General features: G+C 58.8%; 105 protein-coding genes and 1 pseudogene (2 of these 106 running past the window's edge). 24 read left to right on the top strand and 82 right to left on the bottom strand.

All coding sequences use genetic code 11. The annotated features are described in order from the left end of the window. A protein-coding gene (locus tag ACP0KA_RS04770) for a hypothetical protein (RefSeq protein WP_424627693.1) crosses the window boundary here: on the top strand, positions 1-482 show its 3' portion. It extends 478 nt beyond the left edge of the window; the window shows 482 of its 960 coding nt (coding positions 479-960); the start codon falls outside the window, past its left edge; it ends in the stop codon at positions 480-482. A gap of 1 nt (position 483) precedes the next feature. Here the strand turns inward: ACP0KA_RS04770 and sseA are convergent, their stop codons facing one another. From sseA to ACP0KA_RS04785, 3 genes are all read right to left on the bottom strand, one after another. After that, positions 484-1,332: a 3-mercaptopyruvate sulfurtransferase gene (gene sseA, locus ACP0KA_RS04775; protein ID WP_424627694.1), complete on the bottom strand. Its 849-nt coding sequence runs from the start codon at positions 1,330-1,332 to the stop codon at positions 484-486. A 3-nt stretch (positions 1,333-1,335) separates the two neighbouring features. Beyond that, a complete protein-coding gene (locus ACP0KA_RS04780; protein WP_424627695.1) occupies positions 1,336-1,764 on the bottom strand; it encodes a rhodanese-like domain-containing protein in 429 nt (142 codons plus the stop codon). A 278-nt stretch (positions 1,765-2,042) separates the two neighbouring features. Beyond that, complete coding sequence (locus ACP0KA_RS04785) at positions 2,043-3,218, bottom strand: vWA domain-containing protein (RefSeq protein WP_424627696.1); 1,176 nt, start codon at positions 3,216-3,218, stop codon at positions 2,043-2,045. 248 nt (positions 3,219-3,466) lie between these two features. On the opposite strand from ACP0KA_RS04785, the gene ACP0KA_RS04790 reads away from it, so the two are divergent. Together ACP0KA_RS04790 and ACP0KA_RS04795 are read left to right on the top strand one after the other, a co-directional pair. Next, positions 3,467-3,721: a GlsB/YeaQ/YmgE family stress response membrane protein gene (locus ACP0KA_RS04790; RefSeq protein ID WP_424627697.1), complete on the top strand. Its 255-nt coding sequence runs from the start codon at positions 3,467-3,469 to the stop codon at positions 3,719-3,721. 105 nt (positions 3,722-3,826) lie between these two features. After that, positions 3,827-4,669 (top strand): AAA family ATPase, encoded by an 843-nt coding sequence (locus tag ACP0KA_RS04795; protein ID WP_424627698.1) that lies wholly within the window; start codon positions 3,827-3,829, stop codon positions 4,667-4,669. An 87-nt stretch (positions 4,670-4,756) separates the two neighbouring features. On the opposite strand, the gene ACP0KA_RS04800 is transcribed toward ACP0KA_RS04795, so the two are convergent. The 5 genes from ACP0KA_RS04800 to ACP0KA_RS04820 form a co-directional block, all read right to left on the bottom strand. Next, positions 4,757-5,347, bottom strand: a complete 591-nt coding sequence (locus ACP0KA_RS04800) for a GNAT family N-acetyltransferase (RefSeq protein WP_424627699.1) — start codon at positions 5,345-5,347, stop codon at positions 4,757-4,759. Between the two features lie 8 nt (positions 5,348-5,355). Continuing rightward, positions 5,356-6,285, bottom strand: a complete 930-nt coding sequence (locus ACP0KA_RS04805) for an SMP-30/gluconolactonase/LRE family protein (protein WP_424627700.1) — start codon at positions 6,283-6,285, stop codon at positions 5,356-5,358. A gap of 111 nt (positions 6,286-6,396) precedes the next feature. After that, entirely contained in the window at positions 6,397-7,353 is a 957-nt protein-coding gene (locus tag ACP0KA_RS04810; RefSeq protein WP_424627701.1) for an ornithine cyclodeaminase family protein, read from the bottom strand. A 7-nt stretch (positions 7,354-7,360) separates the two neighbouring features. Continuing rightward, positions 7,361-7,753, bottom strand: coding sequence for a GIY-YIG nuclease family protein (locus tag ACP0KA_RS04815; protein WP_424627702.1), 393 nt, complete (start codon positions 7,751-7,753; stop codon positions 7,361-7,363). Continuing rightward, positions 7,750-8,103: a hypothetical protein gene (locus ACP0KA_RS04820; protein WP_424627703.1), complete on the bottom strand. Its 354-nt coding sequence runs from the start codon at positions 8,101-8,103 to the stop codon at positions 7,750-7,752. The genes ACP0KA_RS04815 and ACP0KA_RS04820 overlap by 4 nt, the downstream gene beginning before the upstream one ends. A 278-nt stretch (positions 8,104-8,381) precedes the next feature. Here ACP0KA_RS04820 and ACP0KA_RS04825 point away from each other — a divergent pair, with 278 nt between their 5' ends. Further along, positions 8,382-9,257 (top strand): dihydrodipicolinate synthase family protein, encoded by an 876-nt coding sequence (locus tag ACP0KA_RS04825; RefSeq protein ID WP_424627704.1) that lies wholly within the window; start codon positions 8,382-8,384, stop codon positions 9,255-9,257. Positions 9,258-9,260: 3 nt separating this feature from the next. Here ACP0KA_RS04825 and ACP0KA_RS04830 read toward each other — a convergent pair whose 3' ends face one another. Then, positions 9,261-10,838, bottom strand: a complete 1,578-nt coding sequence (locus tag ACP0KA_RS04830; RefSeq protein WP_424627705.1) for an adenylate/guanylate cyclase domain-containing protein — start codon at positions 10,836-10,838, stop codon at positions 9,261-9,263. Positions 10,839-10,932: 94 nt separating this feature from the next. On the opposite strand from ACP0KA_RS04830, the gene ACP0KA_RS04835 reads away from it, so the two are divergent. From ACP0KA_RS04835 to ACP0KA_RS04845, 3 genes are all read left to right on the top strand, one after another. Next, positions 10,933-11,148 carry a hypothetical protein gene (locus ACP0KA_RS04835; protein ID WP_424627706.1) on the top strand — a complete coding sequence of 72 codons (216 nt, stop codon included), beginning with the start codon at positions 10,933-10,935 and terminating at the stop codon, positions 11,146-11,148. A 105-nt stretch (positions 11,149-11,253) separates the two neighbouring features. Then, a complete protein-coding gene (locus ACP0KA_RS04840; RefSeq protein WP_424627707.1) occupies positions 11,254-11,502 on the top strand; it encodes a DUF2188 domain-containing protein in 249 nt (82 codons plus the stop codon). A 90-nt stretch (positions 11,503-11,592) separates the two neighbouring features. Beyond that, entirely contained in the window at positions 11,593-11,721 is a 129-nt protein-coding gene (locus ACP0KA_RS04845; RefSeq protein WP_424627708.1) for a hypothetical protein, read from the top strand. Positions 11,722-11,761: 40 nt separating this feature from the next. Here the strand turns inward: ACP0KA_RS04845 and ACP0KA_RS04850 are convergent, their stop codons facing one another. The 3 genes from ACP0KA_RS04850 to ACP0KA_RS04860 are packed head-to-tail and all read right to left on the bottom strand — an operon-like array spanning position 11,762 to position 12,810. Further along, positions 11,762-12,004: a DUF3297 family protein gene (locus tag ACP0KA_RS04850; protein ID WP_424627709.1), complete on the bottom strand. Its 243-nt coding sequence runs from the start codon at positions 12,002-12,004 to the stop codon at positions 11,762-11,764. Positions 12,005-12,034: 30 nt separating this feature from the next. Continuing rightward, a complete protein-coding gene (locus ACP0KA_RS04855; protein ID WP_424627710.1) occupies positions 12,035-12,514 on the bottom strand; it encodes a glutathione peroxidase in 480 nt (159 codons plus the stop codon). Positions 12,515-12,543: 29 nt separating this feature from the next. Further along, entirely contained in the window at positions 12,544-12,810 is a 267-nt protein-coding gene (locus ACP0KA_RS04860) for a hypothetical protein (RefSeq protein WP_424627711.1), read from the bottom strand. Positions 12,811-13,041: 231 nt separating this feature from the next. On the opposite strand from ACP0KA_RS04860, the gene ACP0KA_RS04865 reads away from it, so the two are divergent. Next, entirely contained in the window at positions 13,042-13,674 is a 633-nt protein-coding gene (locus ACP0KA_RS04865; protein ID WP_424627712.1) for a hypothetical protein, read from the top strand. Positions 13,675-13,724: 50 nt separating this feature from the next. Here the strand turns inward: ACP0KA_RS04865 and ACP0KA_RS04870 are convergent, their stop codons facing one another. The 12 genes from ACP0KA_RS04870 to ACP0KA_RS04925 form a co-directional block, all read right to left on the bottom strand. Beyond that, positions 13,725-14,498 (bottom strand): fumarylacetoacetate hydrolase family protein, encoded by a 774-nt coding sequence (locus tag ACP0KA_RS04870; RefSeq protein ID WP_424627713.1) that lies wholly within the window; start codon positions 14,496-14,498, stop codon positions 13,725-13,727. A gap of 73 nt (positions 14,499-14,571) precedes the next feature. Beyond that, positions 14,572-15,546, bottom strand: coding sequence for a 2-dehydropantoate 2-reductase (locus ACP0KA_RS04875; protein ID WP_424627714.1), 975 nt, complete (start codon positions 15,544-15,546; stop codon positions 14,572-14,574). Between the two features lie 186 nt (positions 15,547-15,732). Further along, a complete protein-coding gene (locus ACP0KA_RS04880) occupies positions 15,733-16,167 on the bottom strand; it encodes a CBS domain-containing protein (RefSeq protein ID WP_424627715.1) in 435 nt (144 codons plus the stop codon). A gap of 215 nt (positions 16,168-16,382) precedes the next feature. Next, the gene (gene sucD, locus ACP0KA_RS04885) at positions 16,383-17,267 is read right to left on the bottom strand and encodes a succinate--CoA ligase subunit alpha (protein ID WP_424627716.1); all 885 of its coding nucleotides are present in this window, start codon (positions 17,265-17,267) and stop codon (positions 16,383-16,385) included. Beyond that, a complete protein-coding gene (gene sucC, locus ACP0KA_RS04890) occupies positions 17,268-18,470 on the bottom strand; it encodes an ADP-forming succinate--CoA ligase subunit beta (protein ID WP_424627717.1) in 1,203 nt (400 codons plus the stop codon). It lies immediately after the preceding gene. Positions 18,471-18,662: 192 nt separating this feature from the next. After that, the gene (oxlT, locus tag ACP0KA_RS04895) at positions 18,663-19,952 is read right to left on the bottom strand and encodes an oxalate/formate MFS antiporter (protein ID WP_424627718.1); all 1,290 of its coding nucleotides are present in this window, start codon (positions 19,950-19,952) and stop codon (positions 18,663-18,665) included. A 261-nt stretch (positions 19,953-20,213) separates the two neighbouring features. Next, positions 20,214-21,725, bottom strand: coding sequence for a tripartite tricarboxylate transporter permease (locus tag ACP0KA_RS04900; RefSeq protein ID WP_424627719.1), 1,512 nt, complete (start codon positions 21,723-21,725; stop codon positions 20,214-20,216). A gap of 29 nt (positions 21,726-21,754) precedes the next feature. After that, a complete protein-coding gene (locus ACP0KA_RS04905) occupies positions 21,755-22,258 on the bottom strand; it encodes a tripartite tricarboxylate transporter TctB family protein (protein WP_424627720.1) in 504 nt (167 codons plus the stop codon). A gap of 60 nt (positions 22,259-22,318) precedes the next feature. After that, complete coding sequence (locus tag ACP0KA_RS04910; RefSeq protein ID WP_424627721.1) at positions 22,319-23,326, bottom strand: Bug family tripartite tricarboxylate transporter substrate binding protein; 1,008 nt, start codon at positions 23,324-23,326, stop codon at positions 22,319-22,321. A gap of 923 nt (positions 23,327-24,249) precedes the next feature. Next, positions 24,250-25,530, bottom strand: coding sequence for a formyl-CoA transferase (frc, locus tag ACP0KA_RS04915; RefSeq protein ID WP_424627722.1), 1,281 nt, complete (start codon positions 25,528-25,530; stop codon positions 24,250-24,252). Positions 25,531-25,595: 65 nt separating this feature from the next. After that, the gene (gene oxc / locus ACP0KA_RS04920) at positions 25,596-27,332 is read right to left on the bottom strand and encodes an oxalyl-CoA decarboxylase (protein ID WP_424627723.1); all 1,737 of its coding nucleotides are present in this window, start codon (positions 27,330-27,332) and stop codon (positions 25,596-25,598) included. 35 nt (positions 27,333-27,367) lie between these two features. Further along, positions 27,368-28,093, bottom strand: coding sequence for a GntR family transcriptional regulator (locus ACP0KA_RS04925; protein WP_424627724.1), 726 nt, complete (start codon positions 28,091-28,093; stop codon positions 27,368-27,370). Between the two features lie 345 nt (positions 28,094-28,438). Between ACP0KA_RS04925 and ACP0KA_RS04930 the strand changes: the two genes are divergently transcribed. From ACP0KA_RS04930 to hyi, 4 genes are all read left to right on the top strand, one after another. Then, positions 28,439-30,607, top strand: a complete 2,169-nt coding sequence (locus tag ACP0KA_RS04930; RefSeq protein WP_424627725.1) for an acetate--CoA ligase family protein — start codon at positions 28,439-28,441, stop codon at positions 30,605-30,607. Between the two features lie 121 nt (positions 30,608-30,728). Beyond that, positions 30,729-31,574, top strand: a complete 846-nt coding sequence (locus tag ACP0KA_RS04935; RefSeq protein ID WP_424627726.1) for an IclR family transcriptional regulator — start codon at positions 30,729-30,731, stop codon at positions 31,572-31,574. A gap of 221 nt (positions 31,575-31,795) precedes the next feature. Continuing rightward, complete coding sequence (gcl, locus tag ACP0KA_RS04940) at positions 31,796-33,595, top strand: glyoxylate carboligase (protein WP_424627727.1); 1,800 nt, start codon at positions 31,796-31,798, stop codon at positions 33,593-33,595. Positions 33,596-33,812: 217 nt separating this feature from the next. Beyond that, positions 33,813-34,631, top strand: a complete 819-nt coding sequence (hyi, locus tag ACP0KA_RS04945; RefSeq protein ID WP_424627728.1) for a hydroxypyruvate isomerase — start codon at positions 33,813-33,815, stop codon at positions 34,629-34,631. Positions 34,632-35,378: 747 nt separating this feature from the next. On the opposite strand, the gene ACP0KA_RS04950 is transcribed toward hyi, so the two are convergent. Continuing rightward, positions 35,379-36,893 carry a porin gene (locus ACP0KA_RS04950; RefSeq protein ID WP_424627729.1) on the bottom strand — a complete coding sequence of 505 codons (1,515 nt, stop codon included), beginning with the start codon at positions 36,891-36,893 and terminating at the stop codon, positions 35,379-35,381. Positions 36,894-37,249: 356 nt separating this feature from the next. Here ACP0KA_RS04950 and ACP0KA_RS04955 point away from each other — a divergent pair, with 356 nt between their 5' ends. Beyond that, positions 37,250-37,795 (top strand): MarR family transcriptional regulator, encoded by a 546-nt coding sequence (locus ACP0KA_RS04955; protein ID WP_424627730.1) that lies wholly within the window; start codon positions 37,250-37,252, stop codon positions 37,793-37,795. Positions 37,796-37,810: 15 nt separating this feature from the next. Here ACP0KA_RS04955 and ACP0KA_RS04960 read toward each other — a convergent pair whose 3' ends face one another. The 6 genes and pseudogenes from ACP0KA_RS04960 to ACP0KA_RS04985 all read right to left on the bottom strand — a co-directional run bounded on the left by ACP0KA_RS04960 (position 37,811) and on the right by ACP0KA_RS04985 (position 44,704). Beyond that, positions 37,811-38,944: an alpha/beta fold hydrolase gene (locus ACP0KA_RS04960; RefSeq protein WP_424627731.1), complete on the bottom strand. Its 1,134-nt coding sequence runs from the start codon at positions 38,942-38,944 to the stop codon at positions 37,811-37,813. Positions 38,945-39,370: 426 nt separating this feature from the next. After that, positions 39,371-40,290, bottom strand: a pseudogene (locus ACP0KA_RS04965) (carbohydrate ABC transporter permease). Then, positions 40,283-41,239, bottom strand: a complete 957-nt coding sequence (locus ACP0KA_RS04970; protein WP_424627732.1) for a carbohydrate ABC transporter permease — start codon at positions 41,237-41,239, stop codon at positions 40,283-40,285. The pseudogene ACP0KA_RS04965 and the gene ACP0KA_RS04970 overlap by 8 nt, the downstream one beginning before the upstream one ends. Positions 41,240-41,288: 49 nt before the next feature. Continuing rightward, the gene (locus tag ACP0KA_RS04975; RefSeq protein ID WP_424627733.1) at positions 41,289-42,617 is read right to left on the bottom strand and encodes an ABC transporter substrate-binding protein; all 1,329 of its coding nucleotides are present in this window, start codon (positions 42,615-42,617) and stop codon (positions 41,289-41,291) included. 23 nt (positions 42,618-42,640) lie between these two features. Further along, the gene (locus tag ACP0KA_RS04980; protein WP_424627734.1) at positions 42,641-43,693 is read right to left on the bottom strand and encodes an ABC transporter ATP-binding protein; all 1,053 of its coding nucleotides are present in this window, start codon (positions 43,691-43,693) and stop codon (positions 42,641-42,643) included. Between the two features lie 246 nt (positions 43,694-43,939). Then, a complete protein-coding gene (locus ACP0KA_RS04985; protein WP_424627735.1) occupies positions 43,940-44,704 on the bottom strand; it encodes a class II aldolase/adducin family protein in 765 nt (254 codons plus the stop codon). A gap of 391 nt (positions 44,705-45,095) precedes the next feature. Between ACP0KA_RS04985 and ACP0KA_RS04990 the strand changes: the two genes are divergently transcribed. After that, positions 45,096-45,971, top strand: coding sequence for an IclR family transcriptional regulator (locus tag ACP0KA_RS04990; RefSeq protein WP_424627736.1), 876 nt, complete (start codon positions 45,096-45,098; stop codon positions 45,969-45,971). 25 nt (positions 45,972-45,996) lie between these two features. Here ACP0KA_RS04990 and ACP0KA_RS04995 read toward each other — a convergent pair whose 3' ends face one another. The 9 genes from ACP0KA_RS04995 to ACP0KA_RS05035 all read right to left on the bottom strand — a co-directional run bounded on the left by ACP0KA_RS04995 (position 45,997) and on the right by ACP0KA_RS05035 (position 54,247). Continuing rightward, on the bottom strand, positions 45,997-46,758 hold the full coding sequence (locus tag ACP0KA_RS04995) for an SDR family oxidoreductase (protein ID WP_424627737.1): 762 nt from the start codon (positions 46,756-46,758) through the stop codon (positions 45,997-45,999). 58 nt (positions 46,759-46,816) lie between these two features. Further along, positions 46,817-47,860, bottom strand: a complete 1,044-nt coding sequence (locus ACP0KA_RS05000) for a C-terminal binding protein (protein ID WP_424627738.1) — start codon at positions 47,858-47,860, stop codon at positions 46,817-46,819. A gap of 189 nt (positions 47,861-48,049) precedes the next feature. Beyond that, positions 48,050-48,850 carry an alpha/beta fold hydrolase gene (locus ACP0KA_RS05005; protein WP_424627739.1) on the bottom strand — a complete coding sequence of 267 codons (801 nt, stop codon included), beginning with the start codon at positions 48,848-48,850 and terminating at the stop codon, positions 48,050-48,052. Positions 48,851-48,859: 9 nt separating this feature from the next. Next, positions 48,860-49,669, bottom strand: coding sequence for an alpha/beta fold hydrolase (locus ACP0KA_RS05010; protein ID WP_424627740.1), 810 nt, complete (start codon positions 49,667-49,669; stop codon positions 48,860-48,862). A gap of 11 nt (positions 49,670-49,680) precedes the next feature. Beyond that, on the bottom strand, positions 49,681-50,400 hold the full coding sequence (locus ACP0KA_RS05015; protein WP_424627741.1) for an ABC transporter ATP-binding protein: 720 nt from the start codon (positions 50,398-50,400) through the stop codon (positions 49,681-49,683). Continuing rightward, positions 50,390-51,133 (bottom strand): ABC transporter ATP-binding protein, encoded by a 744-nt coding sequence (locus ACP0KA_RS05020; RefSeq protein ID WP_424627742.1) that lies wholly within the window; start codon positions 51,131-51,133, stop codon positions 50,390-50,392. Before ACP0KA_RS05020 ends, ACP0KA_RS05015 begins: the two co-directional genes overlap by 11 nt. Further along, on the bottom strand, positions 51,130-52,125 hold the full coding sequence (locus ACP0KA_RS05025; protein WP_424627743.1) for a branched-chain amino acid ABC transporter permease: 996 nt from the start codon (positions 52,123-52,125) through the stop codon (positions 51,130-51,132). Before ACP0KA_RS05025 ends, ACP0KA_RS05020 begins: the two co-directional genes overlap by 4 nt. After that, positions 52,122-52,982 (bottom strand): branched-chain amino acid ABC transporter permease, encoded by an 861-nt coding sequence (locus ACP0KA_RS05030; RefSeq protein ID WP_424627744.1) that lies wholly within the window; start codon positions 52,980-52,982, stop codon positions 52,122-52,124. The genes ACP0KA_RS05025 and ACP0KA_RS05030 overlap by 4 nt, the downstream gene beginning before the upstream one ends. Positions 52,983-53,020: 38 nt before the next feature. After that, on the bottom strand, positions 53,021-54,247 hold the full coding sequence (locus ACP0KA_RS05035; protein WP_424627745.1) for an ABC transporter substrate-binding protein: 1,227 nt from the start codon (positions 54,245-54,247) through the stop codon (positions 53,021-53,023). A gap of 264 nt (positions 54,248-54,511) precedes the next feature. Here ACP0KA_RS05035 and ACP0KA_RS05040 point away from each other — a divergent pair, with 264 nt between their 5' ends. The 3 genes from ACP0KA_RS05040 to ACP0KA_RS05050 all read left to right on the top strand — a co-directional run bounded on the left by ACP0KA_RS05040 (position 54,512) and on the right by ACP0KA_RS05050 (position 57,965). Further along, positions 54,512-55,147, top strand: a complete 636-nt coding sequence (locus ACP0KA_RS05040; protein ID WP_424627746.1) for a GntR family transcriptional regulator — start codon at positions 54,512-54,514, stop codon at positions 55,145-55,147. Positions 55,148-55,180: 33 nt separating this feature from the next. Continuing rightward, the gene (locus tag ACP0KA_RS05045; RefSeq protein ID WP_424627747.1) at positions 55,181-56,710 is read left to right on the top strand and encodes an aldehyde dehydrogenase; all 1,530 of its coding nucleotides are present in this window, start codon (positions 55,181-55,183) and stop codon (positions 56,708-56,710) included. A gap of 181 nt (positions 56,711-56,891) precedes the next feature. After that, positions 56,892-57,965 carry an amidohydrolase family protein gene (locus ACP0KA_RS05050; protein WP_424627748.1) on the top strand — a complete coding sequence of 358 codons (1,074 nt, stop codon included), beginning with the start codon at positions 56,892-56,894 and terminating at the stop codon, positions 57,963-57,965. Between the two features lie 59 nt (positions 57,966-58,024). On the opposite strand, the gene maiA is transcribed toward ACP0KA_RS05050, so the two are convergent. The 7 genes from maiA to ACP0KA_RS05085 all read right to left on the bottom strand — a co-directional run bounded on the left by maiA (position 58,025) and on the right by ACP0KA_RS05085 (position 64,906). After that, positions 58,025-58,684, bottom strand: a complete 660-nt coding sequence (gene maiA, locus ACP0KA_RS05055; protein ID WP_424627749.1) for a maleylacetoacetate isomerase — start codon at positions 58,682-58,684, stop codon at positions 58,025-58,027. 121 nt (positions 58,685-58,805) lie between these two features. Beyond that, positions 58,806-59,876 (bottom strand): YeiH family protein, encoded by a 1,071-nt coding sequence (locus ACP0KA_RS05060; protein ID WP_424627750.1) that lies wholly within the window; start codon positions 59,874-59,876, stop codon positions 58,806-58,808. Between the two features lie 34 nt (positions 59,877-59,910). Next, positions 59,911-60,087 carry a hypothetical protein gene (locus ACP0KA_RS05065; protein ID WP_424627751.1) on the bottom strand — a complete coding sequence of 59 codons (177 nt, stop codon included), beginning with the start codon at positions 60,085-60,087 and terminating at the stop codon, positions 59,911-59,913. A gap of 39 nt (positions 60,088-60,126) precedes the next feature. Next, positions 60,127-61,032, bottom strand: coding sequence for a succinate--CoA ligase subunit alpha (gene sucD / locus ACP0KA_RS05070; protein WP_424627752.1), 906 nt, complete (start codon positions 61,030-61,032; stop codon positions 60,127-60,129). Next, the gene (locus ACP0KA_RS05075; RefSeq protein ID WP_424627753.1) at positions 61,029-62,156 is read right to left on the bottom strand and encodes a succinate--CoA ligase subunit beta; all 1,128 of its coding nucleotides are present in this window, start codon (positions 62,154-62,156) and stop codon (positions 61,029-61,031) included. The genes sucD (ACP0KA_RS05070) and ACP0KA_RS05075 overlap by 4 nt, the downstream gene beginning before the upstream one ends. A 10-nt stretch (positions 62,157-62,166) precedes the next feature. Continuing rightward, positions 62,167-63,594, bottom strand: coding sequence for an acylating sulfoacetaldehyde dehydrogenase (sauS, locus tag ACP0KA_RS05080; RefSeq protein ID WP_424627754.1), 1,428 nt, complete (start codon positions 63,592-63,594; stop codon positions 62,167-62,169). Between the two features lie 19 nt (positions 63,595-63,613). Next, on the bottom strand, positions 63,614-64,906 hold the full coding sequence (locus ACP0KA_RS05085) for an MFS transporter (RefSeq protein WP_424631485.1): 1,293 nt from the start codon (positions 64,904-64,906) through the stop codon (positions 63,614-63,616). 169 nt (positions 64,907-65,075) lie between these two features. Between ACP0KA_RS05085 and ACP0KA_RS05090 the strand changes: the two genes are divergently transcribed. Then, entirely contained in the window at positions 65,076-65,963 is an 888-nt protein-coding gene (locus tag ACP0KA_RS05090; RefSeq protein WP_424627755.1) for a LysR substrate-binding domain-containing protein, read from the top strand. A 75-nt stretch (positions 65,964-66,038) separates the two neighbouring features. On the opposite strand, the gene xsc is transcribed toward ACP0KA_RS05090, so the two are convergent. After that, the gene (gene xsc, locus ACP0KA_RS05095) at positions 66,039-67,814 is read right to left on the bottom strand and encodes a sulfoacetaldehyde acetyltransferase (RefSeq protein ID WP_424627756.1); all 1,776 of its coding nucleotides are present in this window, start codon (positions 67,812-67,814) and stop codon (positions 66,039-66,041) included. Between the two features lie 150 nt (positions 67,815-67,964). Here xsc and ACP0KA_RS05100 point away from each other — a divergent pair, with 150 nt between their 5' ends. Together ACP0KA_RS05100 and ACP0KA_RS05105 are read left to right on the top strand one after the other, a co-directional pair. Continuing rightward, the gene (locus ACP0KA_RS05100; RefSeq protein ID WP_424627757.1) at positions 67,965-68,726 is read left to right on the top strand and encodes an IclR family transcriptional regulator; all 762 of its coding nucleotides are present in this window, start codon (positions 67,965-67,967) and stop codon (positions 68,724-68,726) included. Positions 68,727-68,742: 16 nt separating this feature from the next. Then, positions 68,743-69,678 carry a bifunctional enoyl-CoA hydratase/phosphate acetyltransferase gene (locus ACP0KA_RS05105; protein ID WP_424627758.1) on the top strand — a complete coding sequence of 312 codons (936 nt, stop codon included), beginning with the start codon at positions 68,743-68,745 and terminating at the stop codon, positions 69,676-69,678. A gap of 348 nt (positions 69,679-70,026) precedes the next feature. Here the strand turns inward: ACP0KA_RS05105 and ACP0KA_RS05110 are convergent, their stop codons facing one another. The 7 genes from ACP0KA_RS05110 to ACP0KA_RS05140 form a co-directional block, all read right to left on the bottom strand. Then, positions 70,027-70,983: a cyclase family protein gene (locus ACP0KA_RS05110; protein ID WP_424627759.1), complete on the bottom strand. Its 957-nt coding sequence runs from the start codon at positions 70,981-70,983 to the stop codon at positions 70,027-70,029. A 44-nt stretch (positions 70,984-71,027) separates the two neighbouring features. Next, the gene (locus tag ACP0KA_RS05115; RefSeq protein WP_424627760.1) at positions 71,028-71,762 is read right to left on the bottom strand and encodes an ABC transporter ATP-binding protein; all 735 of its coding nucleotides are present in this window, start codon (positions 71,760-71,762) and stop codon (positions 71,028-71,030) included. Continuing rightward, entirely contained in the window at positions 71,752-72,474 is a 723-nt protein-coding gene (locus ACP0KA_RS05120) for an ABC transporter ATP-binding protein (RefSeq protein WP_424627761.1), read from the bottom strand. Before ACP0KA_RS05120 ends, ACP0KA_RS05115 begins: the two co-directional genes overlap by 11 nt. Next, positions 72,471-73,463, bottom strand: a complete 993-nt coding sequence (locus ACP0KA_RS05125; protein WP_424627762.1) for a branched-chain amino acid ABC transporter permease — start codon at positions 73,461-73,463, stop codon at positions 72,471-72,473. The genes ACP0KA_RS05120 and ACP0KA_RS05125 overlap by 4 nt, the downstream gene beginning before the upstream one ends. Beyond that, positions 73,460-74,335, bottom strand: a complete 876-nt coding sequence (locus ACP0KA_RS05130) for a branched-chain amino acid ABC transporter permease (RefSeq protein WP_424627763.1) — start codon at positions 74,333-74,335, stop codon at positions 73,460-73,462. Before ACP0KA_RS05130 ends, ACP0KA_RS05125 begins: the two co-directional genes overlap by 4 nt. Before the next feature lie 28 nt (positions 74,336-74,363). Next, complete coding sequence (locus tag ACP0KA_RS05135; RefSeq protein ID WP_424627764.1) at positions 74,364-75,620, bottom strand: amino acid ABC transporter substrate-binding protein; 1,257 nt, start codon at positions 75,618-75,620, stop codon at positions 74,364-74,366. Between the two features lie 142 nt (positions 75,621-75,762). Then, positions 75,763-76,698, bottom strand: a complete 936-nt coding sequence (locus ACP0KA_RS05140; RefSeq protein WP_424627765.1) for a 3-keto-5-aminohexanoate cleavage protein — start codon at positions 76,696-76,698, stop codon at positions 75,763-75,765. Between the two features lie 192 nt (positions 76,699-76,890). Here ACP0KA_RS05140 and ACP0KA_RS05145 point away from each other — a divergent pair, with 192 nt between their 5' ends. Continuing rightward, on the top strand, positions 76,891-77,652 hold the full coding sequence (locus tag ACP0KA_RS05145) for a TetR/AcrR family transcriptional regulator (RefSeq protein ID WP_424627766.1): 762 nt from the start codon (positions 76,891-76,893) through the stop codon (positions 77,650-77,652). Positions 77,653-77,783: 131 nt separating this feature from the next. Here the strand turns inward: ACP0KA_RS05145 and tcuB are convergent, their stop codons facing one another. The 13 genes from tcuB to ACP0KA_RS05210 form a co-directional block, all read right to left on the bottom strand. Continuing rightward, positions 77,784-78,980, bottom strand: coding sequence for a tricarballylate utilization 4Fe-4S protein TcuB (tcuB, locus tag ACP0KA_RS05150; RefSeq protein ID WP_424627767.1), 1,197 nt, complete (start codon positions 78,978-78,980; stop codon positions 77,784-77,786). Beyond that, a complete protein-coding gene (tcuA, locus tag ACP0KA_RS05155) occupies positions 78,964-80,409 on the bottom strand; it encodes an FAD-dependent tricarballylate dehydrogenase TcuA (protein ID WP_424631486.1) in 1,446 nt (481 codons plus the stop codon). The genes tcuB and tcuA overlap by 17 nt, the downstream gene beginning before the upstream one ends. After that, positions 80,409-82,121 carry an FAD-dependent oxidoreductase gene (locus tag ACP0KA_RS05160; RefSeq protein ID WP_424627768.1) on the bottom strand — a complete coding sequence of 571 codons (1,713 nt, stop codon included), beginning with the start codon at positions 82,119-82,121 and terminating at the stop codon, positions 80,409-80,411. The genes tcuA and ACP0KA_RS05160 overlap by 1 nt, the downstream gene beginning before the upstream one ends. Next, positions 82,118-82,828, bottom strand: coding sequence for an SDR family NAD(P)-dependent oxidoreductase (locus tag ACP0KA_RS05165; protein WP_424627769.1), 711 nt, complete (start codon positions 82,826-82,828; stop codon positions 82,118-82,120). The genes ACP0KA_RS05160 and ACP0KA_RS05165 overlap by 4 nt, the downstream gene beginning before the upstream one ends. Before the next feature lie 93 nt (positions 82,829-82,921). After that, positions 82,922-83,887: an NAD-dependent epimerase/dehydratase family protein gene (locus tag ACP0KA_RS05170; RefSeq protein ID WP_424627770.1), complete on the bottom strand. Its 966-nt coding sequence runs from the start codon at positions 83,885-83,887 to the stop codon at positions 82,922-82,924. 11 nt (positions 83,888-83,898) lie between these two features. After that, positions 83,899-84,321: a cupin domain-containing protein gene (locus tag ACP0KA_RS05175; RefSeq protein ID WP_424627771.1), complete on the bottom strand. Its 423-nt coding sequence runs from the start codon at positions 84,319-84,321 to the stop codon at positions 83,899-83,901. A gap of 11 nt (positions 84,322-84,332) precedes the next feature. After that, positions 84,333-85,247: an NAD-dependent epimerase/dehydratase family protein gene (locus ACP0KA_RS05180; RefSeq protein WP_424627772.1), complete on the bottom strand. Its 915-nt coding sequence runs from the start codon at positions 85,245-85,247 to the stop codon at positions 84,333-84,335. Further along, positions 85,244-86,080 (bottom strand): sugar phosphate isomerase/epimerase family protein, encoded by an 837-nt coding sequence (locus tag ACP0KA_RS05185; RefSeq protein WP_424627773.1) that lies wholly within the window; start codon positions 86,078-86,080, stop codon positions 85,244-85,246. The genes ACP0KA_RS05180 and ACP0KA_RS05185 overlap by 4 nt, the downstream gene beginning before the upstream one ends. Continuing rightward, positions 86,080-88,644, bottom strand: coding sequence for an ATP-binding cassette domain-containing protein (locus ACP0KA_RS05190; protein ID WP_424627774.1), 2,565 nt, complete (start codon positions 88,642-88,644; stop codon positions 86,080-86,082). Before ACP0KA_RS05190 ends, ACP0KA_RS05185 begins: the two co-directional genes overlap by 1 nt. Then, positions 88,641-89,510 carry a branched-chain amino acid ABC transporter permease gene (locus tag ACP0KA_RS05195; RefSeq protein WP_424627775.1) on the bottom strand — a complete coding sequence of 290 codons (870 nt, stop codon included), beginning with the start codon at positions 89,508-89,510 and terminating at the stop codon, positions 88,641-88,643. Before ACP0KA_RS05195 ends, ACP0KA_RS05190 begins: the two co-directional genes overlap by 4 nt. A 56-nt stretch (positions 89,511-89,566) precedes the next feature. Next, entirely contained in the window at positions 89,567-90,802 is a 1,236-nt protein-coding gene (locus tag ACP0KA_RS05200) for an ABC transporter substrate-binding protein (RefSeq protein ID WP_424627776.1), read from the bottom strand. 38 nt (positions 90,803-90,840) lie between these two features. Beyond that, positions 90,841-92,631: a thiamine pyrophosphate-binding protein gene (locus ACP0KA_RS05205; protein ID WP_424627777.1), complete on the bottom strand. Its 1,791-nt coding sequence runs from the start codon at positions 92,629-92,631 to the stop codon at positions 90,841-90,843. A 32-nt stretch (positions 92,632-92,663) separates the two neighbouring features. Continuing rightward, positions 92,664-94,115 (bottom strand): aldehyde dehydrogenase family protein, encoded by a 1,452-nt coding sequence (locus ACP0KA_RS05210; RefSeq protein ID WP_424627778.1) that lies wholly within the window; start codon positions 94,113-94,115, stop codon positions 92,664-92,666. A 133-nt stretch (positions 94,116-94,248) separates the two neighbouring features. Between ACP0KA_RS05210 and ACP0KA_RS05215 the strand changes: the two genes are divergently transcribed. Then, positions 94,249-95,229 (top strand): LysR substrate-binding domain-containing protein, encoded by a 981-nt coding sequence (locus tag ACP0KA_RS05215; protein WP_424627779.1) that lies wholly within the window; start codon positions 94,249-94,251, stop codon positions 95,227-95,229. 23 nt (positions 95,230-95,252) lie between these two features. On the opposite strand, the gene boxA is transcribed toward ACP0KA_RS05215, so the two are convergent. The 5 genes from boxA to ACP0KA_RS05240 all read right to left on the bottom strand — a co-directional run bounded on the left by boxA (position 95,253) and on the right by ACP0KA_RS05240 (position 102,182). Next, positions 95,253-96,449, bottom strand: a complete 1,197-nt coding sequence (boxA, locus tag ACP0KA_RS05220; RefSeq protein ID WP_424627780.1) for a benzoyl-CoA 2,3-epoxidase subunit BoxA — start codon at positions 96,447-96,449, stop codon at positions 95,253-95,255. 60 nt (positions 96,450-96,509) lie between these two features. Next, the gene (gene boxB, locus ACP0KA_RS05225; RefSeq protein ID WP_424627781.1) at positions 96,510-97,955 is read right to left on the bottom strand and encodes a benzoyl-CoA 2,3-epoxidase subunit BoxB; all 1,446 of its coding nucleotides are present in this window, start codon (positions 97,953-97,955) and stop codon (positions 96,510-96,512) included. 44 nt (positions 97,956-97,999) lie between these two features. Continuing rightward, complete coding sequence (gene boxC / locus ACP0KA_RS05230) at positions 98,000-99,688, bottom strand: 2,3-epoxybenzoyl-CoA dihydrolase (protein ID WP_424627782.1); 1,689 nt, start codon at positions 99,686-99,688, stop codon at positions 98,000-98,002. A 101-nt stretch (positions 99,689-99,789) separates the two neighbouring features. Further along, the gene (locus ACP0KA_RS05235; protein WP_424627783.1) at positions 99,790-100,608 is read right to left on the bottom strand and encodes an alpha/beta fold hydrolase; all 819 of its coding nucleotides are present in this window, start codon (positions 100,606-100,608) and stop codon (positions 99,790-99,792) included. Between the two features lie 29 nt (positions 100,609-100,637). Continuing rightward, on the bottom strand, positions 100,638-102,182 hold the full coding sequence (locus tag ACP0KA_RS05240) for a benzoate-CoA ligase family protein (RefSeq protein WP_424627784.1): 1,545 nt from the start codon (positions 102,180-102,182) through the stop codon (positions 100,638-100,640). Between the two features lie 174 nt (positions 102,183-102,356). On the opposite strand from ACP0KA_RS05240, the gene ACP0KA_RS05245 reads away from it, so the two are divergent. Then, complete coding sequence (locus ACP0KA_RS05245) at positions 102,357-103,250, top strand: helix-turn-helix transcriptional regulator (protein WP_424627785.1); 894 nt, start codon at positions 102,357-102,359, stop codon at positions 103,248-103,250. Beyond that, a complete protein-coding gene (locus tag ACP0KA_RS05250) occupies positions 103,247-103,762 on the top strand; it encodes a hypothetical protein (protein WP_424627786.1) in 516 nt (171 codons plus the stop codon). Before ACP0KA_RS05245 ends, ACP0KA_RS05250 begins: the two co-directional genes overlap by 4 nt. A 15-nt stretch (positions 103,763-103,777) precedes the next feature. On the opposite strand, the gene ACP0KA_RS05255 is transcribed toward ACP0KA_RS05250, so the two are convergent. From ACP0KA_RS05255 to ACP0KA_RS05295, 9 genes are all read right to left on the bottom strand, one after another. After that, a complete protein-coding gene (locus tag ACP0KA_RS05255; protein ID WP_424627787.1) occupies positions 103,778-104,488 on the bottom strand; it encodes an ABC transporter ATP-binding protein in 711 nt (236 codons plus the stop codon). Beyond that, positions 104,485-105,258, bottom strand: coding sequence for an ABC transporter ATP-binding protein (locus ACP0KA_RS05260; RefSeq protein WP_424627788.1), 774 nt, complete (start codon positions 105,256-105,258; stop codon positions 104,485-104,487). Before ACP0KA_RS05260 ends, ACP0KA_RS05255 begins: the two co-directional genes overlap by 4 nt. Next, positions 105,251-106,252, bottom strand: a complete 1,002-nt coding sequence (locus ACP0KA_RS05265) for a branched-chain amino acid ABC transporter permease (protein WP_424627789.1) — start codon at positions 106,250-106,252, stop codon at positions 105,251-105,253. The genes ACP0KA_RS05260 and ACP0KA_RS05265 overlap by 8 nt, the downstream gene beginning before the upstream one ends. A 1-nt stretch (position 106,253) precedes the next feature. Further along, the gene (locus tag ACP0KA_RS05270; protein ID WP_424627790.1) at positions 106,254-107,126 is read right to left on the bottom strand and encodes a branched-chain amino acid ABC transporter permease; all 873 of its coding nucleotides are present in this window, start codon (positions 107,124-107,126) and stop codon (positions 106,254-106,256) included. A gap of 63 nt (positions 107,127-107,189) precedes the next feature. Continuing rightward, complete coding sequence (locus tag ACP0KA_RS05275) at positions 107,190-108,380, bottom strand: ABC transporter substrate-binding protein (protein ID WP_424627791.1); 1,191 nt, start codon at positions 108,378-108,380, stop codon at positions 107,190-107,192. Positions 108,381-108,490: 110 nt separating this feature from the next. Beyond that, positions 108,491-110,350 carry a feruloyl-CoA synthase gene (locus ACP0KA_RS05280; RefSeq protein ID WP_424627792.1) on the bottom strand — a complete coding sequence of 620 codons (1,860 nt, stop codon included), beginning with the start codon at positions 110,348-110,350 and terminating at the stop codon, positions 108,491-108,493. Between the two features lie 768 nt (positions 110,351-111,118). Continuing rightward, complete coding sequence (locus ACP0KA_RS05285) at positions 111,119-112,507, bottom strand: amidase (protein ID WP_424627793.1); 1,389 nt, start codon at positions 112,505-112,507, stop codon at positions 111,119-111,121. After that, positions 112,504-113,784: an ArgE/DapE family deacylase gene (locus ACP0KA_RS05290; protein ID WP_424627794.1), complete on the bottom strand. Its 1,281-nt coding sequence runs from the start codon at positions 113,782-113,784 to the stop codon at positions 112,504-112,506. Before ACP0KA_RS05290 ends, ACP0KA_RS05285 begins: the two co-directional genes overlap by 4 nt. 117 nt (positions 113,785-113,901) lie before the next feature. After that, positions 113,902-114,241, bottom strand: the end of a protein-coding gene (locus ACP0KA_RS05295; RefSeq protein WP_424627795.1) for a branched-chain amino acid ABC transporter permease. It continues 662 nt past the right edge of the window; 340 of the gene's 1,002 nt are visible here — the last part of the coding sequence; the start codon falls outside the window, past its right edge — the gene reads right to left on this strand; it ends in the stop codon at positions 113,902-113,904.

Below are 114,241 nucleotides of genomic sequence, written 5' to 3' on the forward strand. Positions count from 1 at the left end.
ACGGGGCTACGGATCCGACAGACTCCGGCTCGACGAATTCTGCCCCCGCTGCTTCTGAGGCTCAGGCAGATCCAACGAAGGCTGTTGAAACCAAATCTGACGGAGCTGAAGCGACGAGCACAAAGGTTGCCGAAGTCAAAGCACCCGAGCCCCAGGTATCCGAAAACAAGTCACCTGAAATCGATATACCCGACGTGATCGTCACCGCCGCGATTACAGCTGAGGTCAACGGTCATGAAATCAAGCTCAAGACGGTCAAGGTCCATGCAACCAAGTCGAAGACTGTGGCCAGGAAAAAGACCCGGTCTAGCATTTACGCTGTAGCTCAACGCCGGCGCGCTGCAGCACGCGCCCGTGCCATTGCCCGTGCAGAGGCCGCCCGGATTGCCCAGCAAAAATTCGTTGCAGTGGATCCTTTTACTGCGCTGTTCGGCATTCCGGCACAACCGTCTCAGGTCGTCCAGACGACCCCGCACCAATGAACTAGGCCGGCCCGGTGGCGACCACCGGCCCGTCGGGCAACCCCCACTCCGCCCAGGATCCATCATAAAGCGCGGTGTCGATCCCCAGGCGCGCCAGCGCCAACGAGATCGTTCCCGCCGTTACGCCGGAGCCGCATGACGTCACAATCGGCCGCTGCAGATCAACCTTTGCCCCGCCAAAGATCGCTTCCAACTGCTCAGACGATTTCATGGTCGCATCCGGATTGATCAAATCCGTGAACGGCACGTTGAGACTGCCCGGAATATGACCCGAACGACGCCCCGGCCAGGGCTCCGCCGCTGTGCCCGCGAAGCGCTCTTTCGCGCGTGCATCAACCACCTGCTCCATTGAGGTGCTGATATTCGCCAGCACCTGTGCGCGAGAGCGCACGCGGTTTTCGTTCAGATGGGAATGGTAGGCGGTCAAATGCGGTGTGGCCGGCTCGGCATCGACGGCATAACCGTCAGCGATCCACTTCTTCAGGCCACCGTCCAAAACCTTGACGCGCAGATGATTGAAGACACGGAACATCCACCATGCCCGCGGCGCGCCCATGTAGTCGCCGCGATCGTAAATCACGACGAGATGATCATTCTCGATGCCGAGCGCACCGACATCGCGTGCAAACTGCAAGGGCGTCGGCAGCATGTGCGGCAAAGAGCTGCCGTGATCCGCGATCGCGTCGACATCGAAAAACACCGCGCCGTGAATGTGCCGCTGCGCGTATTCCTCCGCCGCGGTGGGGGGCCGCATCGCCGGCATGCGGTATGAGGCATCGAGCAGGCGCAGGTCCGGGTCACCGAGGTGGTCGTGAAGCCACGCGGTGCTCACGAGAGGGTCATCAGTCATTGGTTAGTCCTTCTTGCGCGGCTCAACCTTTTCAACAGCACCGCCGGCTTCGCGCCACGCGGTGAAGCCGCCGCCGAGATGCGCCACCGGCGTCAAGCCCATATCCTGCGCGGCCTTGGCAGCCAGCGCGGAGCGCCAACCGGAAGCGCATTGAAATATGAACTTCTTGTCCTCCTGGAAGATCGGCTTGGCGTAGGGACTCTCGGGGTCGATCCAGAATTCCAGCATCCCGCGCGGGCAGTGAAACGAGCCGGGAATGCGCCCCTCGCGCTCGATCTCGCGCGGGTCGCGCAAGTCCACGATTACAACATCGCTAAGACCGACGCCGCCGTTCGGGAATTTCTCGACGGCCTCCGCTGCATTGATGGTCTCGATCTGCGCATTCGCCTCATCGAGAAGTTTCTTGTAACCGCGGTTGATGGTGGAGGGCATGGAAACTCCGGAAATAAGCGCCCTTCATCTGAAGGGACGCGGACCAGCGTAGCGAAGTCTTCGGTGAAAGGGCAATAAGCTTCCGGATCAAATGCCCGTTCCAGCCGACTAGTGGAGTGGATTTGACATTCGCTACCTGCCTTGCAGCAAGCTCTGGAAGCGAATGTCAAATCCAGAACTCCACTAGAATCTTATAGTTGCTAGTGGTCCTTTTGATTCTAACATTTGCTAACGCACCTGCCGAAACGGGATGCAAATGTTAGAATCGGACCACTAGATCAGCGGGTCAATTCCCGCATGGCGCCCTCGAGCCCTTCGAGGGTGAGCGGGAACATACGCTCCGTGAACAGCTTGCGGATGATCGTGGTCGATTCCGAATAGTCCCAGTGCTTGCGGGCGACCGGATTGAGCCAGACCGCATGCGGATAGGTCCGCGTGACACGGTCCAGCCAGATCGAACCCGCCTCCTCGTTGACGTGCTCGACCGAACCGCCTGGAACGACGATTTCGTATGGTGACATTGACGCATCGCCGACAAAGATCACCTTATAGTCGTGTGGATATTTATGAAGGATATCCCAGGTCGGCGTCCGATCGCTGAAGCGGCGCTTGTTGTTCTTCCACACGCCCTCATAGAGGCAGTTGTGGAAGTAGAAATACTCCATGTGCTTGAACTCGGTCTTGGCCGCCGAGAACAGCTCTTCGACCTGCGCGATGTGACCGTCCATCGAGCCGCCGATGTCGAAGAAGATCAGGACCTTCACCGCGTTGCGCCGTTCGGGCCGCATATGCACATCGAGATAGCCGTGGTTCGCGGTTTCGCGAATCGTGGTGTCGAGGTCGAGTTCATCAGGCGAACCGGTCCGCGCAAACTTGCGCAGGCGGCGCAGCGCGACCTTGATGTTGCGGATGCCAAGCTCGACGTTGCCGTCGAGGTCCTTGAATTCGCGACGGTCCCACACCTTCACAGCACTGAAATTGCGGTTCTTCTCCTGCCCGATACGTACACCCTCAGGGTTGTAGCCGTAGGCACCGAACGGCGATGTGCCGGCGGTGCCAATCCACTTGTTGCCGCCCTGGTGCCGCTTCTTCTGTTCCTCGAGCCGCTTGCGGAGCGTCTCCATGAGCTTGTCCCAGCCCATGGCCTCGATCTGCTTCTTTTCTTCCTCGGTGAGGTATTTCTCCGCGAGCTTCTTCAACCACTCTGCCGGAATGTCGGCCTTCTCCATGGCATCGAGCAGGTTCTCGAGCCCTTTGAAGGTGGCGCCGAACACACGGTCGAACTTGTCGAGATTGCGCTCGTCCTTCACCAGCGAAGCTCGCGCCAGATAGTAGAAATGCTCCACGCTCTGGTCGGCGAGGTTGGCGTCGAGCGCCTCCATCAGCGTCAGATATTCACGGAGCGTGACCGGCACCTGCGCGTCGCGCAGCGATGTGAAAAATTGCAGGAACATAAGCCCTAATGTGCCCGCGCCCGCGCATCCGTCAAGGGTTCGCGCCAGGGGACCGAGCCTGAAAGCAGGACTGCATTGCAGGCTTGCGGCCGCGAATGAGGCTGGTGGCGGCCTAGACCACCCAGTGATTTCAACTAAACTGCCGTTTGACGCCCAGGACGCATCCAAACCGGATGGTTCACGGCGTTGACAGGGTCACGCGGCACTCGAGACTGAGAGTCGCAGCGTTTAAAACAGGGGGTTCGTTCATGGGTATTGAATCCATCATCGTTTGGCTCATTGTCGGTGCGATCGCAGGCTGGCTCGCCGGGCTCATTGTCAAAGGTGCGGGCTTCGGGCTGCTCGGCAACATCGTGATCGGCATTATTGGCGCTGTGGTTGCCGGCTGGCTGTTGCCGCAACTCGGCGTCCACCTCGGCACCGGGATCATCCGCGCCATCATCAACGCGGCAATCGGCGGTGTCATCGTCCTCGTCATTCTCTCATTGATCCGGCGTGCGTGACACTCTAAGCGATTTTTGGGACGACCGCTGATGAGGCGGTCGTCTCTTGTTTGAAACGGCGACGGCATTTACGTCCAACGAAGACATCACAAGGCAAACTTCTCGATGAAATTTACCGGCACTCAAAATTACGTCGCCACCGATGATCTGAAGGTCGCGGTCAATGCTGCGATCGTGCTCGAACGTCCGCTGCTCGTGAAGGGTGAGCCCGGCACCGGCAAGACCGTACTGGCCGAGGAAGTCGCGAAGGCTCTCAATGCACCCCTGCTGACCTGGCACATCAAGTCCACCACCAAGGCACAACAGGGCTTGTACGAATACGATGCGGTATCGCGCCTGCGCGACAGCCAGCTCGGCGATCCCCGCGTGTCGGACATTTCGAACTACATCAAGCGCGGCAAACTGTGGGACGCCTTCACCAGCGACCAGCGCCCTGTGCTGCTGATCGACGAGATCGACAAAGCCGATATCGAGTTTCCGAACGATTTGCTGCTCGAACTCGACCGGATGGAATTCCACGTCTACGAGACCGGCGAGACCATCAAAGCCGCCAAGCGCCCGATCGTGATGATCACTTCCAACAACGAGAAGGAATTGCCGGACGCATTCCTGCGCCGCTGCTTCTTCCACTATATCAAGTTCCCCGACGCCGACACCATGAGCGCGATCGTCGACGTGCACTTCCCCGGCATCAAGAAGCGCCTGGTCGAGGAAGCACTCCGCATCTTCTTCGAAGTGCGCGACGTGCCGGGCCTGAAAAAGAAGCCGTCAACCTCGGAACTGCTCGACTGGCTCAAGCTGTTGTTGAACGAAGAGATGACACCGGAAACGCTGCGCGAGCGCGATCCTCGCAAATTGATCCCGCCGCTTCACGGTGCACTGCTCAAGAACGAACAGGACGTACACCTGTTTGAAAGGCTGGCGTTTCTGAGCCGCCGCGAAGTCTGAGCGCCGTCAGCCTCAAGATGTGTCGCTGTCATGGCCGGGCTTGTCCCGGCCATTTTTCTTTTAGAGCGACTGAACGTGTTGGCTGCCTTAGCGCTGGCGTTCCAGCTGAAACGTCAGATGCGTCTTCGCAGTCGGCCATTCGCCGGCGATGATGCTGTAAACCACCGTATCCCGCAGCGTCCCGTTCGGAGAAATCTGATGGCTGCGCAGCACACCATCGAGCTTGGCGCCGAGCCGCTCGATTCCCCGACGGCTTTGGTGATTGAAGAAATGGGTGCGGAATTCAACGGCGATGCAATCCAGCTTCTCAAAAGCATGGGTCAGCAATAGCAACTTGCACTGGGTGTTGAGCGGCGTGCGCTGGACGCGCGCGGCATACCAGGTCGATCCGATCTCGACGCGGCGGTTTGGCGCATCAACGTTCATATAAGTCGTCATGCCGGCGATGCGGCCATTTGCGTCGAAGACGGTGAACGGCAGCATCGCGCCGGCCGCCTGCAGACCGAGCCGCCGCTCGATCTCCTTCCCCATATCCTCTGGACGTGGGATGAAGGTGTACCAGAGTTTCCAAAGCTCGCCGTCCTTCACAGCCTCGACAAGGCCGTCATGATGCGACGAAGACAGCTGCTCCAGGCGCGCATGAGCGCCTGCGAGCGTGACGGGAGCAAGCCAGGTCATTGGTACTCCTACTTGTTGAGGAAGTTCAGCGGCAGCCCGCCACGCGGCCAATCCATCGCCACCAGCTCACCCTTGCCGGACAGAGTGATGTAGGCCGTCTTCAACTCCGGCCCGCCGAATGCGATGTTGGTGGTGACGTGATCACCGGTCGGCACCTGCTCGACGAGATTTCCATCGGGCGCGATCACCGAAATGCATCCTGATATCAGCGTCGCCACACAGACATTCCCCGAAGCTTCGACCGCAAGCGAATCGAACATCTGGTATCCGCCAAGGCCCGCAAGCGGCCTGCCGATCTCGCCGCGATAAATCACCGGGCCCGGCTTGATCTCACCGGGCGCACCGACGTCAAACGCCCACAGACGCGACGTCGGCGTCTCTGCCACATAGACCGTCTTTTCATCCGGCGAGAGCCCAATTCCATTAGCTGGAAGCATCGCGGGCACCGCTTCAACAAGCTCGGTCGCGCCCGGCTTCATGTAATAGACCGCACCGACATCCATGTCGCGGGCGCGGCGCTTGCCGAGATCGCTGAACCAGAGCCCGCCCTGCTTGTCGAACACCAGATCATTCGGGCCGTTCAGCTTGCGGTCGCCGCAGCGTTCGAACAGGGTTTCGATCTTACCGGTCGCGAGATCGATGCGCTGAAGTGAACCACCGAGATATTCGGACGGCGCAGGTGCACCGGGCATCAGGGCACCACGCCCCTGCGACCAGCTGAAGCCGCCATTGTTGCAGATATAACATTTTCCGTCGGGCCCCATGGCAGCGCCATTCGGACCGCCGGGAATCTTCGCCACGGTCTCCTTCCGGCCATCCGGATAAACGCGTGTCAGCTTCTGCGCGCGGATTTCCACCAGCACTACCGAGCCATCGGGCATCACCACCGGCCCTTCCGGAAACTCGAGACCGGTTGCGATGATGCGAAGCTTTGACATGAAGACCTCCGGGATTTTCTTATTGATGCTCACGAATTCGGTGACGGCAAACCTATCGCGCGATTTGCGCAATAGCCAGCACGCTCACGCAACTCAGTTCTGTTCGTAATTCTATTTGCCGATGAAGTCCTGGTACACGAGCGCAGCCGCCGCGATGTCAGACAAGGCATGGCCGACGGCCTTGAACACCGTGATCTCGTTGTCGCTTCCCCTGCCCTTACGCTCGCCGCGGCAAAGCTGCGCCAGCGATCCGGCAATATCGTCCGGCGTGATCACGCCATTTCGGATCGGGTCCAGCAATTCGCCGGATTCCTTCAGCCCATCCATGGTATCGACATAGACCCGCCCTCGCCGGAAGACATCATCGTCGGCCTCCCGCATGAACGGCGTGAAGCTGCCGATCAGGTCAAGGTGTGTGCCCGGCTTCAACCATTCACCCTTGATGATCGGCGTGGTCGCGAGCGTCGCGCAACTGACGATGTCAGCCTCCTTGACGGCCTGCTCCAGGTCGGGCGCGACATAGGCGTCGATCCCTTCTGCCCGGAGCGATTGAACAAGGCGCTCCGCGCCAGGTGGATTGACGTTCCAGACCGCAACCTGGGTGATCGGCCGCACCGCGCGAAATGCATCCGCCGCGAGGCTCGCAATACGGCCCGAACCAGCAATCAAAAGCTTCGACGCTTTTTTCCGTGCCAGGAAGTCCGCACCGAGCGCGGCAATACCAACCGTCCGGCGCGAGGTGATCTCATTGCCGTCAATCAGCGCCAGGTGCTGTCCGGATGGGCCATCGCAAAGCAGATAGCTCGAGAACAGTCCCGGCAGATGTCGCTTCCCATTCTCGGGAAAGATCGTGACGATCTTGATCCCTAGGAATTCCTGCCGCCAGGCCGGCATAATCAGCACGGTCGCCGTCGAACCGTCCGGCTGCGGAATGAAATGATGATGGCGCACCGGCACATCCGCGCCCACGGTAAACGCTTCGCGCAAGGCCGGGATCAGGCGATCAAACGGCAGGCTCGCGCGGGTTCGGGCGGCATCGACGATGAGCGGGGACGGTGTGGGATTCATGGTGCACTCATTTTATTCTTGCGACTTCGCTGCTGGCTCTTGCGCGAATGCCGTCCATTAATTGCTTGCGGAAGATGCGATCGCGCTTGAGATACCACTCCCGGCTCATCGCCTCGTTGCGCGTCGCGAAAGATTCCGTGTGCAGCAAAATCCAGACCCGGCCGCGGGTGGAGCGGGCGCCCACCCCGGTATTATGCTGATCGAGCCGCCGCGCAACATCATTTGTCCAGCCGACATAGGAGATGTAGCGGCCCTTATGAAAGCTGCCGAGCACATAGACGAAACTCTGCTCGCCCGCCGGCTTTTTAGGACCGCGCGGCGTGACCGTCTTGCGCTTCGCAATTGTCTTCGAGGCCACGTTCGGCGTGCGAGGCGTTTTCGGCGGCACCGCACCCGTCATTTGGCAGCCGGCTCCTTGGCGGAGGGCTTGTGTGTCTCCGCTGGCTTCTTCTCTAACGTATGGACCTGGCTCTGCAACTGTTCGACCGTCTTCTGCAAGCCGATCACAGTCGCCTTCAGCGCATCGATTTGCCGGTTGGCGGCATCGATCTTCTGCTGGCTGTCAAGCGCAGCCTTGGTCATCGTTGTCTTCAGAAAGTTGATGTTGCTTTGCAGGCAGCTGGTGCGCCGCTCCATGGTTTTCTCGGCCGTACAGATCTCGATGCCGACCACGTCCTGCGCGAATGCCGTGCCCGTCGCGCCCATCAGAACCGCGACGACAAGGGCCAGTCTCGTTTTGCGTGTGCTCATCACGGTGTTCTCACCTTGCTTCAGCGATTTGTCTCAAAACGTGACGACGCGGCCGCCGGATTTTAAGTTTTGGAACACGACCGGAACGAAACACGTCCGAATCAGCGATTCATAACATGCCCGACTCAATCATCCTCGATATCTTGTGTCGCACGGTTAGCCGTTGCCAATATCAAGCATCACGAATTGTCCGGTAACCGCAAGATGTGCTTCAATCGTTAACATCTCCCCGAAATAAATCGTCCGCGATTTTCATAACCCAAAGGATGACCGAACCGATGTCCGACTTGCGTGGTGTCATGCCCTACCTGGTGTCTCCGATCACACAGGACGGAACGATCAAGACGGATATCCTTGGCCGGCTGTGCGACGATCTCATTGGCAAGGGGGTCCATGGCTTGACCCCGCTCGGCTCGACCGGCGAGTTCGCCTATCTCGGCCCCGAGCAGCGAGTCGCCGTGGTCTCGGCGACGATCGAAGCCGCGGCACGGCGCGTTCCGGTTATCGCAGGCGTCGCCTCAACGTCGACAGCTGACGCCGTTGCACAAGCGAAGGCACATCAGCGGCGCGGAGCCGATGGCATCCTGGCGATTTTGGAGTCCTATTTTCCGGTCAAGGACGCACAGGTCGAAGCTTACTTCCGCGCAATTGCCGATGCGGTCGACATCCCGGTCGTGATCTACACCAACCCGCAATTTCAGCGCTCGGACCTGACGCTGGACGTCATCTCGCGGCTCGCGGAGCATCCTCGTATTCAGTACATCAAGGATGCGTCCAACAATACAGGCCGGCTGCTCTCGATCATGAATCGTTGCGGCGATGCCTTACGTGTGTTCGCCGCGTCCGCTCACATTCCAGCGGCTGTGATGCTGATCGGGGGTGTCGGCTGGATGGCCGGCCCGGCCTGCATCGTGCCGCAGGAGAGCGTAAAGCTGTACGAACTGTGTCAGGCTAAGCGATGGGATGAGGCGATGGCGCTGCAGCGCAAGCTCTGGCACGTCAACGAAGCCTTCGCGCGCTTCAATCTTGCCGCCTGCATCAAAGCAGGTCTGGACATCCAGGGATACGCGGTCGGAGACCCAGTTCCGCCACAGGCGCCATTGACCGCCGACGAGCGCAAGGTTGTCGAAGGAGTATTGCGGGCATTGGCATAACACCTACCCCTCCGCTTTCCCCTCACGCTTTTCCAGCGCGGCCATGGCATCCGCAAGGATCGCACGCACGCGCTCCGCCTCTTTCGCATCGATCAGCGATGGATCGAGATAGAAATCGAGACCCGGCATGCGCTCGACCACCACCTCGCCCTTGTCGCCCGACGCACCGAGGAGATTGTCGACGGCATAAGGGATGACCTCGCGGCTGATCCCCTTCATGGTGATCGCCGGCAACGGATGCGCAGCGACCACATCGCTGACCAGCGCAAAGGTCTCGTAGCTGATCACGATGCGCCCAGGCTCAGCGATACTTTGCAACCGTGCAGCCAAGTTCGCTTCTGCACCGATGATCGTATAATCCATGCGATCGACGCTGCCGAAATTGCCGACATTGCAATATCCGGAATTAATGCCCATTCGGGTCTTGAATGGCTGCTCGATGCCCTCCGAGCGCCATTTTGCATTCAACTCGACCAGGCGGCGCTGCATCTCCCACGCCATCCGCAGACAGGCCTGCGCGTCCAGCCGCTCGCCTTTGGTTTCGGGATCCCCGAAGAAGATCAACATCGCGTCGCCGATGAACTTGTCGATCGTGCCGCCATGAGCGAGCGCGATGACAGACATCTCCGTGAAATACTCGTTGAGCAGCTGCGTGATCTGCTCCGGCTGCAGCCGTTCCGTGGTCGCCGTAAAATTCTGGATATCGGAGAAGAAGATCGTCAGCTTCTTGCGTTCGGTGTGAATGACAACGTCCTTCTGGCCGCTGAAGATGCTCTTGTAGATCTGCGGAGAAATGTAGCGCGAAATCTTCATCGACAACGATGCAAGGAAGTCGTTGTTGGATTCCAGCTCACGATTCATGTTTTGGATCTGCAGTGCCTGACGACGCTGCATGCCCAGGAAGGACAGTCCGCTTACGGCCGCCAGCGCAAAGTAGGCAAGCAGATATTTGAAGGAGAAGATATTGGCCGCGATGGGCTGGGTGATCATGACTTCCTGGATGCCGCGCACATCGCCCACCTTCCAGTCCTGCTTGGGACTTTCGGGGTGAACGTTGTGACAGCTCACGCACGCTGAGCCCATGATCACCGGCGCAACGAGCCGCACGCTGTCGCTCAGCAATGAGCGGGTGGCATCCTCGATCCTTTGATCCGGATTGGCCCGCAAGCTTTCCAGAGCCTTTCGCTCGAACTCGTCAAGCTGATGCGGCGCACGATTCTTGAACGGATAGTCGGACACAAACCGGTAGGTAATATTCTGCTGCTGTTCGCTGATGACCCGCCCGAGTTCAAGCGACAACGTTGCCGGAATGGGCACGGCGCCCGGCACCGACTCATAATTATGGATGACCTGAGTTGAGCCGGGATGAGCCAGAATGCGGCCGACGACATTCCTGCCGTAATAGCCGCGCACGCTGGTCACGAGCGAATTGAGGTCTGTCGCCTGGCGGCGCAGCGCCGCCTCCGCGAGGTTGGTGAGATCCAGCCAGACCGCAACCGGCAGCAATGCGAGCAATATGCCGATCACAAAGCCGGTCAATATGCCGCGTGAACGCAGGTTTTCAGGATTTGTCTTGTCCAATGGATTGCCCCCGCTCCTCAAGCGCCCCAACTGTAATACAGGTCTGGGAAACAATGATAGCGGCGGGCGATTATGCTCCCCGGGAGGCTTCGCGATGAGCGATTGGCAAGGCATCGACAGCGCACCAAAGGATGGGACATTCGTTCTTCTGCACAATCCCGACTGGCCGAACGACGTCGAGGGATTCTGGCACCGGCCGAGCAACGCGTGGTCCGCGAACGTCCGGATCAGGGATATTGAGAACCGGATTGTCGGCCCCGAGCCTCCGACCCACTGGAAGCCGCTGACACCAGAACAGCAAAAGTACTGACTCGTGTGGCGATGCGAACTTCGGAATCCGGACGCTAGCCCACCATTTCTGCGGAACAGCCGGCTCAACCCGATGTTAGGTTGAGACCACTACGGAGGTCTCAAGATGGCAAAGGTCGTTTATCAAGTGGTCGAACACGACGGCGGCTGGGCCTACACATCCAACGGCGTTTTTTCGGAAACCTTCCCCAGCCACGATGCCGCCCACGCGGCGGCGGAACGCGCCGCCAACGAACAAAAAGTGCCGGGCCGGACCGAGGAGATTCAGTACGAAGATGGCCAGGGCGAATGGCACAACGAGACCGCGAAAGGTGACGACCGGCCAACGACCGAAGTGGTGGACCGGAAGACTTAGGTGCTTCTTTCACGTGAACTGATAGCGGCGAATTGTCCACACTGAGGTCAGCGGATTGCCAGGCCGGACAGTGCCCTCTACAAGCGACCCATGGTCAAAGCACTGCAAAACTGGCTGAACGCCCATGAACTGCCGGCCATCATCGCCGGCGTTCTTGGCGCTGTCGTTCTGCTCTCACTTGTTCTTGTCGTGGGTGGCTACTGGCTTGTGACGCCGTAAGAGCGTTTGCCAAGCCAGAGCGGACACCAGCCTCTCGCAACTATACCTTGTCGCGGAAATACGGTTCGACAGTTCCCGTCAGCTTGATGGTGACAGGATTGCCGAAGCGGTCTTTTGCAGAACCGGCTGCGACCCGCACCCAGCCTTCGCTGACACAGTATTCTTCGACGTTGTTCTTATCCGCGCCCTTGAAGCGGATACCAACGTCACGCGCGAGCACCTCGGCGTTGTAGTAAGGGCTGCGGGGATCATTCGAAAGGCGGTCCGGCAGTTCGTCGCTCATTTTCTCAATGTCCTGGTTTGCACATCCTGATCACAGGAGGCTCTCAATTTTTTTGGCCAGCGCTTCGGGCTTCGTCATCGACCCGTAGCGCGCGATAGCCTTTCCGTAGCGATCAACAATGAACTTTGTAAAGTTCCATTTGATCGCCTTCAAACCGAGAAATCCCGGCTGTTCATTGGTCAGATACGCATACAGCGGATGGGCCTTGGCGCCATTCACATCGATCTTGGCAAACAAGGGGAACGACACCGCGTATCTCTGCGAGCAGAACGCCGCGATATCACGCGAATCGCCCGGTTCCTGACGACCGAATTGATTGCATGGGAAACCAAGCACCGCAAAGCCGCGGGGGGCAAACTGCTGATGGAGCGCCTGGAGTGATTCGTACTGGGGTGTGAAACCGCACGCGCTGGCAGTGTTCACGATGAGCAGGACCTGCCCTTTGAATGTGCCGAGAGACAGTTTCTCACCGGTGATTGTCGCTGCAGTGAAATCGTAAACGCTCGGCACGTCATATCCTTAGTGCGCCGTCCCCTTGATCAGGTACGCCGCCCGCTTTTTTCTTCGTTGGCAAGCCAGTCCGACAATTTCAGCGTTGTCGTCCCGGAAGCCGCTTTTTTCGGTTTGGCGCCTCGCGGCGCAACTTTCTTTGGAGGAGCCGCAGCAGCCTCAGCGGCTTCCTTGGCCAGCCGGAGCTCTCGCAACCTTTCCATATTGAGGCGCACGGCACGGCCCTGCGCTTCGTAATCAGCCATAGCCTTTTCAGCTTCAGACTGCGGTGGCGTTCGCTTCTTGGATGCGCTCATCGTCGTCCTCCGGGGTGGCTTGCTAACTCATTGTCGTTCTTAGCCGATCCGGGGCCGGATGTCTCCCTCCGCTCGCCCAGGGGCCGGCGGAAGGGCCTCGCGGCGGCTCAATTTAGCCCGTATTGGCAACGTTTCATCAAAGCCTGACCCGGTTCCCAGGCCTGAAACGCCACAATTCTTAGGCATTTTGGACTAAGGTTCGGACCATCTATTCGCCGTCGAGACAACCGCGTGGCAATCAGGACGACCTATCTCTTGCTGACCTGCTGCGCCGGGGGGCTTGCCGCCTTTGGCGGTTGGTGGTTGGGCGAGCAGTTGTTTTTCCAGAACGCTTCGGCATCCCTGACCAAGGACGAGACTGAAGTCGTCGCCCAATATCCTGTCTCCAACCGCGACATCAAGAACGATCGGGCGATCATAGCCGCGCCTGAGGACCCCGGCCCTGTCAGCCAGATACTCGCGACAGCCAACGCCTATCTCACTGCTCCTCCGCCGCGCGTTGTCACGCCAAAGCCGGAAAAGCCGTCACGGCTGCTGCTCAGCGACATGCAGATTGCGGGAATCAAGCAGCGCCTGAAGCTGACGGCTGCACAGGAAAGGTACTGGCCTCCGATGGAGGCCGCCCTGCGCGACGTCATGGTGCAGGTCTACGACTATCAGAAGCGCGGGAAGAAATCCGGTGAGGAATCCTTCGACACGGAAAGCGCCTCTGTGACACGGCTGAAAGAAACGTCGCGAGCACTGTTCACACAATTGCGAACCGACCAGAAGAACGAAATCATGATGCTGGCGAGAATAGCCGGCGTGTCATCGGTCGTCGCCGAAATCACCGGCGGAAAAGCTGTCGCGAAGAACGACGAGTAAAGTCCTTCACCTTACGCTGTTGCAGCGAGAGGCCTCCCCTCATCATTTCCTTACTGCCGGAATTCGTTGGTCAGCTCGCCGATGCCATCGATCGCGACCGTGACGGTATTGACCTGCTCTTTCATCACGCCGACACCAAGCGATGTGCCGCAAGCGATCAGATCGCCCGGCAGGAGAGTCATGTCATGCGAGATCATGCTCACGAGCCGCTGCGCGCTGAAGATCATGTCCGAGATTGGATAAGACTGACGCTCCGCACCATTGAGGATCGTGCGCACCGCAAGCTTCGCAGGATCGACGCCCGTTGTAATGACGGGGCCAAATGGACAAAAATCGTCAAATCCCTTGGCACGCGCCCATTGAGCGAATGTCGCATCCTTGCCGATGATGTCAGCCGCCGTGATATCATTGACGCATGTGTAGCCGAGGATGAAGTTATCCGCTTCTTCCTCCGCCACCCGGCTGCACAGCTTGCCGATGACGATGCCGAGCTCGCCTTCATAGACCACCTTGCCGTCATAGGATGACGGGCGCTTCACCACGGCATCAGGTGCAGTCACCGTCGTCGGCGCCTTCAGCAGATAAAGCGGCTCCGCCGGCTCCGCGACGTTCAGCTTTGCCGCCAGGGCGTGAAAATTATTCCAAAGCGCGATGACCTTGGTCGGCTCGGTCGGCGACAGCAACTGGACGTCCGCAAGCTTCAGCTTCTTGCCGTTGGGCTGCGCGCCATTGAACATGTTCCCGCTGTGAACCGTGATGTCGCTGTCCGTCAGCGTCCCGAAACCAACCGCATCCTCGTGACGAAAGCGAATCCAATTCTTCATTGGGTGAGAACTCCAAAATCAACAGGCATCATTTCGCGCTGGACGGGCTTCGACCACACGCCGTCCTGTTTCCTCAATAAAGTCCGGCAATTTTTCCGCGCTGCGCGACCAATGCCAGAACCGTGTCGATGGTTGGTGTCGGGAAATGCGCCAGGCGGCCCATTTCCTGCACGGCCGTGATCAAAGGATCGATTTCCATCGGCCGCCCGCGTTCGAGATCCTGCAGCATCGACGTCTTATGGGCTCCAACTTTGCGAGCTCCCTCGATGCGACGTTCGACATCGACGCGAAACTTGATGCCGAACTCCTCCGCGATCTCCTGGGCTTCAAGCATCATGGCCTTCGCGACGCCGCGCGTGCCAGGGTCACTGCCGATGACGTCAAGCGTCGCATGGGTCAGCGCACTGATCGGATTGAAGCAGACGTTGCCCCACAGCTTGAGCCAGATTTCATCCCGAATATTCTCAAGGACCGGAGCCTGCAATCCCGCTTTCGAAAACATTTCGGACAGACGCTCGACATCGGCACTTTTCTCACCGGAAGGCTCGCCGATCGGAAACCGGTCGCCGTAAACGTGACGAATGACGCCCGGGGCTTCGATTTCGGTGGCAGGATAGACCACGCATCCGATCGCCCGCTCGGGGCCAAGTTCACGCCATTGCCGGCCGCCGGGATCGATACTTTCGAGCATCGATCCTTCGCAGGTGTTTCCATGCTTGTAAAAATACCAGTAGGGGATGCCATTGACCGCGGTGACGATACGCGTTTTTGGTCCGAGCAATGGCTGCATCGCCTCGATGACGCTCGTGATCGAATGTGCCTTGAGGCAAATGATGACGAAATCCTGCGGTCCAAGCTCTGCAGGATTGTCGGTACAGCGCGGGTGCACCACGCGCTCTTCATCCCCGATCAGCAGCCTGAGACCATTGGCCTTCATCGCCGCGAGATGCGCTCCGCGCGCAACCAGGCTGACATCGGCACCTGCCAAGGCAAGCTGAACACCGAGATAGCCACCGATCGCACCAGCACCATAAATACAAATCTTCATCGCATGCCCCAATCATGGCCAAAACAACTGTGACGCTTCCCGCTTACGTTTGTGCACGCGGGCCTAGGTCATCGAGATCGATCTGAAATATTGAGACGTGTTCTTTGATCAGATCAGGGATCGAAGAAAAAAAGCAGAGCGCCACCACGGCGCAATCTGTGCGATCGCGCTCTGCAGGGAGAACCGTCAGGCGTAAGCGAACTGGGCAGGCGAGACCGGCCTCGAACCTTCGAACACACCGTTGATATCCCGCATGCTGATGACACCGATCAGCGTATGATCGTCGATCACCGGCAGGTGGCGGATATGATTGTCGTCCATCAAATGCCGCGCATGCTCGAGCGTATCGTGAGAGCTGCAGGACACGAGATGCTGCACCGAAATCAGTGCTGACACCTTCATGTTCAGTCCCGTGGCGCCGTGCTGGGCGACCGCGCGGACAACGTCGCGCTCAGAGAACATGCCGACGGCGACATTGCCCTCGGTGCGACAGACGTCTTTGACAACGAGCGAACTGACATTTTCCGCGCGAAGCAGACGGGCGGCAGTGGCGACGGTTTCGTTCATGCGCACAGTGGCGATGCGCGTGCCCTTCCGATGCAGGATGTCTCCGACTTTCATCACAACCTCCCCTGATTGGTCACGTTCGTTTTTTCGTTAAAAGGAGATTGGTATACATTATACCAAGAGTCAATCAGGATTTTGAAGATTCTCCCCGTGGCATGCCAGAAAAATGGCGGGTGATTTCAGGCTCAAAGGAGTAACTGGCCGTCGTGGGGCCAAAAAAAAGGCGGCCACTCGATGGCCGCCAGTCGCTCGATCGATCCTGGGGGAGGTTAGTGTCTTAGGACCTCAACGAGAGTCTTTCCGAGACGCGCGGGCGACGGTGAAACGCGAATGCCCGCGGCCTCCATGGCTGCAATCTTGGATTCCGCATCACCCTTGCCGCCCGAGATGATGGCTCCGGCATGGCCCATACGGCGGCCGGGAGGCGCCGTGCGCCCGGCAATGAAGCCGACCATGGGCTTCTTGCGACCGCGCTTGGCTTCATCCTTGATGAACTGCGCCGCATCCTCTTCAGACGAACCACCGATCTCACCGATCATGACGATCGACTTCGTTTCGGAATCTGCCAGAAACAGTTCGAGCATCGAAATGAAGTCGGTCCCCTTGACCGGATCGCCGCCGATACCGACCGCGGTGGTCTGACCGAGACCTTCGGCCGTGGTTTGATAGACCGCCTCATACGTCAGCGTGCCCGATCGCGAGACAATGCCGACATTGCCCTTCTTGAAAATATTGCCGGGCATGATGCCGATCTTGCATTCGCCGGCAGTCATCACCCCGGGGCAATTCGGGCCGATCAATCGCGACTTGGATCCTTCGAGGGCACGCTTGACCCGTATCATGTCCGCCACCGGAATCCCCTCGGTGATGCAGACAATGATCGGCACTTCAGCATCGATCGCCTCGCAGATCGCATCTGCAGCGCCTGGCGGCGGGACGTAGATCACGCTCGCATCCGCACCGGTCTTCTCGCGCGCCTCTGCGACGGTATCAAACACCGGAAGATTGAGATGCTGCGAACCGCCTTTGCCGGGCGACGTGCCTCCGACCACCTTGGTCCCGTAAAGCAGAGCCTGCTCGGAATGGAAGGTGCCGTTCTTGCCGGTAAAGCCCTGGCAGATGACCCTGGTGTTGCTGTCGATGAGAATAGACATTTATGCGGCCTCCTTGCGCGTCGCGCGCACGATTTTCTGCGCGGCATCGTCGAGGTCGTCAGCTGAGACGACATTCAATCCGGAGTCCGCAATCACTTTCTTGCCAAGTTCAACATTGGTGCCTTCAAGTCGCACGACAAGCGGCACGGTCAACCCGACCTCACGCACCGCTGCGACAACACCTTCCGCCACGACATCACAGCGCATGATGCCGCCAAAGATGTTCACAAGGATGCCCCTGACGTTCGGATCCGAAGTAATGATCTTGAAAGCCGCAGCCACCTTTTCCTTGGTGGCACCGCCGCCGACGTCGAGGAAGTTTGCCGGCGTCGCACCATAGAGCTTGATGATGTCCATGGTCGCCATCGCGAGGCCCGCACCGTTGACCATGCAGCCGATGGTGCCTTCGAGCGCGATGTAGTTCAGGTCGTATTTCGAAGCCTCGATTTCTTTCTCGTCTTCCTCGGTGAGATCGCGCAGCTTGACGATCTCCGCGTGACGATAGAGCGCGTTGGAATCGAAATTGATCTTGGCATCAAGACAACGCAGGTCACCCTGCTTTGTGACCACGAGCGGATTGATCTCGAGCATCGCCATGTCTTTGGCGACAAAGGCGCTGTAAAGCTGGCTGGTGAGCCTTTCTGCCTGCTTGGCGAGGTCGCCGGTCAGGCCCAGTACCTGCGCCACTTTGCGGCCGTGATGCGGCATCACGCCGGTTGCCGGATCAACTGAGAACGTGACGATCTTCTCGGGCGTGTCGTGCGCAACCTTCTCGATGTCCATGCCGCCTTCAGTAGAGACAACAAACGCAACACGCGATGTCTCGCGATCGACCAGCATCGAAAGGTAGAACTCCTTCGCGATATCCGAACCATCCTCGATGTACAGACGGTTGACCTGCTTGCCGGCCGGCCCGGTCTGCACGGTGACCAGCGTGCGCCCGAGCATTTCCTTGGCGAAGGCCGCAACCTCGTCGATGGACTTCGCCAGCCGTACACCGCCCTTGGCGTCGGCAGGCAATTCCTTGAACTTGCCCTTGCCGCGGCCACCCGCATGGATCTGCGATTTAACGACGTAGACAGGCCCCGGCAGCGTCTTCGCCGCAGCAACCGCCTCCTCGACTGTGAAGGCCGGCTCTCCCGCCGAGACCGGCGTGCCGTAACTCTTCAGGACAGCCTTGCCCTGATATTCGTGAATGTTCATGGCGTACTCCCATTGTCGGCCAGGCGGCCGAAATTGGACAGCAATGCTGTCCATAATTATGTATTATGTATACCAGAGAATGCCTGAGCCCGCCTGAGAGTCAAATCCTTTTCGCGGGCAAGACCACGCAAAATAAAGAAGCGCGCCCATCCGGGGGGATGAGCGCGCTTTTTCAACCACTTAAGTGGACGATCAGGTGGCTTGGGCGTTGGCCACGACCACCTTGCGCCATGGCTTCAGCAGCATGATGGCGAGAAGCGACGCCATGATATTGGCCCCGGCCGCGATGAGGAACACGCTGTCCCAGCTTCCTGACGACTGCTGCATATAGTTGCCGAAGGGGACCAGAAGTGCAGCGGTCCCCTTCGCCGTGTAGAGCAAGCCGGCGTTCGTGGTTGCGAACTTCGATCCGAACGTATCCGTGCAGGTTGACGGGAAGAGAGAATAAATCTCGCCCCAGGCAAAGAACACGAAACCGGAAAGCAGCACGAACCACAGCGGATCGTGTCCCCACAGGTACAGCAGGTAAATGCCGATACCTTCCATGCCGAATGCGATGAACATCGTGTTTTCGCGGCCGATCATGTCCGAGATCCAGCCGAAGAACGGGCGTGTCAGACCGTTCAACACGCGGTCGATGGTGGCCGCGAATGTCACCGCCGTCATGGTCACCGCCATCAGCGTCACGGGAGTGCTGTCGATTTTCCAATCGGCGGCGATCGGCTTGAGGTTTGCCGTGACCATCAGTCCGCCGGCGCCCACGATGACGAACATGAAGTACATCAACCAGAAGATCGGCTGGCGGATGACTTCTGTCGGCAGGTAGTTGCGACGCGACTGCTGGAGACTCGCATTCTGCACAGGTGGTGGCACCTGTCCCGCCTTCGGCGCAAACAGCATGAACGACAGGATCACGATGATGATTCCCTGTCCCAGACCGAAATAAAGGAAAGTGGTCTGGAAACCAGAATCCTTGATCATGGCCTGGATCGGCGCCACCGTGAGTGCAGAGCCTGCACCAAATCCTGCGGCCGTGATGCCCGCTGCCAGACCTCGCTTGTCTGGAAACCACTTCAGCGCGTTACCGACGCACGTCCCGTACACGGCGCCAGCACCGATGCCGGCGATGATCATTCCAAGGTAGAAGCCATGGAGCGATGTTGCCTGGGCATTGAGCGCCCAACCGACGGCACAAAGGATTCCGCCGACGAGAACAACAATGCGCGGCCCGTACTTATCGACAAACCATCCCTCGATAGGCACGAGCCACGTTTCGAACAATACGAACAGGGTGAAAGCCCACTGGATCGACGCACGATCCCATCCAAATTTTTTCTGAATGTCCGGGACGAAGAACGTCCATCCGTACTGGTAGTTTGCGATCATCACCATCGCGCCGACGCCGATAACCAATTGCATCCAGCGATAGGTGTCACTAACGCGGCCGGCCGCAGGGGCCGCCGTATGAACAGTATCAGCCATAGTTCCTCCTGATGGTGCCTTTGTTCTGTTTGAATGGCGACAAGGCTACCGGGCGCGCATCTTGGTATATGATATGCCAGTCGACAAGAGGTAATCGAGGTTCAATGCGTTTTTGACGATCCGGTAACGGAGTATGCATCCAAACAAAAAGCTCGGCCTAAGCCGAGCTTCTTTTCTCGTATCACCAACAGGATAGACGCGATCTTAAATCGAAGAGCTTCATTGGCCTCGCAGAGATGCAAAGCCAATGAAACTCTTTTTTTACATCGCGGTCTTTGGCGCGCGCGACTGCAGCCACGCAAGGCCATTCGAGATCAGCGGCCAGAACAGTGCGATCAATCCCAGCGCCATGATGGAGCCCACCAAACCGTTGGAGAAGAACACACTGAGACTGCCTTGAGACCCAAGCAGCGATTGCCTGAAGGCTTCTTCCGCCTTGTCGCCGAGAACAATGGCCAACACCATCGGCGCAAGCGGATAGTTGCATTTCTTCATGACGTAACCGACCACGCCGAACACCAGCATCAAGATGATGTCGAAGGCATTGTTGTGCACGGTGTAGGCGCCGATCGCACACAGCACCAAAATAACCGGCGCGATGATGCTGAACGGAATACGCAGGATCGCAGCAAACAGCGGCACGCAGGTGAGAACAACGATCAATCCCACCAAGTTGCCCAGATACATGCTGGCGATCAGGCCCCACACGAACTCTTTCTGTTCTACGAACAAGAGCGGCCCGGGCTGCAAGCCCCAAATCAGCAGACCGCCAAGCAGCACGGCTGCGGTTGGCGAACCTGGCACGCCGAGGGAAAGCATCGGCAGCAAAGCCGCCGTGCCCGCCGCGTGAGCCGCTGTCTCCGGCGCAACAACACCTTCGATTTCGCCCTTCCCGAAATTCGCTCCTTGCTTCGACATGCGTTTGGCAATGCCGTAACTCATGAAGGACGCGGGTGTGGCGCCCGCAGGCGATATACCCATCCAAACTCCGATAAGACACGACCGCAATGAAGTCGCCCACAGTCGCGGCAGTTCTTTCCAGGTCTGCAACACCACCGTCGCGTTGATCTTGGCGGGCTTGCCTCTGAAGTTCAGCCCCTCTTCCATCGTGAGCAGGATTTCACCGATGCCGAACAGACCAATGACCGCGATCAGGAAGTCGAACCCATTCAGCAATTCTGTGAAGCCGAATGTTAAGCGGAGCTGACCTGTCACGCTGTCCAGCCCGACGGTCGCCAGCGCGAATCCGATCATCATCGAAACGACCGTTTTGAATGGCGGCTCCTTGCCCATTCCGATGAAACTGCAGAATGCGATGAAGAACACCGCAAACTTTTCTGCGGGACCGAACTGCAGCGCGAATTTCGCCACCAGCGGTGCAACCAGCGTGATCATGATCACAGCGAACAACGCACCGACGAATGACGATGTGAAAGCAGCTGTCAGCGCCTCACCCGCCTTGCCTTTCTGCGCCATCGGGTGCCCGTCGAATGTCGTGGCGACGGACCACGGCTCTCCGGGAATATTGAAGAGGACCGACGTAATCGCGCCGCCGAACAGCGCTCCCCAGTAAATACACGAGAGCATGATGATCGCCGAAGTGGGCGACATGCTGAACGTCAGCGGCAACAGGATGGCGACGCCATTCGCACCACCAAGACCGGGCAAGACGCCGATGACGACGCCGAGCATGATGCCTACGACCATCACAAGGATATTGAATGGCTGCAGGACCGTCGCGAAGCCGTGAAACAGATTTAAAACTTCTTCCATATCGCTTCTCCAACCACAGCTTCGTTTTTTCAGAGACCGAGCAGATCTTCCAATGGTCCCTTCGGCAGTGGAATGAGAAACCATTTTTCAAAGAACAGATAGATCGCGATGGGGACACCCAGGGCGATGGCTGCAGTGATGGTCCACGGGTACTGGCCGAGCCACTTCATGAACAGCGCGATGAGAATGATCGAGCAAACATAAATGCCGAGATACGGCACGGTGAACACGTAGACCGTGGTTGGAATCACGACGCAGAGGACTTGGCGCAACTGTCCCCATTCGGCGAACAACTGGCCGTTATCTTTTTCCATCCATAGCTGAACGCAATTCACGAGGCTCGCGAGAACGATCACGATACCGACGCAGAACGGAAAAAATCCAGATTTCGGCCCCTCGGGCCCCCAGCCGGTCCCCGCCTTCAGACCCCCGGCGATTGCGATCAACCCGGCCAGGATACAGACCCCAGCCACCGCAAATTCCGTCGATCTGTGCGACGGACCACGGCCAAGCTCACTTGAATGCTCGCTCATCTCACTTCCCCGCGCTTCATGGCTGCCGGTGGCAATGCCACCGGCAGAGTTGTCGTTGGATTATTGTGATGCTGCCAGGAAGCCGGCATCCTTCATAAGCGCCTGATGCCGTGTCTCTTCGTTCTGGACCCAGGCCTTGTATTCGTCGCCGATCATGAACGTCTGATTGAAGGCACCATCCTTCATCAGGTTCTGCCATTCCGGCGTCTCGCGAACCTTCTTGAGCAGATTGACGTAGTATTCGACCTGTTCCTTCGTCGCCTTCGGTGACGTAAAGAAGCCGCGCAACATGAGATACTCGACATTAAGTCCTTCGGACTTGCATGTCGGGATATCGCTCCATGATTTTCCGTCGTGGATGACGTCCTTGTAGGACAACTGTTTGCTGTCAAATACGCAAAGCGGCCGCACCGCACCGCCACGCCACTGGGCAACGGCCTCAATGGGATTGTTGACGCTGGAATCAATGTGCTTCCCGACGAGCTGAACTGCGACCTCTCCACCGCCGCGATATGGAATGTAAGTGAACTTGGTGCCGGAGGCTTTTTCGATCGCGACCGTGATGATCTGGTCTTCCTGCTTCGAGCCGGTGCCGCCCATCTTGAACTCACCGGGCTTGGCCTTCACGGCCGCGATGTAATCCTTCACCGACTTGTACGGGCTTTCCGCATTCACCCAGAGAATGAATTCGTCGAGCGCCATCATCGCCACAGGCGTCAGATCCTTGTGACTGAAGGGAATGCCGGTGCCCAACGGCGTCGTAAAAAGATTCGACAGCGTGATGACGAGCTTATGCGGATTTCCCGCGGAGCTCTTGACGTCGAGAAAGCCTTCGCCGCCGGCACCGCCGGCCTTGTTGACCACCACGATCGGCTGCTTCATCAGTTGGTGTTTGGTAATGATGCCCTGAATGGTGCGCGCCATCTGGTCCGCACCACCGCCGGTGCCTGCAGGGACGATAATCTCGACGGGGCGGGTCGGCTCCCACGCAGCCGAAGCTGGTGTGAGAGCAAGGGTCGCACAAAGTGCAATTCCAAGACTTGATATCTGGATCGGCAATCGCAGCATTCTATCTCTCCCTGGACATCGTTTTCCGCCGCTCAACGTCGGCTTGATAAAGGTCGTCAGACAATTCTCAGTTTAGAGTCCTCTCGCTCTTGGTGGCGAATTGCGCGCGACAGCATTCGCGATACTGCCGCTGCCGCTTGACCGCAGCTTTTGTTGTGAAGATAAGGGGCGCACCACTTTGCCCCCCGCGAGGGGCACGCGCAGCCGAATTGGACGCGCCACTGCGCATCACGGGACGAGAACGGTTGCCTGCCGGGCGTCGCGATGTATGATCAGCGATCCGGACGATCCAAGCGACCGCCGCTGGAACGGTATCAGCCATCAATCCCCTCCCGAGTGCGCCGTTCAGTTGAATGCGACGGTCGCTGCTCGAACTCATCCTTGTATGCGATATGCCAGCGCACAAGTGTTATTCCGGGTAGTTACCTTCTGGCGGTGCAGCATCGACGACGAGTGTGACAATGAAAAAGGCCCCGGAAAAACCGGAGCCTTTGCAAAAAAACAATTTTTTGGCTCGCAACGATCACGAGCGAGGGGGTGTCTGCCCCTTAGAGCCCGAAACGCGGCAGGTCGCCGTTACGAGCTGAAATCTGGGCGCTCTTCATCAGCATTTTGTCAATGAAGGCAACGATTTGACGCAGAATTCCGTTCGAGGAAGCGTAACCGAGGGAAGCAGCTTTGGACATTTCAGGGGCCTTTCAAAATCAGTCATTTCAACATCAGCGTCACCTCTCGGCGCCGCGTTGACCCCAATCTAGGTATACCAGATACCAAGCTCAACGTTTGATTTTGCATAGCAGCATTGGAAATGCCGCAACGCAATATGCGACAAAATGCCGCTCGCCATTCCCCAGTGACGCCGGCGCAAAAAGAAAAGGCCGACGGAAACCGTCGGCCTCTGATTTGCCCTTTGGGGGCCCGAATTACTCGGCCGCCTGAACCTTCGGCGGAGGCGCCAATGCGCCTGAATTGTGGATTTCCGCAACCTGGTTGTCGTTGAAGCCGAGCACCTGCTTGAGGATTTCATCAGTGTGCTCGCCAAGCAGCGGCGAACGGGTCACTACGGTCGGGCTGTCCGACAGCTTGATCGGATTGCCGACCGACAGATACTTGCCGCGCGCCGGGTGATCGACCTCGACGATGGTGCCCGTCTTGCGAAGGGACTGATCGTCGGCCAATTCCTTCATCGACAGAATCGGACCGCACGGGATGTCATCCTTGTTGAGGATCTCCATCGCCTCGAACTTCGTCTTGGTCATCGTCCACTGTTCGATGCGCGCAAAGATCTCATTGAGGCGAGGCAGACGTGCCAGCGGCTTGGCGTAATCCGCATGGGTCTTCCAACCTGGTTCGCCGATCACATCGCAAATCTTCTCCCAGACCGGCGCCTGGGTGATGAAGTAGATGTAAGCGTTCGGATCGGTTTCCCAGCCCTTGCACTTGAGAATGCGGCCGGGCTGACCACCACCGGAATCGTTGCCTGCGCGTGGCACCGCATCTCCGAACGGAATGCCTTCGCCAAACTGGCTGTATTCCTTGAGCGGCCCGTGTGCGAGGCGTTGCTGATCACGCAGCTTCACGCGGGAAAGGTTGAGCACGCCATCCTGCATGGCGGCGGTGACCTTCTGTCCCTTGCCGGTCATCGTACGCTGATAGAGAGCAGTGACGATACCGAGTGCGAGGTGCAAGCCGGTGCCGCTGTCACCGATCTGTGCGCCGGTCACCAGCGGCAGACCGTCACGGAAGCCGGTGGTCGAAGCTGCACCACCGGTGCACTGCGCGACGTTTTCGTAGACCTTGCAGTCCTCGTAAGGACCAGGACCGAAGCCCTTGATCGAGGCCACGATCAGCTTCGGATTGATCTTCTGGATAGTTTCCCAGGGGAAGCCCATACGATCCAGCACGCCGGGGCCGAAGTTCTCAACCAGTACATCGCACTTCTTCATCAGCTCGGTCAGAACCTCTTTGCCTTTCGGGTTCTTGGTGTCGAGCGTGATCGAGCGCTTGTTGTGGTTCAGCATCGTGAAATAAAGGCTGTCCGCGTTCGGAACATCCATCAGCTGCCCGCGCGTGATGTCACCGACGCCAGGGCGTTCGACCTTGATCACGTCGGCGCCAAACCACGCCAACAACTGCGTGCAGGTTGGCCCCGACTGCACGTGGGTGAAATCGAGAATACGAACGCCTTTGAGCGCCTGTGTCATTTGTAGTTCTCCCTAACGCTAGTTCCTGTGTCTATCGAATGAGTGAATAACGAGCTGCGGCCGGCTTATTTCTTCTTCACCACGCTTTGCGGATTGAGATTGCCGATGCGGCCGCTTTCGCTGCCGGCGGTCGGATCAATCACTGCGTTGATGAGGGTCGGCTTCCGCGAGTCCATGGCAGCGTCGACGGCGCGCTTCAGTTCGTCCGGCGTCGTCACGTTGACGCCGACACCACCGAATGCCTCCATCATCTTGTCGTAGCGCGAATCCTTGACGAACACAGTCGTCGCAGGATCGGAGCCGCCGGTGTTGACGTCGGTGCCGCGATAGATGCCGTTATTGTTGAAGATCACGATGCAGACCGGCAGGTTGTACCGGCAGATCGTCTCGACCTCCATGCCCGAGAAACCAAAGGCGCTATCGCCTTCAACCGCGAGCACGGACTTGCCCGTTTCGATGGCAGCGGCCACAGCGAAGCCCATGCCGATGCCCATCACGCCCCAAGTACCGACGTCGAGGCGCTTGCGCGGCTGATACATGTCGATGACACCGCGCGCGAGGTCGAGCGTGTTGGCGCCTTCGTTGACGAGGATCGCGTCCGGACGCTCCTTGATGACGGTGCGCAGCGCACCGAGGGCACCATGGAAGTCCATCGGAGCTGAATTCTTCATCAGCTTCGGTGCCATCTTGGCGATGTTCTCTTCGCGCTTCGTCTTGACCGCATTGGTCCAGTCGGACGGTGCAGCCGTCCACTTGTCGCCCATGCCTTCGAGAAGAGCCGACACACAGGAGCCGATATCGCCGACGACCGGGGCAACGATCTCGACGTTGCTGTCCATTTCCTTCGGCTCGATATCGATTTGAATGAACTGCTTCGGTGCGGTGCCCCAGGTCTTGCCCTTGCCGTGTGACAACAGCCAGTTCAGGCGTGCGCCGATCAGCATCACGACGTCGGAGTCTTTCAACACCGTCGAACGCGCTGCGCCCGCGCATTGCGGATGCATGTCGGACAGAAGGCCCTTCGCCATGCTCATCGGCAGGAACGGAACGCCGCTCTTTTCGACCAACGCTCGGATTGCGTCGTCAGCCTGCGCATAAGCCGCACCCTTGCCGAGGATGATCAGCGGGCGCTTCGCGCTCTTTAGAACGTCAAGCGCGCGCTTGATTGCTGCGGGCGCAGGAATTTGCGCCGGCGCTGCGTCGATAACCTTGACCAGCGACTTGGCGCCGGCATCAGCATTCATGACCTGAGAGAAAAGCTTCGCCGGCAGATCGAGATAAACACCGCCGGGACGTCCCGATACGGCAGCGCGGATCGCACGCGCCACGCCGATACCGATGTCGGCCGCGTGCAACACGCGGAACGCCGCCTTACAGAGCGGCTTGGCGATCGCGAGCTGATCCATTTCCTCGTAATCGCCCTGCTGCAGATCGACGATCTCACGCTCGGACGAGCCGCTGATCAGGATCATTGGGAAGCAGTTGGTGGTGGCGTTGGCCAGCGCGGTCAAACCGTTGAGAAAACCGGGTGCCGAAACCGTGAGACAGATGCCGGGCTTTTTGGTCAGGAAGCCCGCGATCGCGGCCGCGTTACCTGCGTTCTGTTCATGCCGGAACGAGATGACACGAATGCCTGCAGCCTGAGCCATACGGCCGAAGTCGGTGATCGGAATACCTGGCACGCCATAGATCGTGTCGACTCCGTTGAGCTTCAACGCATCGATGATCAGATGAAAGCCATCCGTCAGTTCCTGCTGGTCGTCTGCGCCTGTCGTTTCTGGCTTATTTGCCGTCGTCAGCATCAATGGCCTCCCTGATACCTTTTCTTGATGTTGGTCTAACCGAAGATTTCCTGGCCATGCGTCTCGACATAAGTCGCAAGTCCAAGGGTGTGATCGCGCGCCAGCTTCTCTGCCAGCTCGGTGTTTCGCTCTTCAAGCGCTTCAATGATCGCCATGTGCTCAGTCAACGACGTCGACATGCGCTCTTCGCGCCCGATGGTCAGTTGCCGATAACCGCGCACATGCAGAAGAATATCGTTGGTCATATCGACCAGGACCTGCGACTCGCTCAGCGAGATCAAAGCCTGGTGAAAAGCGATGTTCGCTTTCGAATACTCCCCGATATGGTCCTGCGGCAGACGATCCTTGTTGAAGTCCTTAAAGAAAGTCCGCAGCGCCGAAATATCTTTCTTGCGCGCGGTCGTGGTGATGAGGCGAGCCGCCATGCTTTCCAGCGCAGCCCATGCGCGGATCATGTCGACAACTTCTGTCTTGGTCTTGCGTACGACAACGATACCGCGGCGTGGCACGGTCTTCACAAAGCCATCCTGCTCGAGCATCGCGATGGCTTCGCGGATCGGTGTACGGCTGACCCCCAGATGCTCAGACAAAGCGCGCTCGTCGAGCATGACGGGCTCAGGATTGGCGTAGATGTCCATCTTGAGGATGGCATCTTTCAAGGCCTCATAGGCCTTGTTCTTGAAACTGGCTTCAGGCGCAATCCGAACGATCGCGATATCGGTATCGGTCAAAGGCGCCTTCGATATTTTCTGCGTAGCCATGAATCATCTCCCCTCTTTAGAGAGGCGGTAATACCACGGTGGGTAAGGTTTATGTACTTGGCATACCAGATGCCACCATGTCAAGTTGACCTGTATTGACGGGCGGCGCTCGATTAACGCGCTTGACATTTTGGTTCTTGGCATACCAAATGCCAAGGTCGGTCATACCGCCTGCACAGATCTTATCTAGGCTTCATGATGGCTTTGATCGAACGGTTGGCTGAGCCGAATCCGTCAACGGTCTCGCGTTGATAGATATCAGAATGTGGAATTGAAGTGCGCGAGTAAACCGTCCTGAGTCTTGCGCGCGATCCAGGCTTAATAAGGACGTGACAGGAGGAAGCAATGGCTCATTCACAGGACGCAGCCCGCAAAGTTGACGTCGGACAACAAGCAAAAAGCGAGGTCCGGAAAGTTCTTGATGCGGTGAAGGCAGACGGCCGCAACAGCCTCACCGCCCCGGAAGGCAAGCTTGTTTGCGACGCATATAACATTCCTGTTCCAAAAGAAGGTCTGGCAAAGTCCGCCGCCGATGCCGCGAAAATCGCGACCGGTATGGGCTTTCCGGTGGTGATGAAGATTGTCTCCCCGGACATTCTCCACAAGACCGAAGCCGGCGGCGTCATTGTCGGCGTGAAGACCGCAGCTGATGCCGAGAAGGCTTACGACACCATTCTCGCGAACGCGAAGAAGTACAAGGCTGACGCCAAGATCGAAGGCATCCAGATCCAGCAGATGCTGCTGGGCGGCACCGAGGTCATCGTCGGTTCGATCACCGATGGATCCTTCGGCAAGCTGGTGGCTTTTGGCCTCGGCGGCGTCCTCGTGGAAGTCCTCAAGGACGTCACCTTCCGCCTTGCTCCTGCGACCCGCGACGATGCGCTCTCGATGCTGGACGGTATCCAGGCTCACGAAATGCTGCGCGGTGTCCGCGGCGGCGACCCTGTGAACCGCGACGCGCTCGCTGACATCATCGTCAACGTTTCGCAACTCGTCAGCGATTTCCCTGAAATCGTTGAACTCGATCTCAACCCGGTTTTCGCAACAAAGAAGGATGCGATCGCCGCTGACGTCCGCATCGTCGTCGACTTCGATTACAAGCCGCGCCCCGCGCCGCGCTCGAACGAAGAAATCGTCACCGCGATGAACCGCATCATGCAACCGAAGGCCGTCGCCGTCATCGGCGCATCGGCTGAAGCCGGCAAGATCGGCAATTCGGTGATGAAGAACCTCATCAACGGCGGCTATAAGGGCAAGATCTATCCGATCCACCCGAAGGCTGACGAGATCATGGGCATCAAGGCCTATAAGAGCGTCAAGGACGTGCCGGATACGATTGATACCGCTGTGTTCGCAATTCCTGCGAAGCTCGTTGCTGCGGCTCTGACCGAATGCGGCGAGAAGAAAATCCCAGGCGCCGTGTTGATTCCGTCAGGCTTTGCCGAAGCGAACGAGCCTGCTTTGCAGGAGGAAATCGTCGAGATTGGCAAGAAGTACAATGTGCGCCTGATGGGACCGAACATCTACGGTTTCTATTATACGCCGGCCGATCTCTGCGCGACCTTCTGCACGGCCTATGACGTCAAGGGTTCGGCGGCGCTGTCGTCGCAATCCGGCGGCATCGGCATGGCGATCATCGGCTTCTCGCGTTCGGCCAAGATGGGCGTGTCGGCGATCGTCGGTCTCGGCAACAAGTCGGACATCGACGAGGACGATCTGCTCGCCTTCTTCGAGCAGGATCCGAACACGACGATCATCGCGCAGCACTGCGAAGATCTGAAGGATGGCCGCGCCTTCGCGGAAGCCGCCAAGCGCGTCTCCAAGAAAAAGCCGGTCGTTGTTCTCAAGGCCGGCCGTACATCGGCAGGCGCCAAGGCCGCGTCGTCGCACACCGGCGCGCTCGCCGGCAACGACAAGATCTACGAGGATGTCTTCAAGCAATCCGGCGTTATCCGCGCCCGTTCGCTTCGTCAGCTCCTCGAATTCGCGCGCGGCATCCCGGTGCTGCCGACGCCGAAGGGAGAAAACGTTTTGATCATCACCGGCGCCGGTGGATCGGGCGTGCTCCTCTCCGACGCGGTGGTTGACAACGGCCTGTCGCTGATGGCGATGCCGCCGGATCTCGACGCCGCGTTCCGCAAGTTCATCCCGCCATTCGGTGCAGCCGGCAATCCGGTGGACATCACCGGTGGCGAACCGCCGATCACTTATGTGAACACCGTCAAGCTCGGCCTGTCGGACGATCGCATTCACTCCCTGATCCTCGGTTACTGGCACACCATCGTCACTCCGCCGATGGTATTCGCCAAGAACATGGTCGAGGTGAAGAAGGAGATGGAAGCGAAGGGCATCAGCAAGCCGATGGTCGCATCGCTTGCCGGCGACGTCGAAGTCGAGGAAGCCGCCGAATATCTCTACCAGAACGGCATCCCGGCTTACGCCTACTCCACCGAACTTCCGGTCGAAGTGCTCGGCGCGAAGTACAAGTGGGCACGCGGCGCAGGCCTGCTCTAAGCCACAATCCAAATGCCGCTCCGGCCTCCGGGGCGGCATTTTCGACCAAGCCGTCAATCATGGATCGAACCGATCCAACGCAAAGCGACCTTCATTCCGCATTTGATGGGAGTAGGTAGCGATGAAAAAAGATGCAATCAGACGGAAAGCCGTCACCCCACGCCCCGCGACAGATACGGATTCCGAAGTAAAGGACGGCGGCGTACAATCCGTCGACCGCGCACTGTTGTTGATCGAGACGCTTGCGGAAGACGACGAAGGCTACCGGCTGACAGATCTGGCGATCCGGACCGGCCTTTCTCCCTCCACTATTCACAGACTGCTGACAACGCTCGAGAACCGACGCTTTGTTCAATTCGATCGTGAAGGGGCGACCTGGCATGTTGGCGCAAAGAGCTTTGCAGTTGGCGCGACATTCGCCCGCCGTAGGAATTTTGTGACCCAGGCAATGCCGTTTCTCCGGAGGCTTCGTGACGAAACCCGTGAAACGGCCAACCTCGCTGCCGTTGATGAAGGCGCCATGGTGATTCTAACCCGTCTTGAGAGCCGCGAAATCATGCGGTCGGTGACAAAGGTTGGCGGTCGCGTTCCGATGGTCGCTTCCGGGTTGGGAAAGGCCCTCTTGTCCACATACTCGGAGGAAGATGTCTTCGCCATCATTCGACGCGAAGGCATGCCGAAATTGACATCCAAGTCGATCGTGCGGGCTGGTGAGCTGTGCAAATCGCTCCACGATATCCGCGAGCGCGGCTATTCGGTTGACGATGAGGAAGCACAGGTCGGTCTGCGCTGCGTATCGGCCGTCGTTTATGATGATCGCAGCGAACCTCTCGCGGCGATTTCCGTGTCCGGCAAAGCGTCCCGCGTTCCCGACGATCGTCTGCCGGTGCTGGGCCAATTCGTGCGACAGGTCGCAGATGAACTGACCACGGCGCTTGGCGGAGTTATGCCGGCTGCGCCGAAATAATTGAGCCAAACTGCAAAACAACTTGTTTCACGACAGGGATGTTGACTAGTCGCGCGCCAACGACGGCTCGACGCTCTTTCAAATCGAAAGCAACCTAGCTCGTTGATAACGCGTGCGTTTCAGACCCTGTGCCACATCGTGAGAAACAAATAAGCGCGCGTTGAGACAGCGGAAGCAGTCGGTGATGCTCTCACTCCGGAAACCAACTGTCGGAGCGTGACATGGCAAAGATGCGGGCAATCGATGCGGCTGTACGAATTCTGGAAAAGGAAGGCGTCGTGTGCGCCTTCGGTGTACCAGGCGCTGCAATCAATCCCCTCTACTCGGCGCTGAAGAAGCGCGGGTCTATCAACCACATTCTCGCCCGCCACGTCGAAGGCGCGTCCCACATGGCGGAGGGCTATACGCGCGCCAAGGCAGGCAACATCGGAATCTGCATCGGTACTTCAGGACCCGCCGGCACCGACATGATCACGGGTCTGTATTCAGCGATCGCGGATTCGATTCCGATTCTCTGCATCACCGGACAGGCGCCCCGCGCGCGTATCTACAAGGAAGATTTTCAGGCCGTCGACATCGAGGCGATCGCAAAACCTGTCACCAAATGGGCTGTGACCGTGCGCGAACCTGCCCTGGTGCCGCGTGTGTTCAGCCAGGCTTTTCACATTATGCGGTCGGGCCGGCCCGGTCCGGTGCTGATCGATCTTCCGCTCGACGTACAGGTCGCCGAGATCGAGTTTGACGACGAAACTTACGAACCCCTCCCCGTCTATAAACCCGCGGCGACCCGCAAGCAGATCGAGAAAGCGCTCGACATGCTCAACGCGGCTGAGCGCCCGCTGATCGTTGCAGGTGGCGGTGTCATCAATGCCGATGCGTCTGACCTTCTCGTGGCGTTTGCCGAGATCGTCAATGTTCCTGTGGTGCCGACGCTGATGGGCTGGGGCGCGATCCCGGACGATCATGTTCTGATGGCCGGAATGGTCGGCCTTCAGACCAGCCACCGTTATGGCAACGCAACCATGCTCGAATCTGATTTCGTACTCGGCATCGGCAATAGATGGGCCAATCGGCATACCGGTTCGATCGACACCTATACCAAGGGCCGCACCTTCGTACATGTCGACATTGAGCCCACGCAGATCGGACGGGTTTTCAATCCGGATTTCGGCATCGTCTCCGACGCCAAAGCGGCGCTCGAACTGTTCGTCGCGGTCGCAAAGGAATGGCGCAAAGCCGGCAAGCTGAAAGAGCGCCAGGCGTGGCCTGCAGCCTGTCAGGACCGCAAGCGGACCATGCTGCGCAAGAGCCACTTCGATAACGTCCCGATCAAGCCGCAGCGCGTGTACGAGGAGATGAGCAAAGCTTTCGACCGCGACACATGTTACGTCAGCGTCATAGGCCTCTCACAAATCGCAGGCGCGCAATTCCTCGGTGTCTACAAGCCGCGGAACTGGATTAACGCTGGCCAAGCCGGCCCTCTCGGTTGGACGCTCCCCGCCGCTTTGGGCGTGCGCGCGGCCGACCCCAATCGCCAGATTGTTGCGCTCTCCGGCGACTACGATTTCCAGTTCCTGATCGAAGAACTCGCTGTAGGCGCGCAATTCAAGCTGCCTTACATCCATGTCGTCGTGAACAACTCATACCTCGGATTGATCCGCCAGGCTCAGCGCGGCTTCGACATGGACTATCACGTGCAGCTATCGTTCGAGAACATCAATGCGCCGGAGATCGGTGTCTATGGCGTCGATCACGTGAAAGTCGCGGAAGGCCTTGGCTGCAAGGCAATCCGCGTGACGGATCCGAAGGATGCCCAGGCTGCCTTCGCAAAAGCCCGTGAGCTGATGACAGAACACAGCGTACCTGTGGTGGTTGAGTTCATACTGGAACGCGTCACCAACATCGCGATGGGCACGGAGATCGACAACGTTGTCGAATTCGAGGAAGTGCTCGATCTGCCGCTCGATGACGCTCCGCCCAGCCCGACGGCCCCATCGCGCGGCAAGCTCCTGCCCGCGTGACCTGACGACACTGGCGCCACTCGTATCGGCCGGGCAAGTACCGAAGGGGCTCGCCCGGCAACATCCAACGAAGACAAGGACACTGGCGTGGTGGTTCAGAAGTTCGCGCGGTTTTCCCTGCGAGGCCCTCAAGCGAACTTCTGAACCTGAACCACGCCAGAGTCATAAGTTTCTAGTGTCCTCTCAAATCCGAAGTCCGCCAGGGAGGCGCTACACGATGAGGCGGACTTTGGATTCGGAGACACTCGCCGTGCTCAAGTTCGCTGCCAACCTCACCATGCTCTTCAACGAATTGCCATTTCTTGACCGCTTCGCGGCAGCCAAGGAGGCGGGATTCAGCGGCGTCGAATATCTCTTTCCCTACGAATTCGACAAAGCGGTACTGGCGGAGAAGCTTCAGCAACATGGATTGACGCAGGTGCTGCACAACCTGCCTGCCGGCAATTGGAGCGCGGGTGAGCGAGGAATTGCGATTCTTCCCGATCGTGTGAAGGAATTTCGCGACGGCGTGATGCACGCCATCGACTACGCGAAGGCTCTCGGCTGCCGGCAATTAAATTGTCTCGTCGGTCTTACGCCTGAAGGCGCTGATCCTGCGGAACTGCATGCCACTCTGGTCGCAAATCTCCGGTTCGCAGCGGAAGCTCTGGCCAAGCAGCGCATCAGGTTATTGATCGAGCCCATCAACACCCGCGACATCCCCGGTTTCTTTCTCACGGGCACAGCACAGGCTCTTCAGATCATTTCGGACGTAAAGTCGGACAATCTCTTTATTCAGTACGATATCTATCACATGCAAATCATGGAGGGCGATCTGGCCCCGACCATGAAGAAGCATCTTGATCGCATCGCCCATATCCAGATCGCGGACAATCCAGGGCGTCACGAGCCCGGCACCGGCGAGATCAACTATCCATTCCTGTTTCAATATCTCGACGAGATTCAATATCGCGGATGGATCGGCTGTGAATACAAGCCGAAGACGACCACGGCCGAATCCCTTGGATGGTACGAGCGCCAGACCGTGGGGGCATGAGTGCGCTGCCTGCGGCCGCCTTGAGTTGGCCTTCCTGATTAAAACGCGAACTCTGCTTTCTACGGGCACGGCCCAGCTGTTCGGGCGTGAATTGGACCATCTCCTTGTTCAGTACGATATCCATCACACCCAAACCATGGAGGGCGCTCGCGGCCCCGACCATGAAGAAGCATCGTAATGGCATCGCCTAAATCCAGATCGGGACAATCCAGGACATCGCGAGCCGGCGCCCGGGAGATCAACTCTCCATTCCTGTTCCAGTATTTCGGTTCGATATCGCGGCCGGATCGGCCCTGAATACAAGCCAGAGGACGAGGATTGCCGAAGGTCTGGGGCGGTACGAGCCGCGAACCGCAGGCTGATCCGCGCTGCTAGCTGCTTCTTCCAAAACCGCGAGTTCCGCAAGCTGACCGCCCTCCCCCGATTCGGCGAAGGACCTTTGCGGCGTGATTCGCCCTGTTCGCGGATTTTCCACTGTCCCAAAACGTAAAAACCTCCGGCAGGGCATTGCCGGAGGCTTTGGAGGTTTTACGTTAAGACTGACGTCTCACATAAACAAAGGCAGCGGCCGCTACCTTGGGGCCATTTATGCATGGTCGCACGGCTTAGTCAATTAATTGATTTAGTCACGCATTCACGGAATCGTCAGCGATTAACGCAAGCCAAGCAAGCCCCTAAAAAGAAAATCCCCGGCGGTTTCCCGCCGGGGATCTTGGTTCAAATCGTCACGCCGTTAGGCGATCACGATCAGAAGGTGCGGCGAACGCGGAGGTTGCCGGTGAACACGCCCTGATCCTTGAACTCGTACGCAGCGGTAGGATTGAAACCACCAGCTGGGAGAGTGATCGTGCCAACGCTGGTCTGATCGATCTTGGTGTAGAGCACTTCGCCCGAGAACGTCAGGTTCTTAACCGGGGTCCATGCCGTGCGGGTACCAATCTGCCAGATGTTGAAATCTGGGTTGTAGGAGCTGCCTGCACCAAGAGCGGCAAGGATAGCCGGCGTGTTCATGAGCGCCGTTGCATTGCCGTTGTAGTCAACATGGGTGTAGCCGCCGAACACGCCGGTTTCCCAGTTCGGGGTCCAGTTGTGCAGGAAGGAGGCGCGAACACCCCAGACCTTGGTCAGCTCGATGTTGGTACCGGTACCGTAAACGCCATCGAACAGAGAGCCCGCAGCGAACGATTCGTAGCCAACGTCGGAGCTACCATAGATGTTGTAGCCGTTGCCCACGGTGCCGCCGATGACGTACTTCGGTGCGCCTTCGGTGTAGGTCAGGTCCACCGAGAACTTGTCGCCGGGACCGGTCGGCAGGTTCTTCAGCAGCAAGCCGCCCGAAACAGCGAAGCCCCACTTGTCGCTTGGGCGGCCATCGCGCTCGTCAGCGGTGTAGTAGTTGGCGTTGACGTTGTGCAAGGCACCCGACAACTGGGCGGTGAAGGCCGCCTGATCGATGCGGATGTTGCCGACGATGTCAGGCGAGAGCTGACCGCCCGTGCCGTACGCGCCGCTCGCAATAAGGCTGCTTGAGGACGGAGCACCAGTCGAGCCGGTCACGACGCCAAACGGAGTAAAAGCAGCATTCAGGATCGGAGCGCGCTGAATGGTCTTGTTGTCTTCAACACCGAGCTGTGCCGACACGCCGTTGCCGAACTGGAAGGTGTAGGCAGCCTGGGTGATGCCGGTCGCGTTGTCCTGACCGCCGATGTAGGCCGAGGTGTTCACGTTCGCGGTGTAAGCGCTCCAAGGCGTCGTGAAGTTGGAGATCGCCTTACCGAAGGTGAAGCCGGCGAACTGCACGAACGCGAAGTCAACCGTCAGGTTACCCGACGACGGACCAAAGCCCGTGCTGTGTTCGAAGTTGCTGCTCCAGTAGGTGCGGACAACGCCGTATTCCGTCGCGGTGCGGGTGTCGAGGTTCAACTGCGCGCGCGAACGGGTGGTGAAGCTGTCGGAATCGTGATTGTGGTTGCCGTTGACGCCGGCATAGGTACCACCACCGGTGAAGACACCAGCGAAGCTGCCGCCGCTGAGCGGGTTGTTGTAGTTGTTGCTGGCGATGTTCACGTCAGCCTGAATGTAGCCACCCAGCTTGATGCAGGTGTCGGTGCCTGGGATGTAGTAGAATCCAGCACCATACAGCGAGCAGATCTTCACGTACTGAACGGCTTTCGCCTTCACCGGAAGATCAGCTGCCTGTGCCCCGGCGACGGCGACGAGAGTCGCGGCCGAACCCAGGATAAGGCTCTTAATCTTGCTCATAAAACCTCCAAGTTTGCTCTGTAAGAAAAGCGTTGGCCTTTTGTGGCAATCCACATGACCTCAGCTCTTCCGTTAACCGCCTGGCCGCCTCGCGCCTTCGGACACTCCCGCTTGAACGCGAGCGACTTAAGCGAAACCTCCAAACAGGACGACCCCGGGAATCCCCCCCAATCGTCAAAGTCAGATGACTGTAAAACTTAAGTGAGCACAACAATTGATTTACTCATGCTTTCATTTGGCCCCAATTGTGTGGTTTCTCCGCAACAGCGGCACTTAGTCCCTGTGGGTAAAAGGCTGATTGCATCGCCGGGGCGAGAGCCCTAACCTTCGGTTACAATCTGCGAGGTTGGGGTTGAATGGCAGACCGTAAGTCATTGGCCAGGAAATTCGCGTCAGGCTCGCCCGCTGAGGCCAGCGGTAAACAGACGATCGACCAGCCTGATGACGTACTCGTCCGCGAGTTCGTTTGGGACATCATTTCCATCAATGTCCATCTTGAGGAAATCCGGTCCATCTGGGCCCGCAGCCTTGGAATCACTTCACCGCAATGGCTGATCTTGATGGCCGTTAATGACCTCGACCGGGGCAAAGGGGCGTCGGTCAGGGCAGTTTCAACCAAGCTCCATGTCGACCCGTCCTTTGTGACGACCCAGACCAAGAGCCTGGAAAAGAACGGCTTTGTGCGTCGAATTCCCTCTGAGGAGGATGGCCGGGTCGTCTTGATGTCGTTGACGGACAAAGCCAGCAAGCAGATCGCCAGCCTCTACGCGCGGCAGTCCACCACAGAGAGCTTCATCTTCTCTGATTTCAGCGAGGGCGAACTGCGCAACATCACCGACAAGCTGACCCTGCTCAAAGAGCGAATGGGGAAGGCGCTTCTGAGAATTGCAGCAGAGACTTGAAAATCCTCGCCGATTTCAGAGCGCGCTGAGACGGCTGGATATCCAGTCGAAAATATACTCGCTCGCGATCGTCGGATTGTCCGAGTGCGCATGGGACGCAGCCGTTTCCGCGGCCGAGAAACATTTGAATGTGACGTCCCGACCTAAACTACTGAAATAATGCTGGAATTTAGAAAATTGGCGATGATCGAGCCAGTCGTGCTCGCCGAGCGTCACCAACGTAGGGCAGCCAATTTGGGCCAAAACGTCGGGACTCCAGGCATCGCGGCCGGCCTCCTCGGCGGGTTCGCCCTCATCCGAGGTGCGGTCCATTATAAAGTGTCGCCCGAGGCTATCCCACACGCCGGCATCGCACACGGCTGCCGCGAACCGATCATCAGCACTCGCGGCCCTCGACGCGGAAGCCGCACCCAGACTGTCGCCCCAAATGACAATCCGTTGCCCATCCACGTCGTTGCGGGTCATCAGGTAGTCGAAGCAGCCACTGATGGCTGTTTCAACCTGATACTGCACGCCCCCCCTGGTTGGAGGGCTCTCCCCTTGTCCCGGAAGGTCCACCAGCAGGAGCGATACCCCCCGGGCGCGAGCCTCACGGTGGATCTTGTAGAGGTGCTCGTCCTTGAATTGGTCTGGGCCTCCGACGCAAATAACGACGGGCGCCGGCGCGGTAGAAACGCTCGCGCGGAGGAAATAAGCCTCCACGTAGCTGCCCTCAAAGCAAGGGATCCGGAGGATCTCGCCACCAGGCGAAAGGTGCCGGATATAGAGCTGCGAGCAGGCCTGCATCTGGTCGAGAAGGGGCTTGCGCCTGCGGTCGTCTGCCTCGAGGAAAATGGCCGCTGTCCGATAGTAATTCGAGGCCCGAAGCCAATTGCTTTGAGCCGTTAGCGCGTGGCCCTCCGAAAGGGCTAAATCTCCGCGCGTCTTGTTGACGTCAGCAATTCTCTTCCATTCCCGATACCAGCTTTCGTCGTCGCCGGCTGCGATCCTGCTCGCAGTCATGAAACATTCGGAAATGGTGCTGCCGCCCTCCTGGGCAGAGCCCAATACTTTCATGAAATGAAAGCTGTACTCTTCATTCTGTGGCCATTGCGTCCAACCCCGCTGATCGTAGCGAGGTGCCGCGGCATCGATGGCATTCCGAGTCAACACTGGCAGTCCAATAGTGCAATTGCCGGCAATTCGCAGATCGCGCGGACATCTGTGGCTGAAAATCAGATCGGCGACGACCTGAGTAACGGCATTGCAGCTATGACATGTGGACTAGAGCACTATGACAAAACTGCGGGATCAAGCGCTTTATCAAGTTTTCGCGCGATTATTTACGGGCTGATGGGAAGGAGATCAATCAAATTCCCGCCAGAAAGAACGAAATCCAATAACAATCCTGCAGATGTTCGATTTTTTTGTTCCTCGTTCCAGATGCTGCGACGCAAATGACGCACCGCGCTCGCCAACAGACGCCATTTCGAAAGGATGAACGAAAGCTGCGTTATCCAGCTCCGACAATTGATGCGCGTTCAAGCGACACGAACCGCACCGAATGTGCGGTTCAAATCATCGGTAGCGTTTGGATTACTCCTTCACCGCGCCGGTCAACGACGAGACGTAATAATCGACGAACAGCGAATAGAAGATCGCGACCGGCAATGATCCAAGAAGCGATCCGGCCATCAGCGCGCCCCACTGGTAAACGTCCCCGGACACAAGTTCGGTCAAGATCGCGACGGGAACAGTCTTGTTCGCGCTGCTCTGAATAAAAGCCAGCGCATAGATGAACTCGTTCCAAGACAGAGTGAAACTGAAAATGCCTGCGGATATCAGGCCAGGAACGGCCAGCGGCAGCGTAATCCGCCGCAGGATTTGCAGACGGGTTGCGCCGTCAACCAAAGCGACTCCTCAAGCTCATAAGGTATGGACTTGAAGTAGCCGATCAAAAGCCAGGTACAGAATGGCACCAGAAACGTGGGATAGACCAGGATCAAGGATAACGGACTGTCGAACAGTCCCAATTGCACCACAACGGTGGCCAGAGGAATGAACAAGATCGACGGCGGCACAAGGTAGGCGAGATAGATCCCAAGCCCGACGTACGGACTACCCTTGAACCTGAGCCGTTCGATTGCGTAGGCCGCCAATGTGCTCGAGATCAGCGAAATGAACGTTGCGCCAACCGAAACCAGCATCGTCGTCATCAGCCAATGTGGATAGGCGGTGTCGAACAGCAGATGCTTGATATGCGCGAGCGTCGGAGAGCTGACCCAGAACGGGTTGTGCGCTTTGTAATTAAGCAATTCAGCGTTCGGCTTGAACGACGTCAGTGCCATCCAATAGAACGGAAACAACAGGATGATCACGAAGCACGCCAGCGGCAGATAGATCGTCACCGTGCGCCGGGCGCGCGTATCCCAGGGCATCGTGTCCGGCACGGCAGATGCGGAATTCACCACGCGGGCTGCCTTCACCGGCTGAACCAAGACCTCAGTATCAGTCATTGGCCTCTCCTTGCTGCCACTTGCGCCGGGCGAGACCGAAGTAGCTGAACAATGTCGCGAACACGAGGAATGGGATCATCGAGACCGCAATGGCGGCTCCCTCACCTAATTCGCCGCCGGCGATCCCACGCTGGAAAGCCAGTGTCGCCAGGAGATGCGTCGAATTGATCGGCCCACCGCGCGTGATTGCGTAGACCAATTGGAAGTCAGTGAACGTGAAGATGATCGAGAATGTCATCACGATCGCCAAGATCGGCATCATCATGGGGAGCGTGATATAGCGGAACCGCTGCCACGACGACGCACCATCGAGCATCGCAGCTTCGTACAACGAAGGCGATATCGTCTGCAGCCCGGCAAGAAGTGAAATCGCGACGAAGGGAATTCCGCGCCAGATATTGGCTGCGATCAAAGAGAATCGAGCCGGCCACGGTGTACCCAGAAAATCGATATTCGTGGTGCGGACGTGTAAAACGTCTACAAGAAGATACGAAATGATCGAGAATTGTGGATCATAGATCCACCAGAACGCAAGCGCCGAAAGGACCGTGGGTACGATCCAGGGCAAGAGCACAATGGCACGCAAAATACTCTTGAACGGGAAATGATTGTTGAGCAGCAGCGCCAGCCAAAATCCGAGAGAGAATTTTCCGATGGTGGCAACACCGGTATAAACCACGCTGTAGAAGACGGCGTTCCACCACAACCGATCAGTGAGCAGGTACTGAAAATTCTCGAACCCGACGAAGACTCCGCGCCGGCCGATCGTGGTGTCAGTGAATGCCAGCCAGACGCCAAGTCCCAGCGGATAGGTCAGGAAAACCAGCAGCAGCCCGAGCGCAGGCGTAAGGCAGACAGCGATAAGGAACGGCTTGTAGTCAAAGAGCCTCACCAGAGGCCCTGGCTTGGACCGGTCGGCACCACGCGGAAGTGTTGTTGTCAGAGACATCTAATTGTCCTGATGCAAACTGAACTGAAAACAGGCTGGCGGCTCTCGCTCATCGGCGGAAGTATCGCTTTGCGCGACGCTCCGCCTCCTTGGCTGCTTCCTCCGGCGTGGCTGCACCGGTTGCAACTGCCGCGCACATCTGAATCAAGACATAGTCAGCCGCAACAGCACCGCTGGCCGCAGATATCGGCCCCTTGTAGCCGTTCCAGTATCGGTTGTTCATCGTTTCCTTGAAGATCTTGACCTTTGGATCTCCCGACCACACCTCGCAATCGCCATAGGCCGTGAGCGGATGGGCCCAATAGCCGCTGTTGGCATTGATCCATGTTTCGTACTGCTCACGTTCAAGCATGAACTGAAGAAACGCTTTCGCCGCGTTAGGATAAGGACTGTGCTTGAACACCATGGCATTCAAGGTCAGCCCGGCCATGGGCGATGACTTCGCAAGACCGAGCGGCACTTTCTGGTGGTCGGTATCCTCGGCGAGCGCGGCTGTTGCCGGATCCTTCTTCAGCGAGAAATAGAGCGACACGCCATTCGTCGTCATCGAACAATCGCCGGCCGAATAGGCGCGATTGTTGCTGACATCGTTCCACGAGGTCACACCGGCAATCAGTGTGGGATACAATTTTTTTAAATAATTGAGCGCTGCGAGCGTTTCCTTGCTGTTGATGATGACAGCTCCCTCCTCATCAAGGAGCGACGCGTTGTGGGACCAAAGCAACCAGCTCGCAAACGTATTGCCGTCTCCCACGGCATTCCCCAGCGCGAAGCCGGCAGGCTTGCCTGCCTTGTGCAGCTTTTCACAAAGATCGAGGAAACCTGAATGATCGTCGGGGACCGACGAATATCCTGCGGCCTGGACCAGCGACTTGCGATAAACCAGTGGGCCGCCGCTCGCGCCGAACGGCAACCCGATCCACGCGTTGCTCTTGTGGCGTTTGCCGTATTTCTCGGCCAGATACATCCAGCCGCCGTACCGCTTGCCAAGATAGTCCGCCACTTCTGTCAGCTCGATCAGCTTGTCGATATAGATATGCGGCGCGTCTGAAAATCCGATGATAATGTCCGGGCCGGCCCCGCTGTTCGCAGTCACCGCCGTCTGCTGGTTGATATCTTCCCATCCGACGAAATCGACTTTGATGTCGACCCCCGTCTTCTCCGTGAACCGCTTCGCGTTGGCGCGGAAAACATCTTCGTCGGCCTGAACAAAGCGTACCGGCCGCAGCATGCGAAGAGAAGCGCCCTTCTCGATCTTGAGATCGGGGGCAGCAACGTCCGCGACCTTGATCGCTGACTGCGCGGATGTGCCAGTGGCAGCCAAGGCGGCTGCAGATAGTCCCAGGCTCAAGGCGTCGCGACGGCTGAAATCCTTCATGATGTCCTCCTTGGCATTGCTGATCAGGCGGTCAGGCGTTTGCCGCTTTCCGCATCGAACAAATGAGCTTTTGTGAAATCCGGCATGATCCGAACGGTTTCTCCCGGCCGCAGGTCAAACCGCTCACGGAATGCGCAAACCAACGGCGTAGCTCCGATGTGAAGCGTGACCTGCGTCTCGGAGCCCGTCGGCTCGACCAGATGAACCTTGGCTTCGATTCCATTGTCAGGCTGAAGATGGATGTGTTCGGGACGAATGCCATAAACTGCCTGGCGTACTGCCAAATTCGCAGCAAGCGGCAGCATCGTTCCGTCAGATGTCCGAAACTGACCGCCCATCGCCTCTCCCTTGATCAGGTTCATGGCAGGCGACCCAATAAAGCTTGCGACAAACAAATTGTCCGGCCGGTCATACAGTTCGAGGGGTGAACCGATCTGCTCGATGTTGCCGCCGTTCATCGCAACGATCTTGTCGGCCATCGTCATTGCTTCGATCTGATCGTGGGTCACGTAAACAGTAGTGACCTTCAGACGTTGATGCAGGTCCTTGATCTCGGCCCGCATCTGCACCCGCAGCTTGGCGTCGAGATTGGAGAGCGGCTCGTCAAACAGAAACACCTGCGGGTTGCGCACGATCGCCCGACCCATGGCAACGCGTTGTCGTTGCCCTCCCGATAGTTGCCGCGGATACCGTTCCAGCAATTCTCCAAGTCCCAGAATTGCCGCCGCGCGATTGACCCTTGTCTTGACCTCGGTCGCCGGGCTGCTTGCGAGCGTCAATGAAAAAGCCATGTTGTCGAACACCGTCATGTGCGGATAAAGCGCATAGTTCTGGAACACCATGGCGATATCCCGCTCCTTGGGCGGGACATCGTTGACAACGCGCGGACCGATACGAATTTCTCCGTTCGTAATTCGCTCCAGACCGGCGATCATTCGCAGCAAGGTGGACTTGCCGCATCCCGATGGGCCGACGAGCACAACAAACTCGCCGTCCTCGATATCGACGTTCACGCCATGCAGGACATGCACGGTTCCGAAAGCTTTCCGAACGTTTCGGATGTCGACGCTTGCCATCGCCCCTCCCGCGAAACGGCAACATTTATTGTTGCCATTGTTCTTGTTGGTGTTTTTGTTAGTGCTCTTGTTGGTTCGCCATCAACCTCTTGGCGGGCTGTTGACGCATCAAGGGATTGTATCTGTCACCTTCCGCACGTCGAACCAGAACGACGGAATTTTTCATTCCGCGCAAAGAGTGACCCCTGTTAGTTGTTGAGTACGACAGGCACCCCCGTAACTCAGCACCTCGCCGCGCAGACAATTTTACCTCCGATAGTCTTCGCCCGATCGATTGATCAGCCGCAACAAGGCCTGCCAATCAAGCATGCCAAACTCGTCCGAGCTGCGCATTTTCTTCATGCGGACAGCTGCGTGCTGAACGATATGTTCAGCGATCATCACCGGTGGCTCATTCAGGGTACGAGCGATGAGTTCGACCTCACACGCGCGTTCCAGAAGATAAAGTCGTTCAAACGCTCCGTGAATCGTAGGGCCAAAGGTCAGAAGCCCGTGGTTGAGCAGAACAACGGACGTGCCTTTCAGACAGCTTTGTCCCAAAGCGTCGCACTCCTCCTGCGTCGCAGGGATTCCGTACTCATGATAGACAACGTCATCGATGACATGCAATGCGTCCTGACTGATCGGCCGCAGGGCATTTCGCAACAGCGAAACACCCGCGCCGGCGCGCGTATGCGTGTGCATGATGCAATTCGCATCCGGCCGAGCCTTGTAGATACCACTGTGAATCGTGAAGCCGGCCTTGTTGAAGCGTGCGGGGTCTCCGATGACATGTCCGTCAAGATCCATCTTGACGAGGTTCGATGCGCAGATCTCATCAAACATGTCGCCAAGCCGATTGATAAGAAAGGTATTCGGCTCACCGGGAACCCGCGCGGACATGTGCGTCTGCAGCAAATCCGTCCAACCAAAGTGGTTGACGATGCGGTACAGCGCGGCGAGATCGCACCGTGTTTGCCATTCCGCCTCGCTCATTTCTCCGGCTTGTTGATTTGTCAGTGGCATGGACATGCATTTCCTCCCCGAAATCCTGAGCTTATCCGGGACAGCGTCTTGCGAAGCCGAACTGACATCGGCGCGCGTGACGATCGGACACTCCTCAGCGAATGCGGGGTCAGGCTAACGCTCTAGTGTGCGAGACATCTTGCATAATCGCCTCACGTTTTTACGGTGCGAAAATGAGACGTGCGCAACCGCAAGTGCGCCGCAACATTGTTCGAGGCCCGCTCTCCCCGCATCGCCACGATGCGGAGAGAGACTTGTAAGGCGCGACGTCACTGTGCATTATTCTCAACAATATTGTTGAAGTGCACCGCAAGATGCACGCGAGGAAACGGCAATAAGGCCTGTATGCCGAACCCGATTTCGGCGACAGCCGCTCAGTCTGGGGAGCATGAACTGTATGCCTGTTCACCAAAATCGCTCTGTTGGACGAACGCTGACAATCCTCGAGCTTCTCGGCAATACAAACAAGGCACTGACCCTGACGGAAATTGCCCGCGCGGCCGATCTGGACGCCAGCACGGTGTACCGGATTTTACGTGTGCTCTGCAGCCGCGGCTTCGTTTACCGTATCGATGCCACGCGCCGGTATGTGTTGAGCCTGAACGCATTTCGCTTGGGCAGCCCCGACCGGGTGGTCCAAGGTATCGGTAACCGGGCGCGCATGAGCCTGCTCCGCCTTGCCAAGGAACTGAACGAAACCATCCGCATGGCTGTCCTCGAAGGAGCCGAGGCTCGCTTTTGCGCTGAAGCGGGCGTCGCCAAACCTGGCCTGCAAATGCTGGGAGCGATGGTCGACGCCCATGCGTCTGCGGCCGGAAAGGCGCTTCTGGCCTGGCGCTCGCGCGCGGAAATCGAGCTGCTCTATCGCGGCCGTCGCATGCATAGCTACACCGACCGAACCCTGAAGAATGTACCTGCTCTTCTCAATGAACTTGCCGCTGTCCGTACACGCGGTTGGGCGATGTGCGACGGCGAAGGCTTACTCGCGGGTGATCGCGCACTGGCGGCACCCTGCTTCGACAGCAAAGGACAGGTACGATTTTCCATCGCAATTGCCAGTACCCGCAAGCGACTACCGCCCAACCGGGATAAAGAGTGCCTACCGAAACTTCTGGCAACCACTCAGGAAATTTCAGACACGCTTGGACTGCTCGGTAGCGACTGGAGTGCGCAGGAGTTCACCGACTACACGCAAGCCGCCGCCAATTACAGCCTCGCAGCTCAGCAGCAAACGGCTTCCGCACGGGTCCGGAGCGCCAACGGCAGGGTCTGACAACCTAAAGCCGCACCGCCGCTGGCTAAAGCTTCCGTCCCAGCGCTGCGACATAGCCGCGATTCCAGGTCGGGGTCAGCCACACTTCATTCATGGTCACGCCTGGCGCCAAACAGGCGATGTATCGGATCATGTCGCCGCAATGTTCCGGCTGCAGCATCCGCGCGAGATCCTCATCCGACAGCGGGTTCGGCCGGTTCTTGAGAATGGGCGTGTTCACTTCGCCCGGACAGAAAGCGGTGCTGCGAATGTTATTGATGCACTCTTCGACATTGATGCTGTGACTCATCGCGACGACTGCATGCTTGGCCGCAATATAGCCCGGTCCAGCCATGGGGCCGATATTCCGGCCAGACATGGAAGATGTATGAATCATCTGACCACCGCCCTGAGCTCGCATGACCGGCAACACCGCACGGGCGCAGTTGAAGGCCGATGTTAGATTGCCCTGAACAAGCGCATCGATGCCTGATGAACTTAGTTTGCCCCAGCTCCGCTCCTGGATGTTCACGCCCGCATTGTTGACCAGAATGTCGATCCGACCGAACTTCTCGGCAGTTCGCTTGACCACGCCATCGATGGCAGACGCATCGGTGAGATCCGCGGCTTCCACCTCGGCCGTCCCGCCATTTGCCTGAATACGAGCGGCCAGCGACTGCAGCGGCTCTTTTCGCCGTCCCGTGACAACGAGGGTAGCCCCCTCTTCGGCCAACGCCAGCGCAGCTGCTTCTCCGATGCCGCTGCCCGCCCCCGTAACCCACGCAACCTGTCCGCTCAACTTACCCATAATCTCTCCGGCCTTCCGACTTCAAAAGCAGAATCCAATGATCACGACGGGGCTCGGCTCAGCTGTTTGGACCGCGATCCAAGCCAATCGGCTGCCACCGACGCAGGTTGGTATTTTGCAGGACCGAAGGATTCACGCAACTCATTGGCCATAGACCCGACAAAACGAGTGACAATTCGTAGCCGACCCGTCGCTTGCGGGCCTCATCGAAGCGGGCCGACGCGGATGCAACGTGAGCCGAGAGTGTGACGTTGTCCATGCTCAAGAGCGGATTGTTGTGCGACGGCGGCTCCTTGTAGAGAACGTCGAGCGCCGCGTGGGCGATCCATCCCTCCTGCAAGGCTTTGATCATTGCCTCTTCGTCAACGGTCGTGCCACGGCCCGTGTTGATGAAGATGGCGGACGGCTTCATCTGCCGGAAATGTTGCTCGCCCAGCATCTGATGGACTTCGGGCCGCGCCGGCGCATGCATTGAGACGAAGTCGGATTGCGACAGAACCTCCGACAATGTCGCGGGCAGGACGCCGTACTCCGACAGCAACGTTTCTTCGATGAACGGATCATAGGCGACCATGCGAAGGCCGAATGGCGCCGCGCGCCGGGCAACCGCTCGTGCAACACGCCCGAAAGAAATGAAGCCCAAGGTTTGCCCCGCCAGCCGGGGAATTTTCAATAACGCCGGGCGGCCTTCAGCCCACCGGCCATCTCTCGCCATCCTGTCCTGGACCACCACCCGCCGGAATCCCGCAAGCAACAGGGCCATAGCGTGGTCGGCGACTTCTTCAATAAACGTGTCCGGGATATTGGTGACAGGAATGCCGCGAACGGTGGCGGCTTTCACGTCGACGCTGTCAACACCGACGCTGCCGAGCGTGATGACCTTGCAGTTTTCCAGACTGTCGATGATTTGTTTCGACATCCGAATGCCCTTTGCATAGATGGCATCGGCATTCTTAGCCGCGGCTATGAAGCCCGCTTCATCGGTTGGGGCTTCGACAATCTCTGCGCCGAGGGGAGTCAGCGCTTCGCTCTCCAGTGCATAGCCGCCGCCGGCCACCGTGAAGCTCGCACCGGCCGGTGTAACAACCCTGAACTTCGCCATTCTTTTTCTCCGTTCGGCCGTCCATACCGAGGCGAAGCTAGCGACAGCCGAGCTGCAGGGTCAACGCGTTGCGCTTGAGCTTTGCAATCCGTGAAAGTGCGCGTCGGGTAACAGCCTCAGGGCTGTCGATCAGCCTGCCAGTGCTGCACCATTCGCACGGCATCAGCCTCGCATGCTTAGCGAGACAATTTACCCGGAATGGGCTGCAAGCCACGCCTCCAGTTCAGCCATAAACCTGGCGGGCTCCTCCATGGGGAAGAAGTGGCTGCACCCGTTGAACATCACCGTACGGGAATTGGTCAGTCGCTCTGACATCCACGACGTACAGGTCGGAGAGCAGATGGGATCCTGCGCGCCGCCCATGATCAGGACCGGTAGCTTGATGGATGACAATCGGTCGAGTGTATCGTGCTCCAGGCACGCCCAATTCTGGCGAACGTAACAAGCCGGAAGTCGCGTCTCCCCGCCGATCAGATTGAGGATGCGCGCAATCTGCTCTGGCTCTTTGTTATAATAGGCGCTTCCGACGAAATTCTGGATAGAGTGCTTGGCGTGATCGGACCAGCTGCCCCGCCACTCGAGCACTTCGCGCATGTTCGTCAGAACGCGGACACCCAAAGGATCAAGCCTGGCGAACGACGCACACAGGATCAGCGACCGAACCAGATCGGGCCGCTCAAGCGTCATGTGCTGCGCGATGGCGCCTCCCATCGACCGCCCTACAACGTTCGCGCCGGAAATACCCAGCGCGTCCATCAGGCCGATCGTGTCGTGGGCCATGTCACGCGTGCTGATCGGTTCATCGACCTGGGTGCTTTTGCCCGCACCGCGGTTGTCGAAGACGATGACCCGGTAACGGTCGCGAAGAGCTTTCACCTGAGCCGTCCACCCACTTAGGTCTCCGGCAAGGCCGTGAATGAAAACGATGGGCGTACCCTGTCCCTCATCCAGGTAATTTAGATCATAGCGGCCAACACGAATGCTCGGCATCTCTCGACCTTATGCTTCAGTCTTCGGACGCGACTGTTGCTTTAAACCAAGAAATCCGGAAATCGCATCAATGAACGACTCCGGCGCCTGAGCCATCGGGGCATGGCCGCAATTAGGCATTTCAACGAGCTTTGCGCTCGGGATCGCCGCAGCGAGATCGCGAGACATCACAGGCGGCGTAGCAACATCAAGTTCACCGACGACAACCAGCGTGGGGTTGGAAATTGTCCCGACACGCCCGCTCAAGTCGAGCGCAGCAAGGGCCTGGCAAGCCTCCGCGAAGAACTCCGGGTTGGTCTTGACCAGCGCTGCCCGACGCTCAGCAACCACATCAGGATGAGCCGCAATGAAGTCTTCGGGGAAAAGACGCTTCATCGCGACATCGACTACGCTCTCCATGCCATTTTTCCGAACCTGTTCGGCCATCGCATAGAACGCCTGTTTGCCAGGGTCAGGAAAACCAACGCCGGTATCTGCCAGGACGAGCCGATCGAACCGCGCGCCATGGCGAACGGCCAAGGTACTGGCAACGAAGCCGCCAAAGCCATTACCCAACACGTCGGCCGTGTTCCTGAGATCAAGTGCGTCGAACAGAAGGGCGATGCGATCGGCGATCCCTTCGATCGTCGCACCCGCAGACGAAGAATTTCCAAAACCGGGAAGATCCGGCACGATCACCCTGCGCTCCCGGGCCAGAGCTGGCACAACCCGATCGAAGATCGAGCGATCCGCAAGCAGGGAATGCAGGAGAAGCAGCGGCTTGCCGGCGCCGGTATCGACAACGTCAAGCGTTCCTTCGCTCAGTTTAATGGAAGCCATGCCTCACCTCTTTAGTAGACGCCGAGCAACTGCTCGATGAGTTTTTCATTGGACCGGAATGACTCGACGCTTCCCGCGTGAGCCAACCGGCCGCTATTTAAAACAAGGACCTCGTCCGCGATTTCCATCGCAAGCTTGATGTTCTGCTCGACAAGAATGATCGAAAGTCCGCTCTCTCTCAGCCGTTTCAGAACAGCGGCAACTTCAGCGATGATCTGCGGCGCCAACCCTTCCGAGGGCTCATCGAGCAGCAGAAGCCGCGGATTGGTCATCAATGCCCGGCTGATCGCGAGCATCTGCTGCTCGCCTCCCGACAAAGATCCGGCGAGCTGCCGATGGCGCTCCTCCAGCCGCGGAAACGCCGAATAGACATCATCCAGCGTCCAGCCGGTCTGCGCGGCGGTGCGGTTGCGTCGCGCCGCGACCGTCAGATTTTCGTAAACCGTCAGAGACGGAAAGATGCGCCGTCCCTGCGGAACGAGGCCAATTCCCCGGATCGAAATCGTCTCCGGCGTCAGTCCCGAGATGGATTGGCCGAACAGATCGATCTTTTTGGCCTGCGCGCGGACAAGGCCAACGATAGCGCTGATGCAAGTCGACTTGCCGGCACCGTTTCGCCCCAGCAATCCAAGCACCTGTCCTTCTTTCAGGCGAAACGAAAGATCATGCAGGATATGGCTCTCGCCATAAAACGCATTCAACCCGTTGATCGAGAGCGCATCAGTGGCCAAGGTAAACCTCCTTGGTCTTGGGGTCGGCCACGACTTCAGCGCGCGTCCCCTCAACCACGACCTGTCCGCGCTGCATCACGGTGATGAAGTCCGCGAACGCAAGCGCCACGTCCATGTCGTGCTCGATCATGATAATAGTGACATCGCGCGGAATGGACTGCAGCAACCGCTGCACATCGACCCGTTCATCCGCGGACAGCCCCGCCAACGGTTCATCCAGCAGCAGGAGCTTCGGCTTCTGCGCCAAGGCCATCGCGATTTCCAGCCGCCGCCGCTCGCCGTAACTGGTCTCCGAGACGGTTCTTTCGGCCAGATGCGATAATCCCACCAGGCCAAGCATCCGCTGCGCTTCATCCCAGAGCTTGGTCTGGCGGCGAAGATCAGAGAACGGATTGAACCTCAGATCGGTCAACCCCATCAGTGAAATGACCACGTTGTGCAGCAGGGTGTTCTTCGCAAACAATGTGATGATCTGATAGGTGCGCGCCATGCCGAGATGCGTGCGCTGATTGGGCGACTTGCGCGTCACATCCTGGCCGAAAATACGGATAGCGCCCTGAGTTGGTGGAAAGTCGCCCGCGATCAGATTGAACAACGTGGTCTTGCCGGCGCCGTTCGGGCCGAGCAACAGCCGGCGCTCGCCCGGCTGCACCGTCATGGTCACATCTTTGACCGCCGGCAGACCACCGAAGAAGCGATCCAGTCCTTTGACTTCGAGAGCAGGCGTGGTCATGTCGCGTTGTCCTCGGCAATGGATGCGAGTGGCGAGGCATCTTCTGAACGGCTCTTGCCTTTGAATATCGCCTGCACGCGGCGCGTGATACCGGGGACCAATCCTTCAGGCATGAAGAGGACGATGGCGACGAAGACAAATCCGAGCAGCATGACCCAGCGCGTGATGTACGCACTGATGACGTTCTTCAGAATGACGACGAGAGCTGCACCCACGACCGGACCGAACAAGGTCCCTGTTCCCCCCGCGATGACCATCAGCAGCGTTTCCGCTGACGTCGTCAGGTGAAGGGATTGAGGGCTGACGAACTGGTGATAGTAGGCGTAGAGAAGGCCCGCGACGGCTCCCCAGAACCCGGCATACACAAAGCTGCACCACTGGATCAGCCATACATTATATCCGAGCGCCCGCATGCGACGCGGCTGGTCACGGGTGCCCTGCAGGCTTTGGCCGAATCCTGATTGGATGAAGCGCGCGATGCTGAGCAGCGCGATGACAAAGAAGATCAGCACGAAGTAGAAGAAGGCCGTGGGGTTGGCGAGATCGATGCCAAATGGGTGTGGCCGTGTGAGGCCACCGAGGCCATTGTCGCCGCCGGTCAGGCTTGCCCACCTGTAGGCAATGCCCCAGAGGATCTGACCAAGCGCCAGCGTAATCATCAGAAATCCAAGGCCAGAAGCGCGCAAGGACAGGAAACCGAACAGCATGGCCAGCGCCGTGGTCCCGCCGATTGCGAGCAGCGCACCCGCGATGTGACCAAAGCCGGCCTGAGTGGTGAGATAGATCGTCAGATAAGCGGCTGTGCCGAGATAAGCCGCGTGCCCCAAGGAAATCATCCCGCCAAAGCCGATCAGAATATTGAGGCTGAGCGCAAGGATGCCCGCGATCAGAACCTGGCTGGCGATATTGATGTAGTAGTCCGAGCCGATCAGATGAGGCAACGCGATAAGCACCGCTGCGCCCGCGAGCCAAAGAAGCAATGTCCGGGTCAAATCGCCTGCCTCCCGAAAAGTCCGGTTGGCCGCAGCGTCAAGACGAGCACCATCGGCAGAAACAGGATCATGTATGCGAGGTCCGGAAAAAGTGCCTGACCGTAACTGTAGATGAAGCCGATGATCAGACTGCCCACGAAGGCGCCAAGAAGACTGCCGACACCGCCAAGAATGACAACCACGAGCGCGAGCGGCAGCATGTCGGAATCAAGTCCGGGGTACACCGACAGGATCGGGCCGGACAACACACCTCCCGCACCTGCAAGGGCCGAGCCGAGGCAAAATACGAGAGGAAACAGAAACGACGTTCGAATGCCCATCGCCCGCGCCATGTCGATATCGTCAACACCCGCGCGGATCATGGCGCCGATCCGGCTGCGCTCAAGCAACAGCCACAGCGCTACGGCGAGAGCAAAAGCGACAGCGATCACAAACAACCGATAAACGGGAAAAGCGAGGGTCTGCACGCGGAATACACCGCCAAGCTCAGATGGCATCGGCACAGGCCGGGGATCTCCGGTCCATATCCACAAACAGGCATCGGCGATGATGAAGGCGATGCCGAGCGTGACGAGAACCTGGGCCAGCGGCTGCCCCGCCAGACGGCGCAGGATCAGACGCTCGATGACAGCGCCAAGGATGCAGACCGCAAGGCCACCGATCAGGATCGCGAGCCAGAAATTGATGCCGGCCTCGATCGCCGACAGACCGACATAGGCGCCGAGCATGAAGTACGCACCGTGAGATAGGTTCACGATGCGCATCAATCCGAAAATCAGCGAGAAGCCGGCAGCAAGAATGAAAAGGAGAGATCCGAACGCAAGGCCGTTCAATCCTTGAATCACCCAGAAGTTCATGAGGATCTCTCCGAACTCAACCGCAGTTACTTGCGCAGTTACTTGGCCGGAGCCCAATCCCGCGCATAAACCGGATTTTTGAGAAACTCCTCCGGATTGTAGGTCCAGAACTGGCTCACGGACGGATAGGTCTTGATGACCGTATTCCGCAGCTGACCATCCTTCTTCTCGACCTTACGGATCGTGATATCGAGAACCGGCTGACCGTACTTGTCGAGTTTGACCGGTCCATAAGGGCTGTCGGGAATGTTGACGTTGCGCAGCGCCTTCATGAACGCCGCCTTGTCATCGGTATTGCCTTTGACCTGTTCAAGAGCGTTGTTCAGGAATTGGCAGGCCATATACGCGCCGACGGTGTAGTAACCCGGATCGGCATTGTAGGCCTTACGCACCGCCGCGACGAACTTCTTATTAGCCGGGGTGTCGATGGCCGCGCTGTACCAGCCAGCAGAGACGACGCCGACGGCCTCATCGCCCATGCGCTTCAGAATGCCCTCGTCCACTGTGGTCATGGCGCCGAGCACCGGCATCTGCATGCCGTAGTTCTTGTACTGGCCCAGGAACTTGATGCCATTGCCACCCGCAAATGCGGCAAAGACAGCATCCACCTTCGGATCGATCTGCGTGATGTAGGAGCCATATTCGGCGGTGTTCAAGGGCGCCCAGAGCTTCTGCACCACCTTGCCGCCATTCTGTTCGAACACCCGCTGGAAACCTGCCGCGATCTCATGACCGAAGGCAAAGTCATCGGCGATGATGGCGATGCGCTTGTAGCCGAGATCCTTCGCTGCATATTCGCCAAGCGGATGATGCGCCTGGGCGGACGTACCGACTGCGCGGACGAACCACGGGTTGGTCTTGCGCTGCGTCATATCTTCAGCGGCGGCTGAAGGCGAAATGATCGGGGTTTGGCTCTGCTTGATGTAATCGTCGATCGCCAGCGCCTCGAAGGCCGCGAGCGGTCCGATCAGAACCTTGACCCCGTCACGCTCGACAAGCTCCTGAGCCTTGGTCTTGGTCATCGCAGGCTGGCCGCCTGTGTCCGCGGTGATCACCTGGATCTGCCGCCCGGCCATGACACCGTTGTGCTCCTTCACACACAGATCAAGCCCTTCTTCCATTTGCCGGCCGCCGGCCGCGAGGGCTCCCGACCTCACCGTCATGAAGCCCACTTTCAATGGACCGTTGTCGGCCGCCTGCACCGGCAAAGCCAGTGCGAGCGATGAAACGAGGGCAGCCGAAACCAAGACGCAGGAACGCATCATTTTTGTTTCTCCCAATGATGTCTAATACATCTGATTTTTTATTTTTTCAGTTTGTAAGATGTCACCACCCGAGTTGGGAAGTCAATAATCCGCGACGCCAAATGAGAAATTATCAGAGATCTTGTATATTACTCATGTTTTTCAATGCGATACGTAGATACGATGATCCTTTCCAATATTCCAATACCGTCGAAATGCACCTTTACGTCAGCCTCGTGATATCTTACAGAATCTAAATTCAACCGGAGAAGTGTCAGTTACGCCATGCACGGGATGCGAATTTACGACCAACTGAAGCGCGGCATTCTCACGTGCGACCTGCCGCCGGGCAGCGAGTTGCGGGAGCAAGAGCTCGCGCAGCAGTTCGAGGTCAGCAAATCCCCCGTGCGCGAAGCACTTCAGCATCTCGTCCGCGATGGCCTCGTCCTGGTGATGCCGCGCCAGGGCTACCGCGTCTCACCGGTCTCCCTGACCGACGCCCGCGATATGTTCGCGTTTCGCTGCACCCTCGAAGTCGCCTGCATTCAGGAGTCAGTGAAGAACGCCTCGGACGAGCAGATCAAAGCACTCGACCAATTCCGCGAATTCGATGGCGACTACGAGAACGAATTCATCGTCTACAACCGGAATTTCCACTGCGCTCTCGCGCGCTGCTCCGGCAACGGGCGGATGTCGCGCACAACGTGCGATCTCATCGATGAGACCGACCGCTTGACCCGCATGAGCGTCGCATCCATGCGTGGACGCAATCCGCACAAATTTGTCGAAGAACACGTCGCGATCATCTCCGCCTTGCAGGAGCGAAATGCGCGCGTCGCCACCAACCTGCTGAAGGCTCACGTGTCTGCGGCAGTCAAACGATTCAGCACCGCGCTTGAATGGGCGGCCCTGAAAGCCTGAACGTACGCCCATAGTAGATCATCGGGAGGTCAAATGTCTCTTCAAGAAAAAACACGATCGGGAACAACAATCGAGTCCCACGGACTGTATATCGATGGCCGCGAAGTTGCCGGCGAAAATCCGGAAATGATCCCGGTTCGCAATCCCGCGACCGGCGAGGTCATCGCGGAGATCGTGCATGCCACACAGAACGATGTCGACCGCGCGATGAAGAGCGCCCGCCGGGCTTTTGAAAGCAAGGAATGGAGCAGCATGCCGGTGCGCACCCGCGCCCGGCTGGTGAACAAGCTGGCGGACGCATTCGAGGACAATCTCGACGAGCTCTATCAGCTGGAGACGATGAACAACGGCCGGCCTGTCAGCGAAACCAGCGCACAGCTTCGCCGGCTTTCCGAGTTCTTCCGCTATAACGCCGGCCTTGCGCTTGCGCGCCGCGACGCAGTCATTCCGGTTGAAGGTGACTACCTGAATTATACGTTGCGCACGCCTATCGGCGTCGTTGCCAACTGCACCCCGTTCAATCACCCGCTGATGATCCTGTGCAAGAGCCTGGCGCCTGTGTTCGCATCCGGCTGCACCACGGTCGTCAAGCCGTCGGAATACACCCCGCTCACCACGCTGGCGCTGGCACGCATCTTCACCGAAGCAGGCTTGCCCGACGGCGTCTTCAATATCGTGACGGGGCTTGGACCGACCACCGGCAAGGCGCTGTGCGAGCATCCCGATTACAACAAGCTCGTGCTCACCGGCGGCACCGAAGCCGGACAAATCGCTGGCGCAAGCGCCGGCCGGCACTTTGCGCATCAGACCCTTGAGCTCGGCGGCAAAACGCCTGTTCTCACCTTCCCCGACTTCGACGTTGATCGCGCGGTGAATTATGCGGCGTTCGGTGCCTTCATCGGTGCCGGACAAACCTGCGTTTGCGGTAGCCGGCAGATCGTCCACAAAGACATCTATGAGGAGTTTGTCGACAAGCTCGCCAAGAAGACAAAGTCGATCCGCATCGGCGATCCAACCGACCCCGCGACACAACTGGGACCGGTCATTTCGGAAAAGCAGCGTCAGCGCGTCTTGAACTATGTGAAGTTCGGCCGTGAAGACGGAGCCCGGCTGGTCGCCGGCGGCGATGTGCCGAAGCACATGTCGAACAGCGGCGGTTACTATGTCGAACCGACTGTGTTCGCGGACGTGACGGCCGATATGCGCATCTTCCAGGAAGAGGTGTTCGGGCCGTTCACGTCCGTGACGTCGTTTTCGACCGAAGAGGAAGCAGTCGCTCTGGCGAATAACTCCCCGTTCGGCTTGGCCGCAGCGATCCGCACCAAGGACGTATCACGCGCGCATCGCGTCGCGGCAGCGATCCGTTGCGGCATCGTCTGGATCAACGACCACCACCGGCTCGATCCGGCGTCGCCATGGGGCGGTGTCAAGCTCTCGGGTATCGGCCGGGAGTTCGGTCCGGAATCGTTCAACGACCATTTCGACGTCAAGAGCGTGATGCTGAACACGAACGATCAGCCTTTCGATTGGTACGCGAGCGCGACAAAGCAGCGCCTGAACTAATCCTGATCGATCGCGCAAGCATTTCCATGGCGACCGGACGACGCGGCCGCCATGGACCTTCCGAACTTGCCCTACGGCAGGTCACCTCATTCCGCGCCTTTCTCGACACGCACAGCAAGCATTGTCTGGCGGATCTCGGCCGAATCCCGAATCCCCTTTCGTCAACACATGAGCAAGAACAATGATCGACCGAAAGAACCGTTACGGATTGACCGCTGCCCGCATTCACGACGCTGACGGCCGCGCGCGCCGCCCGTCATCGCCGACCATCGACATCCATGCTCATATCATCGTTCCGGAAGCCGCCAAGATTGCAAAGCCGCACATCGATCCGAGCCGGATTCCTCTGGGGTACTTTTCCGACGATCCGACCAAAGAGGTCAACGCGGGGCAGGAAAAGGATATCGCTGAGGTCATGACAACGATTGATCGCCGGCTGGGCGATCTCGACAGGATGGGTATCGATATTCAGGTCGTCGCCCCCGCTCCGGGCCAGTGCTACTATTACGTTGATCCTAAAATCGCTGAAACCGCACACCGCGTCGCCAATGAGGGCGTTGCCGAATTCTGCGCGCGCAAGCCCGACCGTTTTCTTGGGTTAGGCGGCGTCACGCTGCAGGAACCAGAACTGGCCGCCAAAGAGCTCGAATACTGCATGAACCATCTGAAGCTGAAGGGTGTGCAGATACTCACCAACGTGGATGGAGAGGAGCTGTCAGACCCTAAGTATCGGCCGTTCTTTGCGAAGGCAGAGCAACTCGGGGCCTTCATCATGCTGCATCCGAACGGATTTACGCAAGGAGACCGGCTCACCCATTTCTACTTCAACAATGTGGTCGGCAATCCACTGGAGACGACCCTCGCCCTTCACAACCTGATCTTCAGCGGCACGCTCGCCCGCTTCCCCGATCTCAAACTGATGGCTGTGCACGGTGGCGGCTATCTTCCCGCTTATTCCGGCCGCATCGACCACGCCTGGGGTGCGCGACAGGACTGCCATGGCGATCTTCCGTTGCCGCCGACGACGTACCTGCGCCAAGTTTATCTCGACACCGTCGTCTTCAGCTATCATCAGCTGGCCTATCTGATTGACGTCTTTGGCCCTGACCGCATCTTGATGGGCACCGATTACCCGTTCGACATGGCCGAATTCAATCCGATCGGCCACATCGCCGGCGTCAACGGCATGGATGAATCCATGCTCGCTCAGCTGACAGGTGGCAATGCCATTCGTCTGCTTGGTCTCGATCTCTAACGAGGACGCTTCCCGATCAGTGCCGGAGGCAAAATCGCCTCCGGCACGACCGCTCTCAATTAGTGCGAGCCGCCGCTTTTTTTGAAATCAGGCTGCTTGGATGGATGCGCCATCGCGAAAGCGGGCAACGCGGAACAGCGCTCCGAAAGCTCGAGAACGAGCGGAAAATCCTTGAGTTCAAGCTGGAACAGCTGCGCAGTGATCAGCTGCCCCGCGATAGCGATGTCAGCGATCGTTGGCGCCTCACCCACCGCGAAAGGCTTGGCCGGGCGACGTGACAACAGCCGTTCGTACGTGGCCAGGCCTTCAAACGTCCAATGCCCAGCCCAGGCATCGATCGCCTTTGCATCGGCACCGAACGCTTGCGCGAGATGCTTGCGCACCCGCGGCACGATGAGTGGATGTGAATCGGCGATTGCCACGAGCGCCAGGGCGCGGGCGTAGGCACGATCCTTCGGATCAGTTGGAAGTAACCTCGGTTCCGGCTGGATGTCATCGAGATATTCGATGATCGCCAATGACTGGAACAGAGACTGGCCATCGTGAACCAGCGTCGGAACGACGTGTTCTGCGTTGACGTCACTATATCCAGGTTTGAATTGTTCGCCGGACAGAATGTCGATCGAAATATCCTCGAAATCCATTCCTTTAAGATTAAGCGCGACCTTGACGCGGTACGAGGCAATCGAACGCCAAAACGCATAAAGCTTTATTGTCATCAGTGGACCCTTCCCGAAAACGACGGGAGGCTATTCCCTGACTCAAGCATTTCAAATCAATTTCTTGAGTATTCACGAGCGCTGTCGTCAGTGCGCTATGCCTTCATGAAGCTAGCCGCGCTCAGGCAAACAGCCTGGCGATTGCCAAGCTGACCAGCAGCAGAAAGGTCAGTGAAAGCACAACAGCGGTGGTGACCCGGCCCCCGACCTGTCCAATGACCCGAACATCGACGCCTAAGCCAAGAGCGGCCATCGAGACAATCGTAAGCAACGTAGCCAGCTTTAAGAGCGGCTGAACGAGCTGTTCGGGCAGAAATCCAGCTGAGCGAAATGCCGCCAGCACGAGGAATCCGATAATGAACCAGGGGACCAGCTGGAAAATGTTGAAGCGATCCGGCGAAGAGTCCCCTTCGCCTGTCTTCCGAAGATGCCGCCCAAACAGTGAAAAGCCGATCATGACCGGTCCAAGGGTCAGAACTCGCATCAGCTTGACCAGTGTTCCGATCTGAGTGCTGACAAGCCCAGCCGGTATTGTAGCAGCCAAGACCTGTGGCACAGCGTACACCGTGAGACCGGCGACAATTCCGTATTGGGTCGGCGAAAGTCCGATCAGAGGGATCAAAAGCGGCAAGCCCAATACAATGAGGACACCCAAGATTGCCGTAAACGAGATCGACGATGCGATATCGTCGCTGCTCGCGCCAATCACCGGCGCCACCGCCGCAATGGCCGAATTCCCGCAAATCGAATTGCCGCATGCAACAAGGATCGAAAGCCTGACGGGAAGCCCAAGCATTCGGCTAATGCCGTAACTGACCATCAGCATGACGGCCACGGTCCCGACGATCGCCGCCAACAAAGAAAACCCAGACGCCGCAATCGCGGAGAAACTGATGGACGCGCCAAGCAGCGCGACTGCGACTTCGAGGAGTTGCTTTGCGCTGAAAGCGATCCCCGCGCGCCACCGCTGCTCCGGCTTCCATAGCGAACGAATGGTCATTCCGATCAGAATCGCGATGACGAGCGCTTCAATATACGGATGACTGAAGACGTGCTCTTCGAGGGCCTGAACGCCGAACGAGAGCAGCGCGACCAGCACGCTCAGCAGAATTCCAGGCAACAGTTGCTTGATACGAATGACGGCGGCGCGCCAGCCTGAATCGGCTGTGGCACCCTGCTTCAGGACAGACATAGAAAGCCTTTCTCCCGAAGGTACCAATTCCGGATCATGGTGGTAACGTCAGTAAGTCGTGGCCAGGTAGGTCCACAATCTTTCCGACATCCGCATCACCGATATCGAGCGGGACGTCAGCCAGGTGATAGCGCACGAAGAATGCATCATTCGGCGTGATGATGATCTTCTCGTCGGCGAGACCGTCTTTCAAGACGGTTCTGCGATTCACCTTGTGTATCACCTGGCCACTCAAATGATCGAGGCAACCTTAGCGGGCGGCCGCGCGCTTGCCGACCGCGGATGCCGGCATCATCGCCTCGGACAGGAACGCGGTGATCTCGGCCGGCGTGTTCGCCACTCGGACACCCGCCTTCTCAAGCGCGGCTCTTTTCGAGGCATATCCACCGCGGCCACCAGTTACGATCGCACCGGCATGTCCCATTTTCTTGTCCGGCGGTGATGAGCGCCCGGCGATAAAGGACACAATGGGCTTCTTCATCGTGCGCGCATACTCCGCGGCTTCTTCCTCCATGGTGCCGCCGATTTCCCCGACCAGCACAACCGCTTCAGTCCGGTCGTCGCGATCAAGCGCCTCGAGTGCGTCCCGCGTCGTCGTCCCGATCATCGGGTCCCCGCCGATGCCGATAAAGGCGGACTGTCCAAGCTTGGCACGCGTCAGATTCAGGCACATCAGCGTGCCCAGGCTGCCGCTTCGCGAGATAACTCCGACATTGCCGGGCGTAAATACATTCGGATTGTGACCGGGCATAATCCCGACAAATCCTTCACCGGGGGTCACGATGCCTGCGGTATTGGGCCCAATGATCCGGCTCTTCGACCGGCGTGCATGGGCAAAGATGTCCAGCACATCGTGGCTCGGAATGTGTTCCGTTAGCGTTACAATGGTTTCGACACCCGCATCGATCGCATCGACAATGGCATCCCGTGCCATCGACGGCGGAATGAAGATGACCGACACATCGCAGCGCGTCTGCTTGGCCGCCTCGACCGCCGAACCAAAGATCGGAACGCCGAGGTGGCTTTCACCGGCGCGCTTCGGATTGACACCACCGACAACCTCGGTGCCGCACTCCATCATTTTCTCGGCCCAGAACGAGCCTTGTTTACCGGTGATGCCCTGCACCAGAACTTTTTGGCCACGTCGATAAATCATTGTGCTGCCTCGATCGCCGCTTTCACCGCGTCTTCCATGAGATCATAAGGTTCGATACCGAGCCGTTCGCGGACGAGCTTGACCGCTTCGTCGGAGCCCGTGCCATGAATGGAGAAGAACGCCGGCACCTTCGGTTTGAGCGTTTCCCAGGCGCGAACCACGCCATCCGCCATCACATCGGTGCGCGCGAATGCGCCACAGAAATTAACGACAAGGCTTTTGACGCCGGGATTCGACAACACGAGATCAAGCGCGACCTCGGCCTTGGTGTAGGCTTCGCCACCGATCTCAAGAAAGTTCGCCGGGCGCCCACCGAGATGGTCGATGACATCCATCGTCGTCATCGTCAGTCCGGCGCCATTCGCCAAAACGCCGACATTCCCGTCGAGCTGAATGAACTTCAGCCCATGCGCAAGCCCGCGCTCTTCCAGAGCAGTCATCTTGGGCGGATGCGCCACTTTGACGAGCTCGGGCTGACGGAGGGTCGACGCATCGTCCAGGGTGAATTTGCAATCGAGCGCGACGACCTTGCCGCTCTTGAGAAGCGCCAGGGGATTGATCTCGACGAGCTCGGCATCGCTGTCGCAGAAGACCCGATAGAGCTTGACCAGCGTTTCCCCGATGTCGACAGATGCTGGCCCGAGATTGAGACCGGCGAGGAGCTCAGCCGCGTGGGACGTCGTAAAGCCCTGCTTGAGATCGACAACATGTCGCCTGATCGCGCCAGGCTTCTGCTCGGCAACCTCCTCGATGTCCATCCCGCCTTCGGTAGAGAACAGGACAAGAGGGCTTCGGCTCGGGACATCGATGAGAACGGCCGCATAGAGTTCGCGCTCGATCGGGCAACGTTCTTCGACCAGCACACGCTCCACGCGACTGTCACCGATCATCATGCCGAGGATCTGGCGGGCAGTCGCGGCACCATCCTCTGGCGTGTCCGCCATCTTGATGCCGCCGGACTTGCCGCGCTTCCCGGTCGGCACCTGCGCCTTGATCACGGACGGGCCGATTTTCGCGACGGCGGCGGATGCTTCTTCCGGGCTCCGGCAGACCATGCCGTTGGGAATAGGCACCCCTGCGGACGCCAGAACACTTTGCTTTGCTGCGTATTCTTCGAAATTCATCGTTCTGATCCTATTTCCCGTACCGGGTCCAGTGCGGGCCAAAGAGCTCTTCCTCTGACGGCTTGTCTTCGGGAATGGGAACCACGAGATGCGTGATGTTGAGGAAGTGTTTGTAGTTCAGGTTCTCCGAGATGCTGTTCTTCTGCCAGGAGCCGCATCCCATCGTCAGCGTGAACTCGAGACCACTGTCGAATCCGCCGCCATTGCCGAAGGTGTGCGCAAAGTTGATCAGAACGCGAACCACCGGAAGATCTTCAGCGAGTTGCTGCGCCCTTTCCATATTGGTCGTGTGGAGGCCCATCGAGTGGCCTTGTCCCTGATAGTCGAGAAGTTTCCGCACCGTCTGGGTCGCGGCCTCAAAATCAGGAGCCCTGTAGACCGTGAGCACCAGCGCCAGCTTTTCGCCGGACAGTGGATATGCCTTTCCGATACCGCTCTCTTCCACCAGCAGGTATTTCGATTTCGCGGCTTCCTCGGGCAATCCAAATGCCTTCGTGAGCACCGGCATATCGCGCGCAATGAGATGCCGGTTCAGCTTTCCGTTCTGCCAAAGCTCGCTTTGAACGCGTTGCTTCTGGGTCCCATCGACGAGATATCCACCCGCCTTTTTCAGCGCTTCGATCGCCGCGTCGTAGACGGACTCCACAATCACGACCGCGTTCTCGGAAGAACATGATGTGGCGTTGTCAAATGTCTTCGACGCACAGATCTTCTGGGCAGCCGATGCGAGGTCCGCCGTCTCGTCGATAATGACGGGGACGTTCCCCGCCCCGACGCCGATCGCTGGCGTGCCACTGTGATAAGCGCGCCGGACATTGTCCTGAGAACCCGTGACAACAACGAGATCGACGGCCTCCATGATCGCCTGTGTGGTATCCTTGGTCACAGGAGACGGAAGAATCTGAACCAAATCCTTCGGGAGACCAATCTGCTCGAGACTCTCGCGCATGTACTCGACGGCGAGAGCAGTCGTTCGGTAACCAAGGGGTGAAGGCGCGATAATCACGGCATTACGGCCCTTGATCGCCATCATCGCCTTGTTGACGGGTGTCGCGCCGGGATTGGTCGACGGCGTGATCGCACCGACGACTCCGATCGGCTTGGCGAACTTGACGATGCCCCGCTTGTCGTCGCGCTCGATCTCGCCCACGGTCTTGGCTCGCAGAAGATCGCGAAGCGTGCCGAACGTCTTGCGCTGCTTCTTGATGATCTTGTCGGGTACGTTACCGAGACCGGTGTCTTCGACCGCAAGCTCCGCAAGTTCGCGCGCATGCTCCGGCTTGTAAAGCGACCAGGCGATGGCCCGCACCGCTTCGTCGACCCGTGCCTGGTTGGCATCAGCAAAGACTTGCTGCGCGGCACGCGCACGGCGCATGAGATCTTTCGCAATAAGATCTGCACTCGACAGTCGATTGTCCATTTCAAGGATGGCACTCATTATATCTAACTCCGGTTGTTCAGGCCATTTCATGCATTGTGTCAGGGAGAGGCTTTTGACTTTCCCTCACATCGACAAAGCGTTTTCCGGGATTCGTAGTGAAGGCGAGGACGGCGCCGAGCAACAGAACACCGAGGGAAGCGATAAACGGCACGTCCCATCGTCCTGTCAGATCGATCGCCCAGCCGAACACGACGGGGGAGATGATTCCGGCCATACCGAAGCCGAAGTTCATAAAGCCGCTGGCGCTGCCAGAGTATTGCGGAGCAATATCCATCGGGATGGCCCAGATGGGTGCGACGATCAACTCTGCGAAGAAGAATGCCAGGCTTAGACAGATCGCAATTGTCGTCAGATCGTGGACGAATACGATCGGCAGCATAAAGCAGAAGGATCCGAGAAATCCGAGGACGATGACCGAGATTCTCGCCTTCCCGACATTTCCGGTCTTTCTCAGAATACGATCGCTGAGAAGTCCACCGACCGTATCGCCGATGACACCAGCGAAGAAGACGCCCGCAGCGAACAAAGCCGACTTTTTGAGATTGAGGTTGAACTCATGCATGAAGAACGACGGCAGCCAGTTCAGGTACAACCAGAGAATCCAGCCGTAGCAAAAGTCTGTTAGCGTGACCGGCATGATGCGCTTGAGCAAAGGCCCCCACGGCACGTCCTTTCGCGTGGCCGCGACAGTCGCCGACGGCAATCCTTCGAGATCCTGCGGCGTAATCTGAGGGTGCGTGCGTGGATCGTCCCGGAAGTAGAACCACCACAAGACCGCCCAGACGATGCTTGCCGCACCGAGCACGTAGAACGAAACGCGCCATGAGAATGCAACGACGAGGAGCGCAATGAGGGGCGGTGTGACCGCGTTGCCAAAGCGGGCAAAGGCGTGAGTGATACCTTGTGCGAAAGCGCGCTGGTCAGGTCGCATCCAGTTGGAGAGTGCTCGCGTCGCGGTCGGAAAGGCAGGTCCTTCACCAATGCCCAGACTAAGCCTTGCGATAAAGAGAGCGACCAACCCGCCGACCACGCCCGTCCAGATAGTTGAAGCTCCGACGATCAAGGCACAGAGGCACAGCATCACGCGGGGCCCGAGACGATCTCCGAGCCACCCACCCGCGATCTGGAAAAAGGCGTAAGGATAGGCGAAGGCCGAGAAGGCGATTCCAAGTTGCGTTGCAGTAAGACCGAGGTCCTTCTGCATGATCGGCGCCGCAGTCGCGAGATTGACGCGGTCAACGTAGAAAATAAGATACATTAGGCAGATGGTGAGCAGGACGAGACGACTCGCCTGGTTCCGCATGAGCATCATGTTCGCCTCCCAGCGATGTTGCACGATTTGTACCTCTGCCTTTTGAATTCGAAATTCGGACTTCAACTTCGAACTTGGCAGGGCCATCGTTTCGCGTACGCTACAACGCTGATTGGTCAGTCATGAAATCGATAATCTGCATTCTCATCATTCGCGGGATTTATCATTGAGCCACGATCTCGACATCGCATTACTCAGAACGTTTGTTGCAATCGTTGATACGGGAGGCCTTACATCCGCAGGCAGACGCGTGGGACGAACCCAGCCGGCCATCACGCATCAGATCAAGCGTCTCGAAGACCTGATTGGCCGAACGCTTTTCGACGACAATCGCCGCAAGTTAAGCCTCACCCATGATGGAGAGGTTCTGCTCGAGTTCGCACGTGCAATATTGAAATTGAATGCGGAAGCGCGCGCCAGATTTTCGGCACCGGATATTGCGGGTCACGTCACCTTGGGCACGCCGGATCTATACGCATCCTACATTCTGCCGGAGGTGCTCGACACATTTTCCAGGTCGCACCCAAACGTCGAGATTGAGTTGCGCTGCACACGCAGCGTTCAATTGCACGCGGCACTGGAACGGGAAGAAATCGACATCGCCTTGATGACCAATCAACCGGACTTCCGGCGTGGTGAACTTGTGCGGCGCGAAGGGCTTGTCTGGGTCGCAGGCGTGGGGAGCGCGCCCGAACTGCGAAGGCCCATTCCTCTCGCGGTGCTCCCTCCAGGCAGCGTGTATCGGAATCACGCCCTTGAAGCCTTAGGCGCCGCAGGCCGCCAATGGTCGATCCGCTCGGTCTGCGACAGCATCGCCGGCCTGCAGGCTGCTGTATTTGCCGGCTTGGCCGTGTCGGTGTTTCCGCGCTGCGCGATCGTTCCGAACCTGCGCTGTCTCGACGAGGCGGATGGCTTGCCCAAGCTTCCCCCCATCGAGCTCGTCATGCATCGCAAACCCCAGGGGATTTCGGAAGCCGCGGAGCAGCTCGCACAGCACATCTCGCGTGAGCTCGGCGACGTCGAGTCCGTCGCCTCACTCGTTCCCGCCAAGTAACACCGCCCAAAGAATCAAAAAAAGATGGCTGCGCGAACGCAGCCATCTTGGGTCCAGCCAGATTATGGAAACGGCTTAGGCAACTTGTTGCGGCCGCATGTCTTCACGGTTGATGCCGGCAACCTTCACCGGTTTCTTCATGGCGTCGCGACGGAAGGGCTCGCCGAGCTCCTGATTGAGCAGGATCTCGATGAACGTCGTGATACCCTTCTTTTGATCCTCGCAGGATTTTTGAAGTGCCTCGGTCAATTCAGCCTGGGTCTTCACCACCACGCCCTTGAGACCGCAGCCTTCGGCAACTTTTGCGTAGCTCAAACTCGTATTGAGCTCGGTGCCAACGAAGTTGTTGTCGTACCAGAGGATCGAGTTGCGCTTTTCCGCACCCCATTGATAGTTACGGAAGATCACCATGGTCACGCCCGGCCATTCCTCGCGGCCGACCGATCCCATCTCATTCATTGAGATGCCGAATGCGCCGTCGCCGGCAAAGCCGACACAAGGCGTGTTCGGATTTCCGATCTTCGCACCGATGATCGATGGGAAACCGTAACCGCACGGCCCGAATAGACCAGGCGCGAGATATTTGCGGCCCTTATCGAAGGCCGGATAGGCGTTTCCAATCGCACAATTGTTGCCGATGTCGCTCGAGATGATCGCGTCGCGCGGAAGTCCTGCCTGAATGGCGCGCCAGGCCTGGCGAGGTGACATCAGATCCTTGTCCCGCTTGCGGGCGTCTTCATTCCACGTGGTGCCCGGATCATCGTCCTCGTGGTCCATGCTGGACAGCGTCTGCAGCCATTTCGATTTGGTCGAATGCACCAGGGCTTTGCGATCGTCGCGGCCTGCGTTGCCGGCGCTCGGTGAGAGTTGGGCGAGAATGCCTTGAGCCACCTGTTTCGCATCGCCGCAAATGCCCACGGTGACCGGCTTGGTCAGACCGATACGATCGGCATTGATGTCGACCTGAATGATCTTTGCGGTCTTTGGCCAGTAGTCGATGCCGTAACCGGGAAGCGTCGAGAACGGATTGAGCCTGGTGCCCAGCGCCAACACGACGTCGGCTTTGGCCACCAGTTCCATGGCAGCCTTCGATCCATTGTAGCCAAGCGGACCGACCGCCAGCCGATGGCTTCCCGGGAAACTGTCATTGTGCTGGTAGTTATTACAAACCGGCGCATCGAGTCGCTCGGCCAGTGCGACACAGGCATCGATCGCGTTTCCGATCACCACGCCGGCTCCCGACAGAATGACAGGAAACTTTGCTTCCGACAGCAGCTTCGCGGCTTCCGCAACAGCGGCTTCGCCACCTGCCGGGCGCTCGAATTCCACGACCGCCGGCAGATTGATGTCGATCACCTGGGTCCAGAAATCACGTGGAATGTTGAGCTGCGCCGGGGCCGAAAGCCGCTTCGCCTTGAGGATAACGCGGTTCAGCACTTCCGCAACGCGTGAGGGGTCGCGCACCTCTTCCTGATAACAGACCATGTCACGGAAGAGAGCCATCTGCTCCACTTCCTGGAAACCACCCTGCCCGATCGTCTTGTTCGCGGCCTGCGGCGTCACCAACAACATCGGCGTGTGATTCCAGTAGGCCGTCTTGATCGGCGTGACAAAGCCCGTGATGCCGGGACCGTTTTGGGCAATGGCCATGGCCATCTTTCCGGTCGAGCGCGTGTAGCCATCGCAGATCAAGCCGCCATTGGTCTCGTGAGCCACATCCCAGAACGTGATGCCGGCCTGAGGAAACAGATCGGAAATCGGCATGAACGCCGAACCGATAATGCCGAATGCATGCTCGATGCCGTGCATCTGCAGCACTTTCACGAATGCTTCTTCCGTCGTCATCTTCATGTTGCGTCTCCTCTGGCGTCCCCGCGGGGTTGGGCACAGCGTTTTGTTGGGCCGGCCATCAATGACACGCCGAAATCCCCGTCACAACATTTTTTTCATTTTTTTGTTTTTTTCGTTCCATTATACGGAATTTATGATAACAATTCCTCCATGAATGATTTACAGGGCGTCCTCAAGCCACTCGCACTGCTCGAAACCGTCGCTGGAATGCAGCATCCCGCGACGCTTGCGGAATTGGCGACAGGCATGAGTGTGCCCAAGCCGACCATGCATCGGTGGCTCGCTTCTCTCGAAGATGCCGGGCTGCTGCAGCGAACCCTTGATGGCCGCCGATACGAACTTGCACCACGCGCATCTCAGCTTGCGTTTGCGATTCTCGCGAATAAACCAAATGGCGCAGTCAGACACGAAATATTGCGCAACGTCGTTCGGGACGTCGGCGAAGCATGCAATCTCACCATCCTCGACGGCACACATGTCACATATGTGGACAGGGTGGAATCGACGTGGCCGTTGCGGATCACATTCCAGCAAGGCTCGAAAGTGCCGGCCTATTGTTCGGCAAGCGGCAAACTTTTTCTCGCGATGATGCCGCCGGCCAAACGCGATCCGCTGCTTCGCCAGATCGTCTTGGAACGTCTGACTGAGAATACATTGACTGAGTCATCCGCTCTGATGAGCGAGCTGAACGAAATTCGCCGCGACGGATTTGCTCTCGATCGAGAGGAGTTCATGTCGGGCCTCGTCTGTCTGGCAGTGCCGATTTATCAAAAGAAGGGCAAGGCGCGCTCATGCGTTGCCGCGCTTGCCATTCAAGCCCCCGTCACGCGTCTGCCGCTCGCACAGATTCAAACCAAGCTGCCCATTCTTCAGAAAGCCGCCGAGACACTAGCCGAAACATTGATCGAGTAGCCGGGAAAAAACAACCATGCGCCAGAGTGAAAAGACTTACGACAGGCTCGATGCCTTGGAGGCCGCAGCACGCGGCAAAGGGCGCCTCTCGGTCGCGGTTGCTTATCCATGCTCGACGGATTCATTGGCAGCGGCGCTGTCTGCTCGCGACGATGGCGTCATCGACCCTGTTTTGGTCGGCCCCCGCCAGAGAATCGAAGCGTGTGCAAACACCTTGAAAGTCAGCCTTGAAGGACTGCGTATTGTCGAGGCTGCGGACGACCCGGTGATGTCATCACGCGCAGCGGTCGCGTTGATCGGCGCCGGTGAAGCTCGCGCGCTGATGAAAGGATCACAGCATACCGATGAGTTGCTGGGCGCGGTCGTCTCCCGCGACGCCAACTTGAGGACCTCACGGCGCATGAGCCACGTCTTCTGGTTTGACCTCCCGGCCTACCACAAGCCGCTGATGGTGACGGACGCCGTCGTCAACATCGCGCCCAGCTTAAAGGAAAAGGTGGACATTCTCGCCAATGCCATCGGACTGGCGCATGCCCTCGGATTGAGCTCGCCCAAATTTGCGTTGTTGTCGGCGATTGAGACGGTCAACCCCGATCACGTCTCCAGCCTGGATGCTGCAGCCCTCTCGCGAATGGCTGATCGCGGCCAGTTCAGCGGTGCCGTCATCGACGGACCTTTGGCATTTGACAACGCGATCTCCGCTGCGTCCGCGGCAACCAAAGGAATCTCCTCGTCTGTCGCCGGAGATCCGGACCTGTTGATGGTGCCGAATCTCGATGTCGGCAATGTTCTCTACAAGTCGTTCATCTACATGGGCGGCGGCGAATGCGCGGGGCTCGTGTTGGGCGCGCGGGTCCCGATTATCCTCACCAGCCGATCGGACTCACGGCGCGCCCGCGTGGCTTCATGCGCGTTGGCTCAACTGAGCCTCAACGACAGCTCCGTCCATTGATTCCGAGAAAGAGGTCCGACGCACCAATTGATGCGGCTTCTCGCAGTGTGCCTCAACAAAATGGGGGAAATTGCAGCCAGATGTGGATCGCGGGCTGACGATTGAGAAATCGCGCAGATCTGGATGGCGCGCTACATCTTGCCATCAAGCTTTTAGCTTTGGATAAACTCTCCTGCACGCTCCTATGAAGCGCCGCAGACCTATTCCCTAAAAGCCTTCGGAAATTCACCAAGCGAGACTGCATCATACGCCCCAATCGAGAAGGCTTCTCTCTTGTGGAATCGAGTTGGTTCGCCGAACAACGCGCTTAGGGCCCGGCTCGTACCAGGCCCTAAGCACCGCAAGAGGTTATTTGATTGCAAGTGGATTGATTGGCGAGCCTGTTCCTCCGGTGATCACGAGCGGAGGACCTGCAAACATAAACTCGTAGACCTTGTCAGCCGCGCAATCCTCGGCGAGCTCCTTCACATAGAAGATCTCACCCATGGTCAGCCCCATCGCGGGAATGACGACCCAATGCCAAGGCTGAGCAACTTCCGGTCCTTCGTTCGGTCGCACCTCCACGCCCCAGGTGTCCGAGCAGATCGCGGCGATTTTCTTGTCGTGGCTCCAATAGCAATTTTCGAACTTGACGCCGGGCGCATCTCCGCCCGCATAACCACCCCACGCCTTGTTCTTGATGCAGCGCTCCATGTGACCCGTGCGGATGATGACGAAGTCGCCTTCCTGGATCGTCACGCCCTGCTTCTTTGCAACGGCGTCAAGTTCATCGTTGGAGATGGCATAACCGTCATCGAGCGAATCCACGCCCTTGAAGCGCGCAACGTCAAGTAGGACGCCGCGCCCGACCATGCGATCGCGGGTGTGTTCGATTCCCAACCGATGGACGCCACGGCTATCGACGTTCTTTGCATCGTGGCCGTTGTACATCTTGTCGATATAGAAAACGTGCCCAAGCGAATCCCAATGCGTGGCAGCCTGGACCGGCATGTTGATGGCATCATCGGCGTAGCGCATCCGGTTGATCTCATCCTGCCGACCCGCGATCGCGTCCGTACCGGTTGCAAGCATCGTGTGAATGGGATTCCAGCGACCGCCAAACAACCCGCTCTGCGGGCCATTTGAATCGAGCGGGATTCCCATCCCGAAGACTTTTCCCTTCTTGACGAGCTTCGCCGCGCGCGCCACGTGATCCGGCGTGACGAAATTCAATGTCCCGATCTGGTCCTCTTTACCCCAGCGGCCCCAGTTCGAAAGCTTCTCGCTCGCCTCGGCAATAGCTGCCTTGCCTACCTTGATGTCCATTCCTTCGTCTCCATTCTTCTTGATCGAGCTGGATTAAGCGGAGTTCAGTCGCCCCCGAGATAAAGGCGGCGAACCACGTCGCTGCTTCTCAGATCGGCAACACTGTCAGCGGCAAGCGCGACCTGCCCGTGCACAAGCACGTAACCCCGGTTCGCTATTCTGGTCGCTTGTTCGAAATTCTGTTCCGCCATCAGAACGGTCAGGCCAAGCGCGGATGAAAGCTCGGCGATCTTGTCAATCATGCGTGCAACGAGGATCGGGGCGAGGCCAACCGAGGGCTCGTCGATCAGAAGAATACGCGGGCTGGCCATGAGCGCGCGACCCAGCGCAAGCATCTGCTGCTCGCCACCGCTCATCGAACCTGCCATCTGGCTGCGGCGCTCTTTCAAGCGCGGGAATGCTTCGAAGCAAAACTCGATGTTCTTCGCGATCTGGGCGCGCGCGGTTCTCCGATAAGCCCCCAGCGTCAGGTTTTCTTCAACCGTCAGCTTCGGAAAAAGCCGCCGGCCTTCCGGCACCAGCGAAATCCCGATATCGACGATGTCCTCCGTCGACATACCAACAAGATTGTGCCGCTGCCCGTCGATTTCCGCGATGATCGTCCCCCGAGTCGGAACGATCTGACCCGTGACACACCGCATTAACGTCGTCTTGCCGTTGCCATTCGTTCCCAGCAGAGCGACAGTTTCTCCATCGCCGGCCCGAAGGCTGACATTCGACAGCACGGTGACAGCGCCATAGCCGGCATCGACACCTTCAATGGTCAGACTATTGCCCAAGATAGGCCCTCACCACTTCTGGATGATCCAAGACTTCGCGCGGATCGCCGTCAGCAATCTTCGCGCCGGCGACGAAGACGACGACGCGCTGGGAGAAGCGGATAACTGCGCGCATGATGTGTTCGATCAGAATGATAGCGATGCCGCTGTTGTTGAGCTGTATGAGCAGATCGAGAATCTCATCAACTTCGGAATCCGACAGTCCGGCCATGGCTTCATCGGCGATGAGAACGCGAGGCTGCGCTGCAAGGGCCCGCCCAAGTTCTAATTTTCGCAAATCCACCTGGCTCAGACTTTTTGGACTGGCATCTGCTCTCGACAGAAGTCCCACTTGTTCAAGAACGTGGTTCGCTTTCGCGTTTAACTCGTCCTGATCAGACACTCCGGAGATAAACGAAAGCGGAACGCCGATGTTTTGCCGGACCGTCAACCCGCGGAACGGGCGAGGGATTTGAAAGCTCCGCGCGAGACCAGCACGCGCGCGCCTCCATGCGGGCATCGTGGTGATGTCAGAATCCGCAAATACGACTTTTCCTTCATGCGGCAGGGCCCCCGTCAGGCAATTGACGAACGTGCTCTTCCCAGAGCCATTCGGTCCGATCAAACCGACGCGCTCACGATCTCCCAGGTCGAAATCAATTCCATTCAAGGCCGTAAAGCCACCGAAACGCTTGATAACCCCGCGGGATGAAAGGATGGCAGATCCGATCATTTGCGCTTCTCCCGCATGTCCTTGATGAAACCGATGATTCCATTGGGTGCGACAGCGATGAAGATGACGAGCAACACACCGACGATGAGCAGATTAAGGGCCGACGAGATCGTCACAGTGGCAACCTGCTGCAGCGTTCCCAGCAGCAGAGCACCTATCACCGGGCCCAGCCATGTCGCCGTGCCTCCGATGAGCGGCATCGCGATAGCGTTAACGGCAATGGTCAAGCTGAACGCCGAACTCGGATCGACGTATGTGACGAAGTACGGGAACGGCGCACCAATCGCTCCGAGCAAGGCGCCGCTGACGGTGGTCGCGAACAGCTTCATCCGGAGCGACGGCACGCCGGCGCACTCCGCCGCCATTTCATCATCCTTGAGCGCCGCCAGGCCGTTACCAATCCACGAATTCTCGATGAAGCGCGCGATCAGGACTGATCCCATGGCCAGGATAAGCATCACCACGAACAAATAACGCGCGTAGGTCCCGAAGAATGGAATCGTCTCGGAATGAAGAATGTAGACGCCGCGAGACCCACCTACGAACGACCAGTTCACGACAAGTGTATTGAGAACAACAGACATCGCGAGCGTTGCGATCGAGAAGAAGACGCCCCTGAGACGAAGGGTTAGATAACCCATACCCAATCCGAGCAGGCCCGCGACCACCGCCGCCAGTGGAATGGTAAAGACCAGCGGCCATTGCAGAGTTTTGTAGATGAAAACGCTGGTGTAGACGCCGACCGCGAAGAAGCCTGCGACACCGAAATTTACATAACCTGCATAACCGCCAAGGATGTTCCACGCCGTGGCCAGCGCCACGAACTGTAAAACGGTATAAGCGGCCAGAAAGGCGTAATCCGTTTTCGCAAGGTCAAGCAGCAAGACTGATGCGATGCCGATGATCGCGCAGATCACGATGGGCCACAGCCAGCGCATCGACCTCGCAGACGTTCGCCCTTCCGGCAATTGTGTTACGGCCTCTTTCATCGCCCAAATATCCCTGCGGGTTTCACAGCGAGAGCCACGAGCAGCAAGCCGAAGGCAACCGCCGGAGCCCATGACGGACCAAAGAACGTGGTCGTAAGGCTTTCCGTGATTCCAAGGATCATCGATGCCACGATGGTGCCGGGCAAACTGGTCATGCCTCCGAGCACCGCGATGGCGAACACCCGGCCGATGAAATCCCGCCCCAATGACGGTTCAATCGGTTGAATGATAATGAGCAACGCTCCGGCAACGATCGCTGTCGCGATCGACAATCCGAAGGCAACTTCCTTGACCTTCACAGGATTGCCGCCGACGAGGCGAAGAGCCAGAGGATCCTGTGACACCGCCAGGATCGCCTTTCCGATAAAGGTCTTTGACAGAAACACCATAATTCCGCCGATGACGGCTAGCCCGACGATGAGCGGAACGAGCAGCCGCCACGGAATCGCGATGAAGCCGATCGATATGGTCGGACCGATGTAGGCGGCCTCGACGAAACGATAATCGACACCGAAGGTCAGGATTAGTCCGACCTCGATAATGAAGAGAATGCCGAAGAAGAACGCCAGTCCCTGCAGCGACTCTTCACCGCGTTTCTCAAAAGCAAGATAGTAAAACCGGTAGAGAAGCCGTCCGATCGCATATGCCGGAACAGCCGCAATGAGGCAGGCCAGAACCGGATCAATACCCAGATGCGTGTTGAAGTAGTAGGCGATGAAGCCTCCGGCCATAATGAAGGCCGGATGCGCGATATTGACAATATCCAGCATTCCGAATGCGATCGTGATGCCGACGGCAACGGCGCAATAGAACCCGCCGAGGAGGATGCCGGAGACGATTGCATTTGAGAACAGGTCTAGACTGAAAATCATGCTCGCCTCCGGTTCGCGTCCACCCCCTTCAGTGTTTGATGGGCTCGAACGGGGTGACCAGGTCGCCCGATTTGAACGCAACCGGGTCAAGAATGACCTGTTTGCCAGCCTGCTTGAATTGCTCGACGTCATTACCGACGATACCGCGATACTGGATCAACAAAACGCGGGGCTCGGCCCATTCGCCACGGTCACCGAACTTGATGTCACCAACGATGGTAGAAAACTTCGTGGCGCGCATGTAGTCAGCGAGCTTCTTGTCGTCGAGCGATTTGACGGCGTTGATCGACGATTCGAGAATTTGCATCTCGGCATATGCAAATGGCGGGATGTAAATACCGAGCGGATCGACGCCGGCCTGAACCGCGCGCTCGCGGTACTTGGCGAGGAAGGGAGCCACACCGGGGAAATTCATCGTCGGCTCTGGCACGTAAAGATCGTAGGCGACAATGTTGTTCAGCATCGGGCCTAGCTGCTGCTTCAAGGCAGCGAACTGAAGCCCGATCATTCCTCCGCCGACCATTCGGGCATTCAAGCCAACTTCGTGGATTGCGCGGATCATGCCGGCTGAATCTGGCGGGTAAGAACCGATAAACAGCAGATCCGGGTTGGTTGCCTTGATGGCGCGAACAATCGAGCCGAAATCCTGCGTGTTTGGCGGGTAGCTCCTGTCGTAAACAATCTTGATCCCGGCCTTTTTCGCGTTTGCGCGAGCGCCCTCAACCGCAAGGACTCCGAATTCGGCGTCAGCTCCGACCAGGGCAACCGTCTGCGGCTTGGGCGAAAGTTTTGAAGCCAGTTCGAAATAGGCCCGCGAGAACTCATACTTCGCCTGCGGTCCGTTTGGCTGCATCTGAAAGTAACGATCGTAACGAAACTGATCATTCGCGGCCAAAGCAAACAGCGAGAGAAATACCTTCCCTTTCTGCATCACGACCGGCATCGCAGCAGCGGTCGGCACTGTCCCGTAGCCGGACATCACAATGTCGACTTTGTCGATGTCGATCAGCTTTGAGTAGATGCCCGGCGCGGTGGCAGGATTGGATTGATCGTCATAGTGGATCAACTCGACCTTGCGGCCCAATATTCCACCCCGCGCGTTAACTTCTTCAGCCCATATTTGATAGGACAGCAGCGCGGCCTTGCCTCCTCCAGCCAGCCCGCCAGTCAAGGCCATGCCGAAGCCGATCTTGATCGGCCCTGTCTGACCATATGCAGAAGACGCCATCACCGCCAGCGCACCACCGGCAAGCGAAAACGTGTCGCGACGCGTAAGTTTCGTCATAGTCTCTCTCCCTGAGAACGGGCTTGTGCCCTTGTTGCCGGGCTTTTCGCCCCGTGCATTTTTAGCTAGACGACGATCGACGCACGCGCAGCCGCATGGCGGGATGAGGGTTCTGTCCGAACATCCCGCTTGCTACAGCTGCTTAGAAATTCACTTGATCAGCCCCCTTCAGCGAAAGAATTTCACGCGCCTCATCAGCGGTGGCAATCTCAAGCCCCATTCCTTCGATAATTGAGCGAACCAGCCGGACCTGCTGGGCGTTCGACGTTGCAAGCTTGCCTGGACCCGCCCACAGCGAATCCTCCAATCCGACGCGCACATTGCCGCCCATTGATGCTGCCATTGCAGCAATACGCATCTGGGACGCACCTGCCCCGAGCACCGACCAGCGGTATTGATCGCCGAACAATCTGTCAGCCGTGCGCTTCATGTGCATCACGTCTTCCTGATGAGTGCCGATACCGCCCAGGATTCCGAAAACCGACTGCACGAAGAGAGGCGGCTTGACGAGGCCGCGATCAAGAAAGTGCTTCAGGTTGTAAAGATGCGCGATGTCGTAGCACTCGAATTCAAATCGCGTGTTGTTATTGTAGCAAGTCTCGAGAATGTACTCGATGTCCTTGAAGGAATTCCGGAAAACCAGATCACGCGTCGATTCCAGAAACTGCGGCTCCCAATCGAATTTGAATTCCTTGTATCGATCCAAAAGATGAAACAGGCCGAAGTTGATTGATCCCATATTCAGTGAGGCAACTTCGGGCTTGAAATGCTCGGCAGGCTTGACGCGCTCTTCGACGCGCATGAACGGGCTGCCGCCCGTCGTAATGTTGATCGCAGCCTTGGTCTGCTGCTTGATGCGGGAGAGAAAACGACCAAAGCCCTCGGGAGTTTGATCGGGCCTCCCGTTCTCCTGATCACGCGCGTGAAGATGAAGAATGGCGGCACCGGCTTCAGCCGCGCCGAGTGCGTCCGCAATAATCTGATCTGCAGTAATTGGGATGTGCGGCGACATGGAAGGGGTATGAATCGCCCCCGTAACTGCGCAAGTTATCACTACCTTGCGATTCAGCGCGGCCATATCTACCTCCCCAATGCTGTTTCTTTGGGCTAACTGACCCCTTGTTAGTAATCATTTGCTCATTAAGATCGAGAGTTGTCAAGCGACCCTTGGATGACTTTATTGAGCTGTGCGCTTGGCGCGGCGGCTCTCCATATTTAAAAGATGTGCTCGCAACTGCGGCAAAGCTCGGACAGAACATTGAGAATTCGAATGACCACGAAGCAAAACGCCCGCTCCCCTAAGGCCAGGATGAGCGAGGTCGTGAGTGCCGAGACGCAACGTCGCATGCGCCTTTCCCCCCAAACGAGGGAGCGCATGATTCTGGACGCCGCTATCGACTTTTTTGCTGAAGAAGGCTTTCGGGCTCAAACCCGCGCGCTTGCAGATCGTATCGGCGTTTCACAGTCTCTGATCTATCGCTATTTCGGCTCGAAAGAGAACTTGATCGAGCGCGTTTACGAAAAGACGTTCCTGTCACGATGGAATCCCGCGTGGGAAGAAACGCTTGCCGATCGAAGCCGACCGCTCCGAGAACGATTGCAGGAATTTTTCAGGTCGTATCTGGTGGCCGTGGATGATCGAATTTGGATTCGCGTCGCGATGCACTCAAGCCTGGAAGGAAGCGATCTTACAAAAAGATACATCCAGGGGCACGTCACACGCTTGCTAGGCAAGATTGCCCTTGAGCTGCGCAGCGAGACGGACGTCAAGAAAAAGCGCGAGCTTTCACCGATGGAGCTGGAACTCGCGTGGCACCTGCATTCGACCGTAATTTATTACCTGATCCGCAAGCACATTCATGGCACTGCGGTCAGTCTTCAGACCGACGATATCGCGGACATGATCGTCAACAATTTTCTTGACGGCGTAACCTCTCTTGCCATGCCCAAGTCAAAGGTAGCTCTACCCCGAGCGAGCGGAGCGCGGCCACAAAAGGTCGGGCATCGATCGAGGAGCCCAATGCGCAACTGAGGCAATCGTTTCAACAGGAAGGCCGTGGGCACGACGTCATGGAATGTAAATCGACGTCGATAGGCCGAACACGCGAGGTATGATGCCTTGCGTGCTCGGAGTATCCGCGAAGTGGGTACCCGGGGGTTGTTTTACTCGCCCCCCAGCCCCAGCCTGTTCGGCATGCGCTTTTCGATGTTGAACTTCAAAAGCGCGGCAGAGCGGAAGATGCCGTGGGCGAATTTCCCATAAGGCAGCGTCAGGAACAGCGCCATCACTGTGCCGAGGTGAATGGCGAGCCACAGCGCCATGAAGGATGTGTCGCGCAACAAGAGCAGCGCGAAGCCGGTGGCACTGACCAGCAGCAGCAACAGGATAAAGCCGCGATCCATGCCATGTTGCGCGGAATCGCCGTGCTTCGGATCGCGGTTGATGTTCAGCCATAACAGGCCGATCGGGCCAATAACTAAACCGACGCCGCCGAGCGAGCCGAGAATCACAGGCAAGCTGGTGAGGTCATACGGTGCGTGGAGGTTGAGCAAATAGTGATAAAGCGTCGCGACACAGGTCGCCGCGAAACAGAGCAAAAAGCCATAAAGCGTGAAGTGATGGAAACGGCGCCGCCACAGCGTGAAGCGGTCGTCCTCCTCGTTGCAGCCTTCGCCGTGGCCGCCGCCGAGATAGCGCAGCTGCGCGACGTCGGAAACCGACTCCGCCGCCGCTGGCATACGCGCTTTCGCTATGGCGGCTACATCACGCGCATCGCCGCCGCTTGACGGCGAGACCTCGCGCCAGAACCGCACCACGCCGATGCCGAGCGCCAGAATGGCATAGAGGAACACGATGCTGAACAGCACCGCCAAGAAGTTATGCGGGAAGATGGCGTAGAAATTTCCCTTCAGCGGCGCGTGGATCAGCCGCCCGTTCATGGCAATCGCCAGAATAAGGAACAGCGACAATCCGCCAGCCAGCGCCCAAGCCACCGTCAGCCCGGCGCGCTGATAGGCTTTGCCGAACGCAGCCGGCCACGCGTACTCCTGATAGGTGCGCACGCGCACCTTGGCCATGGCCTGCGGTACGTTGACCGCGAACTCATGCGGCGGCGCGTATTGGCAGGCATGCAGGCACGATCCGCAGTTGTGGCAGAGATTGGCGAGGTAATGCGTGTCGGCCTGGTTGAATTCCAGCCGCCGCGTCATCGCCGGAAACACCGCGCAGAAGCCTTCGCAATAGCGGCACGCGTTGCAGATCTGCATGACGCGGGCGACCTCCGCCTCATCCGCGCTCAAGACACTGACGAGATCGATGTCGCCGTGATTTTGCACGGCCAGATCAGTGAGCCGCTGCATAAGCCAATTCCTTTTCGAATGTCGGGTGGCGGAAGCCGGCCGCTTGCGCGGCATTGACGCCGGCGATGCGCCCGAACGCGGTGCCGATACTCATGCCGACGCCGGCGGTATAGCCCTTGCCGAGCACATTGCCCGCCACCATCTCGCCTGCCGCGAACAGATTGTCGCTCGGCACATCCTTGAAACGCACCGCCGCCGTGAAATCGGTCTTCATTCCCAGATAAGTAAAGGTGATGCCAGGCTTGAGGGGATAGGCATAGAACGGCGGCGTGTCGATCACCCGCGCCCAATGAGTCTTCGCGGGCGTCAGCCCTTCGGTGCGGCAATCGTCCAGCGCGGTGTGATCGAAGGTGCCGGGGCGGCAGGCGGCATTATAGGCTGAGAGCGTCTGCACGAACGTCGCCGGATCGAGCCCGATCTTCATCGCGAGCTCTTCGAGCGTGTTCGCTTTGGTGCCGTCGAACACCGGCGGCATGAAGCGGCCGATGGCTTTCTGGTCGATGATCGACCACGCGGTCTGGCCCGGCTGCTGCGCCACGAGGCGGCCCCAGATCGCATAGCGCTTGGGCCAGAAGTCCTCGCCCTCGTCATAGAAGCGTCGCGCATCGCGGTTCACCACCACGCCGAGCGAGACGCAGTCGATCCGGGTGCAGATGCCGCCATCATAGAGTGGCGCGCGGGCATCGATGGCGACGCAATGCGCCTGCGTCGGATCGCCGATGGAATCCGCACCGGCGTCGATCATGAATTTCAACAACACGCCCTGATTGAACCGCGTGCCGCGGATCAAGAAGTTCTCGGCGGTCCATTCGCCGCGTTCGTTCTGGCCCCACGCCTCGCGCTGCCATGCGAGATTGGATTCGAAGCCGCCGCAGGCGAGCACGCATGTCTTGGCTTCGATCCGGTCGCCGCCGTCCGTGATCGCGGCGACGAAACGGCCGTCTTGCAGCTCGAGGCTTTTCACCGGTGTGTCGTAACGGATTTCGACGCCGAGATTCTGCGCGCTTCGGTAATACGCGTTCACCAACGCCTTGCCGCCGCCCATAAAGAACGCGTTAGTGCGCGCCACATGCAGCGCGCCGGAGAGCGGCGGTTGAAAGCGCACGCCATGGCTTTGCATCCACGGCCGGCACTGCGACGAGTGACGGATCACCATCCGCGCCAGCGGCTCGTTGGTGAGACCGCCGGTCACCTTGAGCAGGTCCTGCCAGTATTCTTCTTCCGGATAGGCTTCGACCAGCACATCTTGCGGCGCGTCGTGCATGCAGCGCAGATTGCGCACATGCATCGAATTGCCCCCGCGCCATTCGCGCGGTGCGGATTCCAGCATCAAGACCGACGCGCCCGCCTCGCGTGCCATCAGCGCCGAGCACAGTGCCGCATTACCGCCGCCGATGACCAGAACGTCAAGTTTCTGAGGTGACACCATCACGCGATCGGCTCCATTGCCACTTGTCTTCCCGCGAGCCAACCAAATGTCAATGCCGGACCAAGCGTAATACCGGGCCCTGGATACGCACCTTCCATAACAGAAGCCATGTCATTTCCACATGCATAGAGACCACTGATCGGTCGGCCATCAACCGAAAGCACCCTCGCCTGTTCATCCGTGATGAGTCCAGCTGACATACCGAGATCCGCTGGCTGCACAGCGACGGCATAAAACGGCGCATCCTTGAGCGGTGCGACGCAGGGATTCGGCTGGTGATCCGCGTCGCCGAGGGAGCGCTGATAGACGTTACTGCCGCGCCCGAAGGCTGAATCTTCGCCGCGTTCGGCATCCTGATTGAACGCTGCAACCGTATCCTCAAGTGCGGACGGCGGAATCCCGATGGACGTGGCGAGCTCACCCAGCGTACCGGCGCACTTCAGATAGCCAGATTTAACATCGGACGATACGGACATCGTGAACGGCTTGATCTTGCCGAGCCCGTACTTCCACAGGAAGCGGCTGTCGCAAATCAGCCAGGCCGGAACGGCGCTGTTGGCATGCGCGAGCTGCGCGCGCACAAACTCGTGGTACGAAACGGCCTCGTTGACGAAACGCCGGCCAGTGGAGTCGACGGCGATGAGACCAGGCTTCGCACGATCGGTCACCGTATGCGGATAGACGCCGCGGCTGCCGTCAGCGCGTGTGAAGGTCGAGGCCGGCACCCAGAAGGCACCGTCCTTTGTCGATTGAGAGAGCTGCGCGCCGATAGCCGCCGCCAGACGCCCGCCGCGCGGCGCCGTGCCCGCGGCAACTGTCGCTGTCAGCGCGCCGGCACTGTCCGGCACGAAATTACGGCGCAGTTCATGGTCGTGGGAGAGGCCGCCGGTCGCCAGCACAATGCCGCGGCGCGCGCGCACGCGGTGGATCCGCGCCGATGCATCGCGTGTTTCAACAACATTGACGCGGCCGTTGCCATCAACTTCGAGCCTGTTCACCGTGGTGCAGGTCCGGATCGTGACGCCGAGGTCCATGGCGGATTTCAGCAGGCGCGCGACCAATGCGTTGCCGAGATAAAGCGTCGTTCCACGACGGGCGCCGAGGCGCTGCAGGCCGTATTTAAGCAACAGTTTGGCGACATGCAGCGCCGACCGCGGTGACTTCGCCATGCGGCGCAAATGCGGAATATCCTGGCGGCTGATCATCATGCCGCCGAACAGCATGAATTCCGGCAACGGATCGCGCACCAGCGCAAAGGCCTCGCCGAGCGCGCCTGCATCGAACGGCACCGGCTCAAGCACACGCCCTCCCTGCGTCGCGCCAGGAAGATCGGGGTAATAATCCGGATAAGTGACGACGGGCTGCAAACGCAGGCTGGTGCGCGCTTCAAGATCGCGGATCGCCGCATCGCCGCTGGTGAGAAAGGTCTCCAAGCGCTTGCGATCAGCGCCGGGCACCGTCTCCGCGAGATACGTGCGCGCCGCATCCAGATTATCTGGGCGCCCAGCCGCAGCCATCTTGTGATTTCCGGGGATCCACACCATGCCGCCGGAAATCGCCGTCGTGCCACCGACGACATCGGCCTGCTCCAGCAGCAGAACCGAGCAGCCCTGCGCTGCCGCAGTGCTGGCAGCGGTCAGACCGCCAGCACCTGCTCCAACAACGACGACGTCGAAGACGTCGCCCGGCACGTCAGGGCTCGTTGGTGTCATACCATGCCGCCGTTAGGCTGGACGATCTGTCCCTGCACCCAGGAGGCCTGTTCGGACGCGAGAAAACGCACGACTTCCGCCACTTCATCGGGACGGCCGATGCGGTTGAAGGGGCTGAAGGCGGCCATGCGCTGCTTGGCCTCTTCGGTCTTGCCGGCATTGAAGAGATCGGTATCCACTGGGCCGGGCGCCACCGCGTTGACGCGAACGCGACGCCCCGACAGTTCCTTGGCCATAGAGCGCACAAGGCTTTCCACTGCGGCCTTTGTCGCGGCGTATGGACCCGTACCGGGAACGGCATGACGAACCAGCGACGTCGTGACGGCAACGATCGCGCCACCATCCTTTACGCGACGTGCAGATTCGGCCAGCACGTTGAATGCACCGACCACATTGACATCGAGCAACTGACGAAAATCATCCGGCTTGAAGCTCGCCATCGGTCCCGCGGGCACGTTGATGCCGGCATTGGCGATCACAGCCTGTGGCGCAGTTCCAAAATCGGCCTGGGCCTGGTCGAACACCTTCGCAACTGATGCTGCGTCGCGAATGTCGGCTTGATAGCTTTTGCCTGACACTCCGGTCGAAGCCTTGCTCGTAGAGGTCGAAGCAACCTGCCAACCGGCGTCCGCAAAAGTCTTGACGCATGCGGCACCGATACCGCGCGAGCCGCCGAAAATGATCACAACGGGAGATGAAGTCGACATGGTTTTCCTCGGAGAAATGAAAAAGATTGGATAGAAGCCCCGCCATCCCGCCACGGGGCAAGAATGGCAGAGCGATCGTGATAGCTTTCGCCCTCAGGACGGGGCGCTGTTCATGCGCTCGCGGGTCGCCGCGATGGTGGCCTCGATGCCGCGCTGCAGATCGTAACGCGGCTCATATCCGAGTTCGGTTCGCGCGCGGCTGATATCGAGTGCCCCTTTCACCGCGCTTAGCACTTTGCCGCCGTGGTGATACGGGCCGCTGTCACCGACCGTGATCTTCGCACCGGGGATGGCACGATTGACCGCCTCGGCCGTGTCGCGCAACGTCGGAGCGACGCCGGTCGCTATATTGTAGGCATCGTATGTGTGCTTTGGCTTGTCGAGCGCGAGCAGCGCACCTGCGACGGTGTCGTCAATATAGACCTGATCGACGGCGAGATTGCCTCCATCGGGTTGATGAAACGGCTCACCACGCAACGCGGCCTCGACAAACGTCCGCGGCATCCGCAAGCGCGGCAGATGCGGGCCATAAACCCAGCACGTCCGCACATTGATGCATTCGAGACCATGATCGCGCGAATAGACCCGGCCAAAATGTTCGGCCGCCAGCTTCGTGAGACCATAGGTGCTCAGGGGCTTCTGCGGATGCTCCTCGTCGATAACCGGGGAGAGGAAATCGCCGTAAGTCTCTTCGGTGCTGATGTGAACGACGCGTTTCACTCCGTTGAGGCGCATGGCCTCGAACAGGTTGATCGAACCCTCCACATTGACCCGCTGCGTCTTGATTGGAATGTCCGCAGCCTGGACCACTCCCACGATCGCCGCAGCATGGATTACCGCATCGGGCCGGTGCGCTTCGAACAGGCGCATCACCTGATGCCATTCACCGAGATCGGCGGCGACAGCCGTCAAACGCTGCTCGCGCGTTGCCAGAGCCGCGATCGCCGGCGACACGTTGATATCGGTTGCCACGACGGCGTCGCCACGCGTTAGCAACGTTTCAACGATCTTGCTACCGAGCCAGCCACTTGCGCCGGTGACGAGAATTTTCTTCGGCATGATGTTCACCGTTACCGCGGCTGCGGCTCGTCATCCGTCGGCGGCGAGGTGATGACAAGGAACGTCAGCGTATCGGTCCCGGTGCAGTGGAATTCATGCACCACACCCGGGGGAATGTAGGTCACATCGTTGGCGCGCACGAGCCGGCGCTCGCCGTCCACGACAAGAATGCCCTCGCCGCTGAGCACGTGGTAAATCTGCTCCTGGACCTTGTGGGAATGGCTTTCGACGTGTGCGCCGGGCTCATAGCAGGAAATGCGATGATCGAAGAAGCGGCTACCGACCGTGTCGGGCGTCACAATCGCCTTCGATAATGCCTGGTTGAAATGCCCCGGATACTGGATCCACTGCAGTTCACCGAGATTGCGCGTAACTGCATATTTCTTCCTGCCTGCGTCGGCGAAAGCGTTCGGTTCGGGAGAGACGAAGGTCATTGATTTACTCCTCAGGAGAATGCAGGCAGGCCGGCAAGCAGATGCCGCTGGTCATATTCTGCGATGAATCCCAGACGGTCGGCCGCATGGGTGAGATCGTAAAGCGGCGCGAAGGGCTGTTTGGCGTAGACTTCAGGGGCACGGATATCGACGCGGCCACCATGCAGCCGACGAAGGCGGTCCAGCGTCGGCTCCGGCGACAGGGTGACCTGTGCCGAAAGATAGAAGCGCTCGAACGCGCCGGGCTGCATCTTCAGTTCAAAAGCAAGGCGGAAGGCACGCGCAAGATCGCGTGGGTCGATATGATGATGCAGCGGCCCGCCACCGGCCGACGACGGGCCACCGACCATCGGGCCTCGGTAATTCTCGGGATCCTTGGCGCGCACCAAAATCTCACCAGCCATTTCGGGATAAGCGACGAATACGGTGCGTAGCGCCACCGCCGACATGCCGCGCAGCGCATAAGCGCGAACCAGAGCCTCGCCTGCAACCTTGCTGACGGCATAGGGATCAGTCGCCAGCAGCGGATGATCGAGATCGAGCGGTGCGTAGTGCGGCACCAGCATCTTGCCTTCGCGCACCGTATAACCGGCCACAGAGTCGCTTGAGCAGAACACAACACGCGTCACGCCTGCAGCTTCCGCGGCTTCGAGCACCGTATAGGTACCCAGAAGATTGACCCGCATGATGGTTTGGCCAACGCCCGACCAGATATTTGGAATCGCAGCGATATGCAGAACGGCATCAACGCCAGCCATGGCGCCCGCGACCAGTTCCGGCGAGGTGACGTCGCCGACATGCCATTCGATATTGTCGTCACCACGACGACGATCGAGACCGCGCACCACATGACCATGCGCCAGCAACTCGCGAACAACAAAACGGCCGAGCAGACCGGCCGCACCGGTGACGAGAACGGTGCTCATGTCCCTGCCCCCTGCTGACACGGGACAAATCCGAGCGGGACGAGCGCTTGATGGCTGCGGAGAATTGCGGTGTCCGGATCACGATCGATAATCTCGAGCGTGCAGGCCCCTGCGAAACCGACATCGTCAAGCGCCTTAACGACATCCGGGAATGGTACCGTTCCCATGCCGATTGGATCATGCCGCCACACATCACGTCCGGTGTCAGACAGATGGACGATGCGCAGCAGGTCAGCCAATTGCCTGATGCCTTCGGCAGGCGATTCACCGATGAAATGAGCGTTCGCGGCATCGTAACACACGCTGATTGCGTGCGATGAGAAGCCACGCACAAAACGTTCCAATGCTGCCGCATCAGGAAATGCGGCAAATGGCACGTTCTCGATCGCAAGACTGATCCCGCGGGCTTCCGCGCGCGGCAGCAGCTTAGACACGCCGTCCGCAACCCAGGACGTTCGATCCTCCACGCTCGGAGGGAACAACGGGCTCATCCGACCCGGCACAACGACCACTGTCTCCGCACCGATATCAGCGGCAAGATCGATGGTATCCTCGAACATCTTCACTGCAGCCGCGCGAGCTCGCGAGAACGGGCTGGCGAGATTGTGATCGAGGCTCGGCAGGTTGATTGCCGTCATGGACGCGCCGATGTCCTGCAACGCCGACCGAAGGTCGCGGCGCGCCGCAGGTCCAAAATCGTCCAGCGGCAGATGCGGCGGCTGCAGCAGAAATTCGATCTGGCGATAACCCAGCTTGCCAAGGCGGCGCACGCAGTCGAGCGCAGATATCGACCAGATGTAGCCATAGGTGTTGATGCCGATGTCGCGCGCCATCAGACCGCCCGCGCTACGTTCGGAAGCAGATCGGCCGCCTTGGTGATGCCCAACAGACGCTCCTGGAGGGCAGAATCGGCCGCCAGTACGTCCGCTTCGCCGCTGAAGGCCACGCGGCCGTTGACAAGAACATAGGCACGATCAGCCATCGCCAGCACGCTTTCGGCGTGATGTTCGACGATGACGAGGCTCGCGCGCGTAGTCAGTTTGGACACGGCTTCGCGGACTTCCTGCACCACTGCGGGCGCAAGGCCTTCGAATGGCTCATCAAGCAGGATCAGCCGGCTCGGGACCATCAGAGCGCGCGAAATCGCAACCATTTGACGTTCGCCGCCGGACAGGTTCTCAGCGCGCGACCGCATCAAGATACGCAGCTTCGGAAACAGGTCACAAATCTCTTCTTGCGACGCGCCGCCGCGGCGGACCGCCAGCTTCAGGTTTTCTTCGACCGTCAGGTTCGGGAACAGGCGGCGACCTTCAGGCACCAGCGAGATGCCGAGACGGTTGATTTCGTCGGGACGCAATCCGCCGATGTCCTTGCCGTCGAAGATGATGCGTCCGCTTGCCAGCGGCAGCGTGCCGGTGATCGCTCGCAGCGAGGTGGTCTTGCCGACGCCGTTGCGGCCGAGCAGCGCGACGACTTCGCCCGGGAGAACCGCAAGATCGAGCCCATCAAGCACCGTCCCGCCGCCATAGCCGGCGCGGACACCCTCGACCTTGAGCAGCGGAGCCGCAGCCGCGGCGTTTGTCGGGACAGACCGCCGCTCAGTGGCACGCGGCGGCGGAAGCGCCTTGCCATGGGCACTCCCGAGATAGGCTGCAATCACCTCCGGATGCCCCGCCACTTCGGATGGCTTGCCATCGGCAATCAGGCGGCCCTGATGCAGCACGGTGATGCGGTCCGACATCGACAACACGCGATCGATGTCGTGTTCAATAAGGAGAACCGCATGGGACTTCGCGAGTCGCTGGATCAGTTCGCCGACAACTTTGCGATCGGACTCGGCAAGACCGGCCAACGGTTCGTCGAGCAACAGCAGCTTGGCATCTGTCGCTAGCGACATGGCGATCTCGAGCAGCCGCTTTTCGCCGTGTGCAAGCGATGCGCAGGTTTCACCGGCCCGCTCGGCGAGCCCAACAGCGTAGAGCAGCGACCACACCTTGGCGTTCGCAACGTCATTGTCGTAGGCGTCCCGCCAGTAGCCGCCCCACTGCCGCTGCGCCGCCTGGACCGCAATGCGAACGTTTTCGAAGGCGGTCAGATTTGGAAACACGCTCAGGATCTGGAACGAGCGCGACATGCCGAGCCGGGCTCGCTGATGCGGCGCCAGATGCCGGATTTCCCTGCCCTCGAACAGAATAGAGCCGCTATCGATCTTGTGAACCCCGGTCAGCAGGTTGAACAGGGTGGTTTTTCCCGCACCATTCGGACCAATCAGGCTGTGCAGCCCGATCCCATTCACCTCCAGCGAGACGTCGTCTTGGGTGATGATCGAACCGAACCGTTTCGAGATATTCCGCAAAACGAGAATCGGTGTCGCTGCCTGAGAAGTTGCATGCCCTGATATCAGCGGCGCAATCGTCGCCGGGCGGCCCGGAATAGCATCCCGCGTCAGCGTCCAGCGGTTTCGCCCGATCAGCCGCTGAAAAATGCCCTGCACACCCTCGTGCGACAGCAGCGCGAAAGCGATGATGATCGGCGCAAAGAACAACCACCAATTCTCGGTGAATGCGCTGAGACGGTCCTCCAGCGTGATGAAGATGATCGCGCCCCACAATGGGCCGAGGAAGTGATGCACGCCACCGAGTGCCGCCATCAGCACGGGATCGCCGGCATGCTGCCAGCTGAGATTGTTGGCGTAGACGCCCTGCAGTAACAGCGACATCAGGCCGCCGGCAGTTCCAATCACACCGCCCGCCACAATCAGCGCGATCAGCTTGGACCGGTAGGTATCGAAACCAAGACTCGAGACGCGCTGCTCATTGTCGCGGATGGCCTGCATCAGGCGGCCGAACGGCGCATGAACGAGGCGCCACACCAACCAGGAGGTGCCGAGCACCACCACCATTGAAAAAATGTGGAACGACATCGCGGAGCCGAACAGCGGACGCTCAACATTCTGCAGTCCATTCTCGCCACCGGTCACGTTCGTCCATTTGAACGCGATCTCGAAGGCGATCTGCGAACACGCCAGCGTCAGCAGCGAAAAATACAGGCCACGACGACGCAGGATGATCGCGCCGACGACCAGCGCCAGAAGCAACGAGAACACGACGGCGATGGCCATTCCTGTCAGCTCGTTGCCGCCGATCATGCCGCCGCCGATCGCCAGCGCGTAGCTCGCGCAGCCGAAGAAGAAGGACGCACCGAACGGCACCAGCCCGAGATAGCCGATGAGAAAGTTCGTCCCGCCGGCATAAAGCGTATAGACGGCGATCTGCGTGATGCGGTGGATCGGCATGCCGGTGATAAGGGCGATGCCGGTCGCGGCCACGAGCACCACCGCCATGATAACGATGGGGTGCTCGCAGAGGCGAAGGAAAAAAGAGCGATTGGTTGTCATTCGAAGCGCTCCCAGCGTTCACCGAACAGGCCGCGAGGCCGGAGCAACATGATCGCAAACATCAAGGCATACATCGAAGCCGCGGCAGCTTCGGGTTTGAACTGGATTGTGAGCGACGTGACGATGCCGACCGCAAGACCGGCGACGACAGCGCCGCGGAACGAGCCAAGCCCGCCGATCGCAACGACGACAAAGGCCGGCATCACGGCATTCGCCGCCATTGAAGGCGACACGGTCCACAGCGGCGCAGCGAGTACGCCCGCAATGGCAGCAAGCGCGCAGCCGAGACCGAACACTGCGGTGAGAACCCGCGGCAGGTTGATGCCGAGCAGTTCAACCATTTCGGGGTCGCGGCTGCCTGCACGAAGAACCCTGCCGTATGGCGTCCAGGCCAGGAAAGCCCACAGAGCCAACAACGTGGCGATCGTAGCCCCGAGCACGGCGACGCGATACTTGGTGATCAGGAGCGGTCCAGCCTCGATAATTCCCAGAAGGCCCGGCGGCGGATTGAACGGCTTGCCGTCAGCGCCCCAGAAATAGCGGATCAGCGCCTCGATCAGCAGCGCGAGCGCGAACGTCACGATGAGACTGAGCAGCGGCTCCTTGCCGTAGAGGCGACGAATGATCGTCACCTCCACAAGCATCCCGACGAGGCCGACCAGCGGCGGCGCCAGGATGACAGCCGGCCAGCCGAACAGCTGAAACAGCTGCCAGGCCGCATAGGCACCCAGCGCAAAGAACGCGCCGTGCGCAAAATTGATCACGCCGAGCAATCCGAACGTGATGGAAAGCCCCACCGCAATCAGAACATAGATAAAGCCAAGGACGAGACCATTGGCCGTCTGTGAGACGAGGGTATCAAGCATGTTTCCACCCGTTCGGAAGCTTGGACGAGAGAGGAAGGCGTTTCGTTACCTGAGGCTTAGAGAGCCGGCATGTTGCAGCCGATCTCCTCCTTGGTGCCGAAGGCCTTCTCGGTATCCGCTGCCGAGTCGGATGTGTTCTTCAGGACATCGAAGTAATCCCACTTGTCGGAGATGTTCTTCTTGACGCCGACGATGACCGCAGGGCGAACCATTTGGTGATCCCACTCGCGGAAGAAGAACGGAAATGCTTCTTCGGTGTTCTTCCACTTCTCGAGTTGCGTCACGATGGCCTTGGCATCGGTTGACTTTGCAGCTTCGATGGATTCGAGCAGGGCGCGCATGCCCATCCAGCCCGACCACGTCTTGTCCGACGGCGGCTCGTTGTACTTTTTCTCGAAGTCAGCGGTCATCTTCTTCTCCGCCGCGGTATTTTTCGGGTTGTTGTAATACCAGGGCTTCACATAGATGCCGGTCGAGGCCTGCGTGCCGACATCCCAGAAGTCGGTGTCAGTCACCGCGATGGCTGCATAGGGAATCTTGTCCTTCATTCCCATCTCGTTCCACTGCTTCAGGAAGTTCGAGAAGTCGCCGCCGACGAGACCACCGACGATAACGTCCGGTTTCGCCTGGCGGATCTTCAGAATGTAGGAGCTGTAATCGGCGGTATTGATCGGCACTTCATCGACGCCGACTTCGGTCGCCCCGACCTTCTTGAGCAGGGCGCGCGACGCACGCAGGATGTCCTGTCCGAAGGCGTATGACGCCGTGAGGAAGTAGACCTTTTTGCCGACCTGCGAGACGTAAGGCATCAAGCCTTCCATTTGCACCGGCACGGTCGCCTGGGTGCGGAATGTATAGCGGCTGCAGCTCTTTCCGGTAATTTCGCTCGCCGCAGCGCCCGTCAGGATCAACGGAATCTTTTCGCGATTTGCGACGCTCATCATTGCGAGCGCAGAGGAGCTGTAGTTGCCGCCGACGACGGCAACAACTTTGTTCTCGTCGACGAGGCGCTGCATGTTCTGCTGGGACACCTGCGGGTTCGGCTCGTCAAGCCACACCAACTCGATTGGGCGGCCGAGCACCTTGCGACCCGCCTGCTCCACGGCAAGTTCGCTGCCGCGTTGCAGGTACTGTCCGATAGCCGCACCTGGACCCTGCTTCGAATAGATCATGCCGATGCGGATCGGACCGTCGGACTGCGCGCTTGCAGTCCCGCAGCCCATCGCCAAAAGTGCAACGGCACCGGAAAACGCACCGATGAAAGCCCGTCGCTCCGAATTCATTCTTGTCATTGTTTATCCCTCCCAGCTTTTGTTTGTTCTCGTATGTCTCAAGTCGCGCGGTGCGGTTTGCCGAAGATCGGCTCCTTGTATGGAATGGGAGGCAACTCCCATGTCCCGGTCGATGGCGGACGCACTTCTGAGTCGACATGCAGGTCGATGACGCATGGCCGACGGTTTTTGACAGCAGTCTCAACAGCACCGCGCAGATCTTCGCTGCGGGTGACGGTCACACCGTCCGCACCGCACGCACGCGCCCAAGCCGCGAAGTCCGGATTGTAGCGATCACCGCCCGGCCCCTGATTACCCTTGTAGAAGGCGGTGCCGAGTTCGCGTCCTTCGAACAAGCCGTATTGCAGATCGCGAATGGCGCCCCAGGCAAAGTTATTCCAGACAATCCAGACGCAAGGCAGATTGTATTCGACGGCAGTGGCGACGACGTAAGGTGCCATCATGAAACCGCCGTCACCGACCACCGCAACGCATGGGCGGTCCGGCGCAGCCAATTGCGCACCGAGAACGCCGCAAACGCCGAAGCCCATGGACGAATAGCCCCAGCTGTTCAGCATGCTCTGCGAGCGCTTCGGCTTCCAGAATTGCATGAACCAGTTGTGGTGGACGCCGGAGTCAAGAGACAGGATCACGTCGTCCGGCAGCACATCGATAAGGGCACCCACCACATATTCCGGCCGGATGGGAGTCGTCACTGCGCTGAAGTTCGGGCGAATAAAAGCTTCCCACTCGGCCTGCCACTTTCCGACTTCCTCCCGCCACGGCGCAAAGCCTTCGCGCGTAATCTCGCGACGCTTCGGTAACGCGGCGATGAGCTGCGCTGCGAACACCTTGGCGTCTGCGATGATCCCCAGCGTCGGCGGATAATTGCGGCCAAGCTCCGCCGGATCGATATCGACCTGAAGCAGCTTCGTGCTCGGGAAATTCCACGAATAACCGGGATGCCAGCTCGACGATGAGCGATCGTCAAAGCGCGTGCCGACGCAGATGACAAGATCGGCGAACCGACCGGCCTGATTGGCTGGATAGGCGCCGTTGCGACCGATGAAGCCGAGCGTCAGCGGATCATCCGCAGGAACACAACCCATGCCGTTCGGCGACGTAATGACCGGAATACCGAGCGTCTGCTGCAGCTTCGAAATCTCCGGTCCCGCCTCAGCAAGCGTGGTGCCGTGCCCGATGAAGAACACGGGACGTTTGGCCTGCGACAGCAGATCCAGTGCTGCCGCTACGTCGGTTTCGCTGGCACTGGGACGATGGGCGCCATGCACATGCGACAGCGGCGGCAGTTCAATGTCGTCTTCTTCCTGGAAAACGTTGTAAGGAATGTCGAGATTGACCGGCCCTGGGCGACCCGTCACCATCGTATCGAACCCCTGGCGCAACGCGAGCGGCAGCATGTCGACGCGGCTCGGTTGAAACGACCGCTTCACCACCGGCCGAAGCACCTGCGCAAAGTCTGCCTGATTGTGCGCGTACAGTTCCTGGAACGGCGCGCGATTGGCCTGCGACGTCGGAACGTTCGCGGTAATGGCCATGAAAGTTGATGAATCCGACAGAGCTGTCGCGAGCGACATCACCATATTGGCCGATCCAGGGCCGGTCGATGTCAGCGTCGCCACAGGCTGATGCTTCACGCGGAAGTAAGCATCGGCCATATGCCCGGCACACTGTTCGTGACGCGGCGACACCAGCGCCACCTTATCGCGCACAGCGTGAAGCGCATCGAGGATACCGACGTTGCCATGCCCGCAAATCCCGAAAACGAAGGGCACCTTCTGCTTTACGAGATATTCGGCAATGACTTCGCCGCCCTTCATCTTAGCCATAACTTCTTCCCATCTGTCTTGATCAAAGGCTCTTAGGCCAGGATGGTGATCATACGTTCTTCACTCATCTCGCGAACAGCGTAGTGCGGCCCTTCACGTCCAAATCCGCTGTCCTTCGAGCCGCCATAAGGCATGACATCAACACGAGAGCTTGGGGTCTCGTTAATATGAACGCCACCGACCTGCAGTTCGCGAGCCGCACGAAGTGCAACGTCGATTCGCTTGGTGAAGATGCCCGCGGCGAGGCCAAATGGCGTCGAATTCACGCGCGCAATCGCTTCTTCGATCGAATCGAACGGCGCCACGCACATCACCGGTCCGAACACTTCCTGACAACCAAGCGGCGTGCTCGGATGAACGTCGGTCAACAAGGTTGGTGGCACAACTGCCCCTTTGCGCTCGCCGCCCACCAGGAGACGCGCACCGTGGTCGACGGCATGCGATATCCAAGACTCGATCCGCTGCGCAGATGCCTCACTGATGACGGGTCCAACCACGGTCTTTTCATCAGCGGGATCGCCATATGGGAGAGCCTTGACCATTGGTACCAGACGATCGATCACTTCTCCCAATACCGGCTTTTGAACCAGAAGAACCTGGATCGAGGTGCACACCTGTCCTGCCTTGCGGTAGCTCGCATTGATGACTTTCGGAAGAGCTACGTCGAGGTTTGCATCGTCACAAATGATACAATGTGCAATTGAACCAAGCTCCATTTGCGTCCGCCGCAGTCCGGCAGCTGATTGAATTGCGCGGCCGACCTCCGTGCTTCCCGTGAACGCGTAGAAGCGCACCTGTGTCTCATTAAGCAACCACTGCGCGACTTCACCATCGCCGTGTACGACCGACATCAATTCTGTTGGAAGGCCTGCTTCAAGTAAGCACTCCGCCATGATGCAAGACGACATCGGGGTATGAAGCGAGGGCTTCAGCACCAGCGCATTTCCCGCGGCGAGCGCTGGACCGACTTTGTGAGCGACGGTGTTCAGCGGCGCATTGAACGGCGTGATGGCGCAAACCACGCCGAGCGGAACACGCAGCGTGAAACCCATCCGACCAGCCTGTCCAGCCGCCCCTTCGATAGGCACCACATGACCGCGAAAGCTCCGCGCTTCTTCGGCGGACAGCCGAAATGTATTGGCCGTGCGTTGAACTTCACCCATCGCGTCGCGGCGCGGAAAGCCCGCTTCCTTGCCCAGCACATCGACAAGGTCCGTAACGCGCTTCTCGATGAGACCCGCGGCACGGTCAAGAATCACGCCGCGTTCGTGCGGCGTGAGCCTGCAAGTGCGAAACGCGGTATCTGCGGCCGAGACGCATTCTGAAATTTGCGCGCGCGATGGCAACTGCGCATACGCGAAGGGCTGGAGACGGAACTTGTCCATCACAGCCACGGCGTTCTCGCCATCCGACCACTGACCACCAATCAGCAGTCGGCAGGCAGGCAAATCCGCGGATACTTGCGGGGCCGAGGCATCTGCCATCCGGTTCTACTCCTGAGAATTCTTTCTTCCTCCCGGATTAGAACTGAATTGACATAAGCGAAAATACTGATTTGGATTGGGTGCTATAAGGGCATCATATAGCCCTGTGCACATGACCTCCTGGTGGCCGTCTATGGATCTGCGTCAGTTACGTTATTTCGCCCAGATTGTTGAAAGCGGCAGTCTGTCCAAGGCATCGCGGTGTCTCTTTGTGGCGCAACCGGCCTTGAGCCAGCAGCTTGCCAAGCTGGAAGATGAGGTTGGCAAACCATTGCTGCATCGATCCGCGCGCGGGGTGACGCCAACCGACAACGGGCTTGCGCTCTATCATCATGCGCGTTTTATGCTGCGCCAGCTGGATCAAGCGCTCTCGATCGCCCGGCAGGAAGCCGGCGAGGTCCGCGGCATGGTGTCTCTCGGTCTTCCATCGACGACGCTGGTTGCGGTCGGCCTTCCGCTCATGCGTCGCATTCACGAAAAATATCCGGGCATCTTGCTCAACGTCGTCGAGGGTATGAGCGGACATATCGCTCAGATGATTCGACTGGGGCAGCTCGATCTGGCGATTCTTTTCGTCAATGACGTCTCGTCGAAGCTTGATGCCACCCCATTGCTGGAAGAAGAACTGTTCGTTCTGCTGCCGCAGAAAAGCAAATTGCTCCCATCAGACCAAACCAGCATCACGGTCGCGGAAGTCGCCAAGCTTCCACTTATATTGCCGACCGGAACGCACGGTCTGCGGCGCCGCGTCGTAGCAGAATTCGAAAGGCGGGACGTGACACCGCATGTCGTTGCCGAGATCGATTCGCTCACATTGTTGATGAACTGCGTCTATGACGGGATGGGTGTCACCATCAAGCCGATGTCGGCCCTGCAGCTCGAAGGTGAGCGCGGCAAAGGCTGGCGCGCGTTGCGTATCTCCGACGCAAGGATCACGCGCCGCAACTATATTTATTCAATCGCGAAGAGCCTGCTCTCGCCTGCGGCCTCGGCCGTCGCGATTGAACTGCGCGATACCGCACAAATGCTGGTGACATCGGGCAAATGGCGAGGCGTCACACTGGTCGATGCACCGGACGCAGTTACCGAACGCTTTCAGGTCGCGGCCGAGTGAGCTGACGCCACACTCAGGAGATCCTAGTAGGTCTCCACGTGATAGCGTCCGCTCTCCCGCATCGCTCGCTTGAGATCGGCCCAATCAATGGAAGCTGCGCGACAGGTATCGGCGAAGGCTTCATCGACGCCGCTCTCCATCCCCTTCAGTCCGCAGATATAGACGTGGGTCCCCTCGTTTCTAAGCAACTCAGCGACGCTCGCCATCTCGCTCCGAATTCGATCCTGAACATAGACGCGGGGCTCGTTCGGGACGCGGGAGTAGCACAGATGCTGTGTGAGCAATTTCGCAGGCACCCGTTGCAAGGGGCCGAAATACGGAAGCTCTTGCGGACGCCGTGCACCGAAGAACAGCATCAACTTGCCGGGCGCATCCGGCATCGCGCGCCGGCGCCGCTCGGTGAAGCCTCGGAACGGTGCCGAACCGGTCCCCGTGCAGATCATGATGATGTGAGCTGACGGATCATCCGGCATCAAAAATGTCGCCCCGAATGGCCCTGTCACTTCGACTTTAGCCCCGCGCGGTAGATCGCAGAGGTAATTCGAGCAGACGCCGTCCGGCTCCCGCTTCACTGTCAAAGCCAGATTGTTGGTGTTCGGCTTCTCGCCGCCGCGTGGAGACGCCACCGAATACAGCCGCGCCACATGAGGCTTGCCATCGCTGCCAACGCCGGGAGCGACAATGCCGATACTTTGTCCTTCCAGCACCGGGAACGGTTGATCTCCGAAATCCAATATGATGTGCCGAACATCGGAGTCGGCGTCAGCCTCGGTCAACCGAAGGTTTCCGGTGACCGTCGCGACCGCAAGCTTCGATCGATTGTAGAGATTGACGGTCGGCTTGCTCGCGGATCGTGGTGCAACAGGCTTGCCGCCGAGACCTTTGCGCGCTTCGTCGAGGAGCGCGCTGATCTCATCCTCAAGGGCTTCGACGGCCTCTCCAGCATCACCGTTTGCAGCGATTTCTTCCTGCTTCGGCAACTCTTCCCAGGAGAATTGTTCTTCCAGCGTGTAGGCTTGCGTCACAACGCGCCAATTATCGATCGATCCAGTCGGACATGGTGAGATGCAATCCATGCAATGGTTGCAGATGGACGCATCAACCACGTAGTTCATACCGTCATGCGTCACCGCATCGACCGGGCACGTCTCCTCGCAGGTGTTGCACCGGATGCAAATCTCTGGATCGATCAAATGTTGCTTGATCACAGCGACGGTCATCTCGCACTCGCTCAAATTATCAGGCGCCGCGACCTTGTTACCGGATGCGGCGCCCCAGGATTAGGCTGCGATTTTGACGTACTCAAAATCGCCGGGCTTGTTGTCGATCCCGACCTTCGGCGGCGAGATCCAGTTGGCGAATCTTCCTGGTTCGCTCACCGGCTCCATCAGCGACGCGATGAAATCACCATCCGCTGAAGACGGCAGGTAGTCGTCCCGCACCTTCTGCCAATCGGATTCGCTAACGATAACCCCCTTCGGCGTTGCCTGCACATTGGCGAATTCGCCGATCTGCCGATGGAATGCGGTGTGCGGAAGCTCGAGGCGGAAGTTGACGCCGGCCTTCTCGATGACCTTGTTCCAGCGCTCGACGCCCTTCGCGCAATCCTCGGTGTAATCGTCGCGCAGGCGCATGTTCAGTGCCGTCAGTGCCGGCTCATCCACAAGGGTGATTTTTCCATCGACCAGCTTGAGCACCTTGTAGGTGTCACTCGTCAATCGATGATCGTCATCGATCTTGGTCTCCTGGAAACGACCCTTCAGCCCGGAATTGTAGAAGTTGGCGGCATTGGTCGACACTTCCGATCCGAAGAGGTCGAGCGACAAGGAATAGTGCAGATTCATCTTCTTCTGCATGGTCGGCAAATCGATGACCCCGAGCGCGCGGATGCGCTCAATGTCGTTCGGATCCTCAATGCCGGCAGCCTTCATCGCATCGCATGTCCGCTGCAAGACGCGGCTGACGCCGGTTTCGCCCACGAACATATGATGGGCCTCTTCGGTCAGCATGAAGCGGCAGGTACGCGACAGCGGATCAAATCCCGACTGGGCCAGACTTTCCAGCTGCATCTTGCCGTCGCGGTCAGTGAAGAACGTGAACATGAAGAACGACAGCCAATCCGGCGTCGCCTCGTTAAAGGCCCCGAGCATACGCGGCGCGTCTTCGTCACCGGACCGGCGGCGGAGCAAATCATCGGCCTCCTCGCGGCCATCGCGGCCGAAATACTTCTGCAGCAAGTACACCATCGCCCACAGATGCCGGCCTTCTTCGACGTTGACCTGGAACAGGTTGCGCATGTCGTAGAGCGACGGCGCTGTTTTCCCAAGATGACGCTGCTGTTCAACTGATGCCGGCTCCGTATCGCCCTGAACGACGACAAGGCGGCGAAGCATGGCGCGATATTCGCCGGGCACTTCCTGCCATGCCTTCTCGCCCTTGTGCTGGCCAAAGTTCACAAGCCGTTGTTCATCCTGCGGAGCCAGCAGCACACCCCAGCGATATTCCGGCATGCGCACGTAATCGAACTTCGCCCATCCCTTCGGGTCGACGCTGATGGCGGTGCGCAAGTACACCAGCGACTCCTGGAAGCCGTCCGGCCCCATGTCATTCCACCAGTCGAGATAGCCGGGATGCCAACCTTCGAGCGCCTTCAGCACCTGACGGTCCTCGGCCAGGTTGACGTTGTTCGGAATCTTGGTGGTGTAGTCGACGTTCATGATATTCATGGCGATCTCCCGTATGTCTCGAAGCTCGGCGACATCGTCGCAGCTCAAACTCTTGTCATGTCGAATTGCGCGCGCTCGCCCGTGCCATAGCGTTGCAGCGCCCCCTGCTCGCCCACCGCGTTCGGGCGCTGGAAGATCCAGTTCTGCCAGGCGGTGAGACGCGAGAATATCTTCGACTCCATTGTCTCGGGTCCGACGAAGCGCAGATTGGCTTCCATGCCGGTGAGACTGTCGGGCGAGAACGACGTGCGTTCTTCGAAGAAGACCCGCACCTCTTCATCCCAATCGATGTCATCGAGCGCGAAGGTGACGAGGCCAAGCGCTTCGGCGGTTTCAGCATCGAGCGCTTCACCGATCTTGGATTTCGCCGCGTCCAGATCCGACGAATCGGCCTGGAAGCGCGATTCCAGCCGCGTCAGGCCGTGGCTCATCGGATAAGGGCCGAAGTTGGCCGACGACAGGACGATCTCAGCGGGTGCGCGATTGTCGCCCTGCTTCTCACCGATCAGCATGTAGGAGCGATCCGAGGCGAACACGAGTTCAGCCAAGGTGCCGGCAAAGCAGGAGCCGGGCTCAACCAGTGTCACCAGCGTGCGCGACGTGACGTCGATGCGCTTGAGAACCCGCTTCCAGTAGTGCCTGATCTCATTGACCAGCCAGTGCGCCTTGTTCTGCTCAAGAAATGCGTCGTAAGCGATGACGCGTGCGCGCTCTCCCACCGACTTGAACACCAGCATCGCGACTTCGAGCTCGTTGATGCGCAGGTGCAGGATCGCGTCGTCGAGTTCGCGCGCAACCTGCAGCGGCCAGAATGCCGTGCCCTGTGCGATCATTCCCTCGACATCCGAGGGGGGGTCAGTGTCAGGTGCCTGGATCGTGATGGTCGCGATGCGCTGCTCTCGGTTCAGATCGACGCTGACAAAGCCATAGCGAAGTCCGTCAGGTTTCACCTCGCGCGTCACCGGCGACAAGGAAATGCCCTTGCCGTCTCCGGTTCGCTTCGAACGCGACGCGAACTCCTTGGCCCGTTCTGCCACCTTCGCTTCCAATTTGGAGTTGGAAACGATCTCGTCCACAAGCCGCCACTGCACGGCGCGCTTTCCCTTAATGCCCTCTTCGATCGTGCAGAAGAAGTCGGCATGGTCACGCCGCACCTTGCGCTTGTCGACGACACGCGTGAGGCCACCTGTGCCCGGCAGAACGGCCAACAGGGGCACCTCGGGCAGCGCCACAGCGGCAGAGCCGTCGTCGGCAAGCATGATGTGGTCGGCCGCCAAGGCGAGTTCGTAACCACCGCCGGCCGCGGTGCCGTTGACCACGCAAATGAAGGACTGTCCTGAATTCTCGCTCGAGTCCTCGATGCCGTTGCGGGTCTCGTTGGTGAATTTGCAGAAATTCACCTTGTGCGCATGGGTCGCGCCGGCAAGCATGCGAATGTTCGCACCGGCACAGAACACGCGGTTCTTGCCGGACCGCATCAGCACGACTTTCACGTTCGGATGCTCAAAACGAAGACGCTGCACAGCGTCGGCCAATTCGATATCGACCCCGAGATCGTAGGAGTTCAGCTTGAGTTGATAGCCCTCGAACAGGCCACCATTCTCGTCGACGTCCAGGGTCAGAGTGGCGACGTCGCCCGTGACATCAAGCTTCCAGTGCTTGTATTTCGACGGATCGGTCTGGAAGTCGATGAAGTCGGCGTTATTGGCAAGCTTGCGAGATTCCGCGCCCATGGCGTGATCCACTCCGGAAATCTGAATTATAATGCATATTATTCGGCAAGATGACGCATGTCCAGTCCCTTAACGGGCGAAAACATGCACTTTCTTGCATATTAGGCGACTTTGCTGAGCATTCCCTCGCCGTGCCCCGTGAGCAGGCGGTTGGCGAAATCGGCAACTGTTTGCAGGGTTGCTTCAGGGGCTTCCCGATGGGGCGAGTGCCTGACTTTTGGTAGGATTGTCACATCCACAGGACAGTAACACTCCTCTTCGGCGATCTCGATCTGCCGCTGCGTGCCGTATTGATCGTCGGCCCCTTGAATGACGGCGACCGGCACCCGGATGTAAGCGAGATATTCGGAGATGTTCCATGGGCGAAACTTCGGATCGAGCCACACGTCGACCCACCCGTTGAAGGTGTGATCGACGTCCTTGTGCCATCGCGCCAGCCTGGTGCGCAGCTCGCCCGCCTGGAATTCGGTCTTGGTGTTGCGGATCGATTCCAACCCGGAGTCTTCCGTAATGAAGTGCGGCGCCATCAGGATAACGCCACGAACACGATGGTCTTGCACGCCGCCGGCATAGATCGCCGCGATCGATGCGCCATCGGAGTGCCCCAACAACAAGCCCCGCCGGAATCCGATTGTCCTGAGCAACTCCGGCAACACATCGAGCGCTTCCCTCTCCATGAAGTCGAGGGGACGCGGCAAATCGGCCGCGGACGATCCGCCATAGCCCGCGCGTGAGTAGAGGAAGACGCCTGCGCCGGTGGCTGCCTGCAGCTTGGTGGGGAAATCACCCCAGGCATCGCTCGATCCAAGTCCTTCGTGCAGCATCACGATGGTCGGCGCTGCGTCCGGCTGCGGGCCAATCAGTCGATACTCGATGTCGCTTGTGCCGATACGGAGCGTCCCGGAAGGCTGCAAGATCATGGTTTGTCCTTTTTATATTTTCTTATGGGCTACGCGGTCGCGCGCAGTTTGAAGCGCTGGATCTTTCCAGTCGCCGTTTTGGGCAAACTATCGACCACCTCAATCCAACGCGGATATTTCCACGGCCCGATGCTCTGCTTCACATGTTCTTTCAGCGAACCATTCAAGCCTTCTGGATCCGCACCTTGTTTCAGAACCACGAACGCCTTTGGCTTCAGAAGGCCTTCCGCGTCTTCAGCGGGAACGACCGCGGCCTCAAGAACCGCGGGATGCGTGATCAATGCGCTTTCGACTTCGAACGGCGAAACCCAAATCCCTGACACCTTGAACATGTCATCGGAGCGGCCGCAGTAGGTGTAACGGCCGTCTGCATCGCGGGTGTATTTGTCGCCTGTCCGCGTCCAACCGCCTTCGAATGTCTGGCGACTCTTGATGCGCTGGTTCCAGTAACCTTCGCCAGCCGAGGGGGCGTTGACGATCAGCTCGCCGACGTCGCCGTCCGCGACATCCTTTCCGGCCTCGTCGATCAATCGAACACTGTAACCGGGCACCGGCTTTCCCGACGTCCCGTATTTGATGTCATCGGGCGAGTTCGACAGGAAGATGTGCAACAGCTCCGTCGATCCGACACCATCCAGAATGTCGACGCCAAAGCGGTCCCGCCAATTCTTCCCGACCAATTCCGGCAGAGCCTCCCCTGCCGAGGTGCAAATCCTCAGTCGTTTGGTGCGCGGCTCCGACTTGAGGGCTTCGTCATTCAGAATGGCGGCAAATAGTGTGGGAACGCCAAAGAAGATGCTCGGGTCATGCTTGCGGAAAAGCTCAAGCAGCAATTGCGGCGTAGGGCGCGCCGGATTCAAGATCGTGGTTGCCCCCACCGACATGGGAAACGTCAGCGCGTTGCCCAGACCGTAGGCGAAGAACATCTTTGCAGCGGACAGTCCGACATCATCCTCGCGAATCCCGAGCACCTGCTTCGCGTAAGTCTCTGCGGTCGCCTCGAGATTCGAATGAAGATGGCGAACGCCTTTCGGCATGCCCGTCGAACCGGACGAGTAAAGCCAAAAGGCCGGTTCGTCAGGGTGCGTTCGCGCGGTCGTGAAATCGTCTCCTTCCCGCGCAATCTCATCGCGGAAGAGCAGATGGCCATGCGCATTCTCGCCCGAAACGATGATGTGCTCGAGATCAGGAAGCCGAGCGAGAATATCTTGAACCGATGGAAGCAATGCTTCCGAGATAAACAGGACGCGCGCACGGCAGTCAGCCAGGATGTAGGCGTACTGCTCCGGCGTCAGCAGCGTGTTCAGAGGGACCGGTACGATGCCGGCCCGCATGCTGCCCAGAAATACGATCGGGAAATCGATCGTATCGAGCATGATCATCGCGACGCGCTCTTCGCGCCGAACGCCGAGGCGGCGGAGCAGTTTCGCCAGCCGACGCGTCTCGGTCTGCAGGGCTCCGTAAGTGATGTCCGCGACAGGGTCTCTGTAGACCACTTTATCGCCACGGCCCTGCGCGACGTTACGATCCAGCAAATACGTCACCGCGTTGTAATTGCCATTTGAATCGCTCATGACTGTCCCCTCAAGCGAGGAATGCGCTTCAGCATTCATCAGCACGGCGTTCACACTCCCACAGCGTTTATGATTAGAATTATAATGCATATAAAGTCACCCGATTGCCTTGCTGTCAATCGTGATCTGCACTATCGTTCCTGTTCTGAGCTCCGATAATGGAATTCCGGTGAGATGAGCCAGCAAGAACAGGCGGAAATTCAGTTCCTGGAGGAGCTCGGTACGCGCGTTCGAACGATGCGCGGCCTGCGCGGTATGTCGCGCAAGGTGCTCGCCGAAGTTTCGGGAATCTCGGAGCGCTATATTGCCCAACTCGAGAGCGGCAAAGGCAACGTTTCAATTGTTCTTCTGAGGCGCGTCAGCGCTGCCATGGGCGCGCACATTGAGGACCTGATCCCGACGATCGGCCTGTCTCCAGACGTGCTCGTTGTCCGCGATCTGATCCGTCATGCATCGCCTCAACAAATCGCACGGGCGAAAGAAATTCTTTCCGGCCATAGCACCACGCACCACGCCGGAATTGCATTGATCGGCCTGCGCGGTGCCGGCAAATCGACTCTCGGTAGAATGCTCGCGAAATCCATCGGTTGGACGTTTGTCGAACTGAACAAAGAGATCGAGCGCTTGAGCGATCTCTCCATCGCGGAAATCATCGCCCTTTATGGCCAGGAAGGATTTCGCCGCAAGGAGCAGGAAGCCTTGGCCGACCTCTTGGCGCGAAAGGATCCTGTCGTGTTAGCGACGGGTGGTGGGATCGTGTCGGAGCCAGTCACCTTCGATCTTGTCTTGTCGTCGTTCTACACGGTGTGGCTGCGCGCAGCACCTGAAGAGCATATGGGGCGGGTGCGTAAACAAGGCGACCTCAGACCCATGGCGGACAACCGCGCGGCTATGGATGAGCTCCGGACCATTCTTCTCAGCCGCGAGCCGCTCTATGCACGCGCCGCCGCTGAAGTCGACACGGCCGGGATGACCGTCGAGGACGCCGCAAAACGGCTGATCGCAGCAGTTGCCCCGGTTCTCGAAAAGGACATACCCGTTTCCTTGCCGCGCGCGGTCGCGCAGTGAAATCACTACGGATCGGTGCAAAGGACACTGCGAAGGCTTGCCCTTCACTTGCGGACATTCTGCAGTGCCGGGCTTTGCAGCCCGCTGAGATCCTGGCCACATACAACGACATTCATCCCGAAGACACATGCGCCGACTTCCGCTCCGTCGCCGATGCGGTGAACGTCAATGCCCATCACTTGCTGGACCGTATGCAGGACGGACCGCGGATCGCAAACGACGCAAGAGTGATGTCTTTCGTCGCCATCGGCGATGGCCGTGCGCGTCTCACCGCTTTCCGGCGCTTCTCGATGCGTCGCCAGGGGATCGTTCCCACGGATATCGTCTACGACTATGACGCGGCCCATCTCCTCCATGCCTTTATCGCGAGAGCATCCTTGCCTTTCTTTTACGATGCTTGGGATGAAGATGGCCTGGACGATCTCATCGGACATCTCATCGTCAAATGGCCGGAGGGGCGAAGGGATGACATCCTTTATGCCAACGATCCGCTCTTATTGACCGACACTTAAATTACTGGGCATTACTTAGACACCGAGGTGTCGATCCAAAAGATCTTGCCGTGATGCAAGCTCCGCGGGGGTATCGTCGAACACCAGGCAGCCCTTGGACATGATCACCATACGATCAGCGATACGCGAGAGCGATCGATAGTCCTTGTCGACAACGATACTCGCAATCCCTTCTGCGCGAACGACATCCAGTGTTTTCCAGATGTCCTTCGCCACGAGAGGAGCCAGACCCTCTGTTGCCTCGTCGATCAAAAGCAATTCGGGATTTGTCATCAGCGCCCGACCGATCGACAACATCTGCTGCTCGCCGCCTGAAAGTTCATGTCCGCCATTGGTGCGGCGTTCGTAAAGGCGCGGAAACAAGTCGTAGATCCGGCTCAGCGTCCAGTTCGATTGCCCGTTTGCGCCGGGCCGCGCCGCCATCACGAGGTTCTCCACGACTGACAGCGCGCCAAATATGCCCCTGCCCTCCGGGACGATGGCGACACCGCGGCGCGCAATTGTCTCAGCTTTGATGCGACAAACGTCCGTTCCCGCGAACAAAATCTCGCCGCGGCGATCCGAAACGAGCCCCATGATCGAGCGGAGAAAGGTCGTTTTTCCCATTCCATTACGCCCGATCAGCGCGATCTGCTCGCCTTTCGCAACATCGAGTGTCACGCCATGAAGCACTTGTCCTGCGCCATAGAATGCCTCCAGACCTTTGATTGCGAGTAGCGCGCTCATGAATTCTGCTCATCGTGTCCAAGATAGGCGCGACGGACTTCCGGGTCGGCGCGGATCTGCTCCGGGTTGCCGCATGCGATCACCTGCCCGTCCGCCATCACGGTCAGCTGGTCCGCCAAGGCAAACACTGCATCCATGTCATGCTCGACAACCAAAACGGCCCGGCCCGCTTTTAACGTGCCGATCAGCTCAATCATCCGGCGTGCTTCCGACTGGCCCATGCCCGCTAAGGGCTCATCCAGCAGCACGACAGTCGGCTGTGTCGCCAACACCATGGCGATCTCAAGCTGACGTTGCTCGCCATGCGACAGATGCATTGCAGTAACATCTGCCCGCGCCGACAATCCCGCCGCCTCAAGGCATTCGCGCGCGAGCCGATTGACCGCGCGGTCCGCGTGCGCGCCGCCGAATATTTTCAGCGGTGCACGGGCGTGGGATTGCGCAGCGAGACGCACATTCTCGTACGCGCTGAAGCGCGCAAAGATGGTGGTCTTTTGATATGAGCGGCCAATACCGGTGCGGGCGCGGGCATCAGGCGGCATGCGCGTGACATCAGCCGGCCCCAGCCGTATCTCGCCGGCTGTGGGCAGCAGATCCCCGGACAGAAGATTGACCAGGGTCGACTTTCCGGCGCCGTTGGGCCCGATGACCGCGTGGATTTCGCCAACCCGCAGGTCGATCGACACATTGGACACCGCGACCAGCCCACCGAACTGCTTGCGCAGCCCTGCCGCTGTCAGTGCCGGCGCTTGCTGCACTGCTTCAACCATGGCCAGGCTCCGCCGTCGGCTTTGCGTCGGAAGATCTGTCGGTTGACCCCAAGATCATGTCCAATAGCCGGCGGGCGCCGCTGGGCATCGCAAGCACGATGCCGATGACGATAATGCCCTCGATCAGCTTCCAATGCTCAGTGAGTCCCTTCAGCGACTCCTCGAGGCCGATCAAAATCATTGCGCCCACCAATGGTCCCGCAACCGAGTGCATTCCGCCGATCAGCACCATCACAAGAATAGTCGCCGACAGGTGCCAGCCGAGCATTTGCGGAGCGACAAACCCGAACTGAGCCGCAGAAAAATATCCAGCAGCGCCGGCGATCATTCCTGAGATAATAAAGGCCGTGAGGCGTACGCGAAAAACGGGAAAGCCCAGCGCTCTGGCGCGCCGCTCGTTTTCTCGTGAAGCCTTGAGCACCCGCCCAAACGGCGAACTGACAAGCCGCGAGAGGAACGCAACCACTGCGACAGTCAAAGCCAAAATGACAAAATAGAATGTCAGCGGCTTATCGAGATCCAGGACCGCCCAACTGCCGATCATGATCGATGGCTTGTTGTAAATGAAGGCGCCATCCGAGCCGCCCGCGAACTTGCTGTCATGCACGCCGAAGAACAGCATTTCACCAAAAGCGAGGGTGACCATGATGAAGTAAATACCTCGCGTCCTCAGCGCGAGCGCTCCGATCACCAACGCCGCAATCCCGGACAAAGCAACAGCAGCCGGAAAGCTCCACCAGAACGACACGGCATCGTACTTTGGAGACAGCAAAGCGAGCGCATAACCTCCCAAGCCAAATAGCGCGGCGTGACACAGGCTCACGAGACCGCCGTAGCCGACCACAAGATTGAGCGCCATGGCCAGCACACCCATGATCAGCACTTTGCTGGCAAACTGGACGTAATACGTCGGAACAAACAACGGCAACGCCACAGCCGCAATAATCACGGCTGCAATGAGGACGCCGGTGCGCAGGTCGATCAAGCCTCTCACGTCAGGCAGCTCCCCGGCCGAGAATCCCATTCGGGCGCACAAGAAGAACGGCCGCCATCAACAGGTAAACGAGGACACTCGAGAGACTTGGGAAGAATATCTTACCGAACGTATCGGTCAGGCCGATGAGAAGCGCCCCGATCGCGGCACCTTCGATCGATCCGATCCCTCCCAGCACCACAACGACGAACGACAGGATCAGCATGCTGTCGCCCATGCCCGGGTAGACGGTTGCGACCGGTGCGATCACCGCGCCGGCCAAAGCCGCAAGCGCGATGCCCACAGAAAACACGCCAAGATTGACGGTATCGAAACCGATGCCGAGCGCCTTCGTCATCTCGCGATTTTCCGCGCCGGCGCGGACGATCATCCCGATTTTCGTTTTCCGGATAATAACGAAGATGGCTGCAGCGACGAGAAGACCGAACACACCAATGGCCAGCCTGTAGACAGGATACGACAGATTGTCGGTCAGTTGGATTGCACCGCGCAGAACGTCAGGCGGCGCAACAGAGTGCACGTCCTTTCCAAACAAAATTTGTCTGATTTCATCGACAACGAGGATCAAACCGAAAGACAGCAACACCTGCGCGAGATGATCTCGCCCGTAAAGCCTTCTGATCAGAGTCACTTCCAAGACGCCGCCGACGACAAGCGCAATCAGCGTTGCTCCGACCAGAGCAATCCAGAAATTTCCCGTCAAAAGTGCCAGCCAATAAGCCAGGTAGGCGCCGAGCATATAGAATGCACCGTGAGCGAGGTTGATGACGCCCAGGATGCCGAACACGAGCGTCAGCCCGCTGGCCACCAGAAACAGAACTGTGCCGTACTGAATGGCATTCAAGAACTGAATGCCTAGCGTTAAAAGATCCATGCGCCGCCCTTAAACGCGAAGAGCGATGCTCGGCATGGCCGAACACCGCTCCTTGCCGGTCTATCAAACGAGTTTGCATCCTCGCGCGGGATCATCGACCTTTTCCTGGGCGATCGAAACCATTTCGTTTCGCCCATTGCGCACCTCGCGCAGGTAGATGTTCTGGATCGGATTGTGCGCCTTGTTGAATGAGAGCGGCCCGCGCGGAGAATCGATCTTGGCTGCTCCCATTGCGCTGACGAGCTTGTCACGCGCCTTGAGGTCACCTCCCACGGCGCTTATTCCGATATCGTAGAGGGCCGCAGCGTCAAATCCCTGCACGGCATAGATGTCGCCATCCTGACCGGTTTTGGCCTTGAATGCTTTCAGAAAAGCCACGTTCGCGGGATGGTCGAGATTATCCGCATAGTGCAGCGTCGTTCTCACACCTGCCGCCGCATCGCCCTGCGCTTGCAATGTGCCGTCCGTCAAGAACCCGGCTCCGTAAAGCGGGATCGTTTTCTTCAATCCCGACGCGTCGTAGTCCTTGACGAATTTCACGGCGCCCCCGCCGGCAAAGAACGAGAACACTGCATCGGGCTTCAGGGTGGCGATGCGCGTGATGAGCGCTTGGAATTCCACCTCCGGGAATGGAAGCGTCAGATCCTCGACGATCTTGCCTCCCAGCTTGGTGAAGTTCTCGCTGAAGCCTCCGATCATCTCCGCACCAGCCGTGTATCGCCAGGTGATGGTGGCCACATTCCGAATGCCGGCATCGTACATCGCCTTTCCGGCTGGATAGGTCGCCTGCCAATTCGAAAACGATGTCCGGAAAATGTTCGGCGCGCACATAGGACCGGTCGCGTCGTTCGCGCCCGCGTTGGGGATGATGAGCATGGTGTTGGTGTCACGGGCGACTTTCACCATCGCCATGGCGACGCCTGAGTGCACCGTGCCGACAACAAGGTCGACCTTTTCGCGGCCGACCAGGCGGTTCATGTTGTCCGCCGCCGCCTCCGGTTTGGATTCGTCATCAACCTGGACAAATGTAATCTCCCGGCCGCCGAGCTTACCGCCCTTCTGTTCGACGTAGAGCCTGAAGCCATTGTCAATGAACTGTCCGAGTTTGGCGTAGGTGCCGGTGTACGGCAGCATCAGACCGACTTTGATCGGCGCTCCCTGGGCAATGGCTGGAGATCGCACCAACGATCCTGCGGCCAGGCCGGCTGCACCTGCCAGGACCGTCCTTCGGCTCAAACGACTTTTCTCGATCATCACTCCTCCTCCCATTCATATCGGCCCGCGCTTGTGATTTTGTTGGGCCGTTGTTGTTTAATGAAACAGTTTTGGTCTTCTAAACTTCGATGCAGCGGCCGACGCCATTGTCACCGCGGACACGCAATCCAGTCCGAGCGGGCGTCATCACAGATTAGCTCCACCGCAGCCGATCGGCAGGACAGCACTGCACGTTGGTTGATGTACCCCTTGTCGGTGATTTCTCCATCGTCGACTGACGGCGGTTCGGCCAGAAGCAGAGCCCGTGTTGCAAATGTCGACGAGCCACCGCCCCGCGCTTTGAGCAGGCTTAATCCCAGCGCAATCGCCTCACGCACCGCGGATGCACTCAGAACCTCCGCAATGGGCGCATCTGCACCGAGCGACGCTTTTGCGCGACACGCGGCGACATTTGGAAACATCAGAAACCCGACCTCGTCCCGATCGTGTCCGGTCACGACGATGTCCTGCACCAGCGGCGCTAGCGCAGCGATGCCTTCAACGCGCAGCTTTCCGACGCTGACCCACGTGCCCGAGGTCAGTTTGAAGTCCTCGGTCACGCGACCGTCGAAGAAGAGCCCCGCCTCGGGGCGCTCCGGGTCGGCGAACGTGATCGCATCGCCGATCATGTAAAAGCCATCGGTATCGAACGCTTTCGCGGTCTGCTCCGGCGATTTCCAATAGCCCGGCGTCACATTGGGGCCGCGAACCCTGACCTCGAGCTTGTCGCTGACAGGAACAAGCTTGACCTCGGTCCCAGGCACCGGGACGCCAATGTTTCCTGATCGCTGGGCCCTGAAATGGCAGTCCGTCGCCAACGGCGCGGTCTCGGTCGAGCCCCACGCAGAGACCAGCGGGACGACGTGGCCCACCGTCGCAAGGGACATATTTTCAAGCTTCTCCCACAGATGCTGCGGAAGCGCCGCACCGGCGTAGAAGATCAGCTTGGTTTGCGAGAAGAAACGGTGTCGCAGCGCGGCGTCTTCGTTCAGGGCTGCGATCAACATGTCGAAGCCGCGCGGAACGTTGAAATAAATCGTGGGGATCACGTCGCGCAGATTGGCAAGCGACAGCTCGAACAGACCCGGAAGCGGCTTGCCGCCGTCGATGTAAAGCGTCCCTCCGTTTCGCAGAACGCAGTTGAAATTGTGATTGGCGCCGAAGGTATGGCTCCAGGGCAGCCAATCGAGAATCACAAGCGTGTCGGGGCCATCGAGGAAGGGCCACACTTGCGCTTTCGCGGCCTGATTGGATGTCAGCATGCGCTGCGTGTTGATCACTGCCTTCGGCAAATCGGTCGAGCCGGAGGTGAACAAGAACTTGGCAATCGTGTCGGGCCCAACCGACCGAAACGCCGTTTCGACCGCTTCACCGTTCGACGATTGAAGACTGGAAAGCGCAATCGCGGCCGACGCCGGGTCTACGACACTCGCCACGATCTGAGCCCGGTGCAGACCGGCAATTGCTGAAAGAGCCGAAGCGAAAGGCCCCGTGTTGGAGACGTAAATAACGCCAGGATCCAACAACCCGATCAGATGTTTCAGTTTCTCGAAATCCTTCGAGACCAGCGAATACGCAGGCGAGATTGATGCAGCGGGGACGCCGATATGCATGGCCGCCAACATGAGAACGCCATGATCGACGGAGTTCTCCGAAAGGATAACCAATGGGCGTTCCGCACTGAGTCCTTGTTCGAGCAACCAGCCGCCCACGACGCGAACGCGTTTCAGCGCGTCACCGTAAGTCAGGCGTTGCCACGGCGTGACCGCCGATTGGCGTTCCGCAAGGAAAGTCCGGTCTGGATGACGGGTCGCCCATTCTTCGAGCCAGTCTCCAACACAGCGCGCGTAAGGAGCCAATGGTGTTTTCGACGACAGCCAGATGGTGCCGTCGGATCGCCGGTCCATTTGGATCGCAGCCGGTGCGAACAAAGGCTCTGACGCCTGCGCAAGTGCTGAAATGGCAGTCATTTTCGAGACCACCCGGCATTTGCACGCGTCGTTGTGGCGCTGCAATTGCGCTCCAGAACGAGCATTTTCATCCCCTTAGCCGCCGGCATCTTGAAAAATAGTGCAGTTTTACCGCACCTCGCACCGACGAATTTGAAATATAGTGCAGCATGCCTTCGGGGATGTCAACGAGACGTGGCCACGCTTCGCGGGGCGGCCCATCGATGGAACGTGCTCGACATTATATAAGTGTCGCACTGGCTCGTGGTCTCCTCCGAACACACGCTGCACGCAGGCGCGGCTGATCACAGAAAGGGCGGCACTACACTGGCACCGCCCGAACGCCTTTCGACCCTTATTCGATCTCGGTCTGCCTGGACGCCGAAATTACTCAAGCCGGATACCGGCGGCAGCGACCGCGACGTCGCTCCCGGAGGTAACAATGATTCGGCACCCGGAGCCGTTCACGGTCGATCGGCCGTTTCTGTTCTACATCACCGATAAGGCTACCGGCCTCAGTCCTTTTCGCCGGCCGCATCAGTGACCCCAGCAAGGCAGATTAAGTCCATGGTCGATGAAGCCCCGAGCGGCGGGAGCCCCAACCAGCCACCCGCAGCCGAGGCAAGAAGAAAAGCGGTTAGAAGAACTGCAGGAGTGAGTAACGCCTCGACATCCGCAATGCTGCTTCATACCCACTTGCTCAGCTGTGCTGGGTGGAAGCCAAGACAGTTCTGTCCACGGAAATGAGATTGATCAACCGCTACGTATTCAAACGTAGCGGTTCAATCTTTAGATTTGCGCGCGCGTATCGAATCCGATCGCGGACTCAAGCGCCATGCTTGCCCGCAGAATAAGGGCTTCAGAGAAGCGAGGTCCGATAATCTGCAAGCCGATCGGTAGGCCAGCCTCGGAAACGCCGCACGGCAGAGCGGCGGCCGGCTGTCCTGTGAGGTTGAACGGCACTGTATAAGGAACCGCCGTTTGCCAGCGATCATAGTCCGGACCATTATAGAGAATGTCCGCAACTGGCGCTGGGGTCGGTGTGGTTGCAGCCAGCAGAAGCGAGTAGCGACGATGGAACGCCGCCATCTTTTCTGCGAGTTGTGCGCGCGCGCTCTCGGCGCGGTCTAGCGCTTCACCGCTCACATCCAATCCTGCTTCCGCCAATTCGCGGAAGCCCGGATCGAGTAAGTCCCATTGATCACGCGAAATTTGCCGTAAGCGCGCGGCGAAGCCGGCTCGCCAGTGATCTTCAAAGATCGGACGCAAGGGGTCAAGAACCGGTCCAACGTCTTCGACCTCCGCGCCGAGGTCACGGGCAAGAGATACAGCCGACGCAATCGCGCGTTCAACGTCCGGTGATGGCGCGATCCCCTGCAGCGCAGGCGAGTAGCCGATCTTCATGCCTTTGATGCCGGCCCCAAGACCATCCAACCAGCCGGCCTCCGGCGCAGGAACCGCATAGTAATCGCGATCATCTGGACGCGCGAGAACCCGCAACATCGTCGCTGCATCCGTCACCGATCGCGCGATCGGCCCATTTGAAACGAGCGTGCAGAACAAGCCTGACTGGACGTGAGGGACGCGCCCGAAAGTCGGTTTGATTCCGAAGAGCCCACAAAAATTGGCAGGAATACGGATGGATCCACCGCCGTCATTGCCAAGCACGAGTGTGCCGACGCCTGCGGCCAGTGCAGCGGCACCACCGCCGGTCGATCCCCCGGACGAGTGCGACGCATTCCACGGATTTCGTGTGATGCCTCGCAACGAGCTGTCGGTGATGCCCTTCCAGCCGAATTCCGGAAGCGTGGTCTTGCCCAGGAAGACCGCTCCCGCCTCCCGCAAGCGGGCAACGCTGGGCGAGTCTTCAGTTACCGGCTCCGCAGAGGTCGTGCGCGAGCCGGACCGCGTCGGCATGCCCGCGACGTCAAGGTTGTCCTTGATCGTCACGGGAACGCCATCCAGCTCGCCAATCGGAGTACCGGAACGCCACCTTGCTTCGGACGCACGCGCCTGTTCGCGCGCGAGATCCGGGGTCAAGAGCTGAAAGGTCGCGAACTGTTTGTCCACGACCTCAGCCCGTTGAAGATGTTGCTCAACAACGTCAGTCGGCGACAACTCCTTGCTGCGATAGCGCGCCGTAAGCTCGGCGACCGGCAAGCTCACGGTATCGGTCATGCCTTCTCCACTCCGCACCAATCAGCAATGAAGAGCGCCATGGTTTGCGTGGCCTTGCGGAGCGTATCGAGGTTCACGCGCTCATTGAAGCCGTGCATCTGCTCAGCAACCGCCCCGAAAGAGAGGCTCGGAATGCCGTGGTTGAGACCGTAGAAACGCGTGTCGGTGAGGCCGGTAAACGCAGCCTCGGGCAACTCGCCGCCATAGATCGCCGAATATGTTTGTCGCAAGACGGCCTCAGGTTCTTCAGCACCGGTGAGTTCGAAGCCGTCCGACAAAAATCCGGACCACACGACTTCCGGCGGACTGGCAGCAAGGAAGGAATGCTTGCGCGACGCTTCAGCGACGCAGGCGGCAATTTCAGCCTGGCAATCCGAAACCTTCCAGCCCGGAAGAATCGCAATCCGACAGTCCACATCGCACCACGCAGGAACGCTGGAGGCCCACTCTCCTCCCTTGATGATGCCCGGATTGAAATTGATCGGATGCACCACCGACTTGAAATGCCGGTCGTTCACCGCGCGGCGATTCCACTCTTCCTCAAGCCCCTCGAGCGCCTGGATCAGATGATAGGCAGCCTTGATGGCATTGGAGCCGGATCCCGCCTGGGCGACATGGGCCGGCCGGCCCCGCACCTTCAATCGAAACCAGATGACACCGACCTGCGAGCGGATCAGCTGGCCCTGCGTCGGCTCGGGAATGAAACAGCAATCGGCTCGGTAACCACGTTGAAGAGTCGAGAGAGCGCCAACACCCGTGCTCTCCTCCTCAATGACCGACTGGACGTGGATGCGCGCGGTCGGCTTCAGACCGGCAGCACGCAGAGCATCAAGGGCATAGATCGCGCCGATAGTGCCTGACTTCATGTCGCCTGCGCCGCGGCCATACATCCATCCGTCCTTAATGATCGGCTGGAATGGAGGCGTCTCCCACATGTCGAGCGGACCGGCCGGGACAACATCGCAATGTCCCTGCAGGATGAGCGATTTGCCGGCCGTCCGTTCCGGACGATAGGTCCCGACAACCGTGCGGGCACGGGAGAAATCGTGCTCGATCGGGCCAAATCCGGGGAGATCTTTCAGATCGTCAACTTCGATCTTCCAATCATCGACCTCGTAGCCGCGCTGGTTGAGAAGATCAGCCATCATGTCCTGGCACGGCCCTTCAGCGCCGCGCGTGCTCGGAATCGCAACGAATTCTTTGGTGGTTGCGAGCTGCTCGTCAAAGCGCGCTGCGACGGCATCACAAATGCGACGCGAGGTATCGGAATCGACCATGATTTTTTCTGGCTCCTTATTGCGGGTCCGGCAGAGAGGTCGCGGTCGTCAGACCGCGGTTGTCAGTTTCGAGTTTAGAATTTCGAGAGAGTAGACACGTTCGCTTCTGTCCAACGCTTACGATGACTGCGCGCCCTTGCGGCGGGTCAAGAACGCAAGGCGCATGCTCGCAAGCCCCTTGGGCAGGAACATCACGATGGCAACCAGGAGCACGCCGTAGATCAGCATGCGATATTCGCCAAATCCACGCAGGCCTTCCAATCCGAAGGTCAGGATGAACGCGCCGATGGTAGGACCGAGCAGCCGTCCGATGCCTCCGATCAAGGTCATGGCGACAATCTGAATCATGATATCGATTCCAAGCGCCGAACTCGGCGTGAGGATCAACACATAGTGGGCGTAGAAAGCGCCGAGGACGCCCGCCAGCATTGAACTCAAGGCGAACACAAGGGTCTTG

Source organism: Bradyrhizobium sp. SYSU BS000235, assembly GCF_049747295.1.
Lineage (GTDB): Bacteria > Pseudomonadota > Alphaproteobacteria > Rhizobiales > Xanthobacteraceae > Afipia.

Excerpts from the sequence above, each read along its gene's own strand:
- sseA (WP_424627694.1), bottom strand. The coding sequence starts at position 1,332 with ATGACTGATGACCCTCTCGTGAGCACCGCGTGGCTTCACGACCACCTC.
- ACP0KA_RS04780 (WP_424627695.1), bottom strand. The coding sequence starts at position 1,764 with ATGCCCTCCACCATCAACCGCGGTTACAAGAAACTTCTCGATGAGGCG.
- ACP0KA_RS04785 (WP_424627696.1), bottom strand. The coding sequence starts at position 3,218 with ATGTTCCTGCAATTTTTCACATCGCTGCGCGACGCGCAGGTGCCGGTC.
- ACP0KA_RS04790 (WP_424627697.1), top strand. The coding sequence starts at position 3,467 with ATGGGTATTGAATCCATCATCGTTTGGCTCATTGTCGGTGCGATCGCA.
- ACP0KA_RS04795 (WP_424627698.1), top strand. The coding sequence starts at position 3,827 with ATGAAATTTACCGGCACTCAAAATTACGTCGCCACCGATGATCTGAAG.
- ACP0KA_RS04800 (WP_424627699.1), bottom strand. The coding sequence starts at position 5,347 with ATGACCTGGCTTGCTCCCGTCACGCTCGCAGGCGCTCATGCGCGCCTG.
- ACP0KA_RS04805 (WP_424627700.1), bottom strand. The coding sequence starts at position 6,285 with ATGTCAAAGCTTCGCATCATCGCAACCGGTCTCGAGTTTCCGGAAGGG.
- ACP0KA_RS04810 (WP_424627701.1), bottom strand. The coding sequence starts at position 7,353 with ATGAATCCCACACCGTCCCCGCTCATCGTCGATGCCGCCCGAACCCGC.
- ACP0KA_RS04815 (WP_424627702.1), bottom strand. The coding sequence starts at position 7,753 with ATGACGGGTGCGGTGCCGCCGAAAACGCCTCGCACGCCGAACGTGGCC.
- ACP0KA_RS04820 (WP_424627703.1), bottom strand. The coding sequence starts at position 8,103 with ATGAGCACACGCAAAACGAGACTGGCCCTTGTCGTCGCGGTTCTGATG.
- ACP0KA_RS04825 (WP_424627704.1), top strand. The coding sequence starts at position 8,382 with ATGTCCGACTTGCGTGGTGTCATGCCCTACCTGGTGTCTCCGATCACA.
- ACP0KA_RS04835 (WP_424627706.1), top strand. The coding sequence starts at position 10,933 with ATGAGCGATTGGCAAGGCATCGACAGCGCACCAAAGGATGGGACATTC.
- ACP0KA_RS04840 (WP_424627707.1), top strand. The coding sequence starts at position 11,254 with ATGGCAAAGGTCGTTTATCAAGTGGTCGAACACGACGGCGGCTGGGCC.
- ACP0KA_RS04845 (WP_424627708.1), top strand. The coding sequence starts at position 11,593 with ATGGTCAAAGCACTGCAAAACTGGCTGAACGCCCATGAACTGCCGGCC.
- ACP0KA_RS04850 (WP_424627709.1), bottom strand. The coding sequence starts at position 12,004 with ATGAGCGACGAACTGCCGGACCGCCTTTCGAATGATCCCCGCAGCCCT.
- ACP0KA_RS04860 (WP_424627711.1), bottom strand. The coding sequence starts at position 12,810 with ATGAGCGCATCCAAGAAGCGAACGCCACCGCAGTCTGAAGCTGAAAAG.
- ACP0KA_RS04870 (WP_424627713.1), bottom strand. The coding sequence starts at position 14,498 with ATGAAGAATTGGATTCGCTTTCGTCACGAGGATGCGGTTGGTTTCGGG.
- ACP0KA_RS04875 (WP_424627714.1), bottom strand. The coding sequence starts at position 15,546 with ATGAAGATTTGTATTTATGGTGCTGGTGCGATCGGTGGCTATCTCGGT.
- ACP0KA_RS04880 (WP_424627715.1), bottom strand. The coding sequence starts at position 16,167 with ATGAAAGTCGGAGACATCCTGCATCGGAAGGGCACGCGCATCGCCACT.
- sucD (WP_424627716.1), bottom strand. The coding sequence starts at position 17,267 with ATGTCTATTCTCATCGACAGCAACACCAGGGTCATCTGCCAGGGCTTT.
- sucC (WP_424627717.1), bottom strand. The coding sequence starts at position 18,470 with ATGAACATTCACGAATATCAGGGCAAGGCTGTCCTGAAGAGTTACGGC.
- oxlT (WP_424627718.1), bottom strand. The coding sequence starts at position 19,952 with ATGGCTGATACTGTTCATACGGCGGCCCCTGCGGCCGGCCGCGTTAGT.
- ACP0KA_RS04900 (WP_424627719.1), bottom strand. The coding sequence starts at position 21,725 with ATGGAAGAAGTTTTAAATCTGTTTCACGGCTTCGCGACGGTCCTGCAG.
- ACP0KA_RS04905 (WP_424627720.1), bottom strand. The coding sequence starts at position 22,258 with ATGAGCGAGCATTCAAGTGAGCTTGGCCGTGGTCCGTCGCACAGATCG.
- ACP0KA_RS04910 (WP_424627721.1), bottom strand. The coding sequence starts at position 23,326 with ATGCTGCGATTGCCGATCCAGATATCAAGTCTTGGAATTGCACTTTGT.
- frc (WP_424627722.1), bottom strand. The coding sequence starts at position 25,530 with ATGACACAGGCGCTCAAAGGCGTTCGTATTCTCGATTTCACCCACGTG.
- oxc (WP_424627723.1), bottom strand. The coding sequence starts at position 27,332 with ATGCTGACGACGGCAAATAAGCCAGAAACGACAGGCGCAGACGACCAG.
- ACP0KA_RS04925 (WP_424627724.1), bottom strand. The coding sequence starts at position 28,093 with ATGGCTACGCAGAAAATATCGAAGGCGCCTTTGACCGATACCGATATC.
- ACP0KA_RS04930 (WP_424627725.1), top strand. The coding sequence starts at position 28,439 with ATGGCTCATTCACAGGACGCAGCCCGCAAAGTTGACGTCGGACAACAA.
- ACP0KA_RS04935 (WP_424627726.1), top strand. The coding sequence starts at position 30,729 with ATGAAAAAAGATGCAATCAGACGGAAAGCCGTCACCCCACGCCCCGCG.
- gcl (WP_424627727.1), top strand. The coding sequence starts at position 31,796 with ATGGCAAAGATGCGGGCAATCGATGCGGCTGTACGAATTCTGGAAAAG.
- hyi (WP_424627728.1), top strand. The coding sequence starts at position 33,813 with ATGAGGCGGACTTTGGATTCGGAGACACTCGCCGTGCTCAAGTTCGCT.
- ACP0KA_RS04950 (WP_424627729.1), bottom strand. The coding sequence starts at position 36,893 with ATGAGCAAGATTAAGAGCCTTATCCTGGGTTCGGCCGCGACTCTCGTC.
- ACP0KA_RS04955 (WP_424627730.1), top strand. The coding sequence starts at position 37,250 with ATGGCAGACCGTAAGTCATTGGCCAGGAAATTCGCGTCAGGCTCGCCC.
- ACP0KA_RS04970 (WP_424627732.1), bottom strand. The coding sequence starts at position 41,239 with ATGTCTCTGACAACAACACTTCCGCGTGGTGCCGACCGGTCCAAGCCA.
- ACP0KA_RS04975 (WP_424627733.1), bottom strand. The coding sequence starts at position 42,617 with ATGAAGGATTTCAGCCGTCGCGACGCCTTGAGCCTGGGACTATCTGCA.
- ACP0KA_RS04980 (WP_424627734.1), bottom strand. The coding sequence starts at position 43,693 with ATGGCAAGCGTCGACATCCGAAACGTTCGGAAAGCTTTCGGAACCGTG.
- ACP0KA_RS04985 (WP_424627735.1), bottom strand. The coding sequence starts at position 44,704 with ATGTCCATGCCACTGACAAATCAACAAGCCGGAGAAATGAGCGAGGCG.
- ACP0KA_RS04990 (WP_424627736.1), top strand. The coding sequence starts at position 45,096 with ATGCCTGTTCACCAAAATCGCTCTGTTGGACGAACGCTGACAATCCTC.
- ACP0KA_RS04995 (WP_424627737.1), bottom strand. The coding sequence starts at position 46,758 with ATGGGTAAGTTGAGCGGACAGGTTGCGTGGGTTACGGGGGCGGGCAGC.
- ACP0KA_RS05000 (WP_424627738.1), bottom strand. The coding sequence starts at position 47,860 with ATGGCGAAGTTCAGGGTTGTTACACCGGCCGGTGCGAGCTTCACGGTG.
- ACP0KA_RS05005 (WP_424627739.1), bottom strand. The coding sequence starts at position 48,850 with ATGCCGAGCATTCGTGTTGGCCGCTATGATCTAAATTACCTGGATGAG.
- ACP0KA_RS05010 (WP_424627740.1), bottom strand. The coding sequence starts at position 49,669 with ATGGCTTCCATTAAACTGAGCGAAGGAACGCTTGACGTTGTCGATACC.
- ACP0KA_RS05020 (WP_424627742.1), bottom strand. The coding sequence starts at position 51,133 with ATGACCACGCCTGCTCTCGAAGTCAAAGGACTGGATCGCTTCTTCGGT.
- ACP0KA_RS05030 (WP_424627744.1), bottom strand. The coding sequence starts at position 52,982 with ATGAACTTCTGGGTGATTCAAGGATTGAACGGCCTTGCGTTCGGATCT.
- ACP0KA_RS05035 (WP_424627745.1), bottom strand. The coding sequence starts at position 54,247 with ATGATGCGTTCCTGCGTCTTGGTTTCGGCTGCCCTCGTTTCATCGCTC.
- ACP0KA_RS05040 (WP_424627746.1), top strand. The coding sequence starts at position 54,512 with ATGCACGGGATGCGAATTTACGACCAACTGAAGCGCGGCATTCTCACG.
- ACP0KA_RS05045 (WP_424627747.1), top strand. The coding sequence starts at position 55,181 with ATGTCTCTTCAAGAAAAAACACGATCGGGAACAACAATCGAGTCCCAC.
- ACP0KA_RS05050 (WP_424627748.1), top strand. The coding sequence starts at position 56,892 with ATGATCGACCGAAAGAACCGTTACGGATTGACCGCTGCCCGCATTCAC.
- maiA (WP_424627749.1), bottom strand. The coding sequence starts at position 58,684 with ATGACAATAAAGCTTTATGCGTTTTGGCGTTCGATTGCCTCGTACCGC.
- ACP0KA_RS05060 (WP_424627750.1), bottom strand. The coding sequence starts at position 59,876 with ATGTCTGTCCTGAAGCAGGGTGCCACAGCCGATTCAGGCTGGCGCGCC.
- sucD (WP_424627752.1), bottom strand. The coding sequence starts at position 61,032 with ATGATTTATCGACGTGGCCAAAAAGTTCTGGTGCAGGGCATCACCGGT.
- ACP0KA_RS05075 (WP_424627753.1), bottom strand. The coding sequence starts at position 62,156 with ATGAATTTCGAAGAATACGCAGCAAAGCAAAGTGTTCTGGCGTCCGCA.
- sauS (WP_424627754.1), bottom strand. The coding sequence starts at position 63,594 with ATGAGTGCCATCCTTGAAATGGACAATCGACTGTCGAGTGCAGATCTT.
- ACP0KA_RS05085 (WP_424631485.1), bottom strand. The coding sequence starts at position 64,906 with ATGCTCATGCGGAACCAGGCGAGTCGTCTCGTCCTGCTCACCATCTGC.
- xsc (WP_424627756.1), bottom strand. The coding sequence starts at position 67,814 with ATGAAGATGACGACGGAAGAAGCATTCGTGAAAGTGCTGCAGATGCAC.
- ACP0KA_RS05100 (WP_424627757.1), top strand. The coding sequence starts at position 67,965 with ATGAATGATTTACAGGGCGTCCTCAAGCCACTCGCACTGCTCGAAACC.
- ACP0KA_RS05105 (WP_424627758.1), top strand. The coding sequence starts at position 68,743 with ATGCGCCAGAGTGAAAAGACTTACGACAGGCTCGATGCCTTGGAGGCC.
- ACP0KA_RS05110 (WP_424627759.1), bottom strand. The coding sequence starts at position 70,983 with ATGGACATCAAGGTAGGCAAGGCAGCTATTGCCGAGGCGAGCGAGAAG.
- ACP0KA_RS05120 (WP_424627761.1), bottom strand. The coding sequence starts at position 72,474 with ATGATCGGATCTGCCATCCTTTCATCCCGCGGGGTTATCAAGCGTTTC.
- ACP0KA_RS05125 (WP_424627762.1), bottom strand. The coding sequence starts at position 73,463 with ATGAAAGAGGCCGTAACACAATTGCCGGAAGGGCGAACGTCTGCGAGG.
- ACP0KA_RS05130 (WP_424627763.1), bottom strand. The coding sequence starts at position 74,335 with ATGATTTTCAGTCTAGACCTGTTCTCAAATGCAATCGTCTCCGGCATC.
- ACP0KA_RS05135 (WP_424627764.1), bottom strand. The coding sequence starts at position 75,620 with ATGACGAAACTTACGCGTCGCGACACGTTTTCGCTTGCCGGTGGTGCG.
- ACP0KA_RS05140 (WP_424627765.1), bottom strand. The coding sequence starts at position 76,698 with ATGGCCGCGCTGAATCGCAAGGTAGTGATAACTTGCGCAGTTACGGGG.
- ACP0KA_RS05145 (WP_424627766.1), top strand. The coding sequence starts at position 76,891 with ATGACCACGAAGCAAAACGCCCGCTCCCCTAAGGCCAGGATGAGCGAG.
- tcuB (WP_424627767.1), bottom strand. The coding sequence starts at position 78,980 with ATGCAGCGGCTCACTGATCTGGCCGTGCAAAATCACGGCGACATCGAT.
- tcuA (WP_424631486.1), bottom strand. The coding sequence starts at position 80,409 with ATGGTGTCACCTCAGAAACTTGACGTTCTGGTCATCGGCGGCGGTAAT.
- ACP0KA_RS05160 (WP_424627768.1), bottom strand. The coding sequence starts at position 82,121 with ATGACACCAACGAGCCCTGACGTGCCGGGCGACGTCTTCGACGTCGTC.
- ACP0KA_RS05165 (WP_424627769.1), bottom strand. The coding sequence starts at position 82,828 with ATGTCGACTTCATCTCCCGTTGTGATCATTTTCGGCGGCTCGCGCGGT.
- ACP0KA_RS05170 (WP_424627770.1), bottom strand. The coding sequence starts at position 83,887 with ATGCCGAAGAAAATTCTCGTCACCGGCGCAAGTGGCTGGCTCGGTAGC.
- ACP0KA_RS05175 (WP_424627771.1), bottom strand. The coding sequence starts at position 84,321 with ATGACCTTCGTCTCTCCCGAACCGAACGCTTTCGCCGACGCAGGCAGG.
- ACP0KA_RS05180 (WP_424627772.1), bottom strand. The coding sequence starts at position 85,247 with ATGAGCACCGTTCTCGTCACCGGTGCGGCCGGTCTGCTCGGCCGTTTT.
- ACP0KA_RS05185 (WP_424627773.1), bottom strand. The coding sequence starts at position 86,080 with ATGGCGCGCGACATCGGCATCAACACCTATGGCTACATCTGGTCGATA.
- ACP0KA_RS05190 (WP_424627774.1), bottom strand. The coding sequence starts at position 88,644 with ATGACAACCAATCGCTCTTTTTTCCTTCGCCTCTGCGAGCACCCCATC.
- ACP0KA_RS05195 (WP_424627775.1), bottom strand. The coding sequence starts at position 89,510 with ATGCTTGATACCCTCGTCTCACAGACGGCCAATGGTCTCGTCCTTGGC.
- ACP0KA_RS05200 (WP_424627776.1), bottom strand. The coding sequence starts at position 90,802 with ATGACAAGAATGAATTCGGAGCGACGGGCTTTCATCGGTGCGTTTTCC.
- ACP0KA_RS05205 (WP_424627777.1), bottom strand. The coding sequence starts at position 92,631 with ATGGCTAAGATGAAGGGCGGCGAAGTCATTGCCGAATATCTCGTAAAG.
- ACP0KA_RS05210 (WP_424627778.1), bottom strand. The coding sequence starts at position 94,115 with ATGGCAGATGCCTCGGCCCCGCAAGTATCCGCGGATTTGCCTGCCTGC.
- ACP0KA_RS05215 (WP_424627779.1), top strand. The coding sequence starts at position 94,249 with ATGGATCTGCGTCAGTTACGTTATTTCGCCCAGATTGTTGAAAGCGGC.
- boxA (WP_424627780.1), bottom strand. The coding sequence starts at position 96,449 with ATGACCGTCGCTGTGATCAAGCAACATTTGATCGATCCAGAGATTTGC.
- boxB (WP_424627781.1), bottom strand. The coding sequence starts at position 97,955 with ATGAATATCATGAACGTCGACTACACCACCAAGATTCCGAACAACGTC.
- boxC (WP_424627782.1), bottom strand. The coding sequence starts at position 99,688 with ATGGGCGCGGAATCTCGCAAGCTTGCCAATAACGCCGACTTCATCGAC.
- ACP0KA_RS05235 (WP_424627783.1), bottom strand. The coding sequence starts at position 100,608 with ATGATCTTGCAGCCTTCCGGGACGCTCCGTATCGGCACAAGCGACATC.
- ACP0KA_RS05240 (WP_424627784.1), bottom strand. The coding sequence starts at position 102,182 with ATGAGCGATTCAAATGGCAATTACAACGCGGTGACGTATTTGCTGGAT.
- ACP0KA_RS05245 (WP_424627785.1), top strand. The coding sequence starts at position 102,357 with ATGAGCCAGCAAGAACAGGCGGAAATTCAGTTCCTGGAGGAGCTCGGT.
- ACP0KA_RS05255 (WP_424627787.1), bottom strand. The coding sequence starts at position 104,488 with ATGAGCGCGCTACTCGCAATCAAAGGTCTGGAGGCATTCTATGGCGCA.
- ACP0KA_RS05260 (WP_424627788.1), bottom strand. The coding sequence starts at position 105,258 with ATGGTTGAAGCAGTGCAGCAAGCGCCGGCACTGACAGCGGCAGGGCTG.
- ACP0KA_RS05270 (WP_424627790.1), bottom strand. The coding sequence starts at position 107,126 with ATGGATCTTTTAACGCTAGGCATTCAGTTCTTGAATGCCATTCAGTAC.
- ACP0KA_RS05275 (WP_424627791.1), bottom strand. The coding sequence starts at position 108,380 with ATGATCGAGAAAAGTCGTTTGAGCCGAAGGACGGTCCTGGCAGGTGCA.
- ACP0KA_RS05280 (WP_424627792.1), bottom strand. The coding sequence starts at position 110,350 with ATGACTGCCATTTCAGCACTTGCGCAGGCGTCAGAGCCTTTGTTCGCA.
- ACP0KA_RS05285 (WP_424627793.1), bottom strand. The coding sequence starts at position 112,507 with ATGACCGATACCGTGAGCTTGCCGGTCGCCGAGCTTACGGCGCGCTAT.
- ACP0KA_RS05290 (WP_424627794.1), bottom strand. The coding sequence starts at position 113,784 with ATGGTCGATTCCGATACCTCGCGTCGCATTTGTGATGCCGTCGCAGCG.